The organism is Capnocytophaga sputigena (assembly GCF_002302495.1).
Lineage (GTDB): Bacteria > Bacteroidota > Bacteroidia > Flavobacteriales > Flavobacteriaceae > Capnocytophaga > Capnocytophaga sputigena.
The window spans coordinates 2,626,371-2,741,713 of the sequence record NZ_CP022379.1 but is presented as its reverse complement, the minus strand read 5'-3'; the positions used below and the strand labels follow the sequence as shown (position 1 = coordinate 2,741,713).

Annotated in this window: 88 protein-coding genes, 4 tRNA genes and 3 rRNA genes (2 of these 95 cut by a window edge); 48 read left to right on the top strand and 47 right to left on the bottom strand. The window is 38.4% G+C overall.

Annotated features, from left to right (window positions below; all coding sequences use genetic code 11):
* The 9 genes from CGC57_RS12290 to CGC57_RS12250 all read left to right on the top strand — a co-directional run.
* Nucleotides 1-174 carry the 3' end of a TrmH family RNA methyltransferase gene (locus tag CGC57_RS12290; protein WP_095899346.1) on the top strand. The gene continues 489 nt to the left of window position 1, outside the view, so 174 of the gene's 663 nt are visible here — the last part of the coding sequence; its start codon lies beyond the left edge, outside the window; it ends in the stop codon at nt 172-174.
* Nucleotides 171-719 carry a tyrosine-protein phosphatase gene (locus tag CGC57_RS12285; RefSeq protein WP_095899345.1) on the top strand — a complete coding sequence of 183 codons (549 nt, stop codon included), beginning with the start codon at nt 171-173 and terminating at the stop codon, nt 717-719. Before CGC57_RS12290 ends, CGC57_RS12285 begins: the two co-directional genes overlap by 4 nt.
* Entirely contained in the window at nt 716-1,813 is a 1,098-nt protein-coding gene (locus CGC57_RS12280; RefSeq protein WP_095899344.1) for a Nif3-like dinuclear metal center hexameric protein, read from the top strand. The genes CGC57_RS12285 and CGC57_RS12280 overlap by 4 nt, the downstream gene beginning before the upstream one ends.
* Before the next feature lie 2 nt (nt 1,814-1,815).
* Nucleotides 1,816-2,604, top strand: coding sequence for a zinc ribbon domain-containing protein (locus CGC57_RS12275; RefSeq protein WP_002678914.1), 789 nt, complete (start codon nt 1,816-1,818; stop codon nt 2,602-2,604).
* Nucleotides 2,605-2,793: 189 nt separating this feature from the next.
* Nucleotides 2,794-3,165: a ribosome silencing factor gene (gene rsfS / locus CGC57_RS12270; protein ID WP_095899343.1), complete on the top strand. Its 372-nt coding sequence runs from the start codon at nt 2,794-2,796 to the stop codon at nt 3,163-3,165.
* Between the two features lie 4 nt (nt 3,166-3,169).
* Nucleotides 3,170-5,137 (top strand): ATP-dependent zinc metalloprotease FtsH, encoded by a 1,968-nt coding sequence (ftsH, locus tag CGC57_RS12265; RefSeq protein WP_002678652.1) that lies wholly within the window; start codon nt 3,170-3,172, stop codon nt 5,135-5,137.
* Nucleotides 5,138-5,187: 50 nt separating this feature from the next.
* Nucleotides 5,188-6,171 carry a polyprenyl synthetase family protein gene (locus tag CGC57_RS12260; RefSeq protein WP_002678688.1) on the top strand — a complete coding sequence of 328 codons (984 nt, stop codon included), beginning with the start codon at nt 5,188-5,190 and terminating at the stop codon, nt 6,169-6,171.
* 98 nt (nt 6,172-6,269) lie between these two features.
* A complete protein-coding gene (locus CGC57_RS12255; RefSeq protein WP_095899342.1) occupies nt 6,270-6,983 on the top strand; it encodes an HmuY family protein in 714 nt (237 codons plus the stop codon).
* Nucleotides 6,984-7,053: 70 nt separating this feature from the next.
* Nucleotides 7,054-8,994, top strand: a complete 1,941-nt coding sequence (locus CGC57_RS12250; protein WP_095899341.1) for a TonB-dependent receptor plug domain-containing protein — start codon at nt 7,054-7,056, stop codon at nt 8,992-8,994.
* A 182-nt stretch (nt 8,995-9,176) separates the two neighbouring features.
* Here CGC57_RS12250 and CGC57_RS12245 read toward each other — a convergent pair whose 3' ends face one another.
* The 3 genes from CGC57_RS12245 to CGC57_RS12235 form a co-directional block, all read right to left on the bottom strand.
* The gene (locus CGC57_RS12245) at nt 9,177-9,713 is read right to left on the bottom strand and encodes a hypothetical protein (RefSeq protein WP_095899340.1); all 537 of its coding nucleotides are present in this window, start codon (nt 9,711-9,713) and stop codon (nt 9,177-9,179) included.
* Between the two features lie 277 nt (nt 9,714-9,990).
* The gene (locus CGC57_RS12240) at nt 9,991-12,453 is read right to left on the bottom strand and encodes a leucine-rich repeat protein (protein ID WP_095899339.1); all 2,463 of its coding nucleotides are present in this window, start codon (nt 12,451-12,453) and stop codon (nt 9,991-9,993) included.
* A 12-nt stretch (nt 12,454-12,465) separates the two neighbouring features.
* Nucleotides 12,466-13,113 (bottom strand): collagen-like protein, encoded by a 648-nt coding sequence (locus CGC57_RS12235; RefSeq protein WP_095899338.1) that lies wholly within the window; start codon nt 13,111-13,113, stop codon nt 12,466-12,468.
* A gap of 613 nt (nt 13,114-13,726) precedes the next feature.
* Between CGC57_RS12235 and CGC57_RS12230 the strand changes: the two genes are divergently transcribed.
* Nucleotides 13,727-13,942: a YgaP family membrane protein gene (locus CGC57_RS12230; protein WP_002678703.1), complete on the top strand. Its 216-nt coding sequence runs from the start codon at nt 13,727-13,729 to the stop codon at nt 13,940-13,942.
* A 3-nt stretch (nt 13,943-13,945) separates the two neighbouring features.
* A complete protein-coding gene (gene ybeY / locus CGC57_RS12225) occupies nt 13,946-14,365 on the top strand; it encodes an rRNA maturation RNase YbeY (RefSeq protein WP_095899337.1) in 420 nt (139 codons plus the stop codon).
* Between the two features lie 12 nt (nt 14,366-14,377).
* Here the strand turns inward: ybeY and CGC57_RS12220 are convergent, their stop codons facing one another.
* The 4 genes from CGC57_RS12220 to CGC57_RS12205 are packed head-to-tail and all read right to left on the bottom strand — an operon-like array spanning nt 14,378 to nt 19,257.
* A complete protein-coding gene (locus tag CGC57_RS12220) occupies nt 14,378-15,793 on the bottom strand; it encodes a lipopolysaccharide biosynthesis protein (protein ID WP_095899336.1) in 1,416 nt (471 codons plus the stop codon).
* 12 nt (nt 15,794-15,805) lie between these two features.
* Nucleotides 15,806-17,170, bottom strand: a complete 1,365-nt coding sequence (gene radA, locus CGC57_RS12215) for a DNA repair protein RadA (protein ID WP_095899335.1) — start codon at nt 17,168-17,170, stop codon at nt 15,806-15,808.
* An 8-nt stretch (nt 17,171-17,178) separates the two neighbouring features.
* On the bottom strand, nt 17,179-18,057 hold the full coding sequence (gene rfbA / locus CGC57_RS12210; protein WP_095899334.1) for a glucose-1-phosphate thymidylyltransferase RfbA: 879 nt from the start codon (nt 18,055-18,057) through the stop codon (nt 17,179-17,181).
* A gap of 27 nt (nt 18,058-18,084) precedes the next feature.
* Entirely contained in the window at nt 18,085-19,257 is a 1,173-nt protein-coding gene (locus tag CGC57_RS12205) for a metallophosphoesterase (protein WP_095899333.1), read from the bottom strand.
* A gap of 134 nt (nt 19,258-19,391) precedes the next feature.
* Between CGC57_RS12205 and CGC57_RS12200 the strand changes: the two genes are divergently transcribed.
* A complete protein-coding gene (locus CGC57_RS12200; protein WP_095899332.1) occupies nt 19,392-20,525 on the top strand; it encodes a glycoside hydrolase family 6 protein in 1,134 nt (377 codons plus the stop codon).
* Nucleotides 20,526-20,542: 17 nt separating this feature from the next.
* On the opposite strand, the gene CGC57_RS12195 is transcribed toward CGC57_RS12200, so the two are convergent.
* Nucleotides 20,543-21,136, bottom strand: a complete 594-nt coding sequence (locus tag CGC57_RS12195) for a M15 family metallopeptidase (RefSeq protein WP_095899331.1) — start codon at nt 21,134-21,136, stop codon at nt 20,543-20,545.
* A 137-nt stretch (nt 21,137-21,273) separates the two neighbouring features.
* Entirely contained in the window at nt 21,274-22,206 is a 933-nt protein-coding gene (locus tag CGC57_RS12190; protein WP_002678807.1) for a malate dehydrogenase, read from the bottom strand.
* A 199-nt stretch (nt 22,207-22,405) separates the two neighbouring features.
* Here CGC57_RS12190 and bioD point away from each other — a divergent pair, with 199 nt between their 5' ends.
* The 14 genes from bioD to CGC57_RS12115 all read left to right on the top strand — a co-directional run bounded on the left by bioD (nt 22,406) and on the right by CGC57_RS12115 (nt 35,946).
* Nucleotides 22,406-23,017, top strand: a complete 612-nt coding sequence (gene bioD / locus CGC57_RS12185) for a dethiobiotin synthase (protein ID WP_009414195.1) — start codon at nt 22,406-22,408, stop codon at nt 23,015-23,017.
* Between the two features lie 17 nt (nt 23,018-23,034).
* Nucleotides 23,035-24,825, top strand: coding sequence for an arginine--tRNA ligase (gene argS / locus CGC57_RS12180; protein WP_095899330.1), 1,791 nt, complete (start codon nt 23,035-23,037; stop codon nt 24,823-24,825).
* Between the two features lie 136 nt (nt 24,826-24,961).
* Nucleotides 24,962-25,034, top strand: a tRNA-Gly gene (locus tag CGC57_RS12175).
* 25 nt (nt 25,035-25,059) lie between these two features.
* A tRNA-Leu gene (locus tag CGC57_RS12170) sits at nt 25,060-25,145 on the top strand.
* Between the two features lie 204 nt (nt 25,146-25,349).
* Nucleotides 25,350-25,499, top strand: coding sequence for a hypothetical protein (locus CGC57_RS13080; protein WP_232747251.1), 150 nt, complete (start codon nt 25,350-25,352; stop codon nt 25,497-25,499).
* A 480-nt stretch (nt 25,500-25,979) separates the two neighbouring features.
* On the top strand, nt 25,980-27,161 hold the full coding sequence (locus tag CGC57_RS12155; RefSeq protein ID WP_095899328.1) for a proline dehydrogenase family protein: 1,182 nt from the start codon (nt 25,980-25,982) through the stop codon (nt 27,159-27,161).
* 106 nt (nt 27,162-27,267) lie between these two features.
* On the top strand, nt 27,268-28,212 hold the full coding sequence (locus CGC57_RS12150) for a ribose-phosphate pyrophosphokinase (RefSeq protein WP_002678647.1): 945 nt from the start codon (nt 27,268-27,270) through the stop codon (nt 28,210-28,212).
* A 50-nt stretch (nt 28,213-28,262) separates the two neighbouring features.
* A complete protein-coding gene (locus CGC57_RS12145) occupies nt 28,263-28,862 on the top strand; it encodes a 50S ribosomal protein L25/general stress protein Ctc (protein WP_095899327.1) in 600 nt (199 codons plus the stop codon).
* 168 nt (nt 28,863-29,030) lie between these two features.
* Nucleotides 29,031-29,552, top strand: a complete 522-nt coding sequence (locus CGC57_RS12140) for an NUDIX hydrolase (RefSeq protein ID WP_002678754.1) — start codon at nt 29,031-29,033, stop codon at nt 29,550-29,552.
* Nucleotides 29,549-30,517 carry a polyprenyl synthetase family protein gene (locus CGC57_RS12135; RefSeq protein WP_095899326.1) on the top strand — a complete coding sequence of 323 codons (969 nt, stop codon included), beginning with the start codon at nt 29,549-29,551 and terminating at the stop codon, nt 30,515-30,517. The genes CGC57_RS12140 and CGC57_RS12135 overlap by 4 nt, the downstream gene beginning before the upstream one ends.
* Before the next feature lie 63 nt (nt 30,518-30,580).
* Nucleotides 30,581-32,980: an efflux RND transporter permease subunit gene (locus CGC57_RS12130; RefSeq protein WP_095899325.1), complete on the top strand. Its 2,400-nt coding sequence runs from the start codon at nt 30,581-30,583 to the stop codon at nt 32,978-32,980.
* 94 nt (nt 32,981-33,074) lie between these two features.
* Nucleotides 33,075-34,349, top strand: a complete 1,275-nt coding sequence (locus tag CGC57_RS12125) for an NAD(P)/FAD-dependent oxidoreductase (protein ID WP_095899520.1) — start codon at nt 33,075-33,077, stop codon at nt 34,347-34,349.
* A 42-nt stretch (nt 34,350-34,391) separates the two neighbouring features.
* Nucleotides 34,392-35,474 (top strand): methylmalonyl-CoA mutase family protein, encoded by a 1,083-nt coding sequence (locus CGC57_RS12120; RefSeq protein WP_095899324.1) that lies wholly within the window; start codon nt 34,392-34,394, stop codon nt 35,472-35,474.
* A complete protein-coding gene (locus CGC57_RS12115; RefSeq protein WP_002678724.1) occupies nt 35,458-35,946 on the top strand; it encodes a hypothetical protein in 489 nt (162 codons plus the stop codon). Before CGC57_RS12120 ends, CGC57_RS12115 begins: the two co-directional genes overlap by 17 nt.
* Here CGC57_RS12115 and CGC57_RS12110 read toward each other — a convergent pair.
* From CGC57_RS12110 to htpG, 17 genes are all read right to left on the bottom strand, one after another.
* Entirely contained in the window at nt 35,941-37,575 is a 1,635-nt protein-coding gene (locus CGC57_RS12110) for an AMP-binding protein (protein ID WP_002678858.1), read from the bottom strand. The genes CGC57_RS12115 and CGC57_RS12110 overlap by 6 nt on opposite strands.
* A gap of 12 nt (nt 37,576-37,587) precedes the next feature.
* A complete protein-coding gene (gene trmD, locus CGC57_RS12105; RefSeq protein ID WP_002678674.1) occupies nt 37,588-38,262 on the bottom strand; it encodes a tRNA (guanosine(37)-N1)-methyltransferase TrmD in 675 nt (224 codons plus the stop codon).
* A 4-nt stretch (nt 38,263-38,266) separates the two neighbouring features.
* On the bottom strand, nt 38,267-38,905 hold the full coding sequence (locus CGC57_RS12100) for a hypothetical protein (protein WP_002678912.1): 639 nt from the start codon (nt 38,903-38,905) through the stop codon (nt 38,267-38,269).
* 13 nt (nt 38,906-38,918) lie between these two features.
* Nucleotides 38,919-39,521: a thioredoxin family protein gene (locus CGC57_RS12095; RefSeq protein ID WP_002678643.1), complete on the bottom strand. Its 603-nt coding sequence runs from the start codon at nt 39,519-39,521 to the stop codon at nt 38,919-38,921.
* 24 nt (nt 39,522-39,545) lie between these two features.
* Nucleotides 39,546-40,778: an ATP-dependent Clp protease ATP-binding subunit ClpX gene (gene clpX, locus CGC57_RS12090; protein WP_002678811.1), complete on the bottom strand. Its 1,233-nt coding sequence runs from the start codon at nt 40,776-40,778 to the stop codon at nt 39,546-39,548.
* Nucleotides 40,778-41,437: an ATP-dependent Clp endopeptidase proteolytic subunit ClpP gene (clpP, locus tag CGC57_RS12085; RefSeq protein WP_002678897.1), complete on the bottom strand. Its 660-nt coding sequence runs from the start codon at nt 41,435-41,437 to the stop codon at nt 40,778-40,780. Before clpP ends, clpX begins: the two co-directional genes overlap by 1 nt.
* Nucleotides 41,438-41,485: 48 nt before the next feature.
* Nucleotides 41,486-42,124 carry a hypothetical protein gene (locus CGC57_RS12080; protein WP_095899323.1) on the bottom strand — a complete coding sequence of 213 codons (639 nt, stop codon included), beginning with the start codon at nt 42,122-42,124 and terminating at the stop codon, nt 41,486-41,488.
* Between the two features lie 97 nt (nt 42,125-42,221).
* On the bottom strand, nt 42,222-43,550 hold the full coding sequence (tig, locus tag CGC57_RS12075; protein ID WP_095899322.1) for a trigger factor: 1,329 nt from the start codon (nt 43,548-43,550) through the stop codon (nt 42,222-42,224).
* Nucleotides 43,551-43,651: 101 nt separating this feature from the next.
* Nucleotides 43,652-44,281, bottom strand: a complete 630-nt coding sequence (locus CGC57_RS12070; RefSeq protein WP_095899321.1) for a trimeric intracellular cation channel family protein — start codon at nt 44,279-44,281, stop codon at nt 43,652-43,654.
* 1 nt (nt 44,282) lies between these two features.
* The gene (locus CGC57_RS12065) at nt 44,283-44,936 is read right to left on the bottom strand and encodes a hypothetical protein (RefSeq protein ID WP_095899320.1); all 654 of its coding nucleotides are present in this window, start codon (nt 44,934-44,936) and stop codon (nt 44,283-44,285) included.
* Nucleotides 44,933-45,559 (bottom strand): hypothetical protein, encoded by a 627-nt coding sequence (locus CGC57_RS12060; RefSeq protein ID WP_095899319.1) that lies wholly within the window; start codon nt 45,557-45,559, stop codon nt 44,933-44,935. Before CGC57_RS12060 ends, CGC57_RS12065 begins: the two co-directional genes overlap by 4 nt.
* Before the next feature lie 35 nt (nt 45,560-45,594).
* A complete protein-coding gene (mtaB, locus tag CGC57_RS12055) occupies nt 45,595-46,902 on the bottom strand; it encodes a tRNA (N(6)-L-threonylcarbamoyladenosine(37)-C(2))-methylthiotransferase MtaB (protein ID WP_095899318.1) in 1,308 nt (435 codons plus the stop codon).
* Nucleotides 46,903-46,916: 14 nt separating this feature from the next.
* The gene (locus tag CGC57_RS12050; protein WP_095899317.1) at nt 46,917-47,285 is read right to left on the bottom strand and encodes a hypothetical protein; all 369 of its coding nucleotides are present in this window, start codon (nt 47,283-47,285) and stop codon (nt 46,917-46,919) included.
* A 145-nt stretch (nt 47,286-47,430) separates the two neighbouring features.
* Nucleotides 47,431-59,151 carry a T9SS type B sorting domain-containing protein gene (locus tag CGC57_RS12045; RefSeq protein ID WP_095899519.1) on the bottom strand — a complete coding sequence of 3,907 codons (11,721 nt, stop codon included), beginning with the start codon at nt 59,149-59,151 and terminating at the stop codon, nt 47,431-47,433.
* Between the two features lie 442 nt (nt 59,152-59,593).
* On the bottom strand, nt 59,594-61,141 hold the full coding sequence (locus tag CGC57_RS12040; RefSeq protein WP_095899316.1) for a sialidase family protein: 1,548 nt from the start codon (nt 61,139-61,141) through the stop codon (nt 59,594-59,596).
* A 239-nt stretch (nt 61,142-61,380) separates the two neighbouring features.
* Nucleotides 61,381-61,953 carry a PhnA domain-containing protein gene (locus CGC57_RS12035; RefSeq protein ID WP_095899315.1) on the bottom strand — a complete coding sequence of 191 codons (573 nt, stop codon included), beginning with the start codon at nt 61,951-61,953 and terminating at the stop codon, nt 61,381-61,383.
* Nucleotides 61,954-62,116: 163 nt separating this feature from the next.
* Nucleotides 62,117-64,012: a molecular chaperone HtpG gene (gene htpG / locus CGC57_RS12030; RefSeq protein WP_095899314.1), complete on the bottom strand. Its 1,896-nt coding sequence runs from the start codon at nt 64,010-64,012 to the stop codon at nt 62,117-62,119.
* A gap of 217 nt (nt 64,013-64,229) precedes the next feature.
* On the opposite strand from htpG, the gene asnA reads away from it, so the two are divergent.
* The 5 genes from asnA (at nt 64,230) to trxB (ending at nt 70,742) form a co-directional block, all read left to right on the top strand.
* Nucleotides 64,230-65,234, top strand: a complete 1,005-nt coding sequence (gene asnA / locus CGC57_RS12025; protein WP_095899313.1) for an aspartate--ammonia ligase — start codon at nt 64,230-64,232, stop codon at nt 65,232-65,234.
* Between the two features lie 86 nt (nt 65,235-65,320).
* A complete protein-coding gene (locus tag CGC57_RS12020; RefSeq protein ID WP_095899312.1) occupies nt 65,321-66,001 on the top strand; it encodes an immunity protein TriTu family protein in 681 nt (226 codons plus the stop codon).
* A 15-nt stretch (nt 66,002-66,016) separates the two neighbouring features.
* Nucleotides 66,017-68,752: a beta propeller repeat protein gene (locus CGC57_RS12015; RefSeq protein WP_095899311.1), complete on the top strand. Its 2,736-nt coding sequence runs from the start codon at nt 66,017-66,019 to the stop codon at nt 68,750-68,752.
* Nucleotides 68,752-69,717 carry a TFIIB-type zinc ribbon-containing protein gene (locus tag CGC57_RS12010; protein WP_111995389.1) on the top strand — a complete coding sequence of 322 codons (966 nt, stop codon included), beginning with the start codon at nt 68,752-68,754 and terminating at the stop codon, nt 69,715-69,717. The genes CGC57_RS12015 and CGC57_RS12010 overlap by 1 nt, the downstream gene beginning before the upstream one ends.
* Nucleotides 69,718-69,800: 83 nt before the next feature.
* Complete coding sequence (trxB, locus tag CGC57_RS12005) at nt 69,801-70,742, top strand: thioredoxin-disulfide reductase (protein WP_040361870.1); 942 nt, start codon at nt 69,801-69,803, stop codon at nt 70,740-70,742.
* Nucleotides 70,743-70,840: 98 nt separating this feature from the next.
* On the opposite strand, the gene CGC57_RS12000 is transcribed toward trxB, so the two are convergent.
* The 20 genes from CGC57_RS12000 to ccsA form a co-directional block, all read right to left on the bottom strand.
* Complete coding sequence (locus CGC57_RS12000) at nt 70,841-72,769, bottom strand: LTA synthase family protein (protein WP_095899310.1); 1,929 nt, start codon at nt 72,767-72,769, stop codon at nt 70,841-70,843.
* Nucleotides 72,770-72,783: 14 nt separating this feature from the next.
* On the bottom strand, nt 72,784-73,086 hold the full coding sequence (locus CGC57_RS11995; RefSeq protein ID WP_095899309.1) for a hypothetical protein: 303 nt from the start codon (nt 73,084-73,086) through the stop codon (nt 72,784-72,786).
* The gene (gene surE, locus CGC57_RS11990; RefSeq protein ID WP_095899308.1) at nt 73,074-73,844 is read right to left on the bottom strand and encodes a 5'/3'-nucleotidase SurE; all 771 of its coding nucleotides are present in this window, start codon (nt 73,842-73,844) and stop codon (nt 73,074-73,076) included. Before surE ends, CGC57_RS11995 begins: the two co-directional genes overlap by 13 nt.
* A 148-nt stretch (nt 73,845-73,992) precedes the next feature.
* Nucleotides 73,993-74,448 carry a D-aminoacyl-tRNA deacylase gene (gene dtd, locus CGC57_RS11985; RefSeq protein ID WP_002681828.1) on the bottom strand — a complete coding sequence of 152 codons (456 nt, stop codon included), beginning with the start codon at nt 74,446-74,448 and terminating at the stop codon, nt 73,993-73,995.
* A 148-nt stretch (nt 74,449-74,596) separates the two neighbouring features.
* Nucleotides 74,597-74,866 (bottom strand): hypothetical protein, encoded by a 270-nt coding sequence (locus tag CGC57_RS11980; RefSeq protein ID WP_002681832.1) that lies wholly within the window; start codon nt 74,864-74,866, stop codon nt 74,597-74,599.
* 71 nt (nt 74,867-74,937) lie between these two features.
* Entirely contained in the window at nt 74,938-75,786 is an 849-nt protein-coding gene (locus CGC57_RS11975; protein WP_040361873.1) for a leucine-rich repeat domain-containing protein, read from the bottom strand.
* 172 nt (nt 75,787-75,958) lie between these two features.
* Nucleotides 75,959-76,068: ribosomal RNA gene (rrf, locus tag CGC57_RS11970) — 5S ribosomal RNA — on the bottom strand.
* A gap of 180 nt (nt 76,069-76,248) precedes the next feature.
* Nucleotides 76,249-79,092 (bottom strand): 23S ribosomal RNA (locus CGC57_RS11965).
* Between the two features lie 136 nt (nt 79,093-79,228).
* Nucleotides 79,229-79,302: transfer RNA gene (locus CGC57_RS11960), tRNA-Ala, on the bottom strand.
* An 88-nt stretch (nt 79,303-79,390) separates the two neighbouring features.
* Nucleotides 79,391-79,464: transfer RNA gene (locus CGC57_RS11955), tRNA-Ile, on the bottom strand.
* 208 nt (nt 79,465-79,672) lie between these two features.
* A 16S ribosomal RNA gene (locus CGC57_RS11950) occupies nt 79,673-81,188 on the bottom strand.
* The 16S, 23S and 5S rRNA genes sit together here with 2 tRNA genes alongside, the layout of an rRNA operon.
* Before the next feature lie 171 nt (nt 81,189-81,359).
* Nucleotides 81,360-81,911 carry a hypothetical protein gene (locus tag CGC57_RS12900; RefSeq protein ID WP_157909317.1) on the bottom strand — a complete coding sequence of 184 codons (552 nt, stop codon included), beginning with the start codon at nt 81,909-81,911 and terminating at the stop codon, nt 81,360-81,362.
* Between the two features lie 110 nt (nt 81,912-82,021).
* Nucleotides 82,022-83,041, bottom strand: a complete 1,020-nt coding sequence (locus CGC57_RS11940) for a hypothetical protein (protein WP_002681481.1) — start codon at nt 83,039-83,041, stop codon at nt 82,022-82,024.
* Nucleotides 83,042-83,132: 91 nt separating this feature from the next.
* Complete coding sequence (locus CGC57_RS11935; RefSeq protein ID WP_095899306.1) at nt 83,133-83,741, bottom strand: hypothetical protein; 609 nt, start codon at nt 83,739-83,741, stop codon at nt 83,133-83,135.
* Nucleotides 83,742-83,881: 140 nt separating this feature from the next.
* Nucleotides 83,882-84,250, bottom strand: a complete 369-nt coding sequence (locus CGC57_RS11930) for an ApeI family dehydratase (protein WP_095899305.1) — start codon at nt 84,248-84,250, stop codon at nt 83,882-83,884.
* Nucleotides 84,251-84,276: 26 nt separating this feature from the next.
* Entirely contained in the window at nt 84,277-84,879 is a 603-nt protein-coding gene (gene lolB2 / locus CGC57_RS11925) for a flexirubin biosynthesis protein LolB2 (RefSeq protein WP_095899304.1), read from the bottom strand.
* The gene (lolA2, locus tag CGC57_RS11920) at nt 84,857-85,471 is read right to left on the bottom strand and encodes a flexirubin biosynthesis/transport protein LolA2 (protein ID WP_095899303.1); all 615 of its coding nucleotides are present in this window, start codon (nt 85,469-85,471) and stop codon (nt 84,857-84,859) included. The genes lolB2 and lolA2 overlap by 23 nt, the downstream gene beginning before the upstream one ends.
* Nucleotides 85,468-86,199: a polysaccharide deacetylase family protein gene (locus CGC57_RS11915; protein WP_095899302.1), complete on the bottom strand. Its 732-nt coding sequence runs from the start codon at nt 86,197-86,199 to the stop codon at nt 85,468-85,470. The genes lolA2 and CGC57_RS11915 overlap by 4 nt, the downstream gene beginning before the upstream one ends.
* Before the next feature lie 331 nt (nt 86,200-86,530).
* Complete coding sequence (locus tag CGC57_RS11905) at nt 86,531-87,493, bottom strand: beta-ketoacyl synthase chain length factor (protein ID WP_095899300.1); 963 nt, start codon at nt 87,491-87,493, stop codon at nt 86,531-86,533.
* Nucleotides 87,494-87,540: 47 nt separating this feature from the next.
* Nucleotides 87,541-90,240, bottom strand: a complete 2,700-nt coding sequence (gene ccsA / locus CGC57_RS11900) for a cytochrome c biogenesis protein CcsA (RefSeq protein WP_095899518.1) — start codon at nt 90,238-90,240, stop codon at nt 87,541-87,543.
* Between the two features lie 191 nt (nt 90,241-90,431).
* On the opposite strand from ccsA, the gene CGC57_RS11895 reads away from it, so the two are divergent.
* The 17 genes from CGC57_RS11895 to CGC57_RS11815 all read left to right on the top strand — a co-directional run bounded on the left by CGC57_RS11895 (nt 90,432) and on the right by CGC57_RS11815 (nt 114,041).
* Nucleotides 90,432-90,803: a hypothetical protein gene (locus CGC57_RS11895; RefSeq protein WP_232747249.1), complete on the top strand. Its 372-nt coding sequence runs from the start codon at nt 90,432-90,434 to the stop codon at nt 90,801-90,803.
* Nucleotides 90,804-90,833: 30 nt separating this feature from the next.
* A complete protein-coding gene (locus CGC57_RS11890; protein WP_095899299.1) occupies nt 90,834-93,149 on the top strand; it encodes a TonB-dependent receptor in 2,316 nt (771 codons plus the stop codon).
* 13 nt (nt 93,150-93,162) lie between these two features.
* Nucleotides 93,163-93,903 carry a hypothetical protein gene (locus CGC57_RS11885; protein ID WP_095899298.1) on the top strand — a complete coding sequence of 247 codons (741 nt, stop codon included), beginning with the start codon at nt 93,163-93,165 and terminating at the stop codon, nt 93,901-93,903.
* Between the two features lie 21 nt (nt 93,904-93,924).
* Entirely contained in the window at nt 93,925-94,857 is a 933-nt protein-coding gene (locus tag CGC57_RS11880; RefSeq protein WP_095899297.1) for a hypothetical protein, read from the top strand.
* Between the two features lie 166 nt (nt 94,858-95,023).
* On the top strand, nt 95,024-96,649 hold the full coding sequence (pruA, locus tag CGC57_RS11875; RefSeq protein WP_095899296.1) for an L-glutamate gamma-semialdehyde dehydrogenase: 1,626 nt from the start codon (nt 95,024-95,026) through the stop codon (nt 96,647-96,649).
* A gap of 181 nt (nt 96,650-96,830) precedes the next feature.
* Nucleotides 96,831-98,501, top strand: coding sequence for a putative transporter (locus tag CGC57_RS11870; protein ID WP_095899295.1), 1,671 nt, complete (start codon nt 96,831-96,833; stop codon nt 98,499-98,501).
* A gap of 48 nt (nt 98,502-98,549) precedes the next feature.
* Nucleotides 98,550-98,855, top strand: a complete 306-nt coding sequence (locus tag CGC57_RS11865) for a YbaB/EbfC family nucleoid-associated protein (protein ID WP_002681444.1) — start codon at nt 98,550-98,552, stop codon at nt 98,853-98,855.
* A 13-nt stretch (nt 98,856-98,868) separates the two neighbouring features.
* On the top strand, nt 98,869-99,639 hold the full coding sequence (locus tag CGC57_RS11860) for a ParA family protein (RefSeq protein WP_095899294.1): 771 nt from the start codon (nt 98,869-98,871) through the stop codon (nt 99,637-99,639).
* Complete coding sequence (locus CGC57_RS11855) at nt 99,639-100,571, top strand: ParB/RepB/Spo0J family partition protein (RefSeq protein WP_095899293.1); 933 nt, start codon at nt 99,639-99,641, stop codon at nt 100,569-100,571. The genes CGC57_RS11860 and CGC57_RS11855 overlap by 1 nt, the downstream gene beginning before the upstream one ends.
* Nucleotides 100,564-101,184 carry a DUF5683 domain-containing protein gene (locus CGC57_RS11850; protein WP_095899292.1) on the top strand — a complete coding sequence of 207 codons (621 nt, stop codon included), beginning with the start codon at nt 100,564-100,566 and terminating at the stop codon, nt 101,182-101,184. The genes CGC57_RS11855 and CGC57_RS11850 overlap by 8 nt, the downstream gene beginning before the upstream one ends.
* A gap of 2 nt (nt 101,185-101,186) precedes the next feature.
* Complete coding sequence (gene dld / locus CGC57_RS11845) at nt 101,187-102,878, top strand: D-lactate dehydrogenase (protein WP_002681485.1); 1,692 nt, start codon at nt 101,187-101,189, stop codon at nt 102,876-102,878.
* A 204-nt stretch (nt 102,879-103,082) separates the two neighbouring features.
* On the top strand, nt 103,083-106,124 hold the full coding sequence (locus CGC57_RS11840) for a SusC/RagA family TonB-linked outer membrane protein (protein ID WP_095899291.1): 3,042 nt from the start codon (nt 103,083-103,085) through the stop codon (nt 106,122-106,124).
* Between the two features lie 12 nt (nt 106,125-106,136).
* Nucleotides 106,137-107,810, top strand: coding sequence for a RagB/SusD family nutrient uptake outer membrane protein (locus tag CGC57_RS11835; protein WP_002681464.1), 1,674 nt, complete (start codon nt 106,137-106,139; stop codon nt 107,808-107,810).
* Between the two features lie 19 nt (nt 107,811-107,829).
* Nucleotides 107,830-109,308, top strand: coding sequence for a toxin-antitoxin system protein (locus CGC57_RS11830; protein ID WP_095899290.1), 1,479 nt, complete (start codon nt 107,830-107,832; stop codon nt 109,306-109,308).
* Nucleotides 109,309-109,439: 131 nt separating this feature from the next.
* Nucleotides 109,440-110,237: a hypothetical protein gene (locus CGC57_RS11825; RefSeq protein ID WP_095899289.1), complete on the top strand. Its 798-nt coding sequence runs from the start codon at nt 109,440-109,442 to the stop codon at nt 110,235-110,237.
* Between the two features lie 55 nt (nt 110,238-110,292).
* The gene (locus CGC57_RS11820) at nt 110,293-111,699 is read left to right on the top strand and encodes an aryl-sulfate sulfotransferase (RefSeq protein ID WP_095899288.1); all 1,407 of its coding nucleotides are present in this window, start codon (nt 110,293-110,295) and stop codon (nt 111,697-111,699) included.
* 11 nt (nt 111,700-111,710) lie between these two features.
* Entirely contained in the window at nt 111,711-114,041 is a 2,331-nt protein-coding gene (locus CGC57_RS11815; RefSeq protein WP_095899287.1) for a glycoside hydrolase family 20 protein, read from the top strand.
* Between the two features lie 128 nt (nt 114,042-114,169).
* On the opposite strand, the gene creD is transcribed toward CGC57_RS11815, so the two are convergent.
* Nucleotides 114,170-115,343: the 3' portion of a cell envelope integrity protein CreD gene (creD, locus tag CGC57_RS11810; protein ID WP_095899286.1), read on the bottom strand. The gene runs 173 nt beyond the window's last position; only the last 1,174 of its 1,347 coding nucleotides appear in the window; its start codon lies off the right edge, out of view; it ends in the stop codon at nt 114,170-114,172.

The window sequence follows — 115,343 nt, the reverse complement described above, 5'->3', positions numbered from 1 at the left end:
GTAGCCGTGGCTATTGTCTTGCAACAGCTCACCGATAAACTCCGTCGCAGTGAAGTAGCTTGGCAACTTAGCGACAACGAACGCCTTAATACGCTTATTCACTGGACAAAACAATCAATTCGCAATGTGGATGATGTCCTTACACGATATGAAGAAATAAAAAATACCTTATGAAAAAAACACTTCTAATTTGCTTTATTTTATTTGCTTTGCTACCTCTATGGTCACAACATAAGGCAACGCTCATTCACGCCGATGCTAATTTGTACAAAGTGGACAGTTTGCTCTACAGAAGTGAACAATTAGTAACTGAAGATAAGGCTATTATTAAGAATATTCCTATCAAATCAATTGTAAATCTACGCTATTTCACCCGTTCAGGTGACAAAAAGATTTTCAACGCTTCCGATAATATCAAGCTCATCAATCACCCTTTGCTCACTTGGCGTATCAAAGCTCCTGAAATAGCACAAACACTGAAAATTATACGCGAACACCAAAAACAAGGAGCTGTACTAATCCATTGTTATCACGGTGCCGACCGCACAGGTATAATGGTGGCAATGTATCGTATCATTTATCATAATTGGACGATAGAACAAGCTAAAAAAGAAATGCTTAATGGTCCTTATGGCTACCATAGTGTATGGAAAAACTTAGAAGCACTATTCACTGAAAGCACTGTAAAAGAGGTGCGTAAACATTTAGGAATGCTATGAAAGTAACAGACATTATTCAAGAATTAGAAAAACTCGCCCCTCTGCAATATGCTGAAGGGTTTGACAATGTTGGTTTATTAGTAGGTGATGCCAATGCTGAAGTAAAAGGGGTACTCATTACCTTAGACACTCTCGAAGCGGTTGTAGATGAGGCTATTGCCAAAAAATGCAACCTTATTGTGAGTTTTCACCCTATTATCTTTAGCGGACTCAAATCTCTCACAGGAAAAAACTATGTAGAACGTGTGGTGATGAAAGCCATTCAGCATCAAATTGCGATCTATAGTATGCACACGGCTCTTGATAATCAGTTCTTAGGAGTAAATGCATCTATCTGCAATCGTTTAGAATTACAAAACAGACGCATTCTCATTCCTCAACCTCATACCATTCAAAAACTCATCACTTATGTACCAAAATCCGATGCCGAAAACCTTCGCAAGGCTCTTTTTGCAGCCGGAGCAGGCAAAATAGGCAACTATGCTGAGTGTAGCTTCAATCTTGAAGGTAAAGGCACTTATAAAGGAAATGAAGATTCTCACCCTACCATTGGCGAACCTAATGTATTCCATACTGAAGATGAAACCCAAATAGGAGTGATTTTCCCTAAACACTTACAACGACAAATATTGCAGGCTCTTCGTCAAAATCACCCTTATGAAGAAGTAGCTTTTGAGATATATACACTCGAAAATGAACACCAACATATCGGGATGGGAATGATAGGTGAACTTAATAAATCTATGCCCGAAAAAGATTTTTTAGCTTACCTCAAAGAACGTATGCAAGTGAGTGTAGTGCGTCACTCGGCATTGCTTGGTAAAGATGTAAAAAAAGTAGCAGTTTTAGGTGGAAGTGGTGCTTTTGCTATAGAAAATGCCAAACGTGCAAAAGCTGATGTTTATATAACAGCCGACCTCAAATACCACGAATTTTTCAAGGCTGAAGGGCAAATTCTCCTTGCCGATATAGGTCATTTTGAAAGTGAACAATACATAAAATCACTTTTATTTGACTATCTTTCAAAAATTTTTCCTACCTTTGCCCTCTCAATATCAAATGTGGATACCAATCCTATCAAATATTATTCGTAAATATGGCACAAAAAGTGGATATTACTGTAGAAGAAAAACTAAGAGCTCTGTACGATTTACAGCTAATCGACTCAAAAATTGACGAGTTGCAATACACTCGTGGCGAACTACCTTTAGAGGTATCTGACCTTGAAGATGAGGTAGAAGGACTCAAAAAACGTCACGCTAAATTCAAAGAAGAATTAGATGCTTTACAAGCGGGTATCGCTGAGAAAAAAGCAACAATTGAAGAGGCTAAAGCCCTCATCAAAAAGTACACTACCCAGCAAAAAAATGTTCGCAACAACCGCGAGTACACTTCTTTGTCTAAAGAAATTGAATTCCAAGAATTGGAAGTACAGTTGGCTGAAAAACGCATCAAAGAAGGTAAAGCGCAAGTTGACCAAAAGAAAGAGGCTATCAAACAAGTAGACGAACGCAAAGCCCAACGCGATGCCCATCTCAAACACAAAAAAGCAGAACTCAACTCGGTATTAGCCGAAACTGAAAAAGAAGAAGCCTTCCTTAAAGAAAAAGCTGAAGAATATGCAGCTAAAATAGAGGATCGTTTGCTAAAAGCCTACCAACGCATCCGCAGCAGTGTAATGAATAAATTGGCAGTAGTACCTATCCAGCGCGGTGCTTCTGGTGGTTCTTTCTTCACTATCCCTCCACAAGTTCAAGTGGAAATTGCTTCTCGTAAAAAAATAATCACCGATGAACATAGCGGACGTATTTTAGTAGATGCTGCTTTAGCCGAAGAAGAAAAAGAAAAAATGGAAGCTCTCTTCAAAAGTTTCAAAGCATCTTAATAAAGAAATATAAAAATCAAAAATCACAAAATCAGCTGTTTAGTATAATACTAAACAGCTTTTTTCACTTCTTACCTTCTATCTTTTACTTCCTATCTATTAAAATCTTTTGCTTTTATGAAAGGAAAGTATTATCTTTGCGCGCTTTCAAGAAGCACTTGTAAATTTAAACTATAAAAACAAAAAACATTGAATAAAGAAATATCATCAAACCAGCTTATTAGCAATATTATTGCTGGTATAGAAAAAGTAAAAGGCACTGATATCACCATTATGGATTTACGCGAGGTTGAAAATACCGTATGCGATTATTTTATCTTGTGTAATGGTTCTTCTAACACCCAAGTATCGGCTATTTCAGGAGCTATCCAAAAAATTGTCAGCCAAGCCGATGAACATCAACACCCTTGGCACGTTGAAGGCGAAGCCAACGCCGAATGGATTCTCATCGATTATGTAGATGTAGTCGTTCATATCTTCCAAACAAAAGTACGTGAGCATTACGACCTCGAAGGTCTTTGGGGTGATGCCAAATTTATCAATTTAGAAACTAACTATTAAATATATGTCGGATAACAAAAGTAACGGAAATCGCTTTTCAGCCTACTGGCTATACGGCGTATTACTGCTCATTCTCATAGGATTCAATTACTATTCAGGAGCGAGCTTTTGGTCTCAACCTAAAGAAATTCCTCAATCTAAATTTGAGGAATACCTCAGTAATGGTGATGTAGCTAAAATCATCATCTTAAACCGCAAAGAGGCTAATGTATACCTCACCGAGGATGCCCTTAAAAAAGAAGAACACAAAGAGGTGAAACCTACAGGCAATTCTCTTATGCAGGGGGCTAATGCGGGCGAAGTACCTCAATATCGCTTTGAATTAGGCGACTTGAGCAATTTCGAAAATCGCTTCGACCAAATTGTAAAAGATAACAACCTTAGCACAACTCGTGAGAATAAAACCCAACAAAATGTAATCGGCGATTTGCTATTCACTCTCTTGCCTATTATAGTTGTCATAGGGTTATGGATATTTGTTATGCGCCGTATGGCAGGTGCTGGTGGACCTGGCGGCATATTCAGTATCGGAAAATCTAAAGCGCGTATGTTCGACGAAAAGAAAGAAACTCGCGTAACTTTCCAAGATGTAGCTGGTTTAGAAGGTGCTAAAGAAGAGGTACAAGAGATTGTAGACTTTCTCAAAAACCCCGATAAATATACCTCATTAGGGGGTAAAATACCTCGCGGAGCTCTGCTTGTAGGTCCTCCAGGGACAGGTAAAACACTCCTTGCTAAAGCGGTAGCAGGTGAGGCGCAAGTACCTTTCTTCTCTCTGTCTGGTTCTGATTTTGTAGAGATGTTCGTAGGGGTGGGCGCTTCTCGTGTGCGCGATCTCTTCAAACAAGCTAAAGAAAAATCTCCATCTATTATCTTTATCGACGAGATTGATGCTATAGGTCGTGCTCGTGGTAAAAACGCAATGACTGGTGCTAACGATGAGCGTGAGAATACGCTCAACCAATTGCTTACTGAAATGGATGGCTTTGGCTCTCACACCAATGTAATTGTACTTGCCGCTACGAACCGCGCTGATATTTTGGATAAAGCCCTAATGCGTGCTGGGCGTTTCGACCGCCAAATTTATGTGGAACTCCCGAACTTGAACGAACGCAAACAGATTTTCCAAGTACATTTGCGCCCTATAAAAACTGCTGAAACCTTAGATATCGATTTCTTAGCAAAACAAACTCCTGGTTTTTCAGGTGCTGATATTGCCAACGTTTGTAACGAAGCAGCCCTTATTGCAGCACGTAAAGGTAAAACAGCTGTGAGCAAACAAGAGTTCCTTGATGCAGTAGATAGAATTGTAGGTGGTTTGGAAAAGAAAACTAAAATCCTTACTCCTGAAGAGCGTGAGGCTATTGCTTTCCACGAAGCAGGTCACGCTACCGTAAGCTGGTTATTAGAACACGCCGCTCCATTGGTAAAAGTAACTATTGTGCCTCGCGGACAGTCACTCGGTGCAGCTTGGTATCTACCCGAAGAGCGACAAATTGTACGCACCGAACAAATACTCGATGAGATGTGTGCTGCCCTTGGCGGTAGAGCTGCCGAAAAAGTAGTATTCAATAAAATATCTACAGGTGCTCTCAGCGACCTCGAAAAAGTAACCAAACAAGCCCGCGCAATGGTAACTATTTATGGGCTCAACGAAAAAATCGGTAATCTTACCTACTACGATTCTGCCCAGTCCGATTATAGTTTTACCAAACCGTATAGTGAGAAAACAGCTCACCTCATCGATGAAGAAATTTCTAAAATCATAGAAGAGCAATACCAACGTGCTATTGATATCCTCACCGAGAATAAAGATAAACTCACCACTTTGGCTAACTTGCTATTAGATCGTGAAGTTATCTTCCGAGATGACCTTGAGAATATTTTTGGAAAACGCAAGTTTAAAGATCCTCACAATAGTAATGAAGAGGAAACTCCTTTAAAAACTGAAAATACTTCTCCTACAGAATAAATTTTAAAGGCTTCCTTTTGCAAAAGGAAGCCTTATTTATATAAAACAAAATGAAAATAACTGCTCAAATAAAAGAACCTATACGCGAAGAAATGGAACTTTTTGAACAGAAGTTCCGCAATTCAATGTCGTCTAAAGTAGCCTTGCTAAATCGCATCACCTATTATATAGTAAATCGCAAAGGCAAGCAAATGCGACCTATGTTTGTTTTCTTAGTAGCCAAAATGCTTTCTGATGACAGTAAAGTAAGTGAACGTACTTATAGGGGTGCTTCAGTTATAGAACTCATTCACACCGCTACTTTGGTGCACGATGATGTGGTAGACGATAGTAACAAACGCCGTGGTTTCTTTTCTATCAATGCTCTTTGGAAAAACAAAATAGCTGTATTAGTAGGTGATTATCTGCTTTCTAAAGGCTTGCTCCTCTCTATAGACAATGGTGATTTCGACCTATTGCGCATTATCTCAGTTGCTGTGCGCGAAATGAGTGAAGGAGAGCTTTTACAAATAGAAAAAGCACGTCGGTTAGATATTGTAGAGGATGTTTACTACGAGATTATCCGACAAAAAACAGCGACCCTTATTGCGGCTTGTTGTGCAATGGGAGCTTGCTCAGTACAGCCCGAACAACCTGAACTCATAGAAAAAATGCGCCTCTTTGGCGAGTATATAGGAATGGCTTTTCAAATAAAAGATGACCTCTTCGATTATACCGAAGATGCAATCGGAAAACCTACTGGTATAGACATCAAAGAGCAGAAAATGACCCTCCCTCTTATCTATGTACTCAATACTTGTACAGAAAAAGAAAAGCAATGGCTCATCAATTCGGTAAAGAAATACAACAAAGACAAAAAGCGTGTAAAAGAAGTGATTTCCTTTGTAAAAACTCACAACGGATTAGAATATGCTACTGCCAAAATGAAAGAGTTTCAACAAAAAGCACTCAATATTCTCAACGATTTCCCTGCTTCCTCTTATAAAGAAGCTCTTACCTTAATGGTAAATTACGTAATCGATAGAAAAATTTAGTCCCTGTATTACAAAATAAAATACTAAACTGTTTTGTATAATTCTAAATAATTACTATCTTTGCACCGTTAAAATTAAAACATATAAAAACTAAAAATATGAGATTACAATTTTTAGCCCCTGCAATTATAGCAGGATTAATGATGTTTACTACTTCTTGTAGTAAAGACGACAAAAAAACGGAAGCTCCTAAACTCCCTTACAAAGAGCAAAAAGTTGATGCTTCATCTTATGACAAATGGGTGTACTTTTCTTTTGAAAATGGTGTAGTAACTTCCACTACAGCAACCCCTACCACTACCGATTGGGATATCGCTTTCAATCGTTATAGTGTAAGAACTAACAGCGGTACTTCTGGCAGTGGTAATGGTGGCGCACTAACTACTAATGAAACCGATTGGGACAAAGTTGCTACCGCTTCTTCTACCGCTTCCTTTACAGTAGATGGCTCTATCTATGTTTTTGAAAGAGGTCAAAACAATCAAGGAGGATTAGGGACTACAAATGCCTCTCGCGTAATATCTGGCGCACACGGAGAAAACTTCTGGAATATGATTTCTAGAATGCCTAATGTTGCAAAAATAGATAAATCTTCTATCGTTCACAACAATGGCTGGCTCACAATGGACTATAAACCCAATGGAAAACAACTTGCCCCTAGTTACACCTATAACAATTGGGTATATATAGTAAAAACACCTGCTGGTAAATTTGTTAAAATCCAACTTACTGATTATAAAAATGCCAAAGATGAAACAGGTTACATAACCTTTAAATACCAAATCGCTAACGATAAAAACGAGTTTAAATAATATTTAAAAACAAGCTTTATAACTGAGGCTGTCTGCTATAGGCAGCCTCTTTTCTATAAATCTACCCAATATGCAAAAGTTTTATATTGCTGCCTTTATATTTTTATATTCCTCACTTATCTTCGCTCAAAACGATACACTTCAAAACGACCTTATCAACTTAAAAGAAGTGATCGTAACAGCTACACGTGCTCAAAAAAACTTAAAAAATGTACCTATTACAGTACAAGTTGTAACTGCTGAAGATATCCGTAAATCACAAGCAACCAACTTTCAATCGTTTTTAGAAACAGAGTTTGCTGGTATCAACTTTACGTACAATGGGGGAATGCCTAACATCAATATGATGGGATTTGGAGGTAAATACGTGCTTTTCTTAATAGATGGTGAGCGTATGGCAGGTGAAACTTTTGATAATATCGATTATAACCGAATCAACTTGGAGGATATAGAGCGCATTGAAATTATCAAAGGGGCGAGTTCTTCTCTCTATGGATCGAATGCACTGGGAGGTGTTATCAATATCATTACTAAAAATGCCAAAAAATCTTTTGAAGGTGACCTCAGCTATCAGTATGAAACTATTGAAAGTCACAAAGCTAATATAGGTATTGGCAGCAAACAACGATGGGGCAATATCCGCCTTACTTCTTTCTATAATTTCCGCGAACCTTATCTCTTAAAAGACCGCGAGCCGCTCATTACCTACAAAAATGGTGTAGCAGAACCCTCTCCTAAAAGTGAACTCAACATTGCTGGTTTTACAACCTATGGGATTACCCCAAAACTTTCTTTTAATCTATCACCTAAAACCGACCTTACTCTTACACCTAACTACTATTTCAGCGAACGCAACCAAGGCGACCGCGATGCCGAAAGAAAAAGAGAACGATACTACAACTATACTATGTCGGCTAAACTAAATACAGCTCTCACCGAAAGCAAAAAACTAAGTCTCTCAGGAGCTTTTGATCGTTACGACAAGTTTAACTATTTTCCCTTATTAAAAGAAAAAGAAAAGAATTACGAGAACACTTTAGCACGTGCAGGAGCACAATACAATCAATCGTTATGGACGAAACATTCCTTAGTAGCAGGAGCTGAAATATTTTCAGATGAACTCCTCAGCTTCCGTTTCAACGAAACAGGTACTGAAGCTAAAGAAAACGCTCAAAACTATACCCTTTTCATCCAACAAGAATGGACGCTCTCTCCAGCCTTTACTTTGGTTACTGGGGTGCGTGTAGATTACCATTCTCTCTTTAAAGAACATTTCACCTATCGCCTCTCAGGAATGCTAAAAGTAGAATCTTTCACCTTTAGAGGGGGCTTTTCTTCGGGCTTCCGCTCCCCTACCCTTAAAGAACTCTACACCAATTGGTTTCACCCTTGGGGAGGTGGTTTCCAAATAATAGGTAACAAAGACCTCAAACCCGAAAGTAGTAACAATTTTAATTTTTCCGTAGATTTTGATAGCCCCAAAGTAAATATTACCGCTATGACGCAACTCTCACTAATGAAAGACAAAATAGACTATCGTTGGACAGTTGCCAGCGACACCATCCGTTATATCAATTTCAAGGACAAAACACAAATTATAAGCTCTGAACTCGCAGCCTCTTATCGCCCTACCCAAGCCTTGCGTTTCAAAGCCTCGTATGCGTACTATTACATTAGCAATAGTGCCAACGAAAACCGTCCACATACCCTTACCCTAAAAGCTGAATATATCCCCAAACACAATGCCCTCTACATTCCTAATATAGTGTTTAGTGGCAAATACGTGAGTGCCACTCGTATTCACGAAACCGACACCAGCAACAACCTACTCTATACCTATTACGAACCTTATAGTATATGGCTGTTACAAGTTTTTTCCAAACTGCCCTATCACCTCACCCTCACCGCTGGAATTGACAACCTTTTCAATTACATCACCCCTACTACCAGTTTCTACTCCAGCATCTCAAAAGGAAGAACCTACTCATTAGGACTCAAATGGAACTATTAAATGAAGAGTGAAAAGTGAAAAATGAAATTTTATGACCTTTCGCAAAGTTGATTATATTGATAACCAACAATTTTGAAGAGTATTATACAAAAGCATTTGGTACCCCCCCTCTAAGTTTATAGACACTATAGCACAAAAGAAACCCCCACTATATAGAAATACAGCGGGGGGTTCTTATTGGTTTAAAAAAGAGCTCTAATTTTTTCTTTTATAAGCTCAAGTGGTGTTTTTTCTAATTGAATTAGTAGATTATTAAAAGTATCTTCTTTGTATGAATAGTTTGTTTTAGGCGATAAATTTACGTTCTCTAAATCACTTAAATTCAATCCTAAAACGTCTTTCATTTTATCATATAAATCAGTACCTAAAGGTCTAATAGCAGTAATAAGAAGATCTGGTTGGGGATTACTTTTATAGTATTTTCCTCGATCATTTTTATAAAATTTTTTAAAAAAAGTAATACATTCTGCTTCAGAACCTGAGTTAATCAAAATTCTTGCCTTAAAAGAATCTAGTTCTTCTTGAGCTTTATCTGTCTTATTTGTGTATATGTCATATACAGCAAAAAAGTCATTTTTCTTAGAGAAATGTTTTGTCATTTCTATTCTAAAATTATTTCTTTGTTCTTTTAATGATTCTCTTTGCAACCACTCATCTATTTGGTTACACAATGTAGTTTTACCAGTGTTTTCAGCACCTTGAATAAGTATTACTTTCATACTTGTTATTTTGTTATGGTTTGTACTCAGTTAGAAGTTTTACAAGCAGTTTAAAAAGTATTTAAACGTTGTTGTAAAACAATTCAAAAAGTTAGTTTTAGTATTTACAGCTTTTTCTCTTGGAGGTTCTCTGCTTTTGTAGCTCGAACCTACTTTTTCTACTTTCATTTTACACATTAATTTAGAAGTTATTAGATAAAGATTTTAAGTCTTATTATCTATCTATTTGATAAATAGACTAATTTTAACAATCTTTATTAAACACTACACTTATCAATTATGACTTAGGATCAATCCACACTTGATTACCTTGACTAGTAAACTTATTTTTCCATATCATTTTATACCAATTAACACTTTCTCTAGGAACATAAATTGTTAATACTCTTATTTTTCTATTTTCTATATAAAAACTAAAAAGCTCTATTTTTGGAGGAGTATTAGACTCAAATGTTAAGCTTTCAATTCCACTTCCTTCAAAAGCTGTATTTCCAATATATGTTAAACTCTTAGGAAAGGTTAAAGACTTTAAAGATTTGAATCCTTTAAAAACATTTTCATCAATAATTCTTACTGTGTTAGAAAATGATACTTCCTTTAATTTTTCTGAAAATGGAAGAGTTTCTATTTTTTCTACTCCTTCAAGTAAGATAATATGTTCAACACTTCGCATATAAATATGTCTTAAATTTATAAAGCTATTCCCTAAAATTAATTGTTTAACATTAGTGTTATTAAAAGCTTGATTTTCAATATTACTCTTATCGTAATCATTATAACCACAAAGTATTGTAACAGTTTCTAATGCTCTACAATTAGAAAACGCATAATCACTCAGTTTTTTAACTTTCCTAGGAATTGTAACAGATGTTATTTTAGTACCTGAAAAGGCATATTCTCCAATAGTTTCAATATTTTCAGGAAGTGTAAAAGTTGTTAAGTTAGAGCAATCTCTAAAAGCATTTTTCTCAATACTTATTACACTATTAGGAATAACTATAGATTTCAAAGATGTACAACCTGAAAAAGCACTCTCCCCAATACTTGTTACACTATTAGGAATAGTAACAGATGCTAAAGAAGTACAACCGTTAAAAGCTCCTGAAATATTTGTTACATTATTAGGAATAGTAACAGATGATAAAGAAGTACAACCGTTAAAAGCTCCTGAAATATTTGTTACATTATTAGGAATAGTAACAGATGATAAAGAAGTACAACCGTTAAAAGCTCCTGAAATATTTGTTACATTATTAGGAATAGTAACAGATGATAAAGAAGTACAACCTCCAAAGGCTCCTGAAATATCTGTTACACTATTAGGAATAGTAACAGATGATAAAGAAGTACACCCCTGAAAAATAGCATATCCAATATTTGTTACACTATTAGGAATAGTAATAGATGATAAGGAAGTACAACCTTTAAAAGCCCAACTTTTTATACTTGTTACGCTATTAGGAATAGTAATCGATGCTAAAGAAGTACAACCCAAAAAAACCTCTTCTTCTATGTTTGTTACACTATTAGGAATAGTAATAGATTTCAAAGAAGTACAACCTAAAAAAGCCTTACTTCCTATACTTGTTACGTTATTAGGAATAATAAGAGATATTAAAGAAGTACAACCAATAAAAGTGCCTTCCCTTATGTTTGTTACACTATTAGGTATAGTAATAGATGCTAAAGAAGTACAACCCCAAAAAGCACTATTTCCAATACTTGTTACACCGTTACCAATAGTAACAGATTTTAAAGAAGTACAACCTCTAAAAGTATAACTTCCTATACCTGTTACACTATTAGGAATCGTCACTGATTTCAAAGAAATACAACTATCAAAAACACCTTCCTTATGATCATAATAATTTCTATAATAAGGATCTTCAAGAGTCGTTACTTTATCAGATATTTTTATATTTACCAAATTCTTACAATTTTGAAAAGCCCCTGCTTTTATTATCTTGACATTTTTAAAGTCTGAAATAATATTCATATCTATAAAAGTAGTTCTCAAATTATTCCAACGTATCAATTCAGTTTTATCTTCGTTAAGCGTATAATCAGAACTGTTAATTATAGAATGTTCATATTCATCTATGTACTCTCGCCAACCATTGTATTTTTTAGGTCCATAGATACGTTTGTTTTGGCTATCTACATACCAATCTCCTATGTTTCCTATATTGCTATCGGGAGCTCCTTGCCCTAAATGAATACGTGTAGCAGGTGCTCCATTTGCTCCTTTTTGCCCTTTAGTGCCAGCTTGCTCTCCTTGCTCTCCCGTTGCTCCTTTTTCACCACGATCTCCTTGGTAACCTTTGTCTCCTTTAACACCTTTTTCTCCGTGCTCTCCTTTGTCGCCTTGTTCTCCTTTGTCGCCTGTAAGTCCTTTATCACCTTGAGCTCCTTTATCGCCTTTTTCGCCTTTGTCACCAGTCTCTCCTTTTTCGCCTTTCTCACCTTGTTCTCCTTGTTCTCCACGCTCACCGCGATCTCCTTTTAGGCTAACAGGATCACCCCAACCGCTTTCGGTTTTAGCTCCATAAAGGTCGGATACTGAAAGGTCAAAATAGTAATCCCCTATTTCGCCTATGGTAGAGGAAGGAGCTCCACTGCCATAATGTACTATGTTTCCACGCTGGTACTCTACTTTTTCTACAACGCTTTCTTTGTTACACTGCCAAAAGAGGAAAGCTACACAAGCGCAAAACACCGTTATTATAATACTTCTTTTCATTGTGTTTGTTGTTTAATCGTTAAAAATACTTACACCTTGCCCCCAACCACTATTAGTTTTAGGTCCGTAGAGTTTTTTGTTTAAGGTATCAATATACCAATCACCTTCTACTCCTAAAGAAGGTCTTGGAGCTGAAGTACCTCCGTAAATTCTAGCGCCATCTTTTCCTTTATCGCCTTTCTCACCAGTGCTAGCTCCTTTGTCTCCTTTTTGCCCTATCTCACCCTTTTCACCTTTGTCGCCCTTATCTCCTTTTTCTCCACGATCTCCTTTTTCTCCTTGATCACCTTTCTCGCCTTGGTTGCCTTTTTGTCCACGTTCACCCTTTTCACCTTGGTCACCTTTTTGTCCACGATCGCCTTTTTCACCTTTATCACCTTGCCAACCCATAAAACCTTTTTCACCACGGTCGCCTTTTTCACCTTTTAGGTTGATAGGGGTACCCCAACCTTGTGAGGTTTTGGCTCCGTAGAGATGTACGTTTTGTAGGTCGATATAATAATCGCCTATTTCTCCCAAAGAAGATGAGGGAACTCCATAACCAGAATGAATAAGGTTGCCTTTGCGTACTTCTATACGCTCAGTAATGGTTTCTTTACCACAACTCACAGTGGTAAGCATTGCAAACATAGCTACTGCTATAAAAAACATCTTTTTCATTAGTATAATTATTTAGAATTGTTTACGATACACGTAAAAAAGCGAAGAGGACTTTATTCTAAATTTAGAAGAAGTTGCATACGGCAAAGGAAAGCACTTTTTTTGGTGCTTCCTTTGCACTGAGTGGCTAACCTATTCTGTGTTGCAATTTTGAAAATTTCCAGTTTTCAGGCAACAGAACAAAGCTAACGCTTTTTGCGATATAATTTAAATAGAAGACAATAAAAAAAGCGTGAGTAACACTGTTTGCCGCCTGAGGTACTGGAATCACCTTACAACACAAATAGGTTTCACTCACGCCTATAAAGGCGATGAGCATTAAACCTTTTGCTCTGTGTTGTAGTGAAAGTTTCCAGTTTCCAGCACGACAGGACAAAAGCTAACGCTTCTTATCTTTTCTATATTTTAGGGTGCATAATTACAACAAATATTTGTAGTGTGCAAATTTTCTGTTAATTTTTTACCATAAAAATAGTAACATTTTTATTAAACACTTGATAATGAGATTGTATTTTTTACACATAGAAGAGTTTAATGAATTTACTAATTGCAAATTTGCTAATTTACAAATTATTTGTACCTTTGTCCTCAAATTGTTAAAAAACATAACTATATGAAAAGAAATATAAGCACTTTAGACAAGAATATCCGCTTGCTTATTATCGTGATTACGGCAATTTTGGGGTATTTCAACGAGTTTTCTATAACTATTGCTTCGGTGTTATCAGGCGTTTCTATTTTGCTATTGGTAACCATTCTCATCAATTTTTCTCCTATTTATGCGCTATTAGGTATCAGCACCTATAAGCCTAAAGAAAAAAATAGTTAGATTATGACTTCTTTTTTTAACGAAACTCCTTTTGTCTTCCCTTATAATAAGAATTCGGTAAAACGCTGGGTAAAAAGTGTTGCTAAATCCGAAGGTAAAGAGGCAGGCAATATCAACTATATTTTTTGTGATGATGAGTATTTGCATAAAATAAATGTAGAGTATTTGCAACACGATACCCTCACCGATATCATCACCTTTGATTATACTGAGGAAAAAGTACTCCATTCGGATATTTATATTTCGGTAGAACGCGTAAAGGAAAACGCCGAAATCTTTAAAGTGCCTTTCCAAAGAGAACTGTTGCGAGTATTGGCACACGGGTTGTTGCACCTCTGTGGGTATAAAGATAAAACCCCCAAAGACAGTGCGCTAATGCGACAAAAAGAAGAGGAAATGATGTTGCTATTTGACCAACTTTAACTGCCTATCGCGCTACGCTTTTGACCGCAACGCTTTTAGCTTGATTGCAAAGCTCGCTAAATAGCCATAGATAAGCAGAAACAAAATACCTATATAAATGCTATTGCCAAAGGCGTAGAAATTCACAAAAGAGAAAAGTACACTCATACCAAGGAAGATTTTTATCTTCCTTTTTTTATAGGGTATCGGGTAGTACTTTTGTCCGTAATAATAGGAGATACACATCATTGCAGCATAGGTAATGAGAGTAGCCAGCGCAGCTCCTCTATAGCTAAGCCAAGGAATAAGTGCAAAGTTGAACACTACCGTGATAGCCATTCCTATTAAGGATACAATCGCTCCAAAGCTCGTGCGATCAGTTACTTTGTACCATACCGAAAGACTGTGGTAAATACCCAAACAAAGGTTAGCTAACAAGATAATAGGCACAATCCAGAGCGCATCCCAGTAGGCTTTATTAGGTATCAAAATAAGTTTAAAAACATCAGTGAATACGGTAATAAAGAGCAAAATAAAGCCTCCGCACACAATGAAGTATTCGGTGATACGTGCATAAGTTTTAGGTGCATTCTTATCTTGGGCACTACTGAAGAAAAAGGGTTCTATACCAAGTTTATAGGCAGTGACAAAGAGGTTCATAAACACCCCCATTTTGTAGCAAGCCGAGTAGATACCTATCGTTCCATCGGCTGTATCAACAGGGAGGAGCATACGCAAAAACACACGGTCAAAACCTTCGTTCACAGCAAAAGCGATGCCCGCCAAAAGTACGGGAAAAGCGTAGATCATCATCTCTTTCCAAAGAGGATAGTAGAATTTGAAACGTATTTTGAGGTAGATAGGCAGTAGCACAATAAATGTCGCTAAACTAGCAATCACATTGGCTAAAAAAATGTAGTATACGCCACCGTTTGTTGCGAGATTTTCAGCAGACAAATAATTTAGATAGTAGATATTAAGCGCTAAATTTAAGGCTGTATTACCTATCTTTACCATTGCGTAAAGTTTGGCTTTGCCTTTATTCCTAAGCCAAGCAAACGGAATGACCACTAAGGCATCGAGTACCAATATATAAATGGCAAAGACAATATATTGCACATCGTAATTCAGCCAAGAAGCAATAAAGTGTCGCAATAAGTAGGCAATCAGCAGGAAAAACAAAGAGCTGATTGTAAGAGAAGTAAGTGCGGTAGATTGCACCTTTTTCTTCTGTTCGCCTTTATTCATAAAACGGAAGAAAGCTGTTTCCATACCATAAGACAGCAGTACATTCCCCAAGATAAGGTAGACAAACAACCCTGAATAGATACCAAAATCGGCAGTATCGAGTTTATTCACGTACAGCCTTGTGAGCAATAGAGTTAGCACACGAGGGAGTACAGTAGCAATGCCGTAAATAATGGTATCTTTAAAGAGTTTTCTCAACATAAGGCGTTCTTCTTATCCAAATAATTCTTGTATCGCATCTTCTATTTTAGCGACTGTTATAACTTTTATCTTCGTATTTTTGAGAGCTATTTTGTTGTATTTAGAAACAAAAATGGTATTAAATCCTAATTTTTCAGCTTCAGTAATGCGTTGCTCTACACGTTGTACAGGGCGTATTTCACCGCCTAATCCTACTTCGCCGGCAAAACAGACGTCCTTTTCAATCGCTATATCTTCGTTGGACGATAGGATAGCCATTGCCACCCCTAAATCGGTTGCAGGGTCGTCGATGGTAATCCCTCCAGTGATATTAAGGAAGACGTCCTTAGCACCTAAGCGGAATCCTGCGCGTTTCTCAAGCACTGCCAAAAGCATATTGAGGCGTTTGGCATTGAAGCCCGTAGTACTGCGTTGAGGCGTACCATATACCGCTGTACTCACGAGGGCTTGTATTTCAATCATCAGCGGACGCATACCTTCTAAGGTGGCAGCTATAGAAGTACCGCTAATCGTCTCATCAGTTTTGGAAATAAGAATTTCTGAAGGATTGTTCACCTCGCGTAATCCATTGCTAAGCATCTCATAAATACCCAATTCGGAAGTAGAACCAAAACGGTTTTTCAGTGAGCGTAGGATACGATATACGTGGTTACGATCGCCTTCAAACTGCAGAACGGTATCCACCATATGCTCCAATATTTTAGGTCCTGCTATTTGTCCGTCTTTAGTAATATGCCCAATAAGTATTACAGGAGTGTGAGTAGTTTTAGCAAACTTAATCAGTTCGGAGGTACATTCCCTAATTTGAGAAATACTCCCCGCTGATGCCTCTATATAATCGGATTGAAGGGTTTGGATAGAGTCGATAATCACGATTTCGGGCAAGAGTTCTTTTATCTGTTGGAAGATATTTTGCGTCTTAGTTTCAGTGAGAATAAAGCAATTATCGAGCTTATGCGGAATACGGTCGGCGCGCATTTTTATCTGTTTTTCACTTTCCTCTCCTGATACGTAGAGTGTACGATAGGGCAAGTTAAGAGCTATTTGCAACAATAGCGTACTCTTGCCTATCCCTGGTTCTCCTCCTAAAAGTGTTACCGACCCAGGTACTATGCCCCCCCCTAGCACGTTGTTCAGTTCGTGATTGTTGCTATTGAGGCGTGGCTCTTGCTGGGTATCGATTTGAGAAATAGGAATGTACTTAGTAGCCTTATTTTTGATAGGAGATTCTTTTTCTTGCCAAGCAGGAGCTGTGTCTTTCTGTACGACTTCTTCCACAATGGTATTCCATTGCTTGCAAGTGTAACATTGTCCTTGCCATTTGCTATATTGCGCACCGCAATTCTGACAGAAATATGCTGTTTTTAGTTTTGCCATATTACTTGTTACCTATTACTTGTTATCTGCAAAAGGTATTGTCCATATTGGTTTTTGAGCATTGGTTTGGCGAGTTCTTGCAATTTTTCAGCGGTAATCCACCCCTTGCGATAGGCTATTTCTTCCAAACAAGAAATTTTGAGTCCTTGGCGTTTTTCTAAGGTCTCTACAAAGTTAGATGCTTCGCTAAGTGAATCGTGAGTACCGGTATCAAGCCACGCAAAACCACGCCCTAAAAGTTGTACTTTTAGTTCTCCATCATTCAGAAATTTCTGATTTACCGTAGTAATCTCTAGTTCACCACGAGCAGAAGGTTTTATGTTTTTAGCTACTTTCACCACCTTATTAGGATAGAAATAAAGCCCTACTACTGCATAGTTAGATTTAGGTTGTACTGGTTTTTCCTCAATGCTAAGTACATTACCTGCATTGTCAAACTCGGCTACTCCATAGCGTTCAGGGTCTTTTACGTAGTAACCAAAAACGGTAGCTTTACGTTCTTTTGTTACATTTTCTACTGCTTGAGAAAGCATTTTTGAAAAACTCTGTCCGTAAAAGATATTATCTCCTAATACCAAGCACACATCGTCATCACCTATAAATTTTTCTCCTATGATAAACGCTTGAGCCAAGCCATCGGGACTAGGTTGTTCGGCATAACTAAGGTGAATGCCAAAATCAGAGCCATCACCTAAGAGGCGCTCAAAACCAGGTAAATCTTGAGGGGTAGAAATTACCAATATCTCTCGAATGCCCGAGAGCATCAATACCGATAACGGATAGTAAATCATTGGTTTATCATAAATAGGGAGTAATTGTTTAGAAACTCCCTTTGTAATGGGGTAAAGGCGTGTGCCTGAACCTCCTGCTAATATAATTCCTTTCATTTGTTGTTAGTTTTTAGTCTTTATTCGTTAGTCATCATCTTTAGGGATTTCAGCATTCTCAATAATCACTGATTTTTCTCCCTTATTATCTACTTTATATTCGTTGCCATTTTCTATCAGCAAACCTTGTACTACCCCTTTGGCGTGAGCTACATCAAGGTCGATAACACGTTTGTTCATCAGGTAAGTTACCTCACTGTGAAGTGTGTGCCCTATAACAAACTTACCTACTTGCCAACGTTCTAAAATAGTTTCGGCTTCGGTTGTATCAATAGTTTGTTTGCCCCAACCTCTATACCACGTAGGACTTATACCAAACTGATAGAGAATACTATACAAGCTATCTTTGCGTTTTCGTGCTTTTAGATTATCAAAATAGTAGTCACGAGCTTTGTTATTTAGTTCTTGTACAGTGAGTCCTAAATTGGCAATTTCTATAGAAATACCAGCGTGTACAAACACATAATCACCTATTTTTTCAACGATATTTTTGGTAGCCAACCAGCGCCCTAATTCTGTATCAGGCTTGTAGAAGTGTAGGTATTCATCTTGTAATAGAGAAGCATTCTGGAAGTATTTTTTGCGCACATAACGGAAGTCGTTATTCATATTCATCAAGTCGTGGTTGCCAAGTATAAAGTGTACTTTACCCCCTGCATTTTCAGCTTGTTGTTCTAAATGATAGATAAGCCAAAGAGTCTGTGTAACCCAAAGTCCGCGATCAAAAAAATCACCTACTGTTACTAAATGCCCCTTGCCGTATTTCCATTGGTATTTAGCATTCATCACCCCATTAGCTATCAAGAACTGCTTAAAAGCCTCAAATTCACCTTCAATATCCGAAATAGCAATAAGTTTTTCAGGCATATTGTACACAGATTTTTCATTCTTTAGTTCTTTTTTAATTTTAAAACTAAAAGATTCTTTATCAATGAGTTGTGCCGTGAATTTTTTACCTTTTATATCTTTAGCAAATATTCGAACAGAGGGCACTACTACACCTTTTTTTTCACCAACTTGTTTTACAACAATTCCTTTGTCAGTATAAAAAATATAAGGTCCATCAAAGCCTGATTTAGAATTATCTTTGTGCAAACGAGTCTGACTGAGAATGGGCACTAACTCTTGTGCTTGTAACCAATTATTGCCTAAAATAAAACAGCATAAAAATGCTAAAAAAGTGATATATGTTTTTTTCATTAGTAAAAAAAGTAAAAAACTTTGGCAAAGGTATAGTATTTATTTGAAAATAACAAATTTACAGATTAGTAAATTTGCAAAATCAAAAATAAAGTACTACCTTTGTAGTCTTAAAACATTAAAAAAAGAAAATTATGAATAAATTAGTATCCTTAGTAGCTTTTCTATGGCTCATTATTGCCTGTGAAAAATCAGGGGATGAAAATGTCCCCTCTACGCAGACTTCAACTACACTAAGCACAACTACACAAACTCCTACAAGTCCTCCTATTACTCCCCCTACCCCTCCACAACCTCCACAAAACAATATCCCTTATGATTGGGATTTCTATTTAGAACCTTCTCGCTTAAATGCTGTAAAGAAAGAACCTAACTTAGAACTGAAAAAACTCTATTACCAAGTCTATGGCACCCCTTGTGGCGGATGGTATGATGGTGTAAGCCCTAACAGTGAGAAGAATAATGGTTGGTTGAAAACCTTTGTAGAAGGCGCCGAACGTGTACGCAAAACACCTATAGTAGTATTGTATGGTATTCCTGAACGCGATTGTGGATCGTTTTCTAAAGGCGGACACCCTAATGGTGCTTCTTACAAGGCGTGGATAGATCGTGTGAGTGCTATCATTGGGCAACGTCGCGCAGTAGTAATTATAGAACCCGATGCTATTAATTACTGTGGTCATCCAAAAGGTTCAGCTAAATACAATGAACGAGCTGAATTGTTGCGCTATGCTGCCGAAAAATTAAATAAGAACAACCCTAATGTAGCGAGCTATATTCACGCGGGAAATTCTGGTTTGGTTACCCAATATCCTGAAGCTGTTGCTAACGCTATTATAGATGGGGGTTTAAAATATATGCGTGGTTTTGCACTGAATGTTTCAGGTTTAGGAGGCACTGCTGAAGAACAAGCAGGAGCTGAGAAGTTTGTAGCTTATTTAGCTACTAAAGGTTTCAAAAATGTACGTTATGTAATTGATACAGGGCGCAGTGGCATCAACCGTCCTAAACACCAGAATGCTAATGCTCCTTATAATTCTTGCAATAACTTCAATGCGGCTTTAGGTCCGCGTAGCACCACGAAAACCACTGGGGCTCACGCCGATGCTTATTTGTGGATTAATGGAGGAGGTGGCTCCGATGGTGAATGTAATATGGGAGCCCCTGCAGCAGGACAACCTTACCCTGAGTATACTCGTGCCTTAGTTAACAACGCAATTAGAGTTAAAAGCATTGAAATTTTAGAGCTCCCTAACAATCTCAAATAACACCTCACAATTCGTAATTATTCACATTGCCACTGGAAGTTTTCAACTTTGGATTGCATTTCAGGGCGGTATTCGTAATGCCACCACTCCGAATAAATAGATTTGAAGTTGTATTTGTTGAGTATATCTTTTAGCAACTTGCGATTTTCGAGTACTTTTTTAGGAAGGGTAGTACAAGTATGATGGGCTTTCTCACCAAAAAAATCAAAAGGAGTACCCATATCTAATTCTTTACCATCCTTATCTATTAAAGTAAGATCAACTGCTGCTCCACGATTGTGTTTAGAACCTTTGGCAGGATTGGCTACATAATGAGTTCCTGGAAGTATTTTCCACATCTTTTTTTGTACTTCAAGAGGTCGATAGCAATCAAATAGTTTGATGCGATATCCTAAAGTTTTAAACTCCTCATTAGCTTTTACCAAAGCTTCTGCTGTTTTTTTGCGCAGATAGCATTCTCCACACTCATAAACAGCCTGTTTGAGGAAGTTATCAGGAGTTGCATATTTCATATCAAATACAAAATCGGAAGAAAGACTTTTGAGGAGCACAAAATCAGTTTGTTGTGCCGTAGCAATAAAAGTGACAAAAAATGCAAGAATATATTTCATAAATAAAAGAAATTTTAATAGTTATAAGTATTTTTTGCGGATTACCCCCCTTCTGTGAATGGGAACATCAAATAAAATAAAAGCGACTTTTTTTCGGAAAAGTCGCTTTTATTCTAATTTTAAGGTCTTAAGGCAGACTATAATACACTTGCTAAAGCTTTATTTACTTCACGTACTGCTTCAGTACTTTCTGCAAATTTAGCTTTTTCAGCATCATTAAGTTTTACCTCTACAATTTTTTCAACACCATCTCTACCGATGATTACAGGAACTCCTACGCACACATCTTTTTGTCCGTATTCGCCTTCTAGTAATACTGAGCAAGGGAAAAGTTTCTTTTGGTCACAAGCGATTGCTTGTACTAAGGCTGATACAGCAGCTCCTGGAGCATACCAAGCTGAAGTTCCTAAAAGTTTAGTAAGGGTTGCTCCACCTACTTTAGTATCTTCGGCTACTTGGTTAAGACGATCAGCACTTAAAAACTCTGTTACTGGCACACCACGATAGCTTGCCAAACGTGTAAGAGGCAACATACCGCTATCACTGTGAGCAGCGATTACCATACCATCTACGTCTGAAATTGGACTGTTAAGCGCTTCTGCCAAGCGGTATTTAAAGCGTGCGCTATCAAGTGCACCACCCATACCAATGATGTGGTTTTTAGGTAATTTAGTAGCTTTGTGTACCAAATAAGCCATAGTGTCCATAGGGTTGCTCACTACAATCACAATCACATTAGGTGAATATTTCACCAATTGTTCAACAACTGATTTCACGATGTTTGCATTGGTACCAATAAGCTCTTCACGAGTCATACCTGGTTTACGAGGAATACCAGAAGTAATCACAGCTACATCACTACCTGCAGTTTTTGAATAATCATTTGTTACCCCTGTAATACGAGTATCGAACCCATTGAGGGAAGCGGTTTGCATCAAATCCATAGCTTTACCTTCTGCAAAACCTTCTTTGATGTCAATTAACACTACTTCAGACGCGAAGTCTTTAATAGCAATGTACTCTGCGCAACTTGCTCCTACGGCACCAGCGCCTACTACTGTAACTTTCATATAATCTATTATTTAAAGATGATGAGTTATAAAAACTCAATCAATGGTTATTTTCACGCCACAAAAGTAGTAAGTTTTTAATAATTGTGCAAATATTTTTAAGAAAATTTTTGGATTTTAAAAACTAAAAACTAATCGCTATTTTTGCTCATTTGCCAATTACTTTGTACTTTTGCGCTCTCAAAACAAACCATTCAAAATGAAAGACACTTATTTCGTGGTGGGTATCTCCACCGAAGTTGGCAAAACCATTGTTTCAGCAATTCTTACAGAGGCTTTTCAAGCTGATTATTGGAAACCTATACAATCAGGCGATTTAGAAAACTCAGACACCGACAAGGTAAAACGACTTATCAGCAATACACGCACTGTATTTCATCCTAATAGCTATGGGCTACATACCCCTGCAAGTCCACATCTTTCGGCTCAATTAGATGGTGTACGGATTGAACTTTCTAAAATTGTACGACCTGAAACTAATAATACACTTGTTATAGAAGCAGCAGGCGGATTGTATGTTCCTCTCAATGAAAAAGATATGATGCTTGACCTAATTCACCCTACTGATAAAGTCATTTTAGTTTCTCGTCATTATTTGGGTAGTATCAACCACACATTACTCACTTATGAAACACTAAAAAATAGAGGCTTAAACATTCATAGTATAGTATTTAGCGGATCCCCTACCCCATCTACTGAAGAAGTGATTTTACACCATACTAACTTGCCTGTATTACTACATATTGATGAAGAACCTTATTTTGACAAACGAGTTATTTCAGAATATGCTACAAAAGTTAATAACCCTTGAGATTGATAAATTAATATATGCAAAATTTAAATGACATCCTAAAACAACATATACTACAAGCCGTACAAGAACTGTACAACGTAAGTTTAGAAAATGTAGAATTGCAACAAACTAAAAAAGAGTTTGTAGGCGATGTGACCCTTGTAGTCTTCTCACTTTTGCGCCACATCAAAGGCAATCCTGTGCAAATAGGTGAACAAATAGGAACTTACCTCAAAGAAAAAGTAGGTAATTTAGTAACCGATTTCAATGTGATTAAAGGCTTTCTAAACCTTGTTATCGCTGATACTTATTACCTCAACTTTTTAACAGAAATAAAAGACAATCCTCAGTTTGGGTTAACAACACCTAATAGCAAAGAGGCTATTTTAGTAGAATACTCATCTCCTAACACTAATAAGCCTTTGCACTTAGGACATATCCGTAACAATCTCTTAGGTTATTCAGTAGCCGAAATCTTAAAAGCTGCCGGACATAAAGTGTATAAAACCCAAATCATCAACGATAGAGGAATACACATTTGCAAATCTATGGTAGCTTGGCTACGTTTTGGCAATGGAGAAACTCCTGAAAACACAGGATTAAAAGGAGATAAACTGGTAGGAAACTACTATGTTGCATTTGATAAAGCGTATAAAGAAGAAATACAAGAACTAATAGCTCAAGGAAAATCCAAAGAAGAAGCTGAAAAACAAGCACCTATATTTGTAGCAGCTCAAGAGATGCTTCGCCAATGGGAAGCAGGCGACCCTGAAGTAATGAAACTTTGGAAGCAAATGAACGGATGGGTATACGATGGTTTTGCGGTTACTTATAAGAATTTAGGAGTAGATTTCAATTCGTACTACTACGAAAGCAATACCTATTTATTAGGAAAAGACATCGTAGAACAAGGTCTACAAAAAGGGGTATTCTTCAAAAAAGAAGATGGCTCTGTTTGGTGCGATCTCACCGCCGATGGTTTAGATGAGAAATTAGTACTCCGCGCCGATGGTACTTCAGTATATATAACCCAAGATATGGGTACTGCCATCCAACGTGTAAAGGACTATCCTGATGTGAAAGGAATGGTCTATACTGTGGGTAACGAACAAGACTACCACTTCAAAGTACTTTTTCTTATTTTGAAAAAATTGGGTTACAATTGGGCTTCACACTTGTACCACCTCAGCTATGGTATGGTAGATTTGCCTAGTGGAAAGATGAAAAGCCGTGAAGGAACCGTTGTAGATGCCGATGACTTAATTGCTGAAATGGAACAGACTGCCAAAGTAATTTCACAGGAACTCGGCAAACTCGATGGCTATACCGAAGCTCAAAAAGAAGATTTGTATCACACTATTGGCTTAGGAGCCCTAAAATACTATATATTAAAGGTAGATCCTAAAAAACGTATTTTGTTTGACCCTAAAGAATCTATCGATTTTCAAGGAAATACAGGACCATTTATCCAATACACATACGCTCGTATCCAATCTATTTTGCGTAAATATGCTGAAATGGGCGATAATAAAGAGGCAATAACACTACCTAGTGTTTTGCAAGAAAAAGAAAAGACTTTGCTAAAGAGCATCACCCTTTTCCCTTCTATTGTGCAAGAAGCCGCCGATAATTATAGCCCTGCTGTAGTTGCTAATTACGTATATGATTTGGTAAAGGACTTTAATTCATTCTATCAAAATGTTTCCATTTTAGGTGAAGAAGATACAAGCAAACGCCATTTTAGAGTAGCTCTTAGCAAAAAAATAGGCGAACTCATCGCAGAATCTTTCAAAATGTTAGGAATACAAGTTCCTGAAAGAATGTAAATTAGAAAAAAGATATAAAAAAAGTTAAAAAAAAGTTGTTAAAAAATTTGCAGGAATAGATATTTGTCGTACCTTTGCACCGCAAATGAGAAACAAAGTAACTCCTCAAATGCAAATTTACTGAAACAAATAACAAGCGAAAATAGCTCAGTTGGTAGAGCGCAACCTTGCCAAGGTTGAGGTCGCGGGTTCGAACCCCGTTTTTCGCTCTTTTTTTATGTCTATCATAAAAAAGCTCGGATGGTGGAATCGGTAGACACGCTGGACTTAAAATCCAGTGGGCAGTAATGCCTGTGCGGGTTCAAGTCCCGCTCCGAGTACAGCTCTAAGTCATAAGCCCTTGTTTATCAAGGGCTTATATTTTTTGATGCGTGATTTTTTACAACATTTTCCCAACAATTTAAAAAAAGTACATTCTCTAAAGGATATTTTCCTTCAAACGTAGAGTAAGAAAATTTAGAAATCATTACTTTTTTAAGTAGTGATTTTTTTGCTTCTATATTAACTCTTAAAAATATTTGACTATGGAAACAGCTGTAACATTTGCTACCTCTGATATAGATAAACTAAATTCAATAAAAGATTTTATAAGGTCTTTAAATGTTTCTATCATTCAAGAAGAGGACATACTTCAGCCTATTGAAATGACGCCAAGATTAGTAGCTTTTTTTTGATAAAATTGAAGCTCGTAATACTCCTTTCAAGGAATGTGATGATTTTGATGTTATGATTAATGAATTAGCTTCTGAATATGGAATTACCTTATAAAATGAAAATAAGACCTAAAATTTTAATGAGGATTCCTATGAAGAGATATCCTTATATTGTGGTCTATGTAGCAGATAAGATAGGAAGTAAACTATTAAAGATATTTTTAATATCTATTAAGATACCAGCAAATATCCAGAATAAAAGAACAAAAAGCTTCCTAAAATTTAGATAGATCTTCCTTTTTAGCATCAAACACAAAAACAACTGATTATCTATCAATGTAATAAATTTATTAAAACACTAAACTTTGATAAATCACTCTTTCCAAAAACAACTCCGAAACTTCTCTATTTTTTCTTTTATTTAAAAAACGAAATTAAAATTTGCACAATCAAAAGAAAAATATTACTTTTGCCTCATCAACCGTTAATTGAAAAATTGTTATGAGTACACGTTTCTCCGACACTCAAACGGCTTTTGCCCTCAAAAGCCAATCTGAACTCAACTGGGCTTACCGCCTCTTTAAACTCATAGGTAGTAACACCCTTACCCGTGTGGGCACTGCCCTCACTAACTTCTCTCTAAAACTGCGCCTACCTGTAGAAGGGCTAATCAAGCGCACAGTTTTCAAACAATTCTGTGGTGGCATCTCTGAACAAGACTGTCTACCTGTAATCAAAAAAATGCACCAAAAAGGCGTTGGCTCTGTGCTCGATTACTCTGTAGAAGGAAAAGACGAAGAGAGCTCTATTGAAGCAACTTTTGAAAAGACGATGGAAACCATCGATTTTGGCAATCTCCACCGCGACGAAGGCATCCCTATTGTAGTATTTAAACCTACGGGATTTGGACGTTTTGCTATCTTTCAAAAAATCACTGAAAATAAACCCCTTACTGATGAAGAAGCAAAAGAATGGGAACGTATTAAAGCACGTTTTGACGCTGCTTGTAAACGTGCCTATGAGTACAAAATACCTATTTTAGTAGATGCTGAAGAAAGTTGGATGCAAACCGCTGCCGATGACCTCGTAGAAGAAATGATGGAAAAGTACAACAAAGAAGAACCCATCGTGTACAACACTTTACAAATGTATCGCCACGACCGTTTACCTTATTTAAAAGGGCTCTACGAACGTGCCGTAAACAAAGAATTCTATATAGGTGTAAAAATCGTACGAGGCGCCTATATGGAAAAAGAAAATGAACGCGCTGCCGAACAAGGTTACCCTACCCCTATCTGTCCTAACAAGCAAGCTACTGATGATAATTACAATGCTGTTGTACGATATATCATTGAGCATATCGACCGAATTGCGCTTTTTGCAGGTACTCACAACGAAGAAAGTGCCGCTCTCGTAATGGACTTAATGAAAGAAAAAGGATTAGAACCTAACGACAAACGTATATGGATAGCTCAACTATACGGAATGAGTGACCATATCAGTTTCAATGCTTCTAAGGAAGGTTATAATGTAGCTAAATACTTACCTTTCGGACCTGTACGTGAGGTGATGCCTTACTTAATACGTCGAGCTGAAGAAAATACCTCAGTAGCCGGACAAACAGGACGCGAGCTTTCTCTTCTAAGAGCAGAAAAAAAACGTCGTAGTCAAGAAAAAAAGTAATAAACAGAATATTTTTTTAAGGTTATAGTTGCTATTATCATTAATATTTGTAATTTTGCGCCCTGAAAAATTAGAAGTTTTTATACCTTAATGCTTACTGATAAAAATGTTTAGTGAAACCATCCCTAATTCAAAAATCTTCGCTTGTTCTAAAAGCATAGAACTTGCTGAGAAAATTGCAGAAAAATACGGCACTCAGCTCGGTGAAGTTAAACTATCTTATTATAGTGATGGCGAGTTTCAGCCCTCTTTTGAGGAATCAATTAGAGGGGCACGCGTTTTCTTAATATGCTCTACTTTCCCTAATTCGGATAATTTAATGGAGCTTTTGCTAATGATAGACGCTGCCAAACGCGCTTCAGCACGCCATATCACTGCGGTAATGCCATACTTCGGTTGGGCTCGCCAAGATAGAAAAGATAAACCTAGAGTACCCATAGGAGCAAAATTGGTAGCTAACCTCTTACAAGCGGCAGGTGCTACTCGTATTATGACAATGGACTTGCACGCCGACCAAATTCAAGGTTTCTTTGAACGCCCCGTAGATCACCTTTTTGCTTCAAGTATTTTCTTGCCTTATTTGCAAAGTTTGAATTTAAATAACTTGTGTATCGCTTCACCTGATATGGGTGGTTCTAAAAGAGCCTATGCGTATTCTAAGTTTTTAAAATGTGATGTAGTAATTTGCTACAAACAGCGCAAACAAGCCAATGTGATTGAAACAATGGAACTTATTGGAGATGTAGAAGGTAAAAATGTAGTATTAGTCGATGATATGGTTGATACTGCTGGCACTTTAGTAAAAGCTGCCCAACTAATGAAAGATAGAGGTGCTGTAAGTGTAAGAGCTGTTGCTACTCACCCTATCCTTAGTGGTAATGCTCACGAACGCATAGAAAATTCAGCTTTAGAAGAATTAATCGTAACTGATTCAATACCTCTAAAACAACCTTCAAGCAAAATAAAAGTATTGAGCTGTGCTGAACTATTCGCCGACGTAATGCACAAAGTACACCACAATGAACCTATCAGTTCTAAATTTATAATGTAAAAATTAGGGATTAGCTAAAAATAAGTAACTTAATAACTATATATAAATAAATGAAATCAATTACAATCAAAGGATCTCAAAGAGAAAGCGTGGGCAAAGCAGCTAGCAAAGCCTTACGTAATGCTGGACAGGTTCCTTGCGTACTATACGGAGGAGACAATGTTCTGCATTTTTCAGCACCTGAATTAGCATTCAAAAACATCGTGTACACTCCTAATGTATACACCGCTGCGATTGAATTAAATGGTAAAACTTACGATGCCATTCTACAAGACATTCAGTTTGACCCTGTAACTGATAAAATCATCCACATCGATTTCTATCAGTTGAACAAGAATAAAGAAATTACTATTGAAGTACCTATCCAAATCGAAGGAACTTCTCCTGGTATTATGGCTGGTGGTACTTTGCGTATTGTTAACCGCAAACTCAAAGTAAAAGCACTTCCTGATAACTTGCCTGACTTCGTTCCTGTAAACATTTCAGGTTTGGAAATGGGTAACAAATTATATGTTACTAAATTAGTTCAAGAAAACTACAAAATTATGCACCCAGATAACACTGTAGTTTGCCAAATAAGAGTATCTCGTGCTGCAATGAAAGCTGCTCAAGACGCTGCTAAAGCTGAAAAAGCTGCGAAAAAGAAATAATATTTAGTAAATAGATTTTCTTACAGAAAGAGGCTGTCTAAAAAGTTTAGTTTTAACTTTTTTAGACAGTCTCTTTCATATTAATTCAACTAAAAAAGAAATTTTATACTGAGTATAATACTTTTTTCACTATATTTGTCGCCTGATTTTATACATTACTATTTTTTTATGGAAAGTATTTTTAAACATTGTCCTAATTGTACTTCTACTCATATAGAGTTCCCTAACAACGTACGCTTTCTCTGCCACGATTGTGGTTTTACCTATTTTCATAATATTGCTGCTGCTGTAGCTGTAGTATTTCGTCATCAAGATAAAATACTCTTTACAGTGCGCAATATGGATCCCGATAAAGGCAAACTAGACCTTCCAGGAGGTTTTATCGACCCCGAGGAAACTGCTCAAGAAGCTGCTTGCCGTGAAGTAAAAGAGGAAATGGGAATGATTATAAAGCCTGAACAATTGCGATTCATCACTACCTTTCCTAACAACTATCTGTACAAAAACGTACCTTACCGCACTATGGATATTTTCTTTGAGTGCAAATTAGCTGAAGAACAAGTACACATTGTTGCCCCCGACGAAATCAAAGCCTTAGAATGGTTCAAACTTCAAGAAATACCTGAAGAAAAAATAGGTTTTGTGTCGGTGAGAACTGTAATTCAACAATTAAAAAAATCTGCCCTATGAAAACAGTAGAACAATACAGAGAAGCCTTCTTAGACCATCTCAACTCTAAACTTTTTGTAAAAGAACCCCGCAATTTGTATGAACCTATGCGTTACATTTTGCAATTGGGAGGCAAACGATTGCGCCCCATCCTCACTCTCATAGCAACCGATCTTTTTGATGCTGATTACCACAAAGCTCTTAATGCGGCTATGGCTATAGAAATGTTCCATAATTTTTCCCTCGTTCACGATGATATTATGGACAAGGCTTCTTTACGACGTGGAGAGACTACTGTACACAAAAAATGGAATACCAATATTGCTATCCTCTCTGGCGATGCAATGCTAGTTAAAGCCTATCAATTATTAGACGACTATCCTTCTGAAATTTTTTCTCTTCTTACTAAAATACTTTCACGTACTGCTTTAAAAGTATGTGAAGGACAACAATGGGATATGGATTTTGAAACTCAAACCGAAGTAAGTATCCCCGATTATTTACAGATGATACGTTACAAAACAGCTGTACTGATAGGAGCTTCTTTACAAATGGGGGTTATCATAGCTAATGCTTCTCCTGAAAATCAAATGCCAATCTATACTTTTGGCGAAGAATTAGGTTTAGCATTCCAACTGCAAGACGACTATTTAGACGCTTTTGGCGATGAGTCTTTTGGCAAACGTATAGGTGGTGATATCATCGAAAATAAAAAGACAATTCTTTATCTAACTGCCTTAAAATTAGCCGATGAACAACAGCGAAAAACACTGTTACAACACTACGCTACTACCGAAGATAGTCAGCAGAAAATCAACGCAGTAAAAGCATTATTCGAAGCCACTGGAGCAACTACAGCTGTACGCCAAGAAATAGAGCACACTACCCGTAGAGCCCTCAGTGCACTCACCGAGCTCACCATCAGCGATGAAAAACGTCATTATCTAAAAGAATTTGCTCTAAAGCTAATGAATAGAAAGGTATAACTTAAATTTGCTAATTGGCAAATTATTCTTATTTTTGCGCGCAAATTTAAAGAAGAGACCCAAATGTTTAAATGGATAAAAGCCAGTTTTTGGAATACCATAGCTGGCTTAATATTGCGCAACCGAATTGCTTTTCTACTACTCATAATCGCTATCACTGGGGGATTGGTTTCTCAGTGGAAAAACGTTCGCTTTACTTTCACCGAAGCGAATATGCTCCCCGATGATCACCCTGTGAATATGGAGTACAAACACTTCCTCAATAAGTTTGGTGAAGAAGGTAACTTGATTTTAATGGCGTTAGACGATGAAAAAATCTATACGCCTGAAGTGCTCAACAAATGGATTGTCCTTAGTAATGAACTGAAGCAATTTAAACAAATAGACGCAGTTATCTCTATTAATAATCTGCCTATTTTGGTAAAGGATACAGCTCAGCAACGCTTTGTTACTCATAAATTCATTGAAGGAGAAGTAAAAACTCAAGCGCAAGCTGATAGTCTCCAGCAAATACTCTCCGAAAAATTACCTTTCTACGAAGGGCTCATCTACAACAAGAAAAATAACACCTTGCAAACAGCCGTGTATATGAACAAGAAGATTGTCAATACACAAGCTCGTAAGGATTTTATCCTCAACGATTTCATTCCCATTGTAGAAAAATTTGAACAGCAAACTGGACTCAAAGTGCACACTTCGGGTATGCCTTATATTCGTACCCTTAGCGCTCAAAATATAATGGATGAGATAGGGCTATTTATCTTGGCTGCCTTACTTTCTACCTCAGCCATTTTCTTTTTCTTCTTCCGTTCGTTCAGAGCAATGTTTATCTCTATGGGCGTTGTATCTATTGCGGTAATGTGGGTATTTGGATTTTTGGGGCTTTTCGGTTACGAAATTACTATTCTCACAGGATTGATTCCACCGTTAGTGATTGTAATTGGCATCCCTAACTGTGTGTTTCTCATCAATAAATATCAGCAAGAAATTAGTAAACACGGCAACCAAGCCAAGTCGCTTATTAGGGTAATCCGCAATGTGGGGAATGTAACCCTGCTCACCAATCTCACCACAGCTATCGGTTTTGCTACCTTTATTTTTACTGAAAGTACTTTGCTCAAACAATTTGGGGTAATAGCTTCTATCAATGTAGTGTCTATTTTCTTCATCTCACTATTGGTTATCCCCATTATTTATAGCTATATGAGTATTCCTAAGGAAAAACACCTTAGGCATTTGCACCGCAACTGGATTGGCGGGCTCATCAAATTCATTGAAAATACAGTTAAACACCATCGCATTGCGGTATTTACAAGCGCTATTGCGTTGCTCATTTTGAGTATCATAGGTATTTACAAAATTAAAATTTCAGGGAGTCTCATTGAAGATATGCCTAAATCAGCTGCTTTCTTTGATGATATTGGCTTCTTTGAGAAAAATTATGGAGGGATTATGCCTTTGGAAATCACCATTAATACTAAACAAAAAAATGGTGTTACTAAATTAGCTAACCTCAAACGCATTGATGAACTCTGCACTCATATTGAGGAAATCCCTGAAATATCAAAACCTCTATCCTTAGTAAACTTAGTAAAATACGCCAAACAAGCCTATTACAACGGCAACCCTAAATATTACAGTTTACCTACTACTCAAGAGCAAAATTTCATTCTTTCGTATGTAAAGAACTCTAAAGGCAATGCCAATATGCTTTCTGCTTATATAGATTCTTTAGGGCAAACAGCACGTATCACTACCTTTATGAAGGATATTGGTACTGAAAAGATGCAACAAATAGAGGAAAACATCTACACCAAAGCCCAAAAGCTCTTCCCTAGTGATCGTTTTGATGTAAAAATAACAGGAAAAGCCTATTTATTTACCAAAGGGACAAACTATTTAGCTACCAACCTCATTTGGTCATTAGCCTTAGCTATTTTGCTCATTGCGCTCATTATGGCGTATATGTTCCGTTCGTTTAAGATGATAGTTGTCTCACTCATTCCTAACCTCTTACCGCTACTCATCACCGCAGGACTGATGGGCTATTTTGGCATTCCGCTCAAGCCTTCTACTATCCTTGTGTTCAGTATTGCCTTTGGTATTTCGGTAGACGATACTATTCACTTCTTGGCTAAATACCGCTTGGAATTGGTAGCGCGCAATTGGAAGATTAGCAAATCAGTATATGCTGCTTTGCGCGAAACAGGGGTAAGTATGTTCTACACTTCTATTGTACTACTCTGCGGTTTCTCAGTATTTTTGCTCTCCAGCTTTGGAGGTACCAAAGCCCTCGGCGGACTCATATCGGCTACTTTGCTCTTTGCTATGATGACAAACTTATTGCTCTTACCAAGTTTGCTATTGTCGTTAGAACGCAGTTTGTCTAACAAGGAGACCATTAAAGAACCTAAGATTGAGATTTTCCCAAAAGAGGAAGAAGAAGAAAACAGCGAAAAGTAAAAAATCAGTTTAATATTTAATAATCAAAATAATAAAAAGAAACAACAATTAGCCATTACCAAATTGGCAAATTGACTAATTAGCAATGATCATTATGGAAAACAAAAAACATATTGTGATTGTAGGCGGTGGTTTTGCTGGCTTAGAGTTAGTAAAAGAACTAAACCGCTCTGGAAAATATAAAATTACCTTGGTGGATATGAATAACTACAACTTCTTTCCACCCTTATTATACCAATTGGCAGCAGGATTTATGGAGCCTTCATCCATTTCCTACCCTTTCCGTCGCTTATTCCGAAAGTATAAAAATGCACGTTTTAGGATGGCTACTTTGCAAGAAGTCGTTCCTTCAGAAAACAAAATTATTTTGAGCAATGGCGAATTGCAGTACGACATATTGGTAATGGCTACAGGAGCAGAATCTAACTTCTTTGGCAACAAGAATGTAGAAGAAAAAGCTATGCCTATGAAAACCGTAGGTGATGCTTTGATGCTCCGCAACTTAGTATATACCCGCTTGGAACGTGCTACCCGTACTAAAGATAAAGAATTACGCCGCAAATTGCTATCTTTTGCTATTGCAGGAGCAGGACCTACTGGAGTAGAACTATCAGGTATTTTTGCTGAAATGAAACAGAATATTATGCGCAAAGACTACCCCGAACTCACTTATGATGATTTAGGCGACATCTACCTCATCGACGGACAAGATACTGTACTTGCCCCAATGAGTAAAAAAGCTCAAGCATATACTGAAAAATCCTTGCTTAAAAAAGGGGTAAAACTCAAATTAGGAGTACTCGTAACCGATTTTGTAAATGACGAAGTACACCTTTCGGACGGCACTATACTTGATGCACGCAACCTGATATGGGCAGCGGGAATTTCGGCTAAAGCCTTTAAAGGAATTGACGATAAACAATACTTAGGTCGCGGGCGACGTATGAAAACTGATGCTTATAACAAAATGGAGGGCTTTGATAACATCTATGCAGTGGGCGACTCAAGTATTATGACTGCCGACCCCAACTTCCCTGAAGGTCATCCTCAGCTTGCGCAAGTAGCCTTACAACAAGCGAACAACTTAGGAAAGAACTTCAATAAAGATTTTATAAATCCTACCCCTTTCAGTTATGTAGATAAAGGTTCAATGGCAATCATTGGTCGTAACCAAGCCGTTGCCGATTTGCCTAAGAATATCTTCCTCAAAGGCTTTATCGCGTGGGCTATATGGGCGTTTATACACATTATGTCACTGGTAAACTTCCGCAACAAAATGAGAGCTTTGTACAACTGGGTAGGTTATTATATCAGTAAAGACCAATCATATCGTATGGTGTTGCGCCCTAACGAAAAAGCAAAAGGATAGAGCAAGAAACAATAAGTGTTAGGTAATAATAGATAAATAGGAATGGATATCGTTGCAAAACAATGGAAACAACAATTACAATATCTGCTGGAGGGAAGAGACTACGAGTCGCTTATATTCACTTCAGCAGAAGATATTCCTATTTTGCCTTTTTACACTGCTGAAAATGTAAAAAGTCCTTATGCTATCAACACTAAAACACAAGTAGCTGTCCCTCTTTTCATATCTGATAAAGAAGCAACACTCAAGCGTATCGCTTTTTGGCAAGACCAATCGGTATCTTTCTTTTTGTTGGATATACATCCTAAACTTACTCAAAAAGAAGTAGAAGAATGGCTACCTGCAAACTTGCAGTATCTATTTACTAACTCATTTACTATTGATACTACAACTTACCAAAAAGCAGGCGCCTCAATGGTGCAACAAATTGCCTTTGGGGTAGCCCAAATCAAAGAAAATCCTCACACTGCTGATGTACTCAATGTAAAAGTAGCAGTAGGAGGTACTTTTTTATTAGAAATAGCTAAATTACGCGCTTTTCGCCGGTTACTAAGTGAGCAAGCCCCTACCCTACCCCTTTGCCTCATTGCTGAAGTATCAAGTAGAGGTTTATCGCTACTGAAATCATCATACAACGAAAACTATGTACAATTAGCTTATGAAGCTGCCGTGTTAGGAGGTGCTGATTATCTACTGCCTAAAAATCCTCTTTTCTTTAAAAATAACAATCTAAATACTGAAAAAGCGAATGTAGCAACCATTCAAAACATCACAGCTACACGCAACGCTACTCTGCTTAATGGGATGTATGCTATAGAAAGTCTCAGTTATGAAATGTACAAAAAAGCCCTTGTGATGCTAGACCAGATTACAAAAAAGGGCGGACTTTCTGCTATCACAAAAAACTTTAGCTTGATAAAGGACATAAAACAGAAATCACAACGAGAGCAAGCACTTTTTAATGAGCAGTGCGCTTCTTTACCTCCCATAGATTTATACAGCCGTAAAGATTGGGATTTCTATCCTTTTAGCAAAAAAAAATCATCTGAAGTATTAGAGCTCAAACGCTTGTGGGAACCTTTTGAAAAACGCTTAAAACAAGAAGACTATGACAGAAACGCATAATGCCATAGCTGGCGTGCCACCTTATGAACGCGGATTTCACGCAATGGGGTATTTAAAAGAAGTGCCCCCTTTGCGCATTATCACCGATGAACTAATGGTTGTTAGTACTTTTGAAGAACTACCTCAAGTACTTACTTGTGAAGAAACATACACTTATATTCCTGCTTCCCTTCTTTTAGAAAACAGTACTCAACAAGATTTTATCAGAGAGTTACCTTTTAACGACAAACTGCGCATTTTAGTAGATAGTCCTGCGAATAGCTTTGAAATGATTGTACTCCTCCGCCAATTGCGTGCTATTGCCAAAATACCTATCAGCTGCTGGGTACATTCTATCACTGATTATCTCTACGCCCTCATTGCCCAAGCCGATGATTTGATTACCAAAAATAAAGAGTTGGCTTTACCAGAAAACCAACTCTTGATAGCAAATAGTTTAGTTACAAAAACTATTGATCCTTTTTATCTATAATTCTTCTTCGGTATCTAAACCAAGTTCTCTTGCGGATATTTCACGCATTTCCACCTTGCGTATTTTACCCGAGATAGTCATTGGAAATTCCTCGACAAACTTCCAATAACGAGGTACTTTATAGTGGGCAATACGACCTTTACAGAAATCGTGGAGTTCTTGTTCAGTGAGGGTTACTCCTTCTTTAGTTTTGATCCAAGCCATTACTTCTTCACCGTATTTCTTGCTTGGTACTCCAATAACTTGAGCATCCATCACCCCTTCATACGTGTAGAGGAAGTCCTCTATTTCTTTAGGAGAAATGTTCTCACCTCCGCGAATAATCAAATCTTTGATACGACCTGAAATGTGGATATAACCATCTTCATCCATCATCGCCAAATCACCTGAGTGCATCCAGCGTTGTTCATCTATTACCTGTTGTGTAGCCTGCGGACTATTCCAATACTTCAACATCACTGAATAGCCACGTGTACAGAGTTCTCCACTTTCTCCACGTTTTACAATTGCTTTAGTCTCAGGATTGATAATTTTAATCTCCAAATGGTCGTGGATAGTACCCACTGAGTGAATTTGTTTCTCGAAAGGTGCTCCTATTTTGGTTTGTGTAGATACAGGAGAGGTTTCGGTCATACCATAACATATCGTGATTTCGTGCATATTCATTTGCTCTTTCACGCGTTTCATAATCTCTGGAGGACACAAAGCTCCTGCCATTACACCTGTGCGCAAACTCGACAAATCGTAAGGATGTTTGTCTAATATATAGAGTTCTGAAATGAACATTGTTGGCACTCCATAAAGCGATGTACACTTTTCCTTTTCTACCGCTTCAAGAGTTTTGGTAGCATCAAAACTATCGTTAGGGATTACCATTGTAGCCCCGTGAACTGTGCAAGCGAGATTTCCGATTACCATCCCAAAACAATGGTAAAAAGGCACTGGAATACACACCCTATCCTTCTCGGTATAATTCATACGGATACCAATAAAATAGGCATTATTGAGGATATTGTGATGGGAAAGAGTAACTCCTTTGGGGTTGCCTGTAGTACCTGAAGTATACTGTATATTTACAGGATCGTCGAACTGTACTTTTTCTTCAAAAGAAAGTAATTTCTCGTCTGTAACTTTTTTACCATTCTCTAAGAAACGCTCCCAGCTATCTCCCCAATAGACTTCTTTTCTAAGGGTTTCAGTAAATTCACGCGCATCATCAATCATTTTTTTATAGTTACTACTCTTAAACTCAGGAGCTGCAAAAATAAATGATATTCCTGATTGGTTGATTACATAAATCAGTTCACTGGTACGATAAGCAGGATTGATATTCACCATTATCACGCCTATTTTGGCAGTAGCATATTGCAAGAGTGTCCACTCATAGCAGTTAGGAGACCAAATACCTACTCTATCACTTGGCTTTGCACCTAAAGCAATGAGCCCTTTGGCTACTGCTGTTACTTGCTCATAAAATTCAGTGTAAGTAACTCTATAGTTTTGATGTACGGAGATAAGCGCCTCTTTATGAGGAAATTTTTCTACTGTTCGGCGGAGGTTCTGGTCGATTGTTTCTCCTAAAAGAGAGACATCAGAAGCTCCATAAGTGTAAGCTAAGTTTTTATTCATAAGGATTATTTTTTACTCCAACAAATCAGGGCGTTTGGCTTTAGTGTGTTTATAAGCCATATCTTCACGCCATTGTTCTATTTTAGGTGTATTACCGCTGGTGAGGATTTCGGGTACTTCCCAACCTTTGTAGTTAGCTGGACGCGTATAGACTGGAGGTGCTAACAAATTGTCTTGAAACGAATCAGTAAGGGCTGAAGTTTCATCGGAGAGAACACCAGGGATGAGACGAATAATTGCATCGCAGAGCACAGCTGCCCCTAATTCTCCCCCTGAAAGCACATAGTCGCCTATGGAGATTTCTTTAGTGATAAAATGGTCGCGCACACGCTGGTCTACCCCTTTGAAGTGCCCACATAAAATAATAATATTTTCAGCTAACGAAAGCTGATTAGCCATCTTTTGTTGGAGTGTATCGCCATCGGGGGTGAGGAATATTACCTCGTCATAATCTCTTTCAGCTTTTAAGGCTGAAATACACTTATCAATAGGTTCTATCATCAACACCATTCCTGCTCCTCCACCAAACTGATAATCATCTACTTGACGATAAGCATTATTAGCATAGTCGTGAAGATTGTGGAAATGCACTTCCACTAATTGTTTATCAATAGCACGCTTCATAATAGAGTAGGCAAAGGGGCTCTCCATTATTTCGGGGACTACTGATATGATATCAATACGCATCGGTTTAACGGTGTTTATTTATTTCGTCTTGCAACTGGCGACGCACTTTTTGTTCACGCTCAATAGCTGCTTTGCGATAGTTTTCGTATTCTTCTTGTAATTCAGCTAAGTCACTGATAGATTTTTTAGTAACTACATTTCCGTTAGCATATCTATAGATATAGAAAATGAGTAACACCGCCAAAACTAACACTATTCCCCACATAATAGTATTATACAGACCTTTGGAAAGCAAAGCACCAAAGAAGTTCATACTATCTTTTTGGTTTTTAGTTTCATCAAGTGTTGTTTGTAGCTCTGTGATATTATCGTTGAGGGTTTTGATAGTATTTTCGTGTGTTTTTACTGTTTGCTTTTCTGCTTCAAGTCGAGACTTCACACTGTTGATACTATCATTCATACTGCGTTGAAAAACAGCCAATTTAGTTTTATCAATCAGTTTAAATCTCTCGTAAGAGTTCGACTTATCGACCATATACTGAAACTGTTCAGATAGTGTAGTAGGGATTTTTTCCTCTTGTACTACTTCTATAGAAGTCGTTTGAGTTGTAGAACGCGTAGTAGTGCGTGTAGAAGTTCCTTCTTGGGCTGTAGCTGAAAAGAAAGACAATGCAGCTATTGCAACAAAAGTAAGTTTTTTCATATTAAAATTATTATTATATAGTTTCTAAAATCTTCTTGAAATCATCTACAATGGTAGCACCTTTATCTTGGTTGTACCATCTTTGTAGTTCTTCTTTGAACTCAGGAGAAAGTTTGCCATTTTTAGCTTTTTCTTCTTCTACCATTTTGGTAGCCACTGACGGACGAGAGCCCCAATGTGCCAACACCTTATCCTCTAAGTCTAAGAACACTACTATTGGAATTGCCTTACCACCATTGGTTAGGAAAAGATTCATCAACTCTTCATTTTCATCTCTAAAAACGAGTTTCATAGTGATTTTAGGGTTGAGTTCAGCTATTTTATGCACTACGGGTACAATTTGAGCTGCATCACCACACCAACTTTCGGTAATCACCAACAAGCAAACGCTTTTAGGGTAGTTTATAAAGAATTGCGCCTTTTCTTCGGGTATTTCTATCGTTTTATCCAAACGTTTATAGCGTTTTTGGTTGAGCGCTGTGTAATACACACGTTCTTCAGTCTGTTCTTCTCCACTTGACTTACCTTCGGCTTCATACTTATCTATTAGATTGCGATAGGTCTCGTAGGAAACAGCTTTTAGTAGACTATTGCGGATGATTTGTGTTTTTTCCATTGTTATTTAGGTAAGAGTTAAGAGTTAGGAAGCAATTTGCAAAGTTGATTTATTGAGTTTTTCTTCAGCGTACTCTTTAGTAACTTTCAGTTCTTTGACACCTGAGTTAGGGAGCTCAAACATTGCATCGGTGAGGATATTCTCACATAGTGAACGCAATCCACGAGCACCGAGTTTATACTCTAAGGCTTTTTCGACAATAAAATCGAGAGCTTCTTCAGTTATATCAAAATTGATACCATCCATTTCAAAGAGTTTTTTGTACTGCTTGATAATGGCATTCTTAGGTTCGGTGAGAATCATACGTAACGTGTGCTTATCCAATGGGTTCATATAAGTAAGCACTGGCAAACGACCTATAATTTCGGGGATTAAACCAAAATCTTTTAAGTCTTTTGGTATGATATACTGTACCAAATTTTTCCTATCTACTTGTGTATTTTTGGACGAATTGTAACCCACAGATTGCATATTGAGGCGTTTAGAAATCACGCGTTCAATACCATCAAAAGCTCCTCCTGCTATGAACAAAATATGTTCGGTATTTACCTCTATATATTTTTGATCGGGGTGTTTGCGTCCACCTTTAGGAGGTACGTTCACCACAGATCCTTCAAGAAGTTTCAGCAGCGCTTGTTGCACTCCTTCACCTGATACATCACGAGTGATAGAAGGGTTGTCGCTCTTACGGGCAATCTTGTCGATTTCGTCTATAAACACAATACCTCTTTCAGCTTTTTCCACATCATAGTCGGCTGCTTGTAAGAGGCGTGTGAGGATACTTTCCACATCTTCACCCACGTAGCCAGCTTCAGTAAGCACTGTAGCATCTACAATAGCGATAGGCACATTGAGCATTTTGGCAATAGTACGGGCTACCAAGGTTTTACCAGTACCTGTTTCACCTACCATTATCACGTTGCTCTTTTGGATTTCTACCTCATCATCGGCATTGGGTTGTTGCAGACGTTTGTAGTGGTTATATACCGCTACAGAGAGTATTTTTTTAGTAAAATCCTGACCTATCACATATTGGTCGAGGAATTGTTTAATTTCTTGAGGTGTTTTGAGAGTCATATCACCTGATACGGTCTCTTTTTCTTTTTGAGCTTTAGCTCCAAATGCTTCTTCTATAATGATATTGGCTTGTTCTACACAATAGTTGCATATATTACCAGCCATACCGCGTATAAGCATCTCGGTTTCGGGTTCTGCACGACCGCAGAATGAACAATATTCTACTTGTTTTTTAGCCATTATTTTCTTTCTAATACTTCGTCTATCATACCATACTCTTTAGCTTCGTGAGCTATCATCCAATAGTCACGCTCAGAATCTTTATACACCTTAGCAAAAGGTTGTTTAGAGTGTTTGGCTATGATTTCATAAAGTTCATTTTTAAGTTTCAACATTTCTTTGAGATTGATTTCCATATCGCTGGCTACCCCTTGTGCTCCTCCTGAAGGTTGGTGTATCATCACACGAGAGTGTGGCAATGCTGAGCGTTTGCCTTCAGCGCCTGCACATAGTAATACGGCAGCCATTGAGGCAGCGATACCTGTACAGATAGTAGCTACATCGGGTTTGATAAACTGCATAGTGTCGTACATACCCAATCCTGCATATACGCTACCACCAGGAGAATTGATATAGATTTGGATATCTTTGGCACTATCCACGCTTTCCAAGAAAAGCAATTGAGCGGTAACGATATTCGCTACTTGATCGTTTACATCAGTGCCAAGGAAGATGATTCTGTCCATCATCAAGCGGGAGAAAACATCCATTTGAGCTACGTTTAGCTGGCGTTCTTCCATAATATAGGGAGTCATACTACCTACAATTTTATCGTAGTAAAGGCTATTTACTCCGTGCTGTTTAATTGCGTATTTTTTAAATTCGTCTGATAAATTCATTTGTTTAGTTATTAGTTGTTAGTTTGTTAGCCATTAGTATTGTGATAATTAAGATTTATAATCCACTAATGCTTTTTCTACAATATTGATAAGTTCCTCTGGGGTCATCAGAGTATTGAGATAGTCTTCCAAAGAACCCATATTATCTATTTCTCCAAAAAATACCTCGTGATCGGTACCAAAAAGGGTGGGATTTTCAGGATTGGGGTCACTTAAGGCTATGTATATATGGTCAGGATAGCCAGAGGTATAAAACAATTGTATAAGATCAGGAGTCTCGTCGCCTGTAACTTCAACGATTTCTGTAAGATCTGTAAATTCATCATCAGAAAAATCATCATACCACTCTTCATAATCCTCAGTACCTTCTTTGAAGGGGGTAAAGAGATGCGCTGTCCAAAAGTGTTGTCCGTAAGGTTTTTCCGTAAGTTGATAAAACTCAGCAATCATTTGATCATAGAAAGCCTTTTTATCAGTTTGGTAAAGTTTAATATTAGCGTCTACCCATTCACCTAATCCATAAATAGGTTCTTTTTCATCGGCTTTTGCCCAAGGAGTATCCTGAGGCTTGGGATAAAGCACTGTATTGAAGGTAATAGCTAATAGGTCATCGGCTAATGAAGTACCTTTTACCTTGCTAATATCACCTCCAAGAGCTTGTATTCGGTTGAGAATTTCTTGTTTCATCTTTTAATAAATGTAGTCCAAAATTGCTAAATTAAGATACAAAATAGTATTTATCATTAGCAATTTTGGACTGGTTTATAGTATTTTGTAAAAATTACTATTCAGGGAAAGCTACTTTTACAAACTCATCAAAAGTTACTTTTTTAACTTCTGTTTTAACATTTTCTTTGTAGAAGTCGATGAGTTTTTTAAATACTAATTGTTGCTGAATACGTTGTACTTCTTCACGGTTTTGCAATACGCGATCAACGATACCATCTACATAGCTATCGTCATCAGTAGGCATACCATATTGCGCTAATTGACCTTTGATATAATCACGAGCAAAATCTTTCAACTCTTCGAACTTAGGATGTAAGTTATTTTCCTCCAATACTTTACCTTCTATAAGCTGGTAGCGCAAACCTTTTTCTGAACGGCTGTACTCTTCCTCAGCTTCTTGTTCAGTAAGTTCTTTTTCACCTGCTGTACGTAACCATTTTTTAAGGAAAGTTTCAGGGAGGTCAAATTTAGTATTATCTACTAAATAATCGGTAACTGTGTTGAGGAAATGCTGGTCGGCTTGCTCGTTGTATTGGTGTTGAGCGCCTTCTTTTATTTTGTCACGCAATTGTTGCTCAGTAGTTACACTTCCATCAGGGAAGAGTTTGTCGAACAATTCTTGATCTAAAGCAGCACCTTGACGTTCGTTTACCTCTTCCAAAGTGAAAGTAACTTCCACCTCCAAGTGGTGAGCCTCATCGTGAGATACTTTGAGGTAGTGCATTAGACTATGAACATCTTTGAACAAACCTTTAGTTTGCAATTGGAATTGGTCTCCTATTTTTTTACCGATGAACTCTTTGCGTGCAGCATCACTAAGTTTTTCTAAAGTGAAAGTAGCTTGAGAATCGATAGATTTTTCTTCGTTGAAGAAAGTACCTGTAATTTCAAGGCTATCATCATTGATTACTTCACCTTTAGCAACGAGTTTACCAAATTGTTTTTGGATACGTTCTACTTGTTTATCGATTTGGTCATCGGCTACTTCTATTTCATAGCGAACTATAGCTTTTTTAGGTTTTAAATTCACTTCGATAGTAGGAGTTAAGCCAATTTCGAACTCAAAAGTAAAATCGTCGGCATCTATGTTGATATCTTGTTTTTCTTTAGGTAGTGGATTACCCAAGATATTGAGTTTTTCGTCGTTTATATATTTATACAACGAGTCTTGCAACACACGGTTGATCTCGTCGAACTTCACAGCTTTACCGTACTGTCTTTTAATCATTCCCGCAGGCACGTGACCTTTTCTAAATCCAGGGATAGAAGCGGTTTTTCTGTAATCGTTTAGTACTTTCTCTACTTTATCGGCGTAGTCGTTTTTTTCAATTGCTATCTTAATGACAGCATTTAAAGCATCTACTTGCTCTCTGTTAATATTCATTTTTAAAAATATTTAATCTAAAATTTCAATTTGCAAAGGTAGTACAAAATGTTTATATACACAAGGTTTTATGTATTTTTTTAGAAATTAGGAATTAGGAATTAGAATTTTGGTAATTCCCAACGGTATTTTACCGACAGCAATCGCACAGAAATCACTACCATTATGGTGATGAATACTACTAAATTATGATTAACGAAATCATCAATAAGAAAATAGACCGTACCTCCTGCAATACAAGCAGTTGCATAAATTTCTTTATGGAAAAGAGCTGGCAATTTGTTAGCTAATATATCTCTTATCACTCCTCCAAAACTACCCGTCATTGTACCTAAAATAATAGCTATGGTAGGCGATAAGCCAAAACGCAGGGCTTTTTCTATACCAATGATAGTGAAAACCCCCAGCCCAATGGTATCAAACAACATTAGCGATTTGCTCCAATGTTCTGAGAACTGTTTTTTGAATAGAATGGTAATCACTACACTAATGACAATCATTAATATATAAGTGAGATTCTTCATCCAAAATACGGGGACACTACCTATCATAATATCGCGGAGTGTTCCTCCTCCTACCCCCGTTACAAAGGCTAAGATGAGCATTCCAAAGATATCCATACGGCGTTCTAAGCCTACTAATACACCGGAAACACCAAAGACAGCCGTTCCGATTAAATCCCAGAGATAAATCTGGTCGATTTGCGATAAAAACTGAATAAAATCTTCCATTTTAATGCCAAATTTGAGTAAGTTTCCAAGTATTATTTACAGGAATAAATACAAGGGTTATAGCCTTGTCGGGGTCATTGCACAACACACTATCAGGGTAATAATTAAAACTATAAGTTTGTAATTCGTTAAACTCATCAGTAAGTAATTCTTCTTCAGTAAGGAGTAGGCTGCCATCTTTCTGTAGCAATAAACGCAAAAGAGGTTCAGACAAATGTTGTTGCCTAAAAGCCATATCGGTAGTGAATTGTTTGAAAAAAGCGGGAAATTGTTTCTGTTGAGTTATTGCTTGTTTCGTTTGTTTTTCGATTTCGGCATAAGGCAATAGAGTCCCTTTTTTTTGTTCCCAAAACACTTGTTTACAATCATCTTTTGGCATTGCAAAAGTATAGAGATGCACATCGGTATACGACAATTTGTTGAGCAGTTGCAAACGATAATAGGTTTTGTTATCTCTTTGTATACTATCTTGCACCCAATAAGTAGGATTATTTCCTATAAGTGTTTCTAATTGCTTTATTTTAGCTTTTACTTCTGCTAATTCGGCAACCGTTTGTTTTGCTGTTTCGGCATTGCAAGATTTTTTGAAGCTAATCACAGAGTTATTGCAGGAAAAAAGCAGTAGAGATAGGGTAATTGTTAAAAGGATTTTCATCTTTCATATATTACTTTTACTTTATAATCCAACTTATCTACATCTATATTTTCAGGAATTATAGGCAAAGTATCCATCTTTTCAAAAAACAATTCATAGCCACACTTACTCTCAAAAATATCAGGTTCATTTACATCTAAGAAGCCTAATACTTTTACCCCGTAATTACCTGCTGGAATATCAAATCTATCTCCTGTGTCTCCATTTAATTCTACTCCTTCTACAGCAGGTTGAGGATTTAGGTTCTTTTCATTAGCAAAATCGGAATAATTGCTTTCATAATCCCAATTCATTATCATAAAGATATCTTCCACAGCTAATCTTCCGCTTTTTATTTGTAGAGGTAATGAGACTTCATTTTTAAAAACTACCCATTCAGTAGGAATTTCACTTTTGGTAGTTGTGTTTATGAGTATTTCATAATCAAAAGGCTCTATATTATAGATAGGCAGTAATATTCCTCGTTGGATACTTTCCTCACCTATAGTAGGATTATTGATGAAGTATTTCAGTAAATCGTCATCTTCTATTCCTTTTTCAAGTACAAATTCTTGTAGTACTACTGGATCGAAAAGTACAAAACCAGGGAATTCTAACATTAATTCTGTTTTATAGTGTACCATTGTTGTTTTATTATTTTTAAATTTCTTTGTTCTACTTATACAAACTCAAAGCGCACCATTCCGTCTACATCTATTTTGGTAAGTTTTACTTTGTGGAGGGTATTCACTAAAGCAGGATCCCAAGGGGCTTTTACTTTTACATAATTCTCAGTAAACCCGTGAATATATCCCTGCTTGTTATCGCTCTCGAAAAGGACTGTTTTTTCTTTACCTAACTGGCTCTCATAAAAAGCATTGCGTTTCTTAGCTGACAATCCCCGTAACATCTTACTGCGTTTAGCACGTACTGCATCGGGGACTACACCCTCCATAAGTACTGCTTCAGTATTGTCACGCTCAGAATAAGTGAATACGTGTAAGTAAGATATATCTAAATCATTCAAAAAATGATAGGTTTCTAAAAAATGTTCATCAGTTTCACCTGGGAAGCCTACAATCACATCTACCCCAATACAAGCATCGGGCATCACTTCGCGTATTTTGGCTACCCTACTAACATAAAGTTCACGCAAATAGCGGCGTTTCATCTTTTTAAGGATTTCGTTACTTCCACTCTGTAATGGGATATGAAAGTGAGGCACAAAACTTTTAGACTGTGCTATGAAGTCGATAGTTTCGTCTTTGATAAGATTGGGTTCGATTGATGAGATACGCAGGCGCTCTATTCCTTCAACATTATCAAGAGCCTGCACTAATTCTAAAAAGGTGTGTTCGTGCTTTTTATTACCAAATTCACCTTTGCCGTAATCGCCTATGTTCACCCCCGTAAGCACTATTTCTTTGATACCTTTATCAGATATTTTTTTAGCGTTGCTCAATATATTTTCGATGGTATCACTTCGCGAAATACCACGTGCCATTGGGATAGTGCAATAAGTGCACTTATAATCACAGCCGTCCTGCACCTTTAAGAATGCACGCGTACGGTCGCCAATGGAATAACTTCCGACATAGAAATCGGTTTCGGAAATTTCGCAAGAGTGCACGATGCCCTCATTATTTTTGGTGAGGTCATCAATATATTGAGTGATATTGAACTTTTCTTTGGCACCTAATACCAAATCAACCCCATCTACTGAAGCGAGTTCTTCTGGTTTTAATTGAGCATAACAACCCACTGCCGCCAAGAATGCCTTAGGGTTTGTTTTCAGTGCTTTGCGTACGATTTGTTTAAATTGTTTATCTGCGTTTTCGGTAACTGAGCAGGTGTTAATCACGTATATATCGGCAGGGTCGTCGAAATCAACACGAATATAGCCATCCTCTTCAAAGCTACGTGCGATAGTAGAGGTTTCGGCAAAGTTGAGTTTACAACCCAAAGTATAGAATGCTACTTTTTTCATTTAGTCGTTAGCGTTTAGTCATTAGTCGTTAGAAAAAAGCCTCTATCCAAAAAGTATTGGACAATAGCTTTTTTCATCAGTATGGTTTGTTCTCCGGGTTTGAGAGCTGGGAGCTCTTGTACTAAAGTATAATGAGGCCAACCATCGGGGTCAGTAAATTCATATTTATAATAACCAAAGGGTTCTAAGAGTTTGCAAATAGCGATATGCATTAGATCTACTTTTTCATCTTTGGCATAAGAACGACCTATTTGTCCGAGTTCTTGAACACCAATGAGGTAGATGATACCATCGACATTTAGAGTTTCACCCTCTGTAAAAGTATCGGAGAGGCGTTGTACAATTTCCTCCCAACGGGCTTTTAGCAGCTCGTGTTCCGTCATAATAAAAATCTTTTTGGCGGCAAAAATACAAAATAATTACGAATTACGAATTACAAATTACGAATTACGAAATACAAATTATGAAATAATAACAAAAGAGCTACTCTGGCGAATAGCTCTCTCATTATTTTATCAGTTTGCTTTATTATCTGAACAAAGTAAAGTTACCATAGAACTCACGTTTATCGTATAATTGATCGTTGATTTCGATGATATACCAGTAGTCTCCTGATGGCATTGGACGTTTTTCATAAGTACCATCCCAACCTTGACCTGATTCTAACACCACTAATCGACGTCCATAACGATCGAATATGTAGATGCGGGCATTTACATTATTGTCTAAATACTTAGGCTTCCATACCTCATTCTCTCCATCTCCATTGGGCGTAAAGTAGTTTGGAATTTCTATATCAAAATACTCTACCTCGTAAGTCGCTGTAACAGTACAACCTTCGGCATCCTCTACTCGTACATTCACTACCTTGTAACGACGACCTCCAATTTCTTTTTCAGGATCATTATGGTTGACTTTATACACCGGATTATCTCCTTTACTTACCTCATTGAAGTAGTATGTATAACCTCTAAAGTTATTCGTTCTACCGCCTTGTGCCAATACCTCTAATGTATTAAGTGTTGTATTGGTCGTTACTCGTGTAACAGTAAGCGGTGTGTAAGGATCAATTGTGATTGTTTCGGAAGCACTACAACTGCCTGTCATTCCTGGAATAGAGGATACTACCGTATAGGTTACTTCTACCGTTTGGGTAACTGAAGCTCTGTTGAAATTATCAATATAAGCTATATTACCTACCGTACGTGTGAATGTAGCTGATGCTCCTCCATTCAAACTATAAGTAATCTTACTATAGTCAGGTGATGGATTGTTGAAATGTACCTCTAAATAATCTACATAACTATTTGAGTTCGCTTGACAAGTACCATAGTATTTAAATTCGTTGATACTAACATCTGGCAACTCTTCTACTGTGAAGGTCAAGGTCTTAGTCATTGTACAGTCGTGGCTATCTTTTATTACTACCTGATAGTAACTATCCTTAGGACTTGGACCTAAATCATTGAAGGTATGACTTGTTCCTGTGGTTTCTACTTCAGGAGTTACCTTTTGTCCGTTGTCGGCTCTAATTATTGTAAGCGTATAAGTAGGGGTGCCTCCCGTGATATTTGTAATCTCTACCTTACCACTATCACTTCCTTTACAAGTTACAAACGTAGAATTGAGTGTGTTTATATCGGCAGTGATAGGCGATGGATTTACAAAGGTATAGCTTCCTGACACTGTAACTGAACAGTTTTGTGCATCATAGATATCCACTCGATAAGTTCCTGGTTCTATACCTTTGAAAGTTACCTCACTATCGGTGGTGGCTATCTCTGGTAAATCACTACCTGTTGCTGATATTCTTATTAACATATAGTGATAAGGTGGAGCACCTCCTGCTACTCCTGACACTTTGAGTGTACCATCTTTAGCATCTATACAAGTGATTGAAGTTGTCGCTACAGTAATGCTCGCTGTATTGATAGCATTATATGGGGCTACTGTTACACTAAGGGTTCCGGTAGCTGTTGTACAACCTAAAGCGTCTATTACGGTAATATTATAATTACCCGCTTTCACTTGTGTGATTTCTACTCCTGGTGATCCTTCTGGAATATCTGATTTTGTATATACATTTCCTGTTACTGGATCTGTAAGGGTTACTGTATAGACTTGTTGACCTCCGATGACTGTAAGGGCTACAACCCCATTTTCATTATTACAGTCTACCGATACTTTTTGTGATACATAAATCACTTTTATCTCGGCTGGGTTCGATGGTATCACAAATCGATGTTTAGCTACCTTACAACCTGTAGCATTTGATATTGCTTCAATATCGTAAGAGCCGCCTACTAGGGTAAGTGTTGTGGTATTACCCAATACTGTACCCGTAGTTGTCGCTCCGCCACTTACTGCTGTAACAGTATATGTAAAGCCTGCTGTTGATTGATCGCCATTAGAGAGATCTTTATCTACTAAGGTTATCGCAATGCTACCATTATCGTTATGACAAACAGCTCTCACTGGGTTATGAGAAGTCATCTCAAAGGTATTAGCATCTTTTACGGTATAAACTCCCGTAATACTACAGCCTGTCTTCTCGTTGAAGACCTCTATCGTATAGTTTGAACCTGCCAAGTTTTGTGAACCTGTGAGGGTCAAACTCAAGCTGGTTGCCGTTGTTGTGGTAATAGTTGCAAAGGCATTATCTGTTCCTTTTATCACGTAACGCAATGGTGTGCCTGCTATATATGTAGGTGTAGCTGTTACACTGATATTTATTACCTCATCTACCACACAAGTAGCTGATGTTGTTGTGGTAATACTTAGAGTTTGTAACTCAAAGGCTGGTGCTACTGTTACGCTTGTAGTGCTTGTAGCACAGGTGCCTGAAGCATCTTTTACTGTAGCGTAGAAAGTTCCTCCATTTAAGTTCGGAAGTGTATACTCTGTTCCATTTCCTAAACTATTGCCTCCATTATCAAAGAACTCAATGGTATATGGTGGAATACCTCCACGTATCTTAGTCGTATCTACACTTACTTTAGGTGTTGATAATCCATTTGTACCCTCACAAACATACTCTGTAGCACTAATCACTCCTACTTGCAATTCTAATGGCTCTGGAGAGGTGATTTCAGCTGTGAAATTAGCTATACAACCTGTTGAGTTTACTGTAAGTTGCAATACATATAATACTCCTATAGGTGTACCGTGCAACTGAGTGAAGGTAGCATTGTGAGTTCCCGCAGAGCTTGGTGTAGCTGTGAATGGAACTGCTGCTCCTGTAGTACGATCGGTAGCACTAAGGATACGGAATGTGTAACTATCACTATCAGTAGGCATTGCAACCTCTATAACACCAGTACCAGTAGCTGTAAGACCTAAATTACATTTTTCGTGATAAGATTGTACTACTAAGTTATCTATATTAGGCAATACAGGAGCAGGAAGGGTTACTTCTTTTACTATAGGACAGCTTTCTGTTTCGGCATCATAGATAGTAATGCGGTAAACACCTTCATCGGCTGGTGCTGGAATTGTAATGGTAGTAGTTCCTGCTGACAATGCTTGGTTTTGAACAATGATTTGTCCAGCTATGCTACCATTATCTATATGCTCTAAAGTATAGCTATAAGTACCTATTCCTCCAGCTACAGTTACGCTGATAGCAGCTGTAGGGGTTGCACAAGTTTTGACTTTGCTAAGTGTAGCCGAAGCGGTAATAATAGCTGTAGTACTGAAAGTAGCTGTAGTTACACAACCATTTACATCTTTTACTGTAATAGTATGTGTTATAATAGGATCTACTTCTACCTCAAACGCTTGGTTAGCTATCGTCCAAACAATCACTCTTTCGGCACTGCCATCTAAGCTATAGTAGTGTGCCCCTTGACCTATCTTATCAAGAGTCACCTTCACAGGGACTTTACCATTATGGTTGTTATATGCTTGACAAGACAATGTAGCAACATTATCAATATGGGGGGTATCAAAAGCTCCTATGGCAACCGTAGCAGATTGCAAACAACCATAAGCATCGCGTACATATACATCCCAAGTACCCGCAGGTAATTTGATATAATCTGAAGCCTGAATAGTACGAGTCATTACAGATGGAGCTGCTCCTCCTGAAGCTACATAACCATAAGTATAAGTAGCTGTACCTCCTGTGATATTCAACCACGCTTCACCCAAAGTATTACAAGAAGCTTTTTGAGTAGCTGTTGCAGATATCTGCATTTGCAAACGAGATTTTTTCACTTCGAAGTGAAGAGCTTGTGTACAGTTGCTTGGACTTTCGGTAAATACAATATAGTAATGACCTGCAGGCAAAGAAGTTCCAGCGGTTTGCGGTGTAGCTACTGCTGCCGCTGTACCCGCATCTACTTGCTGATGAGTATTATTATTGTATATCTTCCAAGTAATAGTACTACCAGCTTGCCAGCCACTAAGGGTATAATTTACTTTACCATCATTAGCTCCAGCACAAGAGGTTGTAGGCGTTTGAGATAAGGTTACTGCCAAAGTAGAGTGTGTAGGCACTGGTACAGTAGCCTCGTGTGTATAACGGCAACCCGTATCAGCATTGTATACTACAAAGGTATAACGCACTCCTGGAGTAAGGTTAGGTACATTAGCCTCTACTCCACCTACTACTGGGCTACCTTTATACCAAGTATCACTACCTCCTGTACTATTAGGAACAACCTTAGTAGATGTCCAAGGAGCTATTGGGTTTTGGATACCTGTACGATATACCGCAAAGTAAGCATTGGCAGTAGTAGTGAATGAGGCTGTACCTGCTGCTTTCACGTAAGCATTATGGGTAGTACTACAAGCTGTAGGTGTATCATAACGTACCGTAATAGAGGTAGTATTTGCATTCACTACTGTTTGCAAGTGAGTTTCACAACCATTAGCATCGACAATAGTAATATTGTAGTTACCATAGTTCAATCCTGTAAATGGCAGTGTAGTATTAGCTGCCTGACTATTATGAGTTACACTTTGTGTAGTGTTATGAGTTGTATTTTCTACCTTAATAGTATAAGGAGCTTTACCACCTGTAATCAATTTCACTGCTAAATCGGCAGTGGAAGAGTTACAGCTAATTTGCTTGGTAACTGTAACTGTAGCTGTAAGTTGAGGCTCACCATTTACTGTAAAGTTTTGTGTAAACACACAACCTCTGTCATCAGTGATTTTGAGAGTATAAACTCCAGGAGCTAAAGCCGTCATTGTATGTACTGCATTAGCAGCATCAAGTACTTGTACAGTGTGTGAAGACGTTCCTACATAATAATCGGATGGAGATAACTGTAAAGTTCCATTAGCACGATCACAAGTAGCTGCTGTAACAGTGAGTGTTCCTACAAGCAAACGCGGAGGATCACTGCGCAAAGTTACATACTGTTCTGCCTTACACTCACTACCATCAGGATAGTAAAGCACTTGGAATTTGAAATCAGTATTAGTTGTTGCATTTGTAGAATAAGGTATTTGACTTACAGCTGTACCTATTGTAGTATAGGTAGCTCCATTATCAGTGCTCACCCTAAAGGTTTTGATAGCTGCTGGGTCACCACCTTTTGCTGTAAGGGTATAGGTTACGCTTCCTCCTTTACAATCAGCGTACTGTTGATGAGTAGGCAATACTTGCAAGCTAAGAGCATCAAATACTTTAGTGCTTACAGTTGTAGCACAACCATAGCCATCGGTAATTGTAAAGGTGTGAGTGCCAGAAGCTACTTCTTCAGGATAAGTAAAGCTACCTGAAGAGAAAGCATAAACACTTGTACTACCTTGTTTTTGTACTTTGTAATTACCATTACCGCTCAAGACATTAATCAATACATATTTGGCATCACCAAATTGATAGCAATAAGAAGCAGGTTCGGCAGTAGCTGAAATAGTAGTTGGAGCTACAATCTCAAAAGTAGTTTGGGTAGTACAATTGTTGTTATCGGTTACTACTAAACTATAAGTACCAGGTGAAAGGTTAGGGAACTCTACTGGATTGATAGAAGGAGCTGACATAGCACTAAGTGTACCTGTTACAAGCCCTACTTGGAAGCGATAGTTAGGAGTACCACCCGTAGCCGAAACTCTCATTTTTGCTTTCTGATTATTGAAACAAGTAGCTTTATCGGTTACTACTACAGTAGGAGTAATTACACTAGGTTCACCTATTTTATAACCTCCAGCAAGTGATACTACACAAGAATTTTGAGTTGCATCTTGTACAGTAACTACACCATTTTGGGTAGCTGAAAGACCTGTGATGGTAAAGACTCCTTGAGCATTGAGAGTAGTGGTAGTCCAAGTAGTTTGATAAGGATCAATAGTATATTTCACTTGGTTAGAAACTGGATTCACTACCCTTATACCTATAGCACCATCGTGGCTACCATAACAGCTTACATTCTTGTCAGCTCCATATTTTTCAATACGCATTTGCTTATTAGCTTCTATATTGATGAGTTGCGTAATGCTATTACCACAAACTTTAGGTTGCTGGAATACTGTTATATTATCAATTACATAGTCGTTACCTAAATTATTATAGGTATTGACTGCTATATTTATAATTCTTATGATAAGTTGGTTATCACTAAATCCAGTTATTTCGGTAGCTGAAAAATCAGCTTTTAGAGTTGTCCAACCAGCTCCATTAGCAGCAGTACCTGCATATCTACTAACTAATAGAGAGCCATCACTCTTGCGAATTTCTACATTGAAACGCGGTGCTACTCCTGCTGTAGGGATTAGACTCATCACATCTAAACTCACAGTAAGAGGTTTATTCACTTCTATTCCATTCAAACGTTTTTCATATACCATTTCATTACCTCCACTACCTGCTATCGCCATATAGCGACCGCCTGAAGCGTCGGCAGGAGGAGTTGTTACCCAACCAGATTGGAGGGTTACTGCTTTGGTGAGGATATAATTACCATCTGAAAGAGTTCCAGTAGTTGCACAAGTGAAAGCTGTGTTAGCACCAGAGAGGCATTCGTCATTACCTGTACCAAAATCTTCTCTAAAGAGCACATTGGTAGTAGTATCGGTAACTACAGTTTTGTAGTATACTGTAAGAGAGTGTACCCCTGGAGTGAGTTCACGCATTACAGTAGTACCATTGATAGTTTGTGGAGTTTCACCATCAATGCTATACTCATAAGTTTGAGAAACTGTAGCTGAAATTGTAAGGGTTACTACCCCATTACCACTATCACAACGATAGGTAATAGAGCTTATTCCTACTGAAGGAATTACCTCAGGAGCTACCTTAATAGGTAATGTTATGCGACAGCCTTTGCTATCTTCTACGAATACATTACCAGAGCCTCCCATATAGCCTATAGCAGTTGTTCCAAAACTAGCTCCACCATCGAAACTATAACGGTAAGGAGCAGTTCCTCCTGACATATTAGCTACAGCTACTTTATATTGTTTAGGATTATTAGTATCACAAGATTTATCGGCTACTATAGAGGCAAAACCTTGTAATGGATTTTGAGTAGGTTTAATTACAATTGGTTTCTTGCTATAAGTACAAGTTGTAACCCCTACTTGGGCTTCTATAAATATCTCGTAAGTACCTGCAGTTAATCCTGTGAAAAGACCTCCTGGGCTTGTACGTGGGTTTGGCAATCGATTGCCGTTAGCATCAAGAGCATAGAGGCTCACTTTGCGTTTTTGGTTAGGAACATCGAATATAGTATTGATAATTCCTGTATTAGATTGGGTTGCACAAGCAATCTCGGCAGTTGCTGATACGGTAAATTTATGAGGATCTGGTGGTGTAACCATCACCTTATTAGAAAGTGCAAATGCACCATTACGCACATCACCTACTAAGAATACATATTCTCCTATTTGGGTGATATTAGGCACATCTATAGTTTTAGAACTTTCACCTACACTTTGAGTAGCAATAGGCGTAGAGGCTAAAGCTGCAGGCTCGTTAGCGTGCTGTTGTACACCATCTATCGTCCATAAGAAGAAACGATAAGGAGCTTCTCCTCCTTCTGCTTTAAATTCAAAGGTTGCTGTATTACACTGTTTAAATCCTTTGAAAGTAGCAGTCATTGTCATCTTGTTGAGTTTTTTAATCTCAAAAGAACCATTGAACTCACAACCTACCACTTGAGGAGAAGTTACTTTCACAGTATAATTACCTTTTGAAAGTCCGTTTATACGGGTTTCGTTACTAGTAGTAGTGATATTTTTCACTTCTGCACCATTCTCATCAAATATACGAATGTTATAGCTGATACCACTAGTATTCATTGATACTTTTACAGAGCCTTGGCTAAAATCAGTTTGGTGAATTACATCACCTACATTACCACCTAAACCAGCTGTGAAAACTTCAAAATAAAAGAAATTGGTACAACTACCACTTTGTACTTTTAAGCGGTATTTACCTGAAGTATTGAGTTGGAAACTATTATTAGTGTGTAATGGCAACCAACATTGGTCTTCTAAATTTCTACAATCAGAAGATGATTCGGTACAAGATCCATTCCATTGTTGCCATTGGAAAGTAGTGTTCACATAGTTTACGTTAATGGTTTTGCTATTACCATCACACAAATAGAAGTGGCTTGTCCAAATATTATTATCAGGACAAGTAACCCCTACATTGTTCGCTTGAGAGCGGATAGGATCGGTAGCATTTGTAGCTGCTTGGAAGTTAATCACCTCTTCACTAGTGATTTGAACACCATCACAAACTTTTGTTTTCTCTACTCTGTAAGTACCAGCTGTTCCAGCTCCTGTATACTGATAAGTAGTATAAGCTGGTTGATGAGTCCCATTTACAAACCATTTATAAGTATCAAAACCTTGTTCGGCAGTAAGATTAAGCGTATTACCTGGGCAGAACACTTCTTGACGTGAGCAACCCACTGTGTTGATAGTCATAGAATGAGTTCCTTCTTTGGCTTGAGGTGCTATATTACAACCAGGAGTTACACTACCATAATTCATTTGGTATCCCATAGTGAAGTAGTTACCACAAGGTTTAGAGGCTTCTACACAACCGCCGGTGTGTTTCATTGGGATTTTGATTACCTTAACAGCACCACCTGAAGGAATAGTAGCCCCTGGTATATTAAATAAGTAGGTTTTAGTTATAGGGTCATAACTTTGTCCAGGGGCAATAGCTCCTTGGGTAGCTCCTGTTAGATTAGGGCTACCATTAGTAATTATTTTTGCATTAGTAGGCAATTTCACAGTGAGTGAAGCAGTACTAATAGCATTCTGACCTGTATTTTGGTAAGAAATTTCGTATATAAACTCATCATTAGGATTGAGTTGTGTTACTGTTGCCCCTGCGCTATTGGTATAACGAGCATTTACAGTCATTTCTAAAGCACGTGATTGTACAATCACCTTGAAAGTACAAGTGCTTATATTACCATAAATATCAGAGAATGTATATACTACGGTATGAGTACCAATGCCAAACTCAGTATTAGGAGCGTGAGAGCGAGTTACACGTGTAGCATCATAACAAGTATCAGTAGCAGTAGGTTCTGTCCACGATACTTTTTTGCTACATTTGCCAGCATCAGCTATTACTGTAATATCAGAAGGACAACCTGAAATTACTGGAGGCGTTGTATCCTTAGGTAATGTAACCGTTACGGTTTTGGTCATCAAAGTATTAGTTCCTGAACAGCCTATATTATCTTTTAGTTTATATTCTACTTCAAAAGTAGTAGTTTCGGAGATAGGATTACTAAATACTTGCCCTGTACCAAGTGGAGTACTTGTGGTACGTTGTCCTGATGAGTTAAGTTGATACCAACGGACATCAAACAATAAGTCTGAAAGACTGAGGTAAAGAGTAGCTTGATCTCCTCTACAAGAAGGGGCAGCCCTAAGTGACACTATAGGATTAGAAACGTTATCAATTTTTACCTCTTCATCAAATTGTACTGTTTGACATTGATGTCTTACTCTTACCAAATAACTTCCATCTTGTAAGTTTCTAAATACAGTATAAGTATTATTAGGGTCTGTTTCTTGGAAAGTTTTAGTATCTATAGGTGTAGTAAGATTAGGTTTTTTATACAATGAAAAAGTAAGTGGATAAGTAATTTGTTGTCCTGTAACATCTACAGAAATAATACCAGAGCCATTTGCTGCACTACAAGCCGCTGATGAGTGTTGAGGCACTATTGAGGCTTGTGGTTTCAGTGTAAATTGTTTTTCTATATAATGATCGAATACATCAAATGTATTTTTCTTTGTTTGTAGAACTGATTTTACATTACCATTTACTATTTTGTTATTAGGTAATTGATAATATAAGTGAGTAAGTTGGATAGCATAATTACCTGGTGATAAGTTTGAAAAAGTATGAACTGGTAACCTACTCATAGTAGCTGGAGTATTGATAGCTTTGTAAACTCCAGTAGAAATCTCACTTTTTAATATCATTTGTAAATTAGTAGTGGTTCCATACATTTCTCCTACATCATAGGTAACATAACCACTATTACAATTAGAATTAACAGTAAGTTTATCGGTAAGTTTTCTCACCATACTTATTACTATAGTTTTGGTAGCAGTATTACCACAATTATCAGTAACAGAAAGAGAGTAAGTACCTGCTGGTAAATCTCCCCAACCAGAATAATTGATAGTTCCAGGATTTGTGAGAGTAAGTGGGAAAACAATTGTTTTAGTAACGGTTTCAGTAAAAGGCAAACGCGTAGCAAATGAAATGGCTTTACGTCCATCGGCTGGTGTTAAATTGATAGTAACAGGATAGCTTATATTTTTATCGCTACCTATAAATTGCCTAAATATAGTACCTGTATTTTCATAGATACCATAAGCGAACTGCCAATCATCTAATGCTTTTGCAGGATTAGAAGTATTAGGAAGCTGTGCATCAAACTCACGAGAGCAAATATCACTACAATTATTAGGGTGTTTATAACGGAAACGGTATCTACCAGGTCCAGAAGCAGTTAAATCGGCAGTAGCTCGACGTTGAACTTCTTGATATGTTCCTTGTCCACTCCAAGTTACTCCAGTGACTGTATTCCAAGTACCTCCTGTTAATTTTTCTACTGTAAAATTATATGGAAAGGTTCCCTCTGTATTATGAAAAGTTACATAAACATTTTTTTTAGTGCTTGTTACGAGATCTGTTAATTCACGAGAAGTATAAGAAGTAATTACTTCCCAAAGAAGTCGAGCGCCCCCTGGCACACAAGCATTTTGAGACAAATCGGCAACTGCCAATCCTCTATCATTAGTAGGAGCATTGCAAGAAGGAGGTGTTAAAAAATCATTAGAAAGTTCATAAGTTTCAGTAATAGTATTTACCCCTCCTACTACTGTAATACGTATTTTATCTCCTTTTTTGAATATATAATTTTTTACCTTATAAATTCCTTTTTCGAAATCAGGTATTATAGGACCTGCTGCTCTATTAAGGAACTCTATTTTTGCTTTACCATTAAAATAAGTAGTGTGTTGATAAGGAGCTTCTGTTACAAGACCTCCTGTTGTTTTATTTAATGAAAACTGAAGGTTAAAATTACAATTGTTCCCCATATTAAAATAGTAGGCACCTATTTTTATAGGGAAACACTCAGGAGTGTTTTGTGCGGCAGGTATATCCACAGGTATACGTTGGGTATCTCCACAGTCGGGGTTACCATTGGCTAAATCCTTAATTTCAACCGTCACCTTGCCCGAACGCAATTCTTTGCCTGCTTCTCCTTTTATACTAATAAAATTAGTAACAGGAGAAGGGCGTGTATAGGTTTTAGCAGGTACTAATATTGTACCTGCACTATTGAAGATAGTTATTTGAAAAGGACCTATACCTCCTGAAGGTATTTTAAATTCTATTTGTCCATCTATCAAACTATTACAACTAGGAGCTTTTACTTGCAAACTATTGATATTCATAGTTTTGTAGGTAGTAGTAAGCGCAATTTTCTTTACTACTTTCCTACCTGTAACAGCATCATTAACTGTTACAGTATAAGCACCTGCTTGTAAGCTATTAAACTCATAAGTTGCGGGATTGCCCGATATATTTTGCACACTTGGTGCTCCAGCAGGCTTTACAAGCTCTACTAAATAGTTTCCAGAAGCTGTACAACCTGAAGGCATAGGTGACTTAGGTTGCACTGTTACTTTCAACTTTGCATCTGAAAAACACTGCCCTGCTGTAGGTGTTAGTTGTACATCAAAACACTCTTGCGCATAAGTAGTGAATCCTGTTAAAAAACATACAATTGCTATTAGAAACTTTTTCATAAGGTAATATGAACTTTTATTGATACACATAAATAATTTACAAAAGTATATTTTTTTTATGAGAGTTACAATAGTTTCACATATACCTAAACTTAGTGAAAAATATTTTCCTAATCAAACAGTTGTTTATCAACGTTTTAAACAAAAGTTAAACCTTGTTAAACTATTGTTAAAGCAAGTAACGCTCATAAGTATACAGAAAAAGTCTTTTTTCATTTTGAGTTTTTAAAAAGTTATTAAGTTGGATGTCTTTAGAGGAGATTTTTTCTGTTTTTGTAAGATTAGTTTTAATTTTTAAAGAAGGTAAAATTAGAGTTTTTGGATATAAAAAGAGGCTGCCAATTCGACAGTAGCAAAGATACTATGAATTGGCAGCAAATATTGTAATAAGTGACTTGTTGATTGATTACAAGAATATCAAAATGTATATCAATCTTTATTATTATTTTATAAATTCTTTAATTGGCACTTTTTGGAAGTACAAATCTCCATCACCTTCGTAAAGAATACCTATATATTTATTATCTATTACTGTAAGACAAGAGTAACCCATAGCAGCTTGCTCATACAATAATACTGAGGGAAGTTTATCCCAAGTATTACCATCGTCATCACTTGTTTTGATAGTCATTTTTATTCTATTTTTTGCATCGTTAGGATTAGAGAAGAATAAATACTTTTTTCCCTTTTTATCTTTATAAGAAATAATGCTTGCCATACAATTAGGTTCAGTAAGAGCAGTGCGAGAGGTATTGTGCTCTACCCACGTTTTGCCCATATCGGTTGTAACGGCTACAGAACGCCCGTGATAATTATCAGAAAGTTCATAATTAGAGCGATTGCGGTCGTCGCGCATATTGAGCATTAGTGAACCATCGGAGAGTTCTACTACTTGCGCCTCAGTAGTGTGTGATTTGGCTCCTGTACCTACGTGCCACGTCTTGCCGTGGTCTTTACTATAAATAATAGTTGAATGAGGCACTTGATCTTTATCTTTAAACTGACCTGCAAATACCAAGGTACCATTGCTCATAGAGATACCTCTTCCAGGTCCTTGGAAAAAGAGTCTCCATTCAGGATTTTTGATTTGAGAAGTAATATTGATAGGTTCACTCCACGTTTTGCCATCGTCTTCACTTTTCACTAGTACTATTTGCCCTGTTTCCTCAGGAGTCATTCCACTTTTAGAGCCCCACCAACTCATTGTTTGAGGATCTAAGCCGTGCTGCCACAAGCCCATCACCCAAATAGTATTGGTTTGCTCGTCTACCAAAACTGCAGGATCTCCTACCCCATTAAGGCGGTTAGGTTTTCCTCCCCACTCACCCATATCAATCACTTTTTTCATAGGTTCCCACGTTTGTCCACCATCAGTACTGCGACTCATTCCTACATCGATATCTTCTTGCAAATCCTTGCAGTTGTTGTAACGATTATCATAAACGGCTATCAGCGTACCCTTATTAGTGGTTACAAGCCCTGGTATACGGTAACATTCTATCCCGTCTTGTTTACGCTGACGAAGAGCAATAGCAAAACGCTGTCCTTCTTTATTAGCATTGTTGAGCGTGATTTTTGCCTCATTAGTGATGAGTTTTACCTTTGATAAGTAGAGTTTTTGTAAGAGGTCTGGTTTTTGAGTAGTACGGGCAGAAACCCAAACAAAAAGCGTATCATTAGTAGCTTTGAAGTTTCCTTGTAGTTTGGTGTTACAACCGAGATTTGAAGTTTTAGCAAAAAGTGTTGCCTTTTCTCTTTTAGCGTTAGCTCCTACATAAACAGAGAGTTCAGATAGATTGAGCTTTTTACTTTTAAACTGCAAGAAAAGTTCTTTTATCTCTATTCCTTGCTTTATAGGTAGTACAAATGAGGTAATAGGATTATCTTTATCAGTAGCCAAAGGCATTTGTGTTTGAGTAAAAGTCATTCCCTTTTGGGCATAACCAAAGCCAAGGAAGCATAATGCAATAATGGTAAATAGTTGTTTCATAAGAAATTAATATATTAATTTTCCAATATATAGATTTATCAATTCAAAGTTATTTACAAAAAATATTTAGTAATTTCTCTGCAAAGGTATAATTTTATTTTTAAACTAACAAATAAAAAATATGTCTATTTATTAAATTTCTCATTAACAAATAGACACATTCTGGTGTAATCAGCTTAGTCAAAGATATAAGTCATATAAACATTAGAAACTTTGGCTAAGTGTGTGATATAAAATTATTAGGCTTTTTTCACGTATTGAGTGAGGATAACGATTTGTTGTCCATCAACTTTACCTTCTATATATTCAGCGTTTTCGGGGTCGAGAGTGATTTTGCGCACAACAGTACCTTGTTTAGCTGTCATACTAGTGCCTTTTACTTTCAAGTCTTTGATAAGCACAACATTATCACCATTAGCGAGTACTGCTCCGTTGCTATCTTTGTGAATTACCTTTTCGCTCTCTTCCAAATGGTCGTCGGAAGCCTGGGCAAAAGCCAATTCTTCCTCATCTAAATACATCATATTGAGAAGGTCGAGCGACCAGCCTTCGTTTTTGAGTCGGTTGAGGAGACGCCACGCCATTATCTTTACAGGGCGGTGTTCGCTCCACATACTATCGTTGAGGCAACGCCAATGGTTGCTATCCATCATTTCGGGATTTTGTATTTGACCAAGGCAAGTACCGCATACTAAAAGGCTATCATCTGTACTTTCGTTTCTAGCAGGAGGCACAGTATATACACTTAGGTTTTCAGTAGCTCCACAGAGCTCACAACAATTACCACTACGGGATTTTAAGATTTCTATCATTATTATTTTAAATTATCGTTTTTCAATTAATCAATGTGCAAATATATAACTTTCTTTTAAACTACACAAAAAGGCTCTATCTTTCCAAAATAAAAAACTTTGCCAAAGGTCGTAGCACAACAAGCTACTAAAACCTTTGGCAAAGTGTAATGGTGTTCATTTACTAATTTGCTAATTTGTTAATTTCCCAATTTCTTTTTACAAAGTCAGCAAGTTCTTTACCTTTGAGAAGACCTTGTGAGAGTCGTGCTAAATCAAAGGCTTGCTTGATAAGACTTTCTTTTTGAACTTCATCTTTAGAGTGGAGGATAGCATCGGTTAAAGGAGAATTGCTGTTTACCACTACGTGATACACTTCGGGGAAGCCTCCCATAGCGAACATACCACCTCCTCCGGTAGCACTCATTTCCTTCATACGGCGCATAAACTCGGGTTGATTGATAACGAACGGCGTATCATCACTGTCTAAATCTTCTAACTGCACCATATAGCCTTCTTTAGGAATTACCTTCTCGATTTCAACTTTCAGGGTGTTTTTTTCATCATCTGAGAGTTTAGCAATAGTAGGTTCTTCTTTTTGAATTAACTTAGCTACAGGAGCAGCATCTACACGAGTGAAAGTAAGTTTTTCATTATCTCCTTCTAACTTCTGTATCAAGTGCGATACGATAGGGCTATCCAATAACAACACTTCGTAGCCCTTTTCTTTAGCTTGCTCAATAGCTGTGTATTGTTGTTCTTTATTTTGAGCGTATAACACTACCAATGTATCATTTTTGTCAGTTTGCTTAGCTTTTATTGCTTCTTTTAGTTCTGCCAAAGTGTAATACTTGCCATCAGTAGTGGGGTACAACATAAAATCGGCTGCTTTTTCGTAGAATTTATCATCGGTAAGCATACCATATTCGAGCACTATCTTGATGTCGTTCCACTTGTTTTGGAAGTCGTCGCGATTATTAGTAAAGAGTGATTTTAGCTTATCAGCTACCTTACGAGTGATGTAATTAGCAATCTTCTTTACATTACCATCGGATTGGAGGTAAGAACGCGATACGTTTAGCGGAATATCTGGCGAATCTATCACCCCTTTGAGCATTGTTAAGAACTCGGGCACTATTCCTTCGACGTTATCGGTAACAAATACTTGGTTTTGATACAACTGTATGCGGTCTTTCTGCAACTGCATATCGTTAGTGAGCTTAGGGAAATAGAGGATACCGGTAAGATGGAACGGATAATCTACGTTTAGATGAATGTGAAACAAGGGTTCATCAAACTGCATTGGATAGAGTTCGTGATAGAATGCCTTATAATCCTCATCTTTCAAATCGGCTGGCTGTTTCGTCCAAGCAGGATTAGGGTTATTTACAATATTATCAACCGTTACATATTCCGTTTTATAATCCTCAGGGGCATTTTCAGGACGAGGTAACGGTTCTTGTTTCGTGCCAAATTTAATTGGGATAGGCATAAAGCGGTTGTACTTGCGCAATAACTCTTCGATACGGAAGTCTTCCAAAAACTCAGTAGAATCATCGGCGATGTGTAAGATAATTTCAGTACCGCGTTCAGTGCGTAGGTCGGTTTCCTCTAAGGTAAATTCAGGGCTACCGTCGCATACCCAGCGTACGGCTGGAGCATCGGTATAAGATTTAGTGATGATTTCCACTTGTTTGGCTACCATAAAAGCAGAGTAGAAGCCCAATCCAAAATGACCTATCACTCCGGCGTCTTTGGCAGTATCTTTATATTTCTCCAAAAACTCCTCAGCTCCTGAAAAGGCAATTTGGTTGATGTACTTTTCGACCTCTTCTGCCGTCATACCGATACCTTGGTCGGTTATATGAAGGGTTTTATTGTCCTTATCGACCTTCACTTCTATAATAGGGTTCCCATATTCTACTTTTGCCTCGCCTATGCTAGTTAGGTGTTTCAGTTTAAGAGTAGCATCGGTGGCATTAGAGATAAGCTCACGCAAGAATATCTCGTGGTCGCTATACAAGAATTTTTTAATAAGTGGAAAGATGTTTTCCACAGAGACGTTTATATTTCCTTTCATTTTTATTTAGTTAAGAGGTAAGAGATAAGAGGTTAAACCCATATCTCTTAATTTGTTATTTACTGGGCGAATATAGCGAAAAGAATACCAAAATAAGCAAAGGTGACAAAATGGCAGGTGTTTTTTTATGTTTTTATACTCCCCTCATTCTTAATATGGTATAAATTTTGTAGTTTGCTTTCATTGTCAAATTGATAAATCAGAAAATCAACTCATTATGATTATCATTCCTAAAAACTATGTATCGCCTTATGGCATTATGGACACTGAGCGCGCTATCAAACTCATCAAAGATACTTTTGAAAAAGCTTTATCTGAAGCCTTACATCTCACTCGTATCTCCGCCCCTCTATTTGTGAAACGCAATACAGGTCTCAATGACGACCTTAATGGTGTGGAACGCCCTGTGAGTTTTGAAATGAAAGATGCTGAAGGTCAAACTATCGAAATCATTCACTCTCTTGCCAAATGGAAACGCTTGGCACTGAAACGCTATGGCATCGCACTACACGAAGGCATCTATACCGATATGAACGCCATCCGTCGTGATGAAACTTTAGATAATACCCATTCTATTTACGTAGACCAATGGGATTGGGAAAAAGTTATCGCTCCTTCCGACCGTTCCTTGGAATACTTACAACAAACAGTCAACCAGCTTTATAACGCATTTTTAGAAACTGAAGCCGCTCTCGTTGCTCACTACCCTAAATGTAAGGCTTTTTTACCTAAAGAAATAACCTTCATCAGTTCGCAAGAGTTAGAAGACCGCTACCCTACTCTATCGCCTCAAAAACGCGAAGAAGTATTTGCCAAAGAAAAAGGGGCTATTTTTATCACTCAGATAGGTAAAACCTTGCGCTCAGGTAAAAAACACGACAACCGTGCCCCCGACTACGACGATTGGGAACTCAACGGCGACCTTATCATCTGGAATCCCGTGTTAAACAGCGCGTTAGAACTCTCGTCTATGGGTATACGAGTAGACGAAAAATCATTAGCACACCAATTGCAACTTGCTAATGCCGAACACCGCAAAACCTTAGACTATCACCAAATGTTGCTCAAAGGAAAACTCCCGCTCACCATCGGTGGGGGGATCGGTCAGTCGCGTATTTGTATGTTACTGATGCAAAAAGCGCATATAGGCGAAGTTCAAGCCTCTATCTGGACAGACGATATGCTGCAACTTTGCGAAGAAAACGGTATTCAGCTATTGTAATTCAATAAATTATTGTACTTTTGCAGTTATAAAACCAAATTATGCAATAGCCGAAAATTGAAAAAGAAGATGGCTAAAAAGATAAAATGCTTCAAGAATTTATACAAAACATAAAAACATATCGAAAAATTCCTATAACAGATGAACATATACAATACGATGTTGATAAAGGAAGTGTTGAAGTAACTTTTCAAACCAATAAAACGCATTTAAAACGATTTACTGCCTATAACAGTGGCAATTGCACTTATGAAGTTTTCAATATAGAAACTCAAAAAACAGACGTTTCAGAAACTACAAAATTTCAGACTTTCAATAGTTTAACAAGTATTTTTCATCGTTTTTACTATGCCGATTTTTCTGAAATAAGCACTTTTATTGATATGCTTTTCGCTGAAGGTTTTAACAGATTTAAAGGAAGAGAAGAAATACAAGGTTTTGATTCTGGAGATTTCTTTCACAAAGGAGAGGAAGAGACTATGTATTTCAAATACTTTCAAATCGTATGGAAAGATGCTTATTTAAATGAAAGAGATATGGATTTGTGTGATATAGAAGTATCTTATAGATTTTTAGACAACAAAAAAATAAAAGTATGGGTAGAATTGTGTGGAGGTGCTGATGGTATCATCTATAAAGAATTTTCAGCTGAAGGGCGCTTTGAAGAACTCAAACCTCAAATAACTGCCTTTGTATATGAGTGTTACAATCATTATAACGAAGTGATGAAAGAATATATTGTATTCCCTATTACTTCAAATCAATAAAGTGTATTCATTACTATGAAAAACAATATCTTTTGTACTATATCCTTATTAATAAGCAGTGTAACCCTTACTGCTCAAGAGTTGCTCCCTCTGCCTTTACGCCAAAAAGAAGAACTCAAAGTGCGTTCGTGGGTGCGTGAAACGCCTTTTGAACAGGTAATCGTAAAAGAAATAGGTAACCGTATCAGTGCGCTGAATGTAAACCCTAAAAACAATAACGAGTTTCTCGTCGCTCCTGAAAACGGAGGTATCTGGCTCACCCAAAATGGCGGCGAGACCTATACTCCTCTCTGCCCTACCCTTCCTACCCAATCTATCAGCGCTATCGCTATGGACTGGACTTCAGGCACTTTAGCACTTGCTACCCCCTACGGCATCTTCATCTCTGCTGACAAAGGCAAAACAACCAAATTCAGCGGATTGGCTAACGCACAGCACATCAGCAGTTTGTACATCAATCCTATCAACCCTCAAGAAATTATCGCTGGAGTATTAGGCAACCCCTACAAAGCCGACGAAAAACGCGGTATCTTCAAAACTACCGACGGTGGTAATACTTGGCAACAAAAGCTATTTGTAAGTACCCGTGCTGGTATTAGCCAAATCAGCCTCTCCCCCGATGGCAGTGTGCTTTTAGCCGTAGCGTGGGACGTGAACAGCAGTCAGTGGGACGACCTCCCTTATGGCAGCTATAGCGCTGTTTATAAGAGTGTTGATGGTGGAAATTCGTGGACAAAAATCACTGCAAACAACGGATTTATCAAAGGAAATAACATCGGAAAAATAGGGGTTACTTGTTTCAATTCGCAAATTTATTATGCCGTGGTTGATAACCGCAATCCTAAGAAAAAAGAAAACAATAACAGTCTGCAAAAAACAGCGCGTATCCACCTTACCGCTCAGGATTTCGATGCGATGAGCAAAGCCGATTTTCTCACTTTAGACAACAACCGATTGAACATCCTCCTGCACAATATCGGTCAGGATAAGAAATATACCGCACAAAACCTCAAGGATATGATAGCCGCCGAGGTTACTTCGCCTGCAAAACTTTTCAGTTATTTAGGCGTAAGCACTCAAGAGATTATAGGCGCTGAAGTGTATGTAACTAACGACGGCGGTAACTCTTGGCAAAAAGCTAATAACCAACCTCTCAACGATATGTACTATCAAAATGGAGAACAATTCGGAGGCATTGCCGTAAACCTCACCAATAAAAACCACTTGTTTATAGGGGGGTATCCTCTGCTCGAATCTGGCGATGGTGGCAAAACGTGGAGAAGCAAACAGCCGCTGTCTTTACAAAATAGTTATGAACAACTCTACTTACAACAAGGCACTTTGTTCTGTACTACCCCTAACGGACTACAACTCTCTTACGACAATGGTAAAAGTTTTGCCACTAAAAACGTACCTCAAGCCATAGCCTTCAATCAGTTGTGTTACGACCAAGCGAGCAAAACACCTTATTATGTGAGTGATCAAGCTGTATTGGCTCAGAACAACAGCCATTGGAATACTTTCAAAAGAAACATACATTCCCTTTCGTTTGGCAACGACAGCTATGCCGCCGAACCTTATGGCAAATTCTTCACTTTCTTCCCCGATAGAGACCAACTTTTCCCTCTCGGAAGTGCTTACTTTGGTGAAAATAAAGCTCCTTTGCGCTTCGGAGAAAAAGCACCACTGCTCATATCCCCTCAAAATAAAGATATCATCTACATCGGGAGCAATAAGTTACATATCTCAATGGACAAAGGTCGCAATTGGCGCACTATTTCCGACGATGTAACTAATGGTAACAAGCAGGGGAACAAGGCTTATGGCACGATTTCAGCTATTGCCGAATCGCCTTTTATGTTTGGCTTGCTCTATACAGGTAGCGATGATGGTATGATTTACACCACCGATAATGGGGGCGTATCGTGGAAACAGATTTACAACGCCTTCCCTCGCGCCCTAAAAGTGAACAACCTTATCGCCTCTAAGCACCAACGCAACCGCGTATTGGCAACCCTTATCAGCACCGATGAAACTCAAGGCGACCCCATTATTTTTATGAGTAACGACAACGGAAAAAGCTGGACAGACATTCACTCTAACCTCCCCGATGCCAAAGTGAACGTTCTTAAAGAAGACCCTAAGAACGAGCAAATTCTGTATGCCGGAACCGATAACGGCTTGTATATCACCTTCAATTTAGGCGAAAGCTGGCAACCTTTCAGTCAAGGACTACCCGAAACTGGTGTTGCTGATATTTATATAGACGACACAAATGGCGAAATGACAGTGGCTACTTTAGGACGTGGTATCTATCGCACTTCGGTGAAAATGATGCAAGAACTACGTGCAGCCATTGCTACTCAAGCCTTTTTCCCATTAGAAACCCCTATCACAATCCCTTATTCACCCAACTGGGGCAATGCCGCGAGCGAGTGGGATGACCCCGTACAACCTAAAGTGTATTTCTACGCCTTTGCTGTCAATGACAATGTGGAAGTGCCTATTAAAATAATGAAAGGCCGAGTAACACTCCAAACCTTCAAGTACAAGAGCAATAAAGGTTTTAACTATATTCCTTACGACCTGAGCATCTCGCCCGAAGGTAAATTAGCTTATGAAAAGAGCCTCCAAAAGATATTCCTATCCACCGCTACCGATGGTAAAGTCTATCTCCCTAAAGGGCGCTATACTGTAGTTTTCACCCTCCCTGATGGTTTTGAGGAAGAGAGAACTCTGGATATATTTTAATGAAACGATATACCGAAAAACATATTATTCTTTGGAAAGACGACACCTGGGTAACCTGTCCCGAGTGCCAAAAAATCGCCATTGTTACCAATTGCCAAGTACGTTGCCCACACTGTGGTTTTGAAAAGAAATCTGAAGAATTAGAGTTGTTTGCAGCTATCGTAAAACTCAACTGCCCTAATTGTGGCACCCCAATTGAACAACGACAAGGCGGACTAAAAGAAACCAATGAATTCCGGCAAGTAAAATGCCCCAAATGCAGCGAAGAATATCTCGTAAAACCCCAATACGAATCCTACCGACAGTCCAACCCCACTCCCTCTAACGGACTGAAATGCGATAGTACTTTCGGGTTGCCCTATTTTTTTCAAGAGAATGTGCGCGGCAACCTATTTTGGGCAAGAAATATGAGCCATTTAGAGGTAATGGAAGATTACATCGCCTCTGACCTACGCGAACGTGAGGGAATGACAATGGTAGCCAAGCTCCCCACCTTTGTAAAAAGCAAAAAGAACCGTGACTTAATACTAAAAATCTTGCGCAAATGGAAAGAAAAAGTATCAACCCCCGATTATAAACTCCCTTCCATAGCTACCGACCAAGTATACCTATTTTTCGCCGACGGCAATATAACCATTAGCGATTATTTAAAAGATATTTCTCACAAAATAACAAGTTCGGTAAATTACACCCAAATATATTCCCATAAAAACGGTTATCAATGGGTGTGTTTCTACAAATACAATCGTATAAAGAGAGCATTTACTAAGGAATGGTTAGCACAAATCCCTTTTGAAGTAAAAACCATCTACCTATATCATTACGATAATACTTTTAGCGATGTCCAAAACATACTAAAAACCTTTCTACAACACTACCTACAAGCAAACACACCCAACAGTCTATATATCAGTATTGGCGAAAAGTTATATTCTGTTGAAAGTTTTATAATGAATCAGTTTTAGAAAATATGAATTGACAAATTGACAGGTTTGTAGATTGGTATTATTTTTGTAGTTTTGCACCCTAATTAAAAGAAAAAATTACTATGGCAAACATTGAAAAGATAAAATGCCTCATTATAGGCTCAGGTCCTGCGGGCTATACTGCAGCTATCTATGCCTCTCGCGCTAACCTAAACCCTGTGCTTTACCAAGGAGAACAACCTGGCGGACAGCTCACTACTACCAACGAGGTAGAAAACTTCCCCGGCTATCCTGAAGGCGTGATGGGCACCGAGATGATGATGCAATTAGAGCAACAAGCTAAACGTTTTGGCACTGATATTCGCAATGGCTGGGTAACTAAAGTAGACTTCTCTACTCACCCTCACAAAGTATGGGTAGACGACCAAGAACTCCACGCCGATGCCGTGATTATCGCTACGGGAGCTTCTGCTAAATACTTAGGTTTACCCTCCGAACAACACTACCTCCAAACAGGAGGCGGCGTATCGGCTTGTGCTGTGTGCGATGGTTTCTTCTACCGCAATCAACACGTGGCTATTGTAGGAGCAGGCGACTCGGCTTGTGAAGAAGCCCTTTATTTGGCAAACCTTTGTTCAAAAGTAACTATGCTCGTACGTCGTGATGAGTTCCGCGCTTCGCAAATTATGAAAGAACGCGTACTCAATTCACCTAAAATAGAAGTGCTTTTCAATACCGAAACTGAAGAAATTCTCGGTGACGGACAAGTCGTTACAGGTATGAAAGTCCGCAACAACAAAACGGGAGAAATAAGCGAAATAGCCATTACAGGTTTCTTTGTAGCTATCGGTCACAAACCTAATACCGATGTTTTTAAACCTTATATTGATACTGATGAAGTAGGCTATATCAAAAACGTAGCAGGCACTTCGCTCACCAATGTAGCAGGTGTATTTGTTGCAGGTGATGCCGCCGATACTCGCTACCGCCAAGCCATTACTGCTGCCGGTTCAGGCTGTATGGCAGCGTTGGACGCAGAGAAATACCTTCTTACTCTTGAATAGGTAAAAGGTAAGAGATAAAAGATAAGAAAGCGCGATGTTTATCATTTGAAACACCGCGCTTTTTCATTTGCTAATTTATTTGCTTGTGCTGCTGACACCTAATTTGCTAATTTATGGTGGATAATCCTGTCCATATAATCCTGCATAAAGGCTTTCAGATCTTTGATACCTTTTTGAATTTCGGCATTATCTTCTTTGCCTAAAAGATTGTTTTTAAGAGCTGTATCTTCTCCTTTATACACACCATTCACCTTGCCATATTCATCTATAATATAGATATAATTACCTTGTTTCATTTGGTATACGTGAGCATCCGAGATGAAAGCACGAGGAGTTTCGTCTGGTAGTTTTGTAAACACACTATGCCCCCAAGAGCGAAAAGGTTTCTTATAGCCCATCAAATCCACTAATGAAGGGTAAATATCTATTTGTTGAGTAACTTCAGAATATACCCCTGTAGGAACTAAATCAGGATTAGGACTATAGAACATAATGGCTGCTCCTTTGCCACCTATAGGCTCTTTGTAATGCTCGTAATAAGGCATTGCAGGGTGATCGTTCACAAAAGCAAAAATTGTATTTTTAAACCAAGGCTCTTTTTTAGCGCATTCAAAAAAGCGTTTTAAGGAGTAATCGGTGTAACCAATACACTGATGAATTTCCACATTCCCTTTAGGAAATTTACCTTCGTATTTTTCAGGTACTTTGAAAGGATGGTGAGATGATACCGTGAAGATAGTGCCTAAAAAAGGTTGCTTCTTTTGGTTGTATACACTGCACATATATTGGAAAAAAGGCTCGTCCCAAATACCCCACATACCATCAAAATCGGCATCGTTGTTATATTCGTTTTTCCCATAATAATGGTCAAAACCTAAAATATTGGAAAAGCCTAAAAATCCCATAGAACCATTAGGTGCTGAGTGGAAAAATGAAGTATCATACCCCATTTCTTTGGCTATAGACACCAAAGATTGTACTTTTTGTTGTGAATAAGGCGACGACATATAGGCTACTTGTATGGTAGGAATTCCCGCCAATACCGATGACATTCCGTGAATAGATTGGCGACCTGTAGAATAAGCATCATCTAACACATAAGAATATTGTGCCAAAGAATCTAAGAAAGGTGTATAGCTTTGAAAATTAGGAATATTCGTTCTCTTATTCATTGCACCCCAATATTCTTTGCTAAAACTCTCTAAGATGAACACCACCACATTAGGTTGGTTAGGCACATCTCTATTATACTGCTTGATAGGTTTCAAATTTTTGTTTATATAAGCCTCATCTATAAAATGATACTCTCTAAAACCTTTATTCTTACCCAAAGTGCGAATAAGCGTGAAAGGCGTATTGAGAATCGCATCGGCTTGCCCTGAAATATTAGTATGGCGACTTGCATCTACTATATTGATAGGACGAGAAGAGTGATCCCAAGTACCCCCACGAATAGCATACACTATCCCCACTGCTGCCAAAGCTAAAGCCAATACAGAGGTGATAAAATAAGGCTTAGGCGCCAGCTGCACTTCGGTTACTTTCACTCGTTTGTAAAGGAATATCCAAAGCCAAATGAGTAAAATAAAGAGTAAAAACATATACCAGTAACCTACTAAAAAGCTGCCAAATAAACTCATTTTGTTCTGCTCGTTTTCAATCACAGCAAACGAAGCACTCGTAAGGCGTGATTTACTAAAAGGATAATACAATATATCAACGAAATTCGTAGCATAAGCTAGTCCGTTAGTAATAAAATAAATGTAGAACAGTACTTTTTGGTAAATGGGCTTTGTATTGATACGCAAAGGAATCAAACTCAAGAAGATAAAAAGTAAGTTCACATAGAAAATACCGGAATTATCAAATTGTAGTCCATAGTAAAAGAGCTTTAGAATCACTCCGAAACTCATATCATCGCCCATTGCACTCATATTAAAAGCAATGAACAAGCCACGAGCTATGGCGTAAAAGAGATATACCAATAAAATTCGGTATAAAAACACTGAATATTCTCTAATTCTCATAATATTAATTATTTTTAAGTAAATTGCAATATTAAAATAATGATTGTAAGCACTGCCGAAGCAATAAGTACCCCTCTGGCACGTTCGTTTTCATAACGATTGATAAAAAAGAAGAAAACAGCAAGGTCTAACAAGGCTCCCAACATAATGAGTTTTCCTAAATAGCCTCTGTAATAAGCATCTTGAAGGGTAAGAGCAATACTATTTTTAGAAAAAATAAGGATATAAGCTAATATCCCAATTGCATTAGCCAATATCCCTATTGTAAAACCTATAAGTTGATTTTTTCGGTTGTAGTTCATATCTATAAATCCCATTGTTTTAGCGGTTCAATATTTTGGTGAGCAGTAAGGTCAAACTGAATAGGCACAACCGATATATAGCCATTTTCAAGCGCCCATTGGTCGGTGTCAGTACCTTTATCTTCATTCACAAAAGTACCTGTCATCCAATAGTATACTCTTCCCTGCGGATTTATACGTTTGTCAAAACTTTCTATCCATCGAGAGCGTGCTTGTCGGCATATTTTCACCCCTTTAATTTCTTCCTTCTTGATATTTGGGATGTTTACGTTCAGCACTGTTCCTTTAGGCAACCCATTGGCAAGCACCTTCTCAGCAATATTTTTGATATAAGAGCGCGCTTGAGAGAAATCAGCATTCCAACTGGGGTCTAACAACGAAAAACCAATAGCAGGAATTCCCTCAGTACCCGCCTCAATAGCTGCACTCATCGTTCCTGAATATATCACGTTGATAGAAGCATTGGAACCGTGATTGATACCACTCACACACAAATCGGGCAGACGACCGTTCAGCACTTCGTGTTTGGCTATTTTCACACAATCAGCAGGAGTACCACTACAAGCGTATTCTTTAGTTCCTTCTTGACTTGTGGGTACAGGATCGCAATACATAGTAGTATCAAGGGTAACAGCGTGACCTTTACCACTTTGAGGCGAATCTGGGGCTACTACCACCACATCGCCTAATTCTTTCATTATATCAATTAAATAACGGATACCAGGAGCGGTAATACCATCATCGTTTGTTACTAATATCAAAGGTTTTTGCATATTCAAAAAAACGTAAAAAATATTAAGCGCACAAAAGTACAAAATAATTAACAATTTACAATCAACAATTTACAACTATTCAAAAAAAGATGTAATTTTGCTATTTCAACAAACCTCCTAACCAAAGATAAAAAGTAATTACCAACATTTAAAAATCTTTATTTTTTGTATCTATCAAAATCGTTACTGGACCATCGTTACAGAGATTTACCTGCATCATTGCTCCGAATTGCCCCGTAGGCACTTGCTTGCCAAGTAATGTTTCCACTTGTCTTACAAATGCCTCATAGATAGGGATTGCCACCTCAGGTCGTGCTGCCCTGATATAGCTGGGGCGATTACCTTTTTTAGTAGCTGCATGCAAAGTGAATTGCGACACAACAAGCACCTCGCCATCTACATCCTTCACCGAGAGGTTCATCACACCATTTTCATCTTCAAAAACGCGTAAATTCACTATCTTCGCTGATAGCCACGCAATATCCTCATCAGTATCACTATCTTCTATCCCTACCAATACTAATAAGCCTTTATTGATAGAGGCTACCCTTTGCTTCTCTATATCCACTGAAGCGTGGGTTACTTTTTGAATAACTACTCTCATAAAAATCTTTCTTTAAGTCCTAACATTAAAGCCTTTTTCTTAATATGAATCAAGAGTTGAATAATAATCCGTGATTAACAGAATGTTATCGCTTTTGCATCGCATCTCCCCCTTTGGAGGGGGCTGGGGGAGGTTTGAAATCAACAAGTTAATTTAACCCTTGATTGGCATTCTTAAAATCAGCAATCACTTGTGATGGTATTTGAGATTCATACTTAACATTCAAATTTAGTTTTATGATTTCGTTTTCAAAAATATCACCCCCATCCTCCTTATAAGCATAAATCCACAAGCAGAAACCTTTATACTTTAAAGTAAACTCATCATACTGTTTATCAAAATAAATATGCTCTTCTTTAAAAAGATTTTTAAGAATATTTAAAGAAGTTTCCATAGTAAAAAGTCCTTCTTTTGCCATAAATATTTAATCAAATAGAGGAAAGTTAAGATTTTAACAACATACCTGAAAAACATTACTATAACCATTTATTAAAATAAATCATTTATAGTAATGTCATAATTGTTTCTTATTGGAATAAAAAATCTTTGTAAGTTATTATTATTCAGAAGATGCTTGATGCGATTATCCTTTACATAAGTTTTCCCGATAAAACGAACTTCTTTTAGGTTAGGTAAATTAGAGAGAAAATCAATAGAAGATATTTCACCAGCATTCTCTATAATGATGGTCTCTAAATTTGACAAATTACCTAACATTTCCCAATTAGTAATCTTACTACAATTACTGATTGCAACTGATTTCAAAGTCGGTGCTTTCTTTATCCAACTAATATCTGTCATTTTTGAATTATACCCCATCCCAAGATGTTCTATATTACACATATTCTCAATAGCATTAAATTCAGAGAGTTTAAATTTCATCAAGCCTAATCTTTTTAATTTGCTAAACACTACAAAATCTTCTGAGGATTTCCCTACATAATTATCTATGAATAAATATTCCAGCTGTTGAGCTTTGAAAATAGAAGTACAAGTTTTTTTATCATAATTCAAATAAACACACCATAACTTAGGGAGGAAATCAAAAGGAATAGGCGTCCCTGATTTTCCCTGAATTTTTAAATAGATTATATGAGACAACTTTTTTAGCACATCAAGTGTAGGGTAATATACATCAGGAAATGAAAGTCCCTCTAAAAAAGGTAGATTACTTAAATCTTCTAACTTATTTATTTCTTCATTTGTAGACATTCTTATGACCAAACTATTAATATGATTAGACATTAGAAAGTCCTTATCTATTTTTTCTGTACCTATATCTAAAGTAAGACCTCTAAAAAGTTTACCAAAAACATCTTTTCTATGTATATATGTCATAAATAATTATTCTTATAACCTAAATAGCCCACAAGAAATATACCACCAGATTTTTTTTCTACTCCATACCTACTCAAAAGTACAAAACACTATAAAGGCTTTTGCAAAAAAGTATCACTTAAACATTAAATAATAAAAAAAGAGCAATTCTTTATCTGAATTGCTCTTTATAAGAAGGCGGCGACATACTCTCCCACGTGACCGTAGTACCATCTGCGCTAAAAGGTTTAACTGCTCTGTTCGGAATGGTAAGAGGTGAGACCTTTGACTATAACCACCTTAAATCTTTTAGTTGTCAGGGGTTAGGGATTAGGTTTCAGGGGAATCCCTGATGCCTATAACCTACGACCTGTAACCTTATTTTTTTAACATATAGGGATAAAAAACATATTTTTCAATTAACAATTGATAATTAATAATTAACAATTGTTGTGACTAACATTTTTGTTAAAAAGAATGCTGCGCGAAAAGTCTACGGGTGATTAGTATTACTCGGCTATGATGTTACCACCGTTACACCTGTAACCTATCAACGTGGTCATCTCCCACGACCCTTAAAAGAAATCTCATCTTGTGGCGGGTTTCGTACTTATATGCTTTCAGCACTTATCCCATCCGCACTTAGCTACTCTGCTATGCCCTTGGCAAGACAACAGATACACCAGAGGTGCGTCCAACTCGGTCCTCTCGTACTAGAGTCAGATCCACGCAAATTTCTAACGCCCACAGTAGATAGAGACCGAACTGTCTCACGACGTTCTGAACCCAGCTCGCGTGCCACTTTAATGGGCGAACAGCCCAACCCTTGGGACCTTCTCCAGCCCCAGGATGTGACGAGCCGACATCGAGGTGCCAAACCCCCCCGTCGATGTGAGCTCTTGGGGGAGATCAGCCTGTTATCCCCGGCGTACCTTTTATCCTTTGAGCGATGGCCCTTCCATACGGAACCACCGGATCACTATGCTCTACTTTCGTACCTGATCGACTTGTTGGTCTCTCAGTCAAGCTCCCTTATGCCATTGCACTCTACGCACGGTTACCAAGCGTGCTGAGGGAACCTTTAGAAGCCTCCGTTACTCTTTTGGAGGCGACCACCCCAGTCAAACTACCCTCCACGAATTGTCCCCTGCTCCTAGCAGGGTTAGACCTCAGATAAGCAAAGGGTGGTATTTCAACAATGACTCCACAACTACCGGAATAGCCGCTTCTTAGTCTCCCACCTATCCTACGCATCACTTATCCAAGACCAATACGAAGATATAGTAAAGGTGCACAGGGTCTTTTCGTCCCACTGCGGGTAATCGGCATCTTCACCGATACTACAATTTCACCGAGCTCATGGCCGAGACAGTGTCCAAATCGTTACACCATTCGTGCAGGTCGGAACTTACCCGACAAGGAATTTCGCTACCTTAGGACCGTTATAGTTACGGCCGCCGTTTACTGGGGCTTCAATTCAAACCTTCGCTTACGCTAAGCTCTCCTCTTAACCTTCCAGCACCGGGCAGGTGTCAGACCCTATACTTCATCTTTCGATTTTGCAGAGTCCTGTGTTTTTGATAAACAGTCGCTTGGACCTTTTCACTGCGGCCTATCGCTAGATAGGCGACCTTTCTCCCGAAGTTACAGGTCTATTTTGCCTAGTTCCTTAGCCATGAATCTCTCGAGCGCCTTAGAATTCTCATCCCAATCACCTGTGTCGGTTTACGGTACGGGCATTAATCTTCGCTTTTCTTGGAAACGTTGTTGCCACACTCACATCAGCCGAAGCCTCAGTGTACTTTTGAAGTCATAACAACTCCTTAAACGTACTATTCCGTCAGTACGCGGTAGCTATCTCATTCCGTCACTTTTATTAGATTAATGGTACGGGAATATTAACCCGTTGTACATCCACTACCCCTACTCGGGTTCGCGTTAGTCCCCGACTAACCCTCAGCTGATTAGCATAGCTGAGGAAACCTTGATCTTTCGGCGGGCAGGTTTCTCGCCTGCCTTATCGTTACTTATGCCTACATTTTCTTTTCTATTAGGCTCCACTATGGCTCACGCCTTTAGCTTCAACGCCAATAGAATGCTCCCCTACCGGTATATTACTTAAGTAATAACCCCATAGCTTCGGTAATATGCTTATGCCCGTTTATTATCCATGCCCAACCGCTCGACTAGTGAGCTGTTACGCACTCTTTAAATGTATGGCTGCTTCCAAGCCAACATCCTAGCTGTCAGTGCAGTCAGACCGCGTTTGGTCAACTTAGCATATATTTGGGGACCTTAGCTGATGGTCCGGGTTCTTTCCCTCTCGGATATGGACCTTAGCACCCATACCCTCACTGCTGATGAGCATTTAATAGCATTCGGAGTTTGTCAGGAATTGGTAGGCGATGAAACCCCCGCATCCAATCAGTAGCTCTACCTCTATTAAACTCACATCAACGCTGCACCTAAATGCATTTCGGGGAGTACGAGCTATTTCCCAGTTTGATTGGCCTTTCACCCCTACCCTCAGGTCATCCGAAGTCTTTTCAACGACAACCAGTTCGGTCCTCCACGCTGTGTTACCAGCGCTTCAACCTGCCCAAGGGTAGATCACCAGGTTTCGCGTCTACTACTACCAACTATTTGCGCCCTATTCAGACTCTCTTTCGATGCGGATTCGTATCTGAAATACTTATCCTCGCTGGTAACAGTAACTCGTAGGCTCATTATGCAAAAGGCACGCTGTCACAGCCGTAGCTGCTCCAACCGCTTGTAGGCGTATGGTTTCAGGGTCTATTTCACTCCGTTATTCACGGTTCTTTTCACCTTTCCCTCACGGTACTAGTTCACTATCGGTCTCTCAGGAGTATTTAGCCTTACCGGATGGTCCCGGTGGATTCAGTCAAGGTTCCACGTGCCCCGACCTACTCAGGATACCCATAAGATTTATAAAACTGTACCTATACGAGACTTTCACTCTCTATGGTGTGTCTTTCCAAACACTTCTAATCCAGCTTTACAACCTATATCTGGGTCCTACAACCCCCATATTGCCGTAACAATATGGGTTTGGGCTGTTCCCATTTCGCTCGCCACTACTTTGGGAATCACTTTTGTTTTCTTCTCCTCCGCCTACTTAGATGTTTCAGTTCAGCGGGTTTGCCCATCTTTACGATGTAGTACATCTTCAATGTACTGGGTTGCCCCATTCGGATATTTGCGTATCAACTCGTATGTGCCAATCCACGCAACTTTTCGCAGCTTATCACGTCCTTCTTCGCCTCTGAGAGCCTAGGCATCCCCCATACGCCCTTACATAACTTTTCGCGCTTGTAGTTCCTATTGATTTATCAATAAATACCTCGTTCTCTTTGATTCTTTTTAATATTTTTCGTTAGATAATCAATAATCTATTATTGATCTCTTATGCTCTTTATCCCAATATGTCAATGTACTGTTCTTGTGGAGAATAAGGGATTCGAACCCTTGACCCCCTGCGTGCAAGGCAGGTGCTCTAGCCAGCTGAGCTAATTCCCCGTGCTTAATGACGAGTTACGAATTACGAATTACGATTTACGCTATTCGTCTCTCTTCAGCTTCTAGAATTTCCTTCTTTAGCTTCTTGTAGTCCCAGGCAGACTCGAACTGCCGACCTCTACATTATCAGTGTAGCGCTCTAACCAGCTGAGCTATGAGACTATTTTATAATGACGAGAGACGAATTACGAATTACGAGTGACGAATTACGAATTACGACCCTATATTAATCGTTCTCTATCATTATCAGTCGGTTTTTGTTGTCAGCAAGATTTAAAGAATGGGTGTCCTATATCGTTAGGAACTCTTAATAACTTTTTGTTCGTCATTCGTCGTTCGTAACTCGTCATTAACTTTCGGTTTTCTCTAGAAAGGAGGTGTTCCAGCCGCACCTTCCGGTACGGCTACCTTGTTACGACTTAGCCCCAGTCACTAGTTTTACCCTAAACAGCTCCTTGCGGTGACCGTCTTCAGGTACCCCCAGCTTCCATGGCTTGACGGGCGGTGTGTACAAGGCCCGGGAACGTATTCACCGGATCATGGCTGATATCCGATTACTAGCGATTCCAGCTTCACGGAGTCGAGTTGCAGACTCCGATCCGAACTGTGACCGTCTTTATAGATTCGCTCCTGCTCGCGCAGTGGCTGCTCTCTGTAACGGCCATTGTAGCACGTGTGTAGCCCAAGATGTAAGGGCCGTGATGATTTGACGTCATCCCCACCTTCCTCACGGTTTGCACCGGCAGTCCCACTAGAGGGCTCGACTTGACTCGTTAGCAACTAATGGCAGGGGTTGCGCTCGTTATAGGACTTAACCTGACACCTCACGGCACGAGCTGACGACAACCATGCAGCACCTTGAAAACTGTCCGAAGAAGGAGGTATCTCTACCTCTGTCAGTTCCCATTTAAACCTTGGTAAGGTTCCTCGCGTATCATCGAATTAAACCACATGCTCCACCGCTTGTGCGGGCCCCCGTCAATTCCTTTGAGTTTCACACTTGCGTGCGTACTCCCCAGGTGGGATACTTATCACTTTCGCTTAGCCACTCAGATTGCTCCAAACAGCTAGTATCCATCGTTTACAGCGTGGACTACCAGGGTATCTAATCCTGTTCGCTCCCCACGCTTTCGTCCATCAGCGTCAATAAATTGTTAGTAATATGCCTTCGCTATCGGTGTTCTGTGTAATATCTAAGCATTTCACCGCTACACTACACATTCCAACTACTTCACAATCATTCAAGACTGACAGTTTCAAAGGCAGTTGCTTAGTTGAGCTAAGCGCTTTCACCTCTGACTTATCAGCCCGCCTACGGACCCTTTAAACCCAATGATTCCGGATAACGCTCGCATCCTCCGTATTACCGCGGCTGCTGGCACGGAGTTAGCCGATGCTTATTCGTAAGGTACCGTCATCAAAGTACACGTACTCCTTATTCTTCCCTTACAAAAGCAGTTTACAATCCATAGGACCTTCATCCTGCACGCGGCATGGCTGGATCAGTCTTCCGACCATTGTCCAATATTCCTCACTGCTGCCTCCCGTAGGAGTCTGGTCCGTATCTCAGTACCAGTGTGGGGGACATCCCTCTCAGAACCCCTATCTATCGTCGCCTTGGGGAGCCGTTACCTCTCCAACTAGCTAATAGAACGCATACTCATCTTTCACCACCGTAGCTTTAATATAAAAACGATGCCGCTCCTATATACCATTAGGTATTAATCCAAATTTCTTCGGGCTATCCCTATGTGAAAGGCAGATTGTATACGCGTTACGCACCCGTGCGCCGGTTTTGGTTACCCGAAGGTAACCTCTCCCTCGACTTGCATGTGTTAGGCCTGCCGCTAGCGTTCATCCTGAGCCAGGATCAAACTCTTCATCGTTAAAATCTTTAATATCTTTAACCGATTCTTAAGTTATTGACTTCAGGTTTCACTCGATTCTTTAAATCTTTGTTTTGTGCTGTACAACATTATGTCAATGTACGTGTTGTTTTTCGCTTTCTGAGAGCGGCTGTCCGTCTCATTTGCGGGTGCAAAGGTACGGCGTTTTTTTTATCCTGCAAATTTTTTCGCAACTTTTTTTGAAAGTTTTTTGTAGTTAGTTGAAAATGAGGGAAATATTTTTTGATGAAAAACTCGGAGAGACTGGGAGAAACTCGGGGGGGTGCGAGCCGTACGGGCAGGGATGGGAGCGGTGGGAGTTGTGGGAGCGGTGGGAACGGTGGGAGCGGTGGGAGTGGTGAGAGCGGTGGGAGTGGTGAGAGCGGTGGGAGTGGTGAGAGCGGTGGGAGTGGTGAGAGCGGTGGGAGTGGTGAGAGCTGTGGGAGTGGTGAGAGCTGTGGGAGTGGTGAGAGCTGTGGGAGTAGTGAGAGCTGTGGGAGTAGTGAGAGCTGTGGGAGTAGTGAGAGCTGTGGGAGTAGTGAGAGCGGTGGGAGTGGTGAGAGCTGTGGGAGTAGTGAGAGCTGTGGGAGTAGTGAGAGCTGTGGGAGTAGTGAGAGCGGTGGGAACGGTGGGAGTTGTGGGAGGGACTAGGAGAAACTCGGAGGGATGGGATAACCCCGACTCACTTACTCGGCAATTGCCGACAACCCCGAAGGGGGACAAGCTGGAAAATGGAGACTGAGGGTGGGAGGGTTGAGAATAAAAAATAATTTTTATTAGTAGGAATTTTAAAAATAGCTTCTTAGATGTAAGATATTTATAAGGAGTACTAACTATCTCGTACCACAGCTAAATTCTCTCAATGCTGATTTAGGTATACTCTTCCCTGTGCTATCGTAATATTTTACTCCTTGTTCATCCTCTACCTCAACTGCTAAATTAATTAAATGAGCGCTTTTTACCTTTCCATAATTCAGTTTTTGAAAGAATTGGTTATAAATATTTACCTCTTCTTTATTTTTAGTAATGATAAAAGTCTCATTCCTAATAATAGTGTCATAGGTTCCCAAAAGAGCTTTATTCTTAAAAATGTCTATAATTTCATATTTCTTACCCTTAGGGAATATTTCAAAATAATCATCAAAATCACGAGTGCTATAACGATAATTTTTGAGATTATATATTTCTGATGTGATTTTTCTAAAAGTGTACTTAGCTTCATCTATCAAAACTATTTTATCTCCCATAGGAATAAAAACTTTCTCCAAATCTCCATTCTCATTAATAAACAGATATATTTGTTTACTATCTTTTAGTTTTAGCATCAAAATAGCATATTGCTTTGTATCAAAAGTAAGCCAACGAGGTGTATCTTTAGGAGTATCAATAATATACTGACCAAAACCATAAGTGGGTATCTTATTAGCTATGTGTGCCTGCACTGCGGTATGATTATTTACCATTTCACAAATAATATGTCCTTCTTCTCTCTCTTCAGAGGATATTACTGTATCACACCAATACGTTTTTCCTACAAAATCCTGAAATGAAGTTTTACTTATATCTTTAGTAAATATTATTTCAGTATTGTCTTCTAAAATCTCTTCTTCAGAATACTCTTCATCATCTTTCCTCCAATAAGGAGATAAAAAATTAAAAAAATTATCTTTTATGGGGTATTTAACATCAAAATCTAAATCTAAAGCCTTATAGTTTCCATTTCTTAATTTCTGGAAGAATGTATAATTACCACTATCATCATAAGCGACAGCATCTACTTCACGTGCATTGAAAGTTGCTTGTGCGCAAAGAGTTGTAGAAAAAAGAGATAATAAGATAAATAGTATTTGCATATCACTAAAAATTAGGAATAAATATAAAAAATTGCCAAAGATACGAGCCTTTTGAGGTATTCGTAGCTTTGGCAAAGTGTAGATTGTTCTTTTATTCATCGTCATCACCATCCCAGTATTCCAAAAACTCTTTAATGAGTTTGGCAGGATTGGCTTTCTTAGTCCAAAGAATTGGTGTTTCTTCAAAATCTTGTTGGTGGATAATAATAGGTATATTGCGACCGAATATTTTTTCTATTTCTCCTTCATCTAATAATTGTTTAGCAAGAGCGATCGCTTCTTTTATAAATTCTTTGCAAAATCTATCTCCTTTTTTAAGGAGTTTGTCATACAAATCTTCATCTTCTTCTATAGCTCGATCGTTTTCTTCATCTGTATAGAAGTGAGGAGTTTTAGCAAACCACTGTTTCAACAGTTTGTCTTTTTTACCTCCTATGGTTTCCATTTCAGTTTGTAACCAATAATCAAAATTCCACTTAGCGTCTTCTTTAGAAGCGGCATTGTAACTTTCTTCTTTTACGTTTGAAAGGGTATTATAGCTCAGCGTGATTTTAGGAAATCGCAAATCGTCATCATCACAAGTGTAGCAAAAAGATAGTGCGTATACATCTTTTTTATCCTCCTCATTTACAATCTCTTGAATTGCATTTTTCAACTTCTCGTAACTCTTCTCTGTAAATTTTTTTCGTTCCTTTTCCACTATTAATATTGCTTTTTAGTGTTATTTGTTTGTTATACTTTTTTTAAAATGATTGCAAAAGTAGTTATTTTATTTTACATAGCGCAATTTTTTCAACTATTTTTTTTTCATTTTACATAATGAGTAAGGAAACGAACTTTTTAAGATAGTATTTTGTATAAATTCGTAAGTTTTAATGCGACTGTTTCATCAAAAGAGGTTGTATTTTTCACTTGTATATCAGCATCTTTATATTGAATGGCGAGTGTGAGTTGCAATACGGGGTGAGTTATAGGGTTGATAAGCGCCATAAACTTTACATTAGTGGTTTTGGCTAAGAAAAGTTTATGCCCTGTAATTTCCTCGGTAAGATTTTTGATAATTTGCATCATACACACCCCTGGTGTGATAGGATTGTTAGGAAAATGTCCTTCGAAAATAGGGTGTTGAGGATTTAGGGTAAGGGTGCAGAGATAATTTTCAGTATCTTGCTTTTCTAAACTATTGAGGGTATAAAAATCTTTTAACATCTTTTACAACAATTGACAATTGAGAACTAAAAATTAACAAGGGGTTCTAAAGCTATTTTTATGGTAAGTTTATGGTGTTCTATGGTTATGTTGTTAGAATTATATATATAGGTGGTGTACAACTTTTCTCCTTGCATATTAAGCTGTTTGAAGAGGTTGTTCTCTAAAGTGAACAGATAGATTGTATCACTACTATCCTTGCATTTTTGCACCTGAATTGTACCATCAGTATATTTTTGAATGACTGTAAAATGAGTCTGTAGTAACTTTTGAAAGTCGGTTGTAAGGGTATTAATGACAATTTTCTTATTCAAGTCGGGGGTTACATAGTTCGTTTTAATCTTTCCTTTTTGGTTTTCAAAATCGAAAAGCGTGTTGCCAAAATCGGTTGTAAGGGCTACTCGCCAAGTATTATCTGCTGCAATTTTAGCTGCTAAGAGTCCGCTGAAAGTATGTCCATAAGCCGTAATGGTAGCACGATAGAGATACTCCTCTCCTACCCTTATGTGGGGATTTGCAATAATTGTTTGAGTTGTAACAACCGACTGGTATTCAGCAGGGAGGTTATAAGAAGGTGAGCAGCTAGCAAGCAAGACAGCAAACAGACTACATTTTAAAATTTGCTTCATCAATTTTTGTATTTAGTTTTTTATTGTTGAATAAGATTTCGGTGTAGTCTTTGGAAGGTTCGATGAGCTTTACACGTTCCACGACACTGTCGGCATCAAAATATAGATGAATTTCACTCACATATTTTAGGAGTGTCTTATCGTTAGGCAATAATTTAACTAATGTGCTATTGCCGGATTTAGCAAAAGTCATCGCAAATTCTTTTTCATTGAACATATCGCCACTGATAGAACTCACAATAAGGTTATTTATTTTTTTGAAGACTTTATTATCAGCTTTCATCTGTGAGATATTACCTGCATCGTTTACTGTAATTTTATCTTTTTGAAAAACAATCCGATACTGGTAAGGTTTGGTATATTGCCAATTCAGTTTATCAGGTTTAGCAAATGCCATTTTACCAAAAGTCTCAATATCCTTACTCATAAAATCCAAGTGTTTTTTCTGAGTAAAATCTGCTTGCATTGTTTGGATTGACTTGTTTTTAGCAATGGTCAGCGTTTTGAAGTCGCGTATTTGGGCTTCAGTAAGGGCTTGGGCACTGATTGTTAAAGGTGCAACACAAATAAGAAATATTAAGAGTTTTTTCATTCTAAATTGTTTGTAATTGTATAGTTATTTTCTTTGAGGTACTGCAATAAGCGTTCCAAAACGGTGAGGGTATGGGGCAGACGGTCGTGCATCAATATAATATTGCCATTGGTAAGTTTGCGCACAATGCGATGAAAAAGCTTGTCTTCATCGTGTATTACGGTGTCTAATGAGCGTACATCCCATCCTATAGCTTTTTTAGCTGTTGCCCGAATTGCTCTACCAACGGGTGGTGAGGTGATTCCGTATGGAGGTCGGAAATATGGGGTAACGATATCCAAGTGCGCCAATGCTTCATCGGTATGACGAATTTCGTCGGCAAGGGCTTTTGCGTGCAGAATATTTTTAGGTTGATGGGTGAAGGTATGATTTGCCACTAAATGACCTTCAGCTTGCATACGTTTGACGACCTCTGGATACTTTTGTATTTGTTCACCTACACAAAAAAAGACTGCTTTGGCATTGTATTGCTGCAAAAGGTCTAAGAATTGTGGTGTGAGTTCTGAGGGTCCATCGTCAAAAGTTAGTGCTACTGTTTTTGCTGGACGCCCCTTTAAGAAGTATTGTGTTTTAACAAAATAAGAGAGGCGGATATCGAATACGCCCCAAGAGATAATGCCTAAAAACATCACTATTAATAACACATATACCCACCAAGGAGCATTTTGTATAAATGCTGTTACAAGAGTACTGATAAATATTGCGATTGTAAAAAGATATTTGTTCAATGTTTAAATGATATAGAGTTGATACTTTGTTAAGGAAAACCTCGCACGGATTTCACGGATTTACACGAAATTAAGACTAAAAAAACTTCTTGTATTACATCATTTTACAAATTTTCATCTAACGGCAAATACTTTAGTTTTTCTACAATAAAAGTTGTTTTAGTACGGCAAAAGTAACATACATTTTTCTTCCTTACAAATATTTGAGTTATTTTTTGTTGAAACGTAAGAATACTGCCTTTATTAAGGGAATCTACTTTACCCAAGATTGTAGCACCAATAACATTTTTCAACTTTAGCAAAATATAGTGCCCTCTAAAAGTCGCTTTTTTTATTTCTTCAACAGTACAAAACTAAAATCTTTGCCTCTATATGAATTTACTAATAAAATATATTGTATGGGGGTAAAGAGAGGAAGTTCACAAATGGCGGGAAGGGTTTGCTTTTGTAGTACTTGACAAGCAAACCAAAATCCGAAAGCTGAGGCTGTGTAATACTCACTACTCAGGGTTTTATAATGCAAGGTAGGGCGTTGCCAAGAACGGTTTTCTGCTTCACCAGTAAGTATCAAATCTATATTAGAGAGGGTAAGATGGTGGCGAGAAAGAAAGTCGTTAAGGGCTGTTTGTTGTTGATCGGGGGTGAGTTCATTGTACAAAGCTACATCCACAAGTTCTCCATAGGTATTGGGGGTAGCCTCTGTTGATAATGCAAAGAAACTTGCACCTTCTCCCTTTTGGTCAAGCCCTACTAAATCATATAAATACAAAGTGTGCGGACTGTGTTCATCTACACCTCCTACCAAAGCCGTATTGATAGTATCTTGTTCCATTTGCATTTTAGCATCTAACAAAGCTGATTCAAATGATACAGCCCCATTTACATAGGTAAAGTTTTCTCCTTTGCACTGCAACAAAAGAGCTATCTGCCCCGCAACAGTATTGTGGGTAGATTGTATAAAAGCCGTGGGGGTAAGGTGCTCCTCGTTGTCGTTGATAAGTGCTGTAAGAAATTTTTCAGAATCTTGCAGACACCCCATACCTGTACCCACCAAAATAGCATCGGGGGTAGTGATATGCGCTTCTTTTAAGGCTTCGGTAGCAGTGGCTATACCCATTTTTACTCCTTTAGCCATACGACGACTGGCATTAGGGGCAATATATTCTTTATAAGAAGGTTCTTGAGCGTAACAGACTTCCTCTGGAGTAACCTTTAGGGCTTCATCGAGGAAATGAGGAGTTAAGAAAGTAGGTTGAGCCGATATGCAGGCTATTCCGTTGATATAAGACTTCATTCAATTAACAATTTACAATTAATAATTAACAATTTAGGAGTTAGAAATTAGGAATTAGTATTAGAGTTAGGTAAAACTTGTGATGCACTTCTCACTCTCAAATACGATACCAGTCCTAACAACAGCACTATACCCACAGCATAATACACAAAAGCAGGGGTGATAATTTTATCGCCTGTAGCATAGCTGTGCATACCTGTAAGGTAGAAATTCACGCCAAAATAAGTCATTAGGATACTGCCAAAGGCAACAATGCTCATAAAGTTGAACGCCCATCGTCCACGCCAATGGGGTATCAAGCGCAGGTGTATCACCAAGGCGTAAACCATAATGCTAATCAATGCCCAAGTTTCTTTTGGATCCCAGCCCCAATAACGTCCCCAGCTTTCGTTTGCCCACATACCTCCTAAAAAGTTGCCTATGGTGAGCATCACGAGCCCCACTGTAAGAGCTAATTCGTTTACAATAGTGAGTTCTTGTTGTATAAGGTTGATTTTATGAGCGTTCTTGCGGGTAGTGACTATCATCAGTAAGAGGTTGATAATACCTAAGAGCATTCCTAAAGCAAAAGGTCCATAACTACCTACAATCACAGCAACGTGCAGCATCAGCCAATAGCTATTGAGTACAGGTTGAAGAGTTCCAATAGCAGGATCCATCCAATTCCAATGCGCAATCATCAGTATCATAGCGGTTACAAAAGCGGTAGCAGCAACCGTGAGGGGGGAACGTCGAGAAAAGAAAAGTCCTACCCAAATAGCCGACCAACCTACATATATCATACTCTCATAAGCATCGCTAAAAGGTGCATGACCTGAGAGATACCAACGCACTGCAAGTCCCACAGTATGCAGAATAAAACAGAGCCACAGCAGGAAAATACCTATTTGAGTAAGTTTTCTAAAAATTTGTTTTGGCAGAAATATATGCCATAATAGCACTATAAATAGCACTGTGCCAAGATACAAATACGCCTGAAAAAGTTGTTCAAAAATATTAATTTGGTTGTACCACAATTCAGTTTGTACTTTGGCAGGTGAAGGTAATACCTCAGCTGAGTAGAATTCTTGTTGTAGCTTGATATTGTTAAGCACTTTTTCAGCTTTGCTATAATCGCCTGTTTCAGTGGCTTGTTGTAGCAAGATAAGGTAAGCTGGCAGTGCGTTTTTTACAAATTGTTTGTACAGTGGGTCGGTGATTTGGAGGGTGTCGTTTACGTAATCTAAGTGCGAAATCCACTTATGATTAGGGTCATTAGGCACAGGAAATATTTTAAAGATATCGCCTTGTAGCGCTCTGTTGAGCAACCCAATACGCTGGTCTACTTCCTTAAAATCTTTTTGAAATTGGTTAGGTGTATTTGTGTTGTAAATATCTTTCAATAAAGGGGCGAGTTTGTACTGCCCTTTTGCATCAAAAAAATCTTTAGGTTTTACCCATTTACTTCCTTCGGAGACTCCTAAAAAACGATGCAAACTGTCATTAGCTTTCTTCACATAGATAATGTCCGACTCATACCACGCTTGCGGACTGAGGAGCATAGAAAGCAAAACTTGATCGGAAGTTAAACCTTTATAAATATCGTGTTTGCTAAGTTTTCGTAAAAGTTCTGAAGAGAAGGTATTCACAGGCTTAAAGCGCCCATCATCTTGAATGAGCATTGCACCAAATTTTTCAGCGTGGGCTTTGTTGGGTACCATCATAGGTGTTTGGGCAGTAGCCAAAGAGCTAAAACACAATGCCAAAACTATTGCAACCCTTTTGGCTTGTAGGTCTTTAAGTTGCTGATTGAGTTTCCTAAATCGAGATTTACCTAAAAACATAAATGCCAGCAGACTGCCGAAGAGTAGTATATAACCTATGTAAGTGATGAGAGTACCCCAAAAGTCACGATTTACCGAGAGTATAGTACCTTGTTCATCGGGGTGAAAAGAAGATTGAAACAAACGATAACCTTGATAATTGAGAATATGATTCATCTCAATATCATAAGGAAAGGTCTCCCCTCCCCCATTCACGGTTACTTTGCTTTTAAAGGAAGCATAACTATTCTCAGTACCAGGGTATTTTTCAGCTATAAAATCGTTGAGGGTGAGACTAAAAGGCAATTTTTCTTCGCGTGCTCCGTAGCTTAGGTGAAACTGCAAGCCATTCAAATCTATAGTGGTAGAAGGGTGTTGCACATCGCGTTTGCCCATTACTGTTACTTCTTTGCGCTGATTACCTGAAACAACTTCCAATACCAAGGCATTCATTCCTTCACTTATACGTTTAAACGATTTATAAGTAATACTAAAAGGTTTGCCTTTAAAGTCGGATGTCCACTTGTAATGATTAGAAGTATGAGTTGAGAAAAGCACCTCTTTTTGTTTCTTTTTACGCAAGGGAGCTCCTTGATAATTGCCATCTACCATTACAGTGATATAAGTGCGGTCGGAAAGGTAAGTATTTGTAGTTTCTCCTTCACGTAGAGAAATCATACCTTCATTGCCAAAGTAGCGCGTAACCCCAGCCCCTACGATGATAAACACCCAAGAAAGGTGTAATACCAGCACTGCCCAATTCTCTTTTTTGAGCAATCGATAGCGGGAGATATTCCCTATAAAATTTACCACAAAAAGCCCCATTATCGCCTCAAACCACCAAGTGTTATACACCCAAATGCGGGCGGTATCGGTATCATAACTATTTTCTACAAAAGTTCCTACTGCCATAGCAACAGCAAAAACAATGAAGAGGATTGCCATCAGCTTGGTAGAATAAATGAAGGATATGAGTTTCTGTATTGTCATAAATCAAGGGGCAAAAGTATAGAAAAATTAGCAATTTAGCAAAAAAGTAAGAGTTGTTTAGTAAATCTAAGTTCTCTAATGATAAAAACTAACTATTAATTCTTTGGTATTTCATAACTATTTAGTAATTTTGCAAATTGAAAACGATGAAGAAACAATCTGTATATACACGCATCTTTGCCTTTTTGCTTCTCTTATGTATGCTAAAGGTAGCTTTCCCAGTGGGTGAATTCTTTCATAATCACCACACTAAGGAAGAATTATGCGCTATAGCTACAGGTGATGAATGTCATCACGAATCGCATCTTTCAGCTGTAGATACTCATTATGATTGTATCTTTTTGCAGTTACATCAGTTTTTTACTCCTTCTTTCTTTACCTATCATTTATGGGAGCAAACAGTTTCTACTATATTCTTCTTTATTGAAAAAAGCATTCCTCAAACCACCTTTGCTATCTTTTCAAGAGGTCCCCCAGTTGGTTTGTCAATGAGTCAATTTGCTAAATTAGCAAATTGAAAAACCGACTATTTTTCAAATTAAATTCTTATGCAAAAGATATTATCTCTTCTGCTGCTTTTGTGTGTGCTTTCCTCTTTTGGGCAAAGCCGATTACAATTGCAAGTAGAAGATACACAGCAATTGCCTTTGGTAGGAGCTGTAGTGCACTTTATGGGCAAACACTACCTCACCGATAGCAATGGAAAAGTAACTATTGAGAAAACCCCTAAAGGGACTTACCCTATCAAAATTACCTATCTCGGCTATCACGATTACGAAGCTACTATCAGTATACCCATTGCTCAACCTTATAAAGTGGTGATGAAAGAAACTGTTAGTCAGTTAGATGCAGTAACGGTGGTAGGTCATAACACTTCTGTAGTGGAATGCAAATTGCCTTGCATCCTAAATGTTATCAAAAAAGAGAATTTTATACAGCATTCGGGTGACGAATTAGCCAAAGTACTTACCCAAGTAGCTGGGGTCTCAATGATACAAACGGGAGCTAGCATTGCTAAACCAGTCATTCACGGCTTGCACAGCAATCGTATCTTGATACTCAACAATGAGGTGCGCCAAGAGGGACAACAATGGGGAGCTGATCACGCTCCTGAAATAGACCCTATGGTTGCCGACCAAATAACGATAGTAAAAGGAGCTAATGCTGTGCGATATGGTTCAGATGCTCTTGGGGGAGTAATCCTCATAGCGCCTAAGAAATTGCCTTATGGTGACGGTGTACACGGGAGACTGCTCCCCTCTTTCGCTTCTAATGGTAGAAAAACAGCCCTAACAGCGAGTATAGAAGGTTCTGTACCTAATTCCCATTCGTGGGCGTGGCGCGTACAAGGTACGCTGAAACGCTCTGGAGACCTTAGTACTGCCAGCTATCTGCTAAACAATACCGCTGCTCGTGAGGCAAACTTTTCAGTAGCTACGGGTGTACAAAAAAAGCAAGGTACTGCTGAAGTGTTTTACAGCCGTTATGAGAACGAAAGTAGTGTGTTTTATGGTTCTCACATCGGTAATTTAGACGACCTATTAGGCAGGTTTGAAATCGGCAGGCCGCTGACTACTTATCCGTTTTCGTACACTATCAACGCTCCTAAACAAAAGGTAGTGCATCATCTATTGAAAACTAAAGCGTTTTACTATTTGCCTTTTGGCGGTAAACTCACCGCACAATACGCTTTTCAGAAGGATATACGCCAAGAGTTTAGTGTGCGCCGAATGGATAGAACACGTATCCCTGCGCTGAATATGGAGCTCACCACTCACACCCTTGATGTAGATTGGGAAAATAGTTATAATTATTGGCAAACAACCTTAGGAGGTAGTTTTGGCAAGCAAGATAACTATAACCAACCTGGTACTGGGGTTGTGCCTGTAATCCCTAACTTTGCTTCCCTTAGTTATGGAGCTTTTGGGATACAGCGTTATCACTCTAATAGATGGATGGCTGAAGCTGGGATTAGGTATGACTACAAATACCTCAATGCTGATGGTTACGATATGTATTCGCAACGCTACGGGGGCGAACATCAGTTTCATAATCTGACTTATACAGCAGGAGCATCGTACCACTATAAATGGATAGACATCAGTACAAATATAGGGGTAGCGTGGCGTGCTCCTCACGTAAATGAGCTGTACAGCAGTGGGTTACACCACGGGGCAGGCACCTACGACTTAGGCGATGAGACACTACAATCGGAAACAGGGGTTAAATGGCTTACCTCTTTTGCTTATAATCGCCCAAGACTACGAGTGAATGTAGATATGTATTTACAATGGATAAAGAACTACATTTACGATTATCCTACGGGAGAAGTGCGCACTCTCTTTTCAGGTGTGTACCCTATCTTTCAGTACACTCAAGCAGATGCTTTCTTTAGAGGCATAGACCTCGAAGCAAAATTACCTCTGGTGAAATGGTATAATCAAAGTGACAACGAGCTAAGTTATGAAGTGAAAGGCTCTGTAGTATTTGCCAATGAGATGCAAACCAAACGTTATTTTCCATTTATCCCAGCTCCACGTGTGAATCAGCAGTTAAAATGGAATATAGATCCCAATGGAGGCTTGCTAAGAAACTTCGTCGTGGGTATAGGGCATACTTTTGTAGCCAAACAAACTCGCTTTGAGTCTTCACAAGAGTTAGTTCCTACTACACCTGATGCTTATCACCTTTTTGAGGCTAATATAGGAATAACTCTGAAGATAGGTGAGCAGCAAACTTTAGGAATAAGGTTTTCTGCTGAAAACCTTTTAAACACTGAATACAAGGAATACACCAATCGTTTTAGGTATTACGCACACGATTTGGGTAGAAATGTATTCGTAAGATTGATTTATAATTTTTAAAAAAAACATCAAAATGAAAAAAATATCACATTTTTTAAAAACTATTAGCTTAATAGCTATAATATGTTTTGCAGCAAGCAGCTGTAGTAAAGACAATACCCAACCTAAAGCTCCTACTGATGAAACTAAGGACAGAGGACACGATATGCCTGATAAGGTGCAGTTTATCATTACCGATATAGGCACTAACGAGGTACAAGAGCGCACCGCTAATAAGTCACCTAAAGATATAGTATATGACATCAATACCCCTATACAATGGCAAATAGGACACGAATACCGTTTTGAGATTGTCTATTACAACAATGGAGCTCGTATGAACCACGAGTTTGTAACTGCTGAAATGGCACCTATCCACCAACATTTCTTTCAGTTATTTCAAGGAAATTACCCTGGAAATAAAGAAGGAAGAGATGCGATGGTAACCGCTATGAACAAAGCTGTAAGTTATGAATATCAAGATACCGACCCTGAAAATGGTACTTACGGCACTCAAGGGGTGAATTTGCGCTTGCGCACTTGGGATAAAAAACACCCCGAACTACGCGACCCTATCGGTCTAAAAGGCATTTTTCACATCAAAGACGAGGCTACGGCTGGCGATTATAAGTTGCGTATCAAGTTAGCACACTTTATTATTGCTAATAAACTCAACCCTCAAACCCAAGAAGAACGCCCTTACAATGTTGTGGAGTATTCTAGTGCCTTTCAATTAGACTCCGATATGACACTCCCTGTACAAATTAAACAATAACCTTTTTAACATTAAAAAACAATGAAAAATATATACGACCTTTTTAAAATCTCATTGCTGTCAATATTTGTTACTTTTCTTTCTGTCTCTTGCAGTAAAGACGATAATAAAGTAACCCCTCCTACTACGCAATCTTCTACCACTACCGCTACCACAACCTCCACCACCACAGCTACTACCGAAGAGTTTGTAGCTAAGTGGAGCCGACTTGAAGTGCGTTTTACCAAAGGGCATTCTCACGGCTATTTCCACGGCAACCCCGACTACCCCGTGAAATACCTCAAAACAGTACAACGCTTCTATTTTGAGAACAAAAATGGCGTTATTACCCCAGCAAACGATAATCCTACCGCTATCCGTTGGGAAGGAAGTAATGATCAAGCTGGAGTATCTCTCTCTGGAATAGAACTTATCTTCTATGATAAAGAGGGTAAACGTATAAACTCACTGTTGACTACAGGTCAGGCACCTAATCACTATCAATTCTTCTTTATCGCTGATAATTTCACAGCAGTAGCTAGCAATACTACAGTGCCTACCCAAGCTGAAGCCTTGCAATACAAATACCGCGATACCAATCCTGAAGAGTTGTATATCAAAGGAGGGGCAGGTATAGACAATAACCCCAATGCTCCCAAAGGTGTGCTTCGTAAAGAGCAAATAGGTTTAAAAGGCTTTTTTGAAATCAAAAGAGCTTATGTAAATTTCAATTTGCATATTGTGTTAGGCTATTTCGCTACCAAACCCGCTGGATTAACTTATAGTACCCTTCCTGCTAATAAAGTTATGGAGGTGAAAGTCCCAATACACATTTACCACGATATCATAGCAGAAGATAAACAAATAGAGGATGCTGTGCGCGAATTTGGTGTAAGTAAAGATGAAATCGAAAAAGACTATAATGATATTCTCTCATCAGACCTCTCTCCTGAAAGTAGTGGTACTTTCTTGTAAAACAAAAATAAATAACATTGCTTTGCCAAAGGTCATAATACAACAAGTTATGACCTTTGGCAAAGTTTTTATATGATTTCCTTTCTAAATTTTGGTGGTTCAAATAATTGTTGTATCTTAGCCGAAAATTTTTAATACATCAACAAACTTAAAACACAAAATAACAATGGGAAAAGGATTTTTTAAAGTACCTAAGGCTGTAAATGAGCCCGTAAAGAGTTATGCACCAGGTAGCCCTGAGCGCGAAGCGGTGCTAAAAGCTTACAAAGAATTGTGGAACACCCGTGTAGACGCTCCGCTATACATTGGCAGTGAGGAAGTACGCACTGGCAATACGAGCGAGATGCACCCCCCACACGACCACAAGCACTGCTTGGGCGTTTACCACAACGCTGGCAAAGCAGAGGTAGAAAAAGCGATAGCTGTAGCCCTTGAAGCTCGTAAGAAATGGGCTGCTCTCGCGTGGGAAGAACGCGCCGCTATTTTCTTAAAAGCAGCCGACCTTATCGCTGGTCCTTACCGCGCTAAAATGAACGCCGCTACAATGATTGCTCAGTCTAAAACAGTGCACCAAGCTGAAATAGATTCTGCTTGCGAGCTAATAGACTTCTTGCGCTTCAACGTAGAGTTTATGGCTAATATCTATAACGACCAACCCAACTCTTCTGAAGGTGTTTGGAATCGCGTAGAATACCGTCCCTTAGAAGGTTTTGTATATGCCGTTACTCCATTCAACTTTACCGCTATATCTGGCAACCTACCTGCAAGTGCTGCCCTAATGGGTAACGTAGTAATATGGAAACCAAGTGCTTCGCAAGTATTTTCAGCCAATATGATAGTAGAAGTATTTAAGAAAGCAGGTTTGCCAGATGGCGTTATCAATGTACTACACGGCGATGCCGCTATGATTACCGATACACTACTTGTCAGCCCTCACTTCGCTGGTATCCACTTCACTGGTTCTACCAATGTATTCCAAGATATTTGGAAAAAAATAGGTAACAACATCCATAATTACAATTCTTACCCTAAAATCGTAGGCGAAACAGGGGGTAAAGACTTTATCCTTGCGCACCCAAGCGCTTGCCCTAAACAAGTGGCTACCGCTATTACTCGTGGAGCTTTTGAGTATCAAGGACAAAAATGTAGTGCTGCCTCTCGCGTCTACTTACCTAAATCTAAAGCCAATGAAACCTTAGCCTTCGTAAAAGAAGATGTATTATCCTTCAAAATGGGCTCTCCCGAAAACTTCGAAAATTTTATAACTGCCGTTATTCACGAACATTCTTTCGATAAATTAGCTAAATATATTGACCAAGCTAAAAAAGATAAAGATGCCGAGATATTCGTAGGTGGTGGTTACGACAAGAGCAAAGGTTATTTCATTGAACCTACTGTGATTGTTACTACCAATCCTCATTACACCACTATGGAAACTGAACTTTTTGGTCCTGTAGTAACCGTGTATGTATACGACGACTCTAAATGGGAGGAAACCCTTAAATTAGTAGACCAAACTTCAGCTTATGCTCTCACTGGAGCTGTATTTGCTACTTGTCGTTATGCCATAGACGAAGCCGTAAAAGCCCTCGAAAACGCCGCTGGTAACTTCTATGTAAACGATAAACCTACAGGAGCTGTCGTTGGACAACAACCTTTCGGTGGCGCACGTGCCTCAGGTACTAACGATAAGGCTGGATCTGCCCAAAATCTATTGCGTTGGGTATCACCACGCCTCATCAAAGAAACTTTTGTACCCCCTGTAGACTATCGCTACCCTTTCTTAGGATAAAATAAAATTTTAACTTTGCCAAAGTTCTCTGCCCATGTGGCTCACATCTTTGGCAAAGTTTCTCTTAAATCTATATAAAAACAGCTCCCTTACGAACACTTATATTTGTGGATTGTCCCCCTTCGGGGGTTCGGGGGCTTAATTAATCATTAAACACTAAACATTAATCATTAAACATTAAATGGACTGGCTTTGGAATTTGATGACTAACCACGAAAGTGTTGCCTACACCGTGATAGTGTATAGCGTTGTCATCGCAGTAGGAGTTGCCTTAGGTAAAATAAAAATATTTGGCATCTCATTCGGTATCGCTTGGGTACTATTTGCAGGTATTGCTATGGCTGAAATGGGCTTTACTGTTAATATGCACATTCAGCACTTCATAAAAGAATTTGGGCTTATTTTATTCGTGTATACCATAGGATTACAAGTAGGACCCGGATTTTTCTCAGCTTTTAAAAGAGAAGGTATCAAACTCAATTTATTAGCTATTCTTTCTATCGTTACTTGTGTAGCAACTGTTATAGCAATTCACTACATTACTCAAACTGATATGTCAACCTTAGTAGGGATAATGTCAGGTGCTGTAACCAATACCCCTGGGTTAGGAGCTGCCAATGCTGCTCTTGCCGAAAAATTTGGTGAAGAAGCTCCCTCGCTCACTACAATGTACGCAGTAGCTTATCCTTTTGGTGTATTGGGTATCATCATTGTAATGTTAGGTTTAAAAAGTATTTTCAAAGTAAATTTAGATTCTGAAAAACGCTTAAATTCTGTACGCCATTCTAAAGACCAAGTGGTAATCAACCGCTTTGCTATCAAAGTTACCAACCCTTCTTTATTTGGAAAAAAATTAAGTGTTATCAAAAAAACACTTGATTTTGATTTTACTATCTCACGTATGTGCCGAAAAGGTGAAATCTTATTAGCTAATGCCGAAACTCTCATAGAAGAAGGCGATATAGTTCTAATTGTAGCCAACCAAAAAGAGAATGAAAAGTTCTTTACCCTAATGGGAGATAGTGTATCAATTACCGATTATTTCCCTGATGAAAAAGATATGCGTTACACCTCACGTCGCATCAACGTAACACAACGTGCTATTTTTACCAAAACCTTAGCCGAATTAGATGTACGCCGACGTTTTGGAGTAACCATTAGCCGTGTATTCCGTGCAGGGGTAGAGTTTGTGCCTTCTGCTCATACCAAGTTGCAGTTTGGCGATACGATTACTGTAATAGGCGACGAGACTCATATACAACTCGTGAGCAAAGAGTTTGGAAACTCCAAACGCCGCTTGCAAACCCCTCATATAGCCGAACTTTTTATGGGTATCACTCTTGGGGTGCTTTTAGGTAGCATTCCTTTTTCTATACCTGGTATACCTGGAGCAGTCCGCTTAGGTTTGGCGGGTGGTCCTCTCATTGTAGCAATACTTATCAGCCGTTATGGTGGTAAATTCTCAGTTACCCATTATGTATCACAAAGTGCTAATTTAATGGTGCGAGAAATTGGTATCGTGCTCTTCCTCGCTAGTGTGGGCTTAGATGCTCGAGCGCAATTTGTCCAAACCTTATTGCACGGTCAAGGTTTATATTGGATGGGATTGGGGGGTCTTATCACCCTTATACCTCTCATTATTACATCTTTAGTAGCCCGTATCAAAGGAAAGTTAGACTATTTGGAAATTTGTGGTTTGCTCTCTGGCGCCTCTACTGATCCTCCTGCTTTGGCATTTGCCAATGAAATGAATAATTCTGAAGTACCAGCCCTTACGTATGCAAGTGTTTATCCGCTTACTACCTTCTTGCGAATAATGGTCGCTCAATTATTGATTGTATTTTTTGTGTGATGTTTCAAAAAAAGTTGTACTTTTGCCCTCTGAAAAAAATAAAATATTATGTTTGGAGATATGATGGGAATGATGGGGAAACTCAAAGAAACCCAGCAAAAAATAGAAGAGGCTAAAGCGCGCTTAAATCACGTATTAGTTGATGAAATTGCCTCTGATGGCAGTGTAAAAGTAACTATTACTGCCAATCGAGAAATTAAAAGCATTCAAATAAACGAGGCTTTATTAGAAGACAAAGAAGCCTTAGAAGATTATTTGATTATCACACTCAACAAGGCTATTGCCAAAGCTACAGAACTCAATGAATTAGAATTAGCTAATGTAGCCAAGCAAGGGCTTCCCTTTAACTTTTAAAAACACTAAATCTATGGGTAAAATAATAGCTATTGCAAACCAAAAAGGGGGCGTGGGAAAAACCACTACCTCTGTGAACTTAGCCGCCTCCTTAGGCGTATTAGAAAAAAAAGTATTACTCATTGATGCCGACCCACAAGCAAATGCTACTTCTGGCTTAGGTATTGATGTAGATTCTATTGAGCACGGTACTTACGAGCTTTTAGAACATACAATGGAGGCTAAAGATATGATTGTTCAAACTAGTTCTCCTAACCTCGACCTTATTGCAGCTCACATCAACTTAGTAGCTATTGAGATTGAATTGGTTGATAAAGAACAACGTGAGTATATGCTTAAAAAAGCCTTAGAATCTATCAAAGATGAGTATGATTATATTTTAATCGACTGTGCTCCTTCCTTAGGTCTCATCACACTGAACGCTCTTACAGCAGCTAACTCGGTGATTGTGCCTATCCAATGCGAATACTTTGCTCTAGAAGGATTAGGCAAACTCCTTAATACTATTAAAAGTGTACAAAAAACCTTCAACCCCGATTTAGATATCGAAGGCTTATTGCTCACTATGTATGATGCTCGTTTACGCCTTTCTAACCAAGTAGTAGAAGAAGTGCAAAAACACTTCAGTGATATGGTATTCAAAACCATTATCCAACGCAACGTACGCCTTAGCGAAGCTCCTAGTTTTGGTGAAACTATCATCAACTACGATGCTACTAGTAAAGGAGCTACTAATCACATCAACTTAGCTCAAGAGATTATAGATAAAAATAAAACTGCATAATGACGAAACCTGCTAAAAAACCTGCCTTGGGGAGAGGTATTTCAGCTATTTTTGGCAATAGCCCCGAAGTGGCTATCAATTCTATCAAAGATAAGAACGCCGATAAAATCGTAGGAAATATCATAGAGCTTGAACTCGACCTAATAGAAACAAACCCTTTTCAGCCTCGTACTTCTTTTAATGAAGAGGAACTACAAGGACTCGCTTCCTCTATTGAGGAATTAGGAGTTGTACAACCTATCACCGTACGCAAACTCGACGGAGAAAACAAATATCAACTCATTTCTGGCGAACGCCGTTTTAGAGCTTCTAAATTAGCTGGGCTCAAAACAATCCCTGCCTATATCCGTATCGCCGACGACAACGAGTCGCTTACTATGGCTTTGGTTGAGAATATCCAACGTCAGGATTTAGACCCTATAGAAATTGCTCTTTCTTACCAACAGCTCATTGAGCAGGTAAACCTCACTCAAGACCAAATGAGCAAACGCGTAGGTAAAAAACGTTCTACAATCACTAACTATTTGCGTTTGCTGAAGCTTGCTCCTATCATTCAAACAGGTATACGCGATGGCTTTATCTCTATGGGGCACGGTCGTGCGATTATTGCTATAGAAGACCCTGAACAACAAGCCGAAGTGTACCAACGTATCATTTCCGATAACCTATCTGTACGTGATACCGAAGAGTTAGTGCGCCGCTTGCAAAACCCCGAAACACCTAATGTGGTAAGTATTCAAATCCCTAAAAGCAATAGTAAAACTGAAGTACCTACTTATATCAAAGAAAATATGAGTAGTTTCAATCATTTTTTTGGCACTAAAGTCGCCGTAAAAATGAGCAAAGATGGTAAAGGTAGCCTTACTATCCCTTTTACCTCAGAGGAAGATTTCAAACGCATTCAAAGTTTATTACACAAAAAAAATGAGTAAAACAATTGTTTTCATAATGGCACTCCTTATGGGAGTGGGTATTTCGTACGCACAAAACGATACAGAGGAAGTGGTAGAAGTACCCTCCGATTCTATGCAAGTAGCCGTTATGCAAGACAATATGAAAAAAGTTCCTTGGAATACCGATCCTCTTTCGCCTGCCAAAGCAGCTTTCTATTCGGCTGTTATCCCTGGTTTAGGACAGATATACAACAAAAGCTACTGGAAAGTACCTTTGGTATATATTGCTATCGGAACCCCTATATACTTCTATGTACAAAACTCTAAGGAATACGATCGTTATCTCTCCGCCTACAAACGTCGCCAACAAGGCTTTACTGATGATGAGTTTTATGGTAATCGCTCTGATGGACAACCACGTCTCAGCACCGATGGACTGCGCCGAGGCATACAGTTCTATCGCCGTAATAAGGAACTCTCTATTCTCATAGGAGTAGCTTTGTACACCTTAAATATTATCGAGGCTAATGTTGATGCCCACCTCAAGCAGTTCAATGTAGATGAACGTCTTACTTTAGAACCTTTTATCCACAACGATTTCCTCACTCAACCCCAATTTGGTTTGACTCTTACTTATAGATCTAAAAAATAATAATGAACTCACAAAACCTATTAGAAACCTTGCGCCACATCGTTGGCGCAAAGTACGTTATTACCGACCCTTCAAAAACTGAACGTTACCGCACTGGGTATCGTTTTGGTACCGGAAATGCTATTGCCGTAGTCCGTCCTGCAACTTTGTGGGAACAATGGCAAGTACTTGAGGCTTGTGTCGCAGCCGATGTGATTGTAATTTCACAAGCTGCCAATACAGGTATTACGGGAGGGTCTAACCCTTTTGGTAACGATTACGACCGCGATGTGGTTATTATCAACACTATGCGTAATGACAATATTCAGCTTATCAACGAAGGGGAACAAGCGGTATGTCTCACTGGCGCAACTCTCAACCATTTGGAACAAGAACTGAAAGTATACGATCGTGAACCTCATTCTGTGATTGGCTCTTCTTGTATTGGGGCTTCTGTAATTGGAGGCGTGTGTAATAACTCTGGTGGTTCATTAGTTCAACGCGGACCTGCTTATACCGAAATGGCTCTCTACGCCCAACGCAATGCCGACGGTAAATTAGAGCTCATCAACCATTTAGGTATTGATTTAGGAAATTCTCCTAAAGAAATTCTCACTAATCTTCAAGAAGGAAAATACCAGCAAAAGGATATCCATTCCACTGGCAAAAAAGGACACGATCACAACTATTGTAACCATGTACGCGAAATCAATGCTGATACTCCTGCCCGCTTCAATGCCGACCCTGCTCGCCTATATGAAGCCTCAGGTAGCGCAGGTCGTTTAGGAGTTTTCGCAGTACGTGTAGATACTTTCCCCGCCGAGAAAAAAACTGCCGTATTCTACATAGGTACTAACGATACAGCCGTACTTACTAAACTGCGCCGTGATATGCTTGGAACTTTCGAAGAAATTCCTATTTCTGGTGAATATATTCATCGTACCGCTTTTGATATTGCTGCCAAATACGGCAAAGACACTTTTTGGTATATCAAAAATATCGGTACTGAATACTTACCTAAACTATTTTCTATGAAGGCTTGGGGAGATCGTGTAGCTAAAAAGCTACCTTTTATGCCCAACCATTTCAGTGAAAAATTCTTGCAATTCACCTCTAAACTAATGCCTCAACACCTCCCTAAAATATTATGGGATTATCGCAACCAATACGAACACCACCTCATTTTAAAAATGGGAGGTAAAGGAGTAGAAGAAGCACGTGCTTATTTGCAAAAAGAATTTTCTGATAGTAGCAAAGGAGCTTATATAGAATGTGATGCCAAACTCGCTCAAGCAGCAATGCTCTTGCGCTTTGCTGTAGCTTCTGCAGCCATTCGTTATCGCTCAGTACACGAAGATGAGGTAGAAGATATCGTGGCTTTAGACATCGCTTTGCGTCGTAATGATGAGGATTGGTTTGAAAAACTTCCTCCTGAACTCGATGCTAAGATTCTTCACAAATTGTACTACGGGCATTTTATGTGTCACGTGTTCCATCAGGATTATGTAATTAAAAAAGGTTACAATTGTGAAGAAATAGAAGAAGAGATGCTCAAAATATTAGATACTCGTGGCGCTCAATATCCCGCCGAGCATAACGTCGGACACTTATATCACGCTAACGACGACCTTAAAAACTTCTACAATTCACTCGACCCAACCAATAGCTTCAACCCTGGTATTGGTAAAACCTCCAAGAAAAAAGATTGGAAATAAGTTAATACTTTATCTCATTAAAAGCTGTTTGATATTTTCGAACAGCTTTTTTTATGAAACTACTCCTTTTATGAAACACTGATTTACAAATATTTAGTAGCTATTAGACAATTTTATACCTTTTTTAGACAACAAAAGAAATCGTTTTTGCACGTTATTTATACCTTTGTGTCATCAAACGATACAAAAACAAACAACCATTGTATGAAAAGAAATCTATTTTTATCAGTTCTACTGTTATTAGTGAGTTGGAGTTATGCTCAACAACGCACCATTCGTGGAACTGTCAGCGATGCTACTACTAAGGAGCCTTTGATGAGTGCTTCAGTAGTAGTGAAAGGAACTACCAAAGGTGTCAGCACCGATATGGATGGTAAATATACCATAGATGTAGCGGTGGGACAGACCTTAGAAGTGTCTTTTATGGGTTATGTTACCCAAAATGTAAAAGTAACTGCCAATACCCCAGTGCCTTTGCTCATTGCTTTGGCTGATGAACAAAAAAAATTGGAAGAAGTAGTCGTAGTAGGATATGGTGTTACTAAAAAACGTGACTTAGCAGGTGCTATCACCTCTATCAAAACAGGTGATGTGAAAGCTGGTGTAGTAGCCGATATGTCACAAATGTTAAAAGGACGTGCCTCAGGTGTACAAGTACGTCAGAACTCATTAGAACCTGGTGGTAATGTATCTATCCGTGTACGTGGTGCTTCTTCAGTAAGTGCCGAAAATGAGCCTTTATACGTAATTGATGGATTTCAAACCGACAATATGTCGCAAATTAGTATAGACGACATCGAGTCTATAGAAATCTTAAAAGATGCTTCTACCACAGCTATTTATGGAGCCCGTGGTGCCAATGGGGTTATTCTTATCACTACTAAAAAAGGTAAAGAAGGAGCTTTTAATGTAGAATATTCTAACCAAACTTCTTATAAGAATATGTACAACCCCTGGGATTTACTCGATGCAGGACAAACCATTTCACTTACTCGCCGTTTGTATGAGCAAACCCAAGATGCTGCCTATAATAAATGGACAGCACAACAAGCTACTTATCGTGGCAAAGGTACTGATTGGCTCAAAGAAACCACTCACGATGCTGTTACTGTATTACACCAATTCTCTGTTTCAGGGGGTACAGATCGTCTTTCTGCTTTTATGTCGGCTAACTACCTCAGCGAACCTGGTATTTTGCTTAATACCGATTACAGTCGTTATGGAGGTCGTACCAATTTACAATACAAAATTAGCCCTAAAGTAAGAGCGGGAGCTAATGTGAGTTTTTCTCAATCTAAAAAGAAATTCTTAGATATGGGTACTATCTCTTCCGATAAGAATATTATGTACCGCATCTTCAACTTAGAGCCTTGGAAAAACAAAGAAGGTTTTGATGTTTTTGGAACTAAAGATCGTCGTCCTGCTGTATTTGAAGAAATGAACGGAGCGCAACTCTATCGTCATTTCAATACAATGTACGCTACTGCTTATGCCGATATTGATTTATTGCCTTCTCTTACTATCAATGGCCGTTACACTTATGCTTACGACCATTTAAAAACTGAAAAATATTACGATCGTTCTACTTCTATCGGACAGTCGTATAAAGGTCAGGCTTTCCTTAGCCACGAAGAAAACGTAAAACACCAAATTGAAGGTGTTGCTACTTATCACCCCAAAATGGAAGGTAAACACGATGTAAAAGTAACTGCAGGTAGTTCTTATATCTATCAAAGAGGTAAAGGTGATGAAGTACAGGCTTATGGTTTTGCTTCCGATGTCTTCTCTTTTAAAAACATTGGTGCTGCTCAACACTTAGATTGGATAGGCTCTGGCGAATCATCTATCAAAAAAGCCTCAGCTTTTGGTCGTGCCGAGTACATCTTCAACAATCGTTATATACTCAATGCTTCTGTACGTGTCGATGGTTCTTCAGTATTTGGAGCCGACTATCGTTGGGGTATATTTCCTGCTGGTTCAATCGCTTGGCACTTAGGCGAAGAGAAATTTATGGCTTGGACAAAACCTGTTATTTCTCGTATCAAGTTGCGTACCAGCTATGGTCTTAGTGGTAATGATGGTATCCGTTTTGGTTTATCTCAATACCAATATTCAGTACGCGATGTGTATATAGGTAATGACCTCAACTCTAAGGGTATGTATCCTTCTAATCCTTACAATCCAAAACTTCGTTGGGAAACTACTGCACAATGGAATGCGGGTATTGATTTGAACATTGCAAGTGTAGAACTTAGTTTTGATTACTATATCAAACGCACAAACGATTTGCTAAACCCCGATCCTATTCACCCTTCAGGAGGATTCCCTAACTATACTAATGATGGTCGCCGTTTTGAGTATACCGCTATGATGGTAAACGATGGTGAAATAGAAAACCGAGGTTTTGAAATAGCTATCAAATCCACTAATATCAATAAAAATGGATTTATGTGGAATACCGCTTTCAACTTTGCTCACAACCGCAGCGAAGTATTAAAACTCAACAACGGAAAACCTCGTTTTCAATACATACGTCCTCACGGGTCTTATGAAGAAAAAGAATATATGATGCTCAAAGAAGGTGAACCTTTAAGTGCTATCTATGGTTATGTGTTTGAAGGAGTTATACAACAAGGTGAAAGCTATGCTCCTCAACCTAACTCAGCAGCTGGTGATCCTAAGTTTAAAGACCTCAATGGCGATGGCAAAATAGACGCGAACGACCGCACTGTATTAGGTACTGGTATCCCTAAAACTATCATAGGGCTTAACAACAGTTTCACTTACAAAGGATTTGATTTTTCTTTCTTCTTTGAAGCTTCGTTAGGAGCTAAAATGCTCAACCTTACTCGTATCTACTTGGAAGACAACAACCGTTTAGCAGCCTCATCCGACCGTTGGACACGTGCTCACGCTTCTAATAGCGTACCTCGCAATGGTTATCAAAAAACAGCTGGATTGCAATATGGTTCTTATGTAAACTCTCGTTTTGTAGAGGATGCCGATTTTGTAAAACTCCGCAATGTTGAATTAGGTTATACTTTCACTGGTAGCCAATGGAATGTAAAAACCCTTAAAGCAATGCGTATGTTCATAGGAGGACAAAACTTGCTCACTTTCACTAAATATCAAGGTTTCGACCCCGATATCAGCACCAATGGCAGCAGTGCTGTTGCTCAAGGATTGGATTTGAACTCTTATCCTGCTTATCGCACAATCAACTTTGGAGTGAAATTAACTTTTTAATACAGAAGAAGAATGAAAACGAATTATAAACTATATACATTAGTAGGCCTCTTAGGATTATCATTTACAGCTTGTGAACTGAAAGAAGACTTAAGTTCGGTTTACAATAAGGATAACGCCTATACTACTGAAGAAAATGCACAAGAAGGGGTAAACGGAATTTATCGCTATCTTCTTGGAGCTACACACACAAGCAATTTCTACATCAACGATATGTCTACCGATGATTGTTATAAAGAAGGTATCGCTTTTGAAATTTATAACGAAAACGGACTTTCAGGAAATGTGGAACTCGCGAGATGTTATAACGGAAACTGGCAAATGATAGGTTGTGCTAACACAGCTATCGACAATATAACAATGATTCCTGAATCTCGTTTCAAAACGGCTGATAAAAAACCTGAGCTTTTAGCCGAAGCTCGCTTTATGCGTGCCTTCGCTTTCTATCAGCTTACAAATGCTTTCTACAGAGTACCTCTGATTACCAATGGTTTCTACGATTCTAATGCCAACCCTACTTTGGCTACAGTAGATGAATTAGACGACCAAATAGAACAAGATTTGCTCATCGCTATCAATAACCTCCCCGATCAGTGGAGTGCAAGCGAAGAAGGTGGCAATGGTCGCCCTACCAAGGGAGCTGCTTATGGTTACTTAATGCGTCTTTATATGCGTAAAGCTGGTCGTCTGCGTGAAGAAGGTAAAGATGCTACCGCTGCTTGGCAAGCTGCCTTAACTTATGCCGACCTTGTAATTGCTTCTGGCAAATATGCCTTGCAAACCAAAGTGTTTGATGTGTTCGACCCTTCCAAAAAAGAAACATTGAACAACAACGAAATTATCTTTGCTATTCGTGCAAGTGATAAGGTACCTTCCGGTTCTTCCGATTTGGCTTTGTATTTCACCCCTTGGGAATACGATATGGGATGGAACAATATCAATATGCCTTTGGAATTGTATTGGAAATTCCACAGCGACGACCAACGTTTGAAAGAGCTAATTGTAACCTCTTACGACAATGTGTACGGGAAACCTATTAAGTACGTATCTCCTAAACTTAGTGAAGTAGGAACACTTAGAAATGAAGCAAGTAATCCTCAAATAGTTGAAAATGATGCGGTATATACTAAAAAATACAAATATACCAAAACAGGCTCTTACAACTACAATACACCTAACAACCTCATACTATTGCGTTATGCCGATGTATTGCTATGTAAAGCCGAAATCTTAAACGAACTCAATGGCCCTAATCAAGAATCAGTTGATTTAATCAATAAGATTCGCGAACGTGCTTTCGAAAACAGTACTCACAATTATACTTTAGCTAACTTCCCTTCTAAAGAAGAGTTGAGAAGCAAATTGTGCGACGAACGCTTATTTGAACTTAATATGGAAGGTGTACGCCGCGTAGACCTTATCCGTATGGGATTGTGGAAAGACCGCTTAGATACTTATATGGACACTGTAAAACAAAAATTTGAAGCTAAAGAAGCTAATCTCAATGCTAGAAGAGACCCTAATAAAGTACCTAACCCTTATGATTTAAGCCCTCAATGGAAAGTATATCCTAAGTTTAGCAATCCATTGAAAACTTACGACAAACGTAGATATTATCCTATACCAGGGGTATATAGCAACAAATACCCCGATTTGCAAAACAATCGTTCTTTTAGAGAACAATAATTTTAAAATGTAAACTAATATGAAAACCTATACAAAACCCATACTAATGGCAGCAGCTATCCTGAGTTTGAATAGCTGTAGCAAAAGCGATGTAGATGGGCGCTTTAGCGACAATCCTAAAAGTGAAATAGGCACCCCTCAAAAGGGAACTGCTAATACCGCCAATCAACTCAAATGGAATTTCGACAATACCGACGATTGGATTAATGCCAGTCAAGGTGATAATGCTAATATTTCACAAACCTCTGTGGAGAACAATACCGATGCTGAAGATGGTAAAGTAGTGAAAATATTCACTAATTTAGCTAGTAAAGAACGTAAAAAACTAAAAACTAAAAAACAATACGGAGCTGGTCTCTATACGTGGCGTACCTATATTTCCGATTTAGGAACTAATGAACGCGTGAGTATAGGCTCTTGGTTGTGGAATAGCGATAAACACGAACTTGATTTCGAGGTAGGATCTGGTACTAGCAAAGACCGTGATCTTTTAAAAACCGCTGATGATGAAGTGATTGCTTATATCACCAGTCAGGACAATCCTGCCCTACACCAAAAGATTAAAATCAAGAAAAATGCTTGGCACACCTTCCAAATCGATTTACAATTAGTAGGCAACAAGTATTTCGCTACTTGGCTTATCGATGGAGTGAAATGTGCTGCTCAGCAACTCAACTACGGACAAGAACACCCTTTCCACATCTTCTGTAGTACAGAAAACTTAAAGTTCGTAGGTGATAACTGGCCTTATAAAGATAATTATGGCTTATGGGATTATGTAACTTATACCCCTTATACATATTCTATAGCCCCTACAGAACCTCAAAACCAAATCAATCCAAAAGACCCTGAACCAGAACCTGATAGTGGAGAAAAAAAAGTATGGACATTTAAAAACTTCCCTAATGATTGGGGAAAATGGGCAAGAGCTAATGTAGAAGTTAATAATAAAATAGAGAATGGAAAATTAGTACTTACAACTTCTGCCAACTGTAGTGTTTCAAAAATATTTAATAAAACTCAGGCTGGTTATGGTAAATACACTTGTTCTATTCGTTTGCCAGAAGTAAATAAATCTGCTAAGATACAATTAGGTATGACTTTCTACAATGAGTCTCCGGAACGTTTCTTTATAATGATGGCTCGTTATGGAGATGAAGCAGAACGTAAACGCTTAGGTGCCAAAACAGGAGAATTGCTACTATTTGTACAATCTGTATCACCCGCTATAGAAGAGTATGTAGCTGTATTAAAACCTAATAAAGACTACAAATTTACTATCGACCTTAAAAAAGTAGGTAATAATTATGGCGTTGAATTTTCTCTTGATCAAAATGTTGTAAAAAGTTTAGCAGTAGCTAACTTTGGAGAAGACCAAATGAAATTTGAATGGAGTCTTTCAGCAGAATCTAATAGAGGAAGTTGGTTGCCAGGTGAAACCCTAGTAGATGGTGAGTATAGTGCTACTTTCAATTTTATTGAATATACCGCCTATTAGTAGTGAATCAATGTTTATCTCTATAAATGGCAAATTGATTTTTTCTGAGGCTGTCTCACCTCAAACAACGAGACAGCCTCTGTTTTTAAAATAAAAGCTTAAAAGTGTTTTGAATACAAAAAATTAAACCTATGCAACGGATAAATCTATTTTTAATGATTGTGTGCTTAACGGCTTTTATAAGTTGTAGCAAGCAAGTCAGTGATATTCCTGAGGTAACCATTGATAAAACCAAAGTGATGCAATGGGATTTCAAAACGCTTGATAGTTGGTTATTAGGTAATCAAGATGAGGATTATCCGCAGGGGAAAGATAAAGAAACTTATGCTAAGGTAGTGGGAGATTCTTATGCCGAAGATGGTTGGGCTCTAAAAATATGGACAAAAGCTCACACTGAACAACGCAAAAAACAAAAAACTACACATCGTTATGGTGCAGGCATTTATACTTGGCGCGCTTACATTCCCCCAATGGAAACAAGTGCTTGGGCAAGTATAGGCTCTTTCTTATATAACAGTGAAGGTCACGAAATAGATTTTGAAGTAGGCTCGGGTGATGCCAAACGCAGAAAGAAGTTAGGCGCAAAAGAGGGACAGGTAGTAGTTTTTATGACTAGCCAAAATAATCCTTGGGCGCAAAATGCTGAGGTACTTATAGACAGCGACCAATGGCACACTTTTCAGATTAAATTAACTATCAATCCGCAGAATGACCATTATATTGCTACGTGGCTCATCAATGGAGTACAATACCTTCAAAAGGAACTCAACTATGGGCAACAGTATCCTTTCCGTATTTTTTGTAGTGTAGAAAATATAGATTTTATAGGCGACCATATTCCTACCAAAGATCATTATGCTTTATGGGATTATGTAATGTATGAGCCTTTTGCTAATGCTATTGAACCTGTAAATCCCGATAAAGAATAACACTTTTCCTTATTAAAACAATTAACTTAGAGAAAAACAACAAAGATTTAAAAATATGAAAAAGTCAATCATTATTTTGTTTTTAGCCATAGGTGGATTATTAGTTTCTTGTAAAAAAGACGATTCATTACCCCCTTCTCATCAGGGTAGCCTTACCGCTTTTGAGGTAGCTTTGAGTAAAACTAATAATCTTCGTGCTGAAGTAACTGCTACTTTTAGCACCGAAACTTCCTATCATATTGCTTATTGGGAGACTGCAAACCCTCAAAAAGTACAACAAACTAACACCTATAAAGCTACGGGCATTACTCACAAAACACTCTTGTTTCTCAAGCCCAATACCGACTATACCTGCCAAATTATTACCACAACAGGTGTAAAATCACCTCTAAAAACTTTTAAAACCAAAAGTATAGAGACTTTTTTGCCTAATGCAACCTTGTTAGAAGACAAATTTAAAGAAAAAATAGAGGGTTTCTTATTAGCTAACAATCGCAGCTCAAAACATATCTACCTAATGGATATGAACGGAACTGTAGTGTGGTATGAACCTGTGCCTGATACTCCTGCTGTTGTGAACTACGACTCTCGCACACAGCGTTTCTACTTGCTCACCGATGCCCCTGGAGAAGGATTATTTGTATTCAATTCTAAAAAACTAAAAATAATAGACCTCTTTGGCAACATCGAATTGGAAAAAGAATTTGCCTCTATCCCCGAACTGAACAACCGCGAAGTACATCACGAATGCCGTCCCCTCCCCGATGGCAATATAGGCTTAGTAACCTATATTCATCAAACAGTAGACCTCAGTTCTAAAGGAGGCTCTCAAACCGATACTGTAACAGGTGATGGTTTTGTGATTATGACCCCAAAGGGTGAAATTGTAAAAACGTGGAGCTGTTTCGACCACCTAAATCCGATTGACTATCCTAATATAGCCCAAAAGAAAATAAAAGAAGACTGGATACACGCCAATTCCATCGATCAAGATAGTGAAGGCAATTACTATATGACCACCAATCGCGATAGTGAACTCTGGAAAATCAATGGTAAAACAGGCGAATTGATGTATCGCGTAGGTGAAAACGGCACCATCAAACCTACCGAAAAGCTTTTATCTCACGGTATCCATTGTGCTATAGTACAAGCGCCTAACGAAGTATTAGTGATAGACAATGCTCGCAACAACCAATTTACTGGTTCAAGAGCTCTTATTTATAATGTGAACGAACAAATGAAAACTGTGAGTGTTCCTTTGGAAGTTGCTTTGCCTAAGGGAATGTCCTCTGGCACTCGTAGTAATGTACAATTTATAGATAATCAGCACGTACTTTTTGCGTTGAGTACTCAAAAACAAGTACTCATTACTAATAGAAGTACTCCGATCGAAATAAAACGCACTCTTTCGTTGCCTTATACCTTTTATCGTGTAACCTATATACCAACAATCCAATATTAAACAACTTTCCAATGAAAAAACTTTTATTCAGCACGCTTGCCTTATGTTTAATGGCTTGCTGTGAAGAAACAAAACCTGTAGTGAATTACGAGGTAATTCCACTACCACAATCTATTCAGTACACTAAGCAGCAACCTTTTGTATTAGATGCTAAAACAGTAATTACTTATCCGCAAGGCAACACTTTACAGGAAAAGAATGCTTCCTTTTTAGCTTCTTATATCCAAGAACTTTCAGGAATGCCTATAAAAACACAAGCCGGAGTAACCAATGGCAAACGCATTATATTGAAAACCGATTTGCGAAATGCAAACCAGGAGGCTTATCAGCTCACTGTAACAAGCGACCAAATCACTATTGATGGAGCAAGCCCTGCCGGTGTGTTCTATGGTATTCAAACTTTGCGCAAATCTATTGATGTAACTCACCCCAAAGCCTTAGTTTTTCCAACCGTAGTAATAAACGATGCCCCGCGCTTTGCTTATCGCGGTATGCACTTTGATGTGAGTCGTCATTTCTTTACTGTAGATTTCATCAAGCAGTATATTGATATACTCGCACTCCACAATCTCAATAAGTTCCATTGGCATCTCACCGACGACCAAGGTTGGCGTATTGAAATCAAAAAATACCCTCGCCTTACTGAGGTAGGTTCTATGCGTAAAGAAACGCTTATCGGACATTTGCTCAAAGATAAACCCCATCAATTCGACGGCAAACCCTATGGCGGATACTACACTCAAGGGCAAATAAAGGAAATTGTAAAATACGCTCAAGACCGTTATATCACCATTATCCCCGAAATTGATATACCTGGGCATACTCTCGCTGTACTCACCGCTTATCCTGAGTTAGGTTGTACCGGTAAAGATTATGCTGTAGGTACCAAATGGGGAGTGTTTGACGATGTGCTTTGTGCTGGCAACGAGGCTTCATACAAGTTTTTAGAAGACGTTTTTGATGAACTTACCGAACTTTTCCCCTCTAAATACATTCATATAGGAGGTGATGAGTGTCCCAAAACACGTTGGAAAGAATGTCCTAAATGTCAGGCTAAAATCAAAACTTTAGGCTTAAAAGGCGATGGAGAACACACTGCCGAGCAACAATTGCAAGGTTATGTAGTATCGCGCATAGAGCAATTCCTAAAAAAGAAAGGCAGAGAAGTAATTGGCTGGGACGAGATTTTAGAGGGTAACAACATCTCACAAGATGCTATTGTAATGTCGTGGCGAGGCACCGAAGGGGGTATCGCAGCAGCACAACGCCACAACCGTGCTATTATGACCCCTCACTACAGTTTGTATTTCGATTATAATCAAGGAGAAGACCCTACCAAAGAACCGCTTTCAATAGGTGAATACCTCCCCGTAAAAAAGGTGTACGACTATGAGCCTATCGACCCTAAACTCACTCCTGAACAAGGTAAATACATCTTAGGAGCACAAGCTAATTTATGGACAGAGTACATCGCGAGCCCTGCACACGCTCAATATATGCTCTTACCCCGATTAGCTGCCTTAGCCGAAGTGCAATGGACAGCCCCCGAGAAAAAGAATTTTCCTAATTTCCTAAAACGTTTGGGAAACCTGCTAAACTATTATCAGTTAAAAGGTTATCACTACGCCAAACACATAATGGGAGTTACCCCAGTAATCCAACCAGCTGCCAATAAAGACGGCATTCAAGTAGAGCTCCTCACCGTAGGTGATGGCAAAGTGTACTACACTACCGATGGCTCTACCCCCAATGCGAGCAAAACACTCTATACCCAACCTATTAAGTTGAGCAATGAATTACTACTCAAAGCTGTTGCCGTACATAAGGATACTATAAGCGGAGTATTTAGCTATCAATCCTTATTCAATAAAGCTACTTACAAAAAAATACAATTACTCACCGAAACCAACCCTAAATATACTTTTGGAGGAGCTACAGCCTTGGTTGATGCCCAAATAGGGGAAGATTCTTATATCGATGGACATTGGGTAGGTTTCCCCGGTCGTGTAGGAGTAGAAGCAGTGATTGATTTGGGAAAAGAAGAAGAAATCAGCAATTTAAAAGCAGGTAGCTTAGCCGATACCCCTAACTGGATATTCCCCGCCTCAGAAGTTGCTATTTATAGTTCCCCCGATGGCAAAAACTTCCAACTCATCGCTCAGCAACCTTTGAAGATTGCCGAAAAAACCGACCCTATCAAGCGAGTACCTATCAGTTTGAATTTTGCTAAAACTAAAACCCGCTATGTAAAAGTAGTGCTCAAAGGTACTATAATCCCCGAATGGCACGAAGGTAAAGGCACCCCTGCCCTACTCTTTGTAGATGAAATCCAACTAAATTAAGTACTTTAGAAGATACATTTTTCATACGTAATATTGCTTTTATTTAAAAATTGTGTAGTTACACAATGAGGGCTGCCAGAAAAATCCGGCAGCCCTTTTTTTATCACCTGATACCTGACACCTGATACCTACCCCCTGCTCTCCCATTCTACTTTTCGCGATACGTACATCACAATAGCTAAAATGGTAAATAAACCGATACTGCCCACTAATAAAGCATAGTTTTCAAGCTGAATAATCACATAGATAAAGCCGTAGAGTGCCGCTAATGAAAGTCCTATAAAAGTAGGGAACTTCTTGTTTTTCAGTATAGAAACAGAATACAAACTGATAAGTATTACCGTCATTACCGATGATATAAAGTAAGCAAGCGAGAAACTACTGTGTTCAGTAATAGAAATAAGTAAGGTATAGAACAAGATAAGGGATAAACCTATCATTGAGTATTGAAAGATATGAATCTTTATCTTGCTGATACTTTGTATCAAGAAGAATATCAAGAAAGTAAGAAAGATAACCAAATAACCATATTTAGTAGCGCGTTCATTCTGTTGATATTGGTCTACAGGAATGATAAAATCTACATCATAAGTGTATTGCGCAATGCTTGGCAAACTTCCAAACGATTGTTGTGCAAACGGACGATTGATGTGCAACACCTTCCACGAAGCGTTAAACCCATTGGTATTTATCTGTTTGGTATAAGGTAAAAAGCCACCAGTAAAGCTGGGGTCAGCCCAATTGGAGGTAAGTGTGCCCTCTGTCGTCTTCCCGATAGGTACAATAGCTATCTTCTTGCTACCATCGTACTGCACCGTAAAACTAAACGATGGATTTGCTAAAAACTCCTGATAGTTGATAAAACCTGTTTCAAGTGAGGACACCTCATTAGCTTTACTCTCATAGTCAGAGTAATAATTTTCATTATCACTTTGCTCATAGATAGGTTCAAAAGCGTAAGTCTTACCCCCTAATTGAATGCTTACCCCGTTTTTAATACTTGCAAGGTTAGTAGTACGGATGAGAATTGTAGCCTTATCCCAACTGATATCCTCATTAGCAATTCCTTTAGTTGTAAAGTTAGGAGCTACATAACTACCTGTAAAATCCATAGTTGCATTAAACACCACCGACTCATAGTTATTGCGCTTCTTCACTTCAGTTTTTACATTTGAAGTATTTTTCAATTCCTCGGGGAAGAAATAAGCATATTGAGTTTCAAAAATGTTTTTGTTCTTGTCGCTATACACCTTATAAGGAATTTTGAGAATAGGTCCATAGAAAAAGACCTCGCGCCCCCAT

Coding starts and splice junctions, on each gene's coding strand:
- mtaB (WP_095899318.1), bottom strand. CDS start 46,902: ATGAAAAAAGTAGCATTCTATACTTTGGGTTGTAAACTCAACTTTGCC.
- CGC57_RS12205 (WP_095899333.1), bottom strand. CDS start 19,257: ATGAAAAAAACATATATCACTTTTTTAGCATTTTTATGCTGTTTTATT.
- CGC57_RS12100 (WP_002678912.1), bottom strand. CDS start 38,905: ATGAAAAAACTTACTTTTGTTGCAATAGCTGCATTGTCTTTCTTTTCA.
- CGC57_RS12190 (WP_002678807.1), bottom strand. CDS start 22,206: ATGAAAGTTACAGTAGTAGGCGCTGGTGCCGTAGGAGCAAGTTGCGCA.
- CGC57_RS12050 (WP_095899317.1), bottom strand. CDS start 47,285: ATGACGGAACACGAGCTGCTAAAAGCCCGTTGGGAGGAAATTGTACAA.
- CGC57_RS12040 (WP_095899316.1), bottom strand. CDS start 61,141: ATGAAACAACTATTTACCATTATTGCATTATGCTTCCTTGGCTTTGGT.
- CGC57_RS12155 (WP_095899328.1), top strand. CDS start 25,980: ATGAGTACACGTTTCTCCGACACTCAAACGGCTTTTGCCCTCAAAAGC.
- CGC57_RS12195 (WP_095899331.1), bottom strand. CDS start 21,136: ATGAAATATATTCTTGCATTTTTTGTCACTTTTATTGCTACGGCACAA.
- CGC57_RS12140 (WP_002678754.1), top strand. CDS start 29,031: ATGGAAAGTATTTTTAAACATTGTCCTAATTGTACTTCTACTCATATA.
- clpP (WP_002678897.1), bottom strand. CDS start 41,437: ATGAATTTATCAGACGAATTTAAAAAATACGCAATTAAACAGCACGGA.
- CGC57_RS12275 (WP_002678914.1), top strand. CDS start 1,816: ATGGCACAAAAAGTGGATATTACTGTAGAAGAAAAACTAAGAGCTCTG.
- CGC57_RS12035 (WP_095899315.1), bottom strand. CDS start 61,953: ATGATAGAAATCTTAAAATCCCGTAGTGGTAATTGTTGTGAGCTCTGT.
- CGC57_RS11885 (WP_095899298.1), top strand. CDS start 93,163: ATGAAAAAAATATCACATTTTTTAAAAACTATTAGCTTAATAGCTATA.
- CGC57_RS12200 (WP_095899332.1), top strand. CDS start 19,392: ATGAATAAATTAGTATCCTTAGTAGCTTTTCTATGGCTCATTATTGCC.
- CGC57_RS11870 (WP_095899295.1), top strand. CDS start 96,831: ATGGACTGGCTTTGGAATTTGATGACTAACCACGAAAGTGTTGCCTAC.
- CGC57_RS12070 (WP_095899321.1), bottom strand. CDS start 44,281: ATGGAAGATTTTATTCAGTTTTTATCGCAAATCGACCAGATTTATCTC.
- dtd (WP_002681828.1), bottom strand. CDS start 74,448: ATGAGAGTAGTTATTCAAAAAGTAACCCACGCTTCAGTGGATATAGAG.
- CGC57_RS12245 (WP_095899340.1), bottom strand. CDS start 9,713: ATGAAAGTAATACTTATTCAAGGTGCTGAAAACACTGGTAAAACTACA.
- CGC57_RS11975 (WP_040361873.1), bottom strand. CDS start 75,786: ATGACATATATACATAGAAAAGATGTTTTTGGTAAACTTTTTAGAGGT.
- CGC57_RS12015 (WP_095899311.1), top strand. CDS start 66,017: ATGAAAAACAATATCTTTTGTACTATATCCTTATTAATAAGCAGTGTA.
- CGC57_RS11815 (WP_095899287.1), top strand. CDS start 111,711: ATGAAAAAACTTTTATTCAGCACGCTTGCCTTATGTTTAATGGCTTGC.
- CGC57_RS12280 (WP_095899344.1), top strand. CDS start 716: ATGAAAGTAACAGACATTATTCAAGAATTAGAAAAACTCGCCCCTCTG.
- ccsA (WP_095899518.1), bottom strand. CDS start 90,240: ATGGCAATCCTCTTCATTGTTTTTGCTGTTGCTATGGCAGTAGGAACT.
- CGC57_RS11835 (WP_002681464.1), top strand. CDS start 106,137: ATGAAAACGAATTATAAACTATATACATTAGTAGGCCTCTTAGGATTA.
- pruA (WP_095899296.1), top strand. CDS start 95,024: ATGGGAAAAGGATTTTTTAAAGTACCTAAGGCTGTAAATGAGCCCGTA.
- CGC57_RS12095 (WP_002678643.1), bottom strand. CDS start 39,521: ATGGAAAAAACACAAATCATCCGCAATAGTCTACTAAAAGCTGTTTCC.
- CGC57_RS13080 (WP_232747251.1), top strand. CDS start 25,350: ATGGAAACAGCTGTAACATTTGCTACCTCTGATATAGATAAACTAAAT.
- CGC57_RS12235 (WP_095899338.1), bottom strand. CDS start 13,113: ATGAAAAAGATGTTTTTTATAGCAGTAGCTATGTTTGCAATGCTTACC.
- CGC57_RS11895 (WP_232747249.1), top strand. CDS start 90,432: ATGAAGAAACAATCTGTATATACACGCATCTTTGCCTTTTTGCTTCTC.
- CGC57_RS11880 (WP_095899297.1), top strand. CDS start 93,925: ATGAAAAATATATACGACCTTTTTAAAATCTCATTGCTGTCAATATTT.
- CGC57_RS12220 (WP_095899336.1), bottom strand. CDS start 15,793: ATGTTGAGAAAACTCTTTAAAGATACCATTATTTACGGCATTGCTACT.
- CGC57_RS12115 (WP_002678724.1), top strand. CDS start 35,458: ATGACAGAAACGCATAATGCCATAGCTGGCGTGCCACCTTATGAACGC.
- argS (WP_095899330.1), top strand. CDS start 23,035: ATGCAAAATTTAAATGACATCCTAAAACAACATATACTACAAGCCGTA.
- CGC57_RS12130 (WP_095899325.1), top strand. CDS start 30,581: ATGTTTAAATGGATAAAAGCCAGTTTTTGGAATACCATAGCTGGCTTA.
- rfbA (WP_095899334.1), bottom strand. CDS start 18,057: ATGAAAGGAATTATATTAGCAGGAGGTTCAGGCACACGCCTTTACCCC.
- CGC57_RS12000 (WP_095899310.1), bottom strand. CDS start 72,769: ATGAGAATTAGAGAATATTCAGTGTTTTTATACCGAATTTTATTGGTA.
- CGC57_RS11865 (WP_002681444.1), top strand. CDS start 98,550: ATGTTTGGAGATATGATGGGAATGATGGGGAAACTCAAAGAAACCCAG.
- CGC57_RS11980 (WP_002681832.1), bottom strand. CDS start 74,866: ATGGCAAAAGAAGGACTTTTTACTATGGAAACTTCTTTAAATATTCTT.
- CGC57_RS12080 (WP_095899323.1), bottom strand. CDS start 42,124: ATGAAACAAGAAATTCTCAACCGAATACAAGCTCTTGGAGGTGATATT.
- CGC57_RS12150 (WP_002678647.1), top strand. CDS start 27,268: ATGTTTAGTGAAACCATCCCTAATTCAAAAATCTTCGCTTGTTCTAAA.
- CGC57_RS12255 (WP_095899342.1), top strand. CDS start 6,270: ATGAGATTACAATTTTTAGCCCCTGCAATTATAGCAGGATTAATGATG.
- radA (WP_095899335.1), bottom strand. CDS start 17,170: ATGGCAAAACTAAAAACAGCATATTTCTGTCAGAATTGCGGTGCGCAA.
- CGC57_RS12020 (WP_095899312.1), top strand. CDS start 65,321: ATGCTTCAAGAATTTATACAAAACATAAAAACATATCGAAAAATTCCT.
- CGC57_RS11820 (WP_095899288.1), top strand. CDS start 110,293: ATGAAAAAGTCAATCATTATTTTGTTTTTAGCCATAGGTGGATTATTA.
- CGC57_RS12120 (WP_095899324.1), top strand. CDS start 34,392: ATGGATATCGTTGCAAAACAATGGAAACAACAATTACAATATCTGCTG.
- dld (WP_002681485.1), top strand. CDS start 101,187: ATGAACTCACAAAACCTATTAGAAACCTTGCGCCACATCGTTGGCGCA.
- CGC57_RS12145 (WP_095899327.1), top strand. CDS start 28,263: ATGAAATCAATTACAATCAAAGGATCTCAAAGAGAAAGCGTGGGCAAA.
- asnA (WP_095899313.1), top strand. CDS start 64,230: ATGATTATCATTCCTAAAAACTATGTATCGCCTTATGGCATTATGGAC.
- CGC57_RS12260 (WP_002678688.1), top strand. CDS start 5,188: ATGAAAATAACTGCTCAAATAAAAGAACCTATACGCGAAGAAATGGAA.
- CGC57_RS11855 (WP_095899293.1), top strand. CDS start 99,639: ATGACGAAACCTGCTAAAAAACCTGCCTTGGGGAGAGGTATTTCAGCT.
- CGC57_RS11850 (WP_095899292.1), top strand. CDS start 100,564: ATGAGTAAAACAATTGTTTTCATAATGGCACTCCTTATGGGAGTGGGT.
- CGC57_RS11840 (WP_095899291.1), top strand. CDS start 103,083: ATGAAAAGAAATCTATTTTTATCAGTTCTACTGTTATTAGTGAGTTGG.
- CGC57_RS12230 (WP_002678703.1), top strand. CDS start 13,727: ATGAAAAGAAATATAAGCACTTTAGACAAGAATATCCGCTTGCTTATT.
- clpX (WP_002678811.1), bottom strand. CDS start 40,778: ATGGCTAAAAAACAAGTAGAATATTGTTCATTCTGCGGTCGTGCAGAA.
- CGC57_RS12010 (WP_111995389.1), top strand. CDS start 68,752: ATGAAACGATATACCGAAAAACATATTATTCTTTGGAAAGACGACACC.
- trmD (WP_002678674.1), bottom strand. CDS start 38,262: ATGCGTATTGATATCATATCAGTAGTCCCCGAAATAATGGAGAGCCCC.
- CGC57_RS12110 (WP_002678858.1), bottom strand. CDS start 37,575: ATGAATAAAAACTTAGCTTACACTTATGGAGCTTCTGATGTCTCTCTT.
- CGC57_RS11930 (WP_095899305.1), bottom strand. CDS start 84,250: ATGTTAAAAGATTTTTATACCCTCAATAGTTTAGAAAAGCAAGATACT.
- trxB (WP_040361870.1), top strand. CDS start 69,801: ATGGCAAACATTGAAAAGATAAAATGCCTCATTATAGGCTCAGGTCCT.
- surE (WP_095899308.1), bottom strand. CDS start 73,844: ATGCAAAAACCTTTGATATTAGTAACAAACGATGATGGTATTACCGCT.
- ftsH (WP_002678652.1), top strand. CDS start 3,170: ATGTCGGATAACAAAAGTAACGGAAATCGCTTTTCAGCCTACTGGCTA.
- CGC57_RS11830 (WP_095899290.1), top strand. CDS start 107,830: ATGAAAACCTATACAAAACCCATACTAATGGCAGCAGCTATCCTGAGT.
- CGC57_RS11890 (WP_095899299.1), top strand. CDS start 90,834: ATGCAAAAGATATTATCTCTTCTGCTGCTTTTGTGTGTGCTTTCCTCT.
- htpG (WP_095899314.1), bottom strand. CDS start 64,012: ATGAAAGGAAATATAAACGTCTCTGTGGAAAACATCTTTCCACTTATT.
- CGC57_RS12240 (WP_095899339.1), bottom strand. CDS start 12,453: ATGAAAAGAAGTATTATAATAACGGTGTTTTGCGCTTGTGTAGCTTTC.
- lolB2 (WP_095899304.1), bottom strand. CDS start 84,879: ATGAAGCAAATTTTAAAATGTAGTCTGTTTGCTGTCTTGCTTGCTAGC.
- CGC57_RS11825 (WP_095899289.1), top strand. CDS start 109,440: ATGCAACGGATAAATCTATTTTTAATGATTGTGTGCTTAACGGCTTTT.
- CGC57_RS12135 (WP_095899326.1), top strand. CDS start 29,549: ATGAAAACAGTAGAACAATACAGAGAAGCCTTCTTAGACCATCTCAAC.
- bioD (WP_009414195.1), top strand. CDS start 22,406: ATGAAAGACACTTATTTCGTGGTGGGTATCTCCACCGAAGTTGGCAAA.
- CGC57_RS11940 (WP_002681481.1), bottom strand. CDS start 83,041: ATGCAAATACTATTTATCTTATTATCTCTTTTTTCTACAACTCTTTGC.
- CGC57_RS11860 (WP_095899294.1), top strand. CDS start 98,869: ATGGGTAAAATAATAGCTATTGCAAACCAAAAAGGGGGCGTGGGAAAA.
- CGC57_RS11995 (WP_095899309.1), bottom strand. CDS start 73,086: ATGGGATTTATAGATATGAACTACAACCGAAAAAATCAACTTATAGGT.
- CGC57_RS12125 (WP_095899520.1), top strand. CDS start 33,075: ATGGAAAACAAAAAACATATTGTGATTGTAGGCGGTGGTTTTGCTGGC.
- tig (WP_095899322.1), bottom strand. CDS start 43,550: ATGAATATTAACAGAGAGCAAGTAGATGCTTTAAATGCTGTCATTAAG.
- CGC57_RS11905 (WP_095899300.1), bottom strand. CDS start 87,493: ATGAAGTCTTATATCAACGGAATAGCCTGCATATCGGCTCAACCTACT.
- CGC57_RS12045 (WP_095899519.1), bottom strand. CDS start 59,151: ATGAAAAAGTTTCTAATAGCAATTGTATGTTTTTTAACAGGATTCACT.
- CGC57_RS12060 (WP_095899319.1), bottom strand. CDS start 45,559: ATGGTACACTATAAAACAGAATTAATGTTAGAATTCCCTGGTTTTGTA.
- CGC57_RS12285 (WP_095899345.1), top strand. CDS start 171: ATGAAAAAAACACTTCTAATTTGCTTTATTTTATTTGCTTTGCTACCT.
- ybeY (WP_095899337.1), top strand. CDS start 13,946: ATGACTTCTTTTTTTAACGAAACTCCTTTTGTCTTCCCTTATAATAAG.
- CGC57_RS12065 (WP_095899320.1), bottom strand. CDS start 44,936: ATGAAAATCCTTTTAACAATTACCCTATCTCTACTGCTTTTTTCCTGC.
- lolA2 (WP_095899303.1), bottom strand. CDS start 85,471: ATGAAAAAACTCTTAATATTTCTTATTTGTGTTGCACCTTTAACAATC.
- CGC57_RS12250 (WP_095899341.1), top strand. CDS start 7,054: ATGCAAAAGTTTTATATTGCTGCCTTTATATTTTTATATTCCTCACTT.